The organism is Treponema denticola (genome assembly GCF_024181645.1).
In the GTDB taxonomy this organism is placed as follows: Bacteria; Spirochaetota; Spirochaetia; order Treponematales; family Treponemataceae; genus Treponema_B; species Treponema_B denticola_A.
The window spans coordinates 2,476,360-2,591,702 of sequence record NZ_CP058624.1 but is presented as its reverse complement, the minus strand read 5'-3'; the positions used below and the strand labels follow the sequence as shown (position 1 = coordinate 2,591,702).

Here is a 115,343-nt window from a genome sequence, read left to right as displayed (position 1 = left end):
ATAGATTTCTTGATTGTTTTTAATACCGATCAAACCGCCCATATTAACGATAGCATCTTTTTTGGCACTCATCGTAAAGGTGTCTGCATAGCTGAACATTTCACGGATAATTTCTTTAATAGGCTTATTCTTAAATTCTTCTTCTCTTTGCTTTACAAAGTAGGCATTTTCTGCAAATCGAGCTGCGTCAATATTGAACAAAATGCCGTATTTTTTTGCAACTTTGGCAACATCGCGGATATTCTGAATTGAAACGGCTTGTCCTCCGGCAGAGTTGTTTGTAATAGTCATTACAATCATTCCGACCTTTTCTTTTCCGTGCTCGTTAATAAGCTGTTCAAGCTTTTCGACATCCATGTTTCCCTTAAAAGGTGCATATTCGGAAGGTTTTTTTGCTTCCTTACATACGCAGTCGAGAGGTCTTCCTCCGGCTAAGGTTACGTGAGCTCTGGTTGTGTCAAAGAACATATTTGAAATAGCAACTTGGCCTTTTTTGAGCAGCAAGGGGAATAAAACCTTTTCTGCAGCTCGGCCCTGATGGACGGGCTGGATGAATTCATATCCGAAGATATCCTGTCCTGCTTCAACCAATTTAAAATAGCTTTTTCCTCCGGCATAGGCCTCATCTCCGACCATAACGCCGCCCCACTGCTTATCGCTCATTGCATTAGTTCCGCTGTCGGTCAATAAATCAATGTAGACATCTTCACCGCGTAAGTTAAACATATTGTATTTTGCTTTTTCAAGATATTTGATACGGTCCTCACGCGTTGTCATTTTGATGGGCTCAACCATTTTAATTCTAAACGGTTCCGGTACATACTTTTTCATTAAAAAGCCTCCTATAGTTATTATGACGCTTAGTTTACCACGCCTTTTTTGTACTGTCAAGGTCTTCTTTTTTATCATTCTATTGTAAAGGTAAAAAATATATGATATATTATCTATAACTTTTGATATTAAAGGGGGCGGCAATGATTTTTATTTATTATCTTACGGAAAAAAATTATAATCCGCTATAAAATTTAAAAAAGCAATCAGATGTTTATAGAAAATAAAAAATGACAAGGAGAATTCCGATAATGAAAGCGAAAACCGGCGATGTATACTGTGTGTATAATTCACATTTAAAAAAATATACTGCGTGCCAAATAACCAAGATAGAGGAAGGTGAGAAAAAACCGAAAGCAGTGCTGCTCTGGTTAGATTGGTCGGGTGAACAGCCTCTCAAAGAGGAAGAATTACCTTTACTAAAGCCGCTTTATCAGGACTTTATGTACTGGGAACGAGGCCTGCATCTTTGTAATGTTGATGTCATGGTGCCTGCGAACCATATGTTAATCGGTAACATGCAGCCATTAACCGATGAAAGCACAAATACCTATGCAAGGTCTTGGGGAAACGGATACGAAGTATATCGTCAACTTAAATGGCAGGAGATTCCTAAAGAGCAAAGAGATGCGTTTAAAAAAGCGGAGAGCAGTAAGGAAAAAATTATATTTGCCGGAAAAGAAATGGCCGTTTCCAGATATCGTATACATGATGATGTTCCTTTTGAAAATGTGCTGGAATTAAAAGCCTTTCCATGCTTATCCTATTTGGCATGTAAAAAATGGCATATCGGTTTATATGAATATTTACAATCATGTCCATTTTTAGATGAGCTGGTACTTGAAAATCATCAACAAAAAAAATTGGATTTTTCCAATGCGCATTTACATAGTCTTTCCATTGATATGAACGGTGTAGAAGATCTTTATCTGAATAACGAGTTGGAAGAACTTATTCTGTTAGGTGAAGTAACAAATAACTGTAAAATACATGCTGTTGAAAACGGAGCTTTATTACTTTTAACATCAACTGAAATAGTGCCTAAAATACAGGGGCTAAAAGACTTGGGCAAACTGCATTGCTCAGAGATTACAGAACTTGATGTAGCCGAGATTTTAAAAGCATATCCGATGCTGAAGGAATTGCGGCTATGGGGAAAACCAGGTATTCTTTCTAACCTTTCTATGCTATCCCGATTTACAAAACTGGAGGGCTTTACTACGGTTGATTTATTCGGTTTTTCTGCCGAAGACATTCCGGAGCCGGAACGTTTACCTAACTTACATTGGTTTTGGATGAGCAGCCTGCCGGAAAATGCAGCCAAAAAAGCTAAACAGCTTTATAAAAAGAGAAAAGAAGAGGGGCTTGATCTTTGGATACAAAAGCCGCGAAAACCGGAATGGTTGGCGCAAAACCTTGACAATCCGTTCCGTTCATGGGACGGACAAGAAAATATTTCTGCAGCGAATGCCAAGAAAGCAGCAGATTTATATAAAAAAACAAGAGCCGAAATTCTCAAATTGGGACAAAGTTCGCCGATCGAAGCTGCTCGGACTGCCGAAGCTTTGGTGAGGACATACACTGAAGCCTTTAATAAGATGGACAAACGCAAATATTTTATTGAAACAGTAGAAAGAGAGGATATCTATTGTGCTCTTACAGAACTTTTAGATTTAATACCGCTTTCTCTATCTATCAATAAAGAAAAACTCTTGGAAATTTTTGACCTAACACGGGATTTTTAGGATAAATACCGTTTGAAGAGATTAAGGTCTTGTTGTTAAAAAGCATAAATAAATATGACTGTGAAGATTTTGAAATATTAGGATTATGGTATAATCAAAAAAGAAATAGGATGTCTGGAGAAAAAATGAATAAAATAACATGTATTTGTTTAGGCGTGAGAAATAAAAAAAACAAGTATAGGAAACCGTACTGCACAAAAAATAATTGCTGCAAGGGGACATATCAAAAAATAAGTTTTATTTCGTTTGAGCTTCTCCCTCAAGCACGATTTCGGAGCTGCAGCAAGCAGTGATAAGTTCAAAATCGTGAGTAATAATGATAATCGTTTTACCGCAAGCCGCCGCATCCAAAAAAGCTTTTGCAAGGATATCCGCATGATAGCCGTCCAAACCGCTGGTCGGCTCATCGAAAATGAGTATGCTGCGGCCGGACAGCAGGGCGCAGGCAACGGAAAGCCTCTGTTTTTGTCCGCCGGAAAGCGTTGCAGGATGAACATCTTTGAGATTGTAGAGCCCCATAGTTTGTAAGATATTCCGCGCCCGTTCAAGCTTATCAGGGGTGTTCATCATACTCAATAAAATTTCTTCGGAAACGCTTTCGGTAAAAAATTGCGTTCCAGTGTCGTTGGCGCTGTACCATACCGCTTTGCGTCGCGCCCGAAGTCCGCATTTTTTTCCGTTGAGGAATACCGTGCCGCCCGACTCTTTATTAAGCCCGCTCAAAATAAGGCCGAGCGTTGTTTTTCCAACTCCGTTTTTACCGGTAAGCGCAATAATCTGTCCGCTCCATACGGAAAAAGATATTGTTTGCAAAATAAGGTTCCCCTTTTCTTTGCGGTATATCCCGTCTGCTTGCAGTAAGGGTTCATTTGCCGTACCGGAAGATAAGGCTCTTGATGAAGGAGGGGGAAGAGCCGGTTTTAAAGCAGGCGTAAATGACCTCAATCCAAAAAGCTTTTTTTGCTCAAGCGTCATTTTCTGCATTTCTTCAGCCGTACGCACCCACTGTATTTTTCCTCCATCTATATAGATAAAACGGTCGGCAATTCCATACAGCCAGCTTAACCTATGTTCTGCAATAATCAGAGTACGCCCTTCTTCTTTGAGCTTCTTTAAAACATGAGAAAGCCTTATAGCGCTTTCTTCATCGAGATTGGCAGTCGGCTCATCACATACATATATTGAAGGCGATAGGGCATAGACCGAAGCGATTGCAGCGCGCTGTTTTTCTCCGCTTGAAAATGTGTCAAGCGTATGGTCTCGTAATGCCGCAAGATGAAACGCTTCGATTGCCCCCTCCGTGCGGGCGATGATCTCGTGTTGTGCCAGCCCGTAATTTTCGCATGAAAAAGCAATCTCACCTGCAAGCTCGGAAGAAAAAAACTGACTTTGCGGCTCCTGAAATACGCTGCCTATAAATTTGCCGCGCTCCCATAATGGGGTAGAAGACATATCTTTTCCGCCGATAAAGATATGTCCTGAAAGTGTTCCGCTGTAATAGCCCAGTGCTAATCCGTTTAAAAGGCGCAATATTGTCGTTTTACCGCCGCCCGACGGGCCGGTTAGAACCGTACATTCGCCTTCGTTAATTGTAAGGTTTATGTCCGACACACCTCTTTCACTGTTTTCATAATGAAAACTTACATTTTCCATATGTATCATTAAGCAAGACTCCTTACCATGATAACCGCAGCCGTGGTAGTGCTCCACACGATAACAGCTATATAGTCGAAAGTCTGCATCTTTTTTCCGTAATAGCTGCTCCGTTTTACCGGACACTGAATACCCCGCACAACTGCCGAGACTGCGAGCTGATCGGCAATTTGAATGCAGCGTAAAAGCAGAGGAATCAGCACATATTCTCCCGTTTCTAAGGGATGAGTTAGGATGCGGGCCGGGTCCAAAAGGCCTTTGGTTTTCATTGAAAGGCGGAGCTTTTTTACTTCCGCTTTCATCACCGGTATAAAACGGAAGATGACGAGCAGTCCTAAAATAACGGAGACCGGCATTCCGATACGGGAAAGGAAAGCTGCAATCTCTCCGGGCGGCGTTGTTATCACATCCCATCCTATAAGCATAACAGGTAAGAGGTTCCAACATAAAAAAATATAGAACTCCGGTATGATGATTGTTCTAATGCCATACCGGCGGATACCTATTAAGAGAAACATTAGCAGCGCATAAAAGAGACCGAATGATATCAGCAGCCGCCATTTACACTGGACGGCAAGATATAAAAGTCCGATAAGCGAAAGAATACCGTTTATCCTGTAATCGGCGATAAAAAATGAGCTTACAATAACGCACAAAAGCGTCCACAATTTTACCGGAGCCGTAAAATCTTTTGAAACCTTTTTCATTTAATTTTTTAACAAGGCATTTTTAAAAACTCTGATGAGCTTTTTGCAAATGTTTTTATAATACGCCCGCTTTTTCAAAATGTTTTTTTATCAGCCTTGAAGCAATCAGACTTCCTGCAAAACCGCAGACGGTTGTAAACGCAACGATAAAAATAATCCAATAAGGAACGGTAAAATACCGAACATATGAGTCGATATATTCTTGGCTCATCCCGCTTGAAACGGCAAAGGCATAATAAGCATCCCAGAAGAACCAGATCGGAAGCAAATTTGTTCCGTTAAATAACAGGCTGGAAACCGTCCATGCAGCCATAAGCCGGTGCGGATTTTGATAGGCTCCATGTTTCCATAAAACGGCTTCGCATATTAAGCCGATAACGATGTAATACGGCAATAAATACCAGTTTCCCATTATTAGAAAAATGATGCCGAGAAGTGTCATGTAGATAAAAGACACACCCCGTTTTCCCACCCGTTGTACCATGAGAAAATAAACCGGTGCACAGATAAATACTGAAAAACCGACTGATAGCGTCATACTGACAAAATGGTTTGCCATGCACACCATATTTACAATAAATTGCATAACGACAAGAAGAGCACTTAATAAAACCGTAGTTATTACATCTTTTATCGTCCATTTGGCTGTTGTGTTCATTTTTTTATTCATTTAAATCTCCTATTTTTCTATTTATTCTATGTTTTTTGCTTTTATCACGAACATAGGTATGGTTTTATACCTTGCCGTTTGAAAAGCATCCATATATTTCTCTTTGGAAAGAAGGCTGCTCGCAATTTCTTTAAAATCGATTTTTTTCAGCATTTTTTCATCCCATTCAGGACGATTTATGTAGGCAAGCGGAAATTTTTTCAGAATGTTTATCATCTGTTCATCATGATAATAATCTCTGAATTCGCCGTATTGCTTAACAAGCTCCGCTTCATATGATTTGAATTTTTCAAACTCATCTGTATTCCATATCGGTTTAAGCCAATTAGCGTCAATGTTCAGCATGATTCCTTCAGGCTTTAGTATTCTTTTCCATTCCTTGTATACGGTTTCCGGTGCAGTGAATAGCCATGAAGCATGTCTGGAAACCACAGCATCAAATAAACGTTCAGGAAAACCCGTTGAATGAGCATCTTTAAGCAAAAAGGTGATTTTGTCAGAAAGCCCCAATTCTTTCGCTGTTTTTTTTCCTTCTTCAAGCATCGCTTCGCTGCTGTCTATGGCTGTAACTTCCCAGCCGTCTTGTGCAAGCAGAATAGCTAAAAAACCTGTACCGCACCCTGCATCCAAAACTTTCTTTCCCTTGCAGTCCTTGAGATTTTCCTGAAGCAGTTTTTTCCATTCACTCCCGTTTTCTTTTAATTCCTGCATGTGAAACATCCGCATATTTTCTGCCTGTTCAGACCATTTTTTCATTAAATCTTTTATATCCATTCTTTTCCTCTGATTGTTTATTTACGGATTCCGGCAAAACACAATATTTCGCCGTTAATAAAAAATAGCAATGTTATTTTTAGTATATATAATTTCTTTTTGATTGTCAAGATAGCGGTGTTATTTTTTAATATTTAAGGAAAATGATATCTCTGCAATTATAGACTTACATCAATATATTTTAGTTACTAAAACATATTGACAAAGAAAGTGTTTTGATGTATATTTATTTTAGCAGCTAAAAGAAAAAGAAAGGCTTATTTTAGACAATGCAGTTGGCATTGTCTAAAAACGCTGCGAGTTTGCTTACGCAAACGTCGCGTTATTGTATGTGCTTTTTTAGGCCATCGCCTTACAAAAGTGCGGCAATTCGCCAATCCTCGCCTTTTGATAAAGGCTGGGTTGTCGAATTTTAAGGAAGATATAATGAATGATGTAGAAAGCCTTATACGACGGACGGCAAAAATTCAGTACAAAGTAAACGCTAACGATAAAAAGCCCAGAACTTTCGGTACGCAGCATAAATTGTACCAAAGTGAAATTCATTTTATAGAAGCAATAGGTTTAGACGGCGGATACAGCGCTTCCGAGCTTTCGGAAAAACTCGGCATTACAAACGGTGCCGTAACACAAGTTGCAGATAAGCTGCTCAAGAAAAAATTGATAGAAAAATATAAAAAAGCGGATAACAAAAAAACCGTTTATTTTAAGCTGACAAAAGAAGGAACCGTTGCATATAACAATCACGAAAAATTCCATGCCGGTTTTAACGAGAAACTTGCAGCATATTTGAGTTCTCTTTAAAAAAAGGAGTTTGATGCAATTGCACGTTTGGCGGAATTGGTAGACAACAACATCCCCGATTTAAGTACACAGGAGGGTTTATTTTAAGCGGCATTATTACGCCGCTTAAAAACACGGGCGAGTTTGCTAATCGCAAACATCGCATATTGTATGTACGCTACCGCGTACGAATTAAACAGCTTCCAAAATTGATATTTTGTTCAGCTGTTCAATTTTAAGGAGGGTTTATTATGAAAGCTGTTATCATAGTATTCAGTCCGTCAGGACATACATTGATTGCTGCACATATGATTCAGAAAAAAATTAAAGATAAAGGCGGCACGGCGGATATCATAAATATTACAAAAGATGACAGTCTGCTGTTTGCCTCAAAATCCGAAAGGCAAAAAATCTTGGAAGAACGCTTACAAGATTTCGATGTACTTTTTGTAGGAGCGCCGGTATACGCAGGACACGCTGAAAGCCATATAATGAGCATCCTCGAATCGCTGCCTTTGCCGGATCAACAACGTTCAAAAATTGCAGTTCCGTTTATTACTTATGGAGGAGCACATTCGTTTATCGCATTGGAAGAAATGGGAAGGGCATTAAAGAAGAAAAAATATGTACCGGTTTTGGGAATAAAGCTTGCTTCGCTTCATACACTTAGCAGATTTTTCCATACCAAAATACTGGAGAACAAACCCGGCGATATGGAAGAAGGTTTAATAGAAACGGCAGTAAATAAAGTGTTTGCTCTGTGTTCACATAAAGAACACATAAAAGACAATAGTGCTTCTTTTGCCTATACCAAAGGTCCAATGCGCTTTATGCTGAAGCTACTTTCGCAGGAAAAAATACACGGAAAGTTTAAAACCGTATCGATTATACGGGAAAACTGTAGTGCATGCAAAAAATGTATTTCAGTGTGCCCCATTAATAATTTTATATTTACAGACGGTAGGGTATCGATAAAAAATCAAAAAAATTGTATATTATGCGGAGAGTGTTTTTATAACTGCGGCTGCAACGCAATCGATTTTGCATACCGAACGGTTGCACAAAAAAGATTAAACGATGGAAATATTGTTTTTGAAAAAGATATATCGGCCATATATCCTAAAAAATACGGCTATATAAATAATAAAGGAGATCTGCTATGAGTAACGTATGTATTGTGTACAGTTCAACACATCATGGAAATACCGAAAAGGTTCTGAATAAAATAAAGGAAAAGTTTCCTGAAACGGTTTTGATAAAGGCCGGCGATTTTAATCCCGATGATTTTAATCGCTATGAAGCAATCGGTTTTGCTTCAGGAATTTTTTACTTTAAATTTGCAAAACCGGTCGATAAGTTATTTGAACAAGCGCTTGTGAGCAGTGTACAAAAGCTGTTTTTTATTTACACCGCCGGCGCGGTTAATGCCGGTTTTGAAAAAACTTTGCGCAAAAAAACCGAACAAAACGGAAAAATCTGTATGGGCATATTCGGCTGTAAAGGCTTTGATACCTTCGGCCCTTTAAAACTCATCGGCGGTTTAAACAAGAACAGACCGAACGAAAAGGATTTTAAAAACGCAATCGATTTTTTTGAAAAAAATATTATGAATGCATAAAGGTTTTATAAAGGCCGGATCATAAATTTTATAAAATTCCTTTACATAAAAACCATAATCAATCCAATTTATAATCTGCGGTTCAAGATTTTTATCTTTTAAGGTAACTGCCTTAGATTTTTCATTAAATGAATCAATAACTTTATATAAATATATCCATATGATATTTCATGGAAAACCCCATTAACTTTTATATAAACCCATTGTCCGAGCCTTGCTCTATTTTCATATATTTTTGATATTTCATCATCCGTACATTCTGTGATATTTTTATAATTATTCCCAAAAAGAATTTCTCTATAGTTATAAGAAAAGCCTGGAATTGAAGTAAATATTAACAATGAAAATAAGATTATTTTTTTCTTCCTCCTAAAAATTAGTACGCCGATGTCGTATCCGTTTAACAACTACTTAAACTATTTTGCGTCTCGTCCGCAATGTCAGCGTTGAAGCGGGTGTTAGGCGAAAATATTTCTTTTCGAAATACTATTTCTTATATTCTCTTCCTAAAAAAAGATTTATATTTTAGAAGCGACACTTCCATTTCTTTGAAAACCTTCCCAAGCAATAAAAGTCACATACTATCGCTTCCTTGCTTCATCCTAAAGTCAAATACATAACATAAATCAAGCTCGACTTGCTTTATGTTATGTCCCATTTATCCAATTGCTTCTTCGTTCAAGCTCTAAAGTTTAATTTCATTTTATAATTAAAACAAATTTTCATTAGAAATAAACATAGTCATCAGTTACATAAACAAAATACCAATTCTCATGACTTGTCGGTTCGATTTTCTTGAATAATTCAGGTCTTGGATTATTTGTAATTATATCATTTTCAGAATAAACAATTATATTATTAAACTTTTTATCCGGATATATATTAAATAATGTTCCTACTCTATATTCCAATTCAATTTTCATGTATCCATTATATTTTTCATTTGGAGTTCTTTCTTTTCCAAGACGGCACCATGATATTCCTGCGGTATATGTCATATAACCAAAACTGTACTTTTCAAAATAATCAAAGTTTTTTTCAAAATAGTTTAATAAAGATTCTGGTTTTGAATATTTTAAAGAGAGGACTGTATGGATAGGGAAAAAAAGAAGAAAAATTATAAAAAGAATTGAAACAATACCATAGATACCAAATCTATTATTTCTCTTTTTAGAAACAGCGTTCTTATTTGAGATTTTATTTTTAAGTTCTATAATACCAAAAATTATTCCGGCTCCAGGAAGAATGAATATAAAAAAATAAAATGATATTAGTAAAAAAACATTAAAACCCATTTTGTATTTTTTCCTCCAAGCGCTCCAGTGGGGCGTCCGTATAACTATCGCTTAACCTGCATTTGCGACTTGTCCGCAATGTCAGGTTGAAGCGGGTGTTAGAATTTTTACAATTATGCAATTTGTTTAATAATGTCTCGCAAATACATTGTCAATCGTTCAGCTTCCTGTGAATCTATTATATTCGTATGAGCTATAACATTTCGTGAACGTTCACATTCATTCATTCTGTTGTTGATCCAATGTTGATCTGGAAATGAGAATTTAAAGAGTTCCCAATTGTTTGTAATTAGCAAACCAAGATCACCAAAATCTAAATAATATATCGACTGTGGATTTCTTCCAATATGCCATCTGTTTTTTATTTCTTTGTCCTTTCGCTGCTGAATTTTTCGTTTCATATCCGATGATGCTATTGTATCAAACCAATCAATACCTTTGTTTTCGGTAAATACATCATTAATAAAATCACGCAATGTATTTTCAAGGGCAAACAAATATCTGTAATATTTTGACATTTCAAGAGAACCAGAACGTATTTTTTCAGGTAAAGATGAATATAAATCAATTTCTTTTTTCTCTATATGTGTTAATGTTGGTGATACCAAAGTTCCATTAGCTTGCATATCTTTTATTGCATATGAGGTAAATATACCGCGTAAAACAAAAGAATCAAAGTCCTTCATTTTATTAGCTCTTCCTTTAATGCTTTAAATATCGCCCTATATGTATCGATGTTTTGTGTATCAGGTAAATGTATTTCAAACCTATAGACAAGACCAATTCTATTATTATCATCTATACCATTGGTACTTTGAACCAATGGTATAGATGATTCAGATTGTACTTTGTCATGTTTGATTGGGTGAACTTGTTTTCCACGAGAAAAATCCGCGAAATCAACAAAAGTTTTAAAAGTAGTTGCTATTTTTTCTGCTACAGCCTCACTGACACCAGTCTTTGTTCGGAACCATCCTTTAAGTTCTGCTATAGACATTTCATCGGCATGTTTATTTGCATTAAATAAGTCATCATATGCAATACGCAACTGTTCTGCTAATACATACTTTGATTGTGTTTGATCTAAGAACTTTCTATATGCCTCTTGAGGTTTACCATTTTGATCTAGTAGTCCGATATATTTTAACATCTTTATAACTCCACGATCATTTGAACTTGGGAAGCCTAGATCCTTTAAAAAATCAAGTGTAAAAGTTGTTGGTTGAGCAGCGTGCATCATTTTTTCAAGAATAGCAGTTATGTTTTTACTTGCCTGCATATAAGGGATTTCATTCGTCATACTGTCCTCCTTTAAACTCCATATTTATGTATAGTTCTAACATCCACTTCAGCTATTCCTTATTATATAGCAAAAAATAACTTATTGCAACATAAAATAATAGAAATTTATAAATCATATCCTGTCTATATCGCATTGAATGTCTAGGCCGCCGTGGTTTAGGCCATGAGTTTAAAACCTCTTCACGGTCTTTGTCTTAGAATGAAAACAAAAGTCGCATTTTTTACCGCCCATTCCTAAGGTTTCGCTTCTGTCGAATTGCAATTTTTTTATATTTCCGAAGACGATATGATCGCATAAACAAAATATCTCACAGATTTCCGGGCAGTTAAAATGGGTGCAGGTATCAAACCAAAGACATTTTAAAACATCCGTAGAATACTCATTCGCATTGTCGGCTAATGTTTTACTTATCCAAATTTCTTCACCGGTCATTCCCTTTCTCATAAAAAAACGGAACAGTTTAAAAAAACCGGGAATATGGAACAATGCGTTCAAAATACGGTGTGCTTTTCCTGCAATATAAAAAGAATATTCTTTTACAAATTCCTTTGCCTCTTGTGCAGGAATCCCATTGTCGATAAAAGTTTTATAAAGCGCTATGTTTGATATGATACTGCTCTTTTGACGCTTCTTTTGTTTTTTTGTCCATGCTCCGCGATCGAGTTCCTGAATAAGAAGTTGCATTTTTTCTTTATAGATTGTGTCTATATGCTTTAATATGTGCGGCGTTAATTTCCCTGAATCAATAAAGCCTCTGTGCGAATAAAATCTTTTATATTTCATACATTTCTCCGATCAATCTTCCACCCGATTGCTTCTTCACGGATGCCGACGAATCTCCGGTATAGTCCGTCCTGCTGCATAAGCTCAGCATGAGTACCCCGCTGCACAATGCGCCCTTCGTCAAGCACAATAATTTGATCCGCTTTGCGTACCGTATTCAACCGGTGCGCAATCATCAAGAGTGTTTTGTTTTTTGTCAGCTCCTCGATAGCTGTTTGCAACTCGTGTTCATTTTCAGGATCGACACTGGCAGTCGCTTCGTCTAAAATAACAACGGGCGCGTCCTTAAGAATTGCCCGCGCGATGGAGATACGCTGCTTTTCTCCCCCCGACAGAGTTGCTCCGTTTTCGCCGATTCTAGTTTGATACCCGTCCGGCAGTGCAGAAATAAAATCATGACAGCAAGCTTTTTTTGCTGCGGCAATCACTTCGTCCATCGTTGCATCCGGCTTACCGAAACGGATATTGTTTTCTATCGTATCTTCAAATAGGTATACATGCTGAAACACAATAGAAAAATTTTTTAAAAGACTGTCGCACGTGTAATCCTTAACGTTGATACCGCCGAGTAAAATTTCACCATCGTCGACGTCCCAAAAGCGCGCAATTAAATTACACAGAGTTGTTTTTCCCGAACCGGACGGACCGACAATCGCACAGCTTGTTTTCTGCGGCACCGTAAAATCGGCATTCCGTATCACTTCTTTTGTGTCATCCCTATCGTAAGAAAAAGAAATATTCCGAACCGTAATGTCATAATTATTCGGAATATGCTCCGTACCGTTTTCATCCAACAGCGGCATATCCGATATTTCTTCCAGCCGGTCAAGAGAGGCATCAACTACCCGTGCAACAGCTGCCGTACTTCCGGCAAGTTCTACGGTTGCATAAATCATAAAACTTGCGACAGTCAGCAACAAACACTTTTCAGGTGTTATATTTCCATGCATTAAAAGATATGGAACCGTAACCAGCATCGCAGCTCTAACTACTTTGAAGACTGTTTGAAAAGCAGCTGCGAGTTCGGAGAAGATTTTTTCCAAAATGATATTTGCCGCCGCGCTTTCACTGATTGCTGCATCAACCGTTTTACCGGATTGCTCGCCGAGTCCGAATGCTTTTACCACCGTCATCCCTTGGATATATTCCAAAATACCGTTTACTAGTTGTGCCTGCGCTGCCTGCCTGCGCGGTGAATATTTTTCTCCCGCGGCTTGTGTTTTTGCATAAATAAAGAACGAGATTAAAAGACCTGCAAGCATCAGCAATCCGATTCTCCATTCATAAATCAACAACCATATATTGATAACAAAGGCATGAATAAATCCGCCGGCGACCGCCTCCAGCACCGTTACCGCACTTGTTTCAAGATCGCCGAGCGTGGTGGTAACCGCAGCGGTAATGTCTCCTAATCGATGCTCGCTGAAATACCCCATCGGTGCACGCTTTAATTTTTCGCCGAGGTTCATCCGCCACTCGCTGCACATGGCAAAACTTCCCAATGTTCTATTTATAGAAGCTATATTGATAAAAACGATTTTCCCTACAACACTGAGCAGCATAATTGCGAATGAGCCCCAAATCGTTTTGTACGGCATTCCATTTCCTGAAATGGCGGAAAGGATTCCGGAGAGAACCGTCAGAATTGCCATAATGGGAAGCATTTCAAAAAACGAATTACCGATATGAAAAATAAAAGAGAGTATCAATCTTCTTTTTTCTACACCTGAAAAATGCAACAATCGTTTAAACATATTAATCATACAATTTCTCCTAAAGCAGCGGTCGAAGTTAAACCGTTCTCCTTTTTATCGCTTACGCTGATGTGCGCATTCCAAAGCGTGCGATATAGTTCACACGATTCCAACAGCGCTTGATGAGACCCCTCCGCTTCAATGCGTCCGTGATTCATAACGATAATTTTATCTGCCATCGTGATAGTCGAAAGCCGATGCGCAATGACTATCAATGTTTTTCCTGCGACCAGTTCTCCGATGGAACGCTGAATGACAGCTTCATTTTCGGGGTCGGTAAAAGCGGTCGCTTCATCCAGCACAATGATAGGGCTGTCCTTTAGTATTGCGCGTGCGATTGCAATGCGCTGCTTCTCTCCGCCGGAAAGATTATTCCCTCCGTCTCCTGCGACCGTATCATACCCTTGAGGAAGTGCGCTGATAAAATCGTGGCAGCTTGCTTTCTTTGCAGCCTGTTCTATCTCGGCATCCGTAGCGTTCGGTTTCCCAATCCGTATATTTTCCCGAATGGATAAATGGAATAAATAATTATCCTGTGAAACATAAGCGACCCGTTCCATCACTTGCGAAAGCGGAATGTTCCGTACATCGCAGCCGCCTATCATAACCGAACCATTGCTTGCTTCCCAAAACGAGGCGATTAAACGGGCGACGGTAGATTTTCCCGAGCCTGACGGGCCGACAAATGCAGTCATCCCATTCGGAACCGCTTGAAATGAAATGTCGTGCAAAACTTCCGTATCGCTATATGAAAAAGACACATGCAAAAATGCAATAGTATTTTCTTTAAGCGGTATAACTTCTTTCGGACGATTCATTTCTTCCGCTTCCAAAAGTTTTGCAATTTCTTTTACGGTAGAGTCTACCATTGCAAGGCTGTCCGTGTAACGCAGCGCCTGGATGAGCGGTGCAATAAGACCGAGCGACAGAATGATACACGATATAAAACTTCCGGCGGATATACTCCCGTGTATGAAAAACCAACAGCCGAGCGGCAGCACACCTAACAAACTGGAAGGAGCAATTGCAATTCCTGCAGCGTAGTAGGGATTGGTCTTTTTAAACCATTCGGCTTTTGCATTTTCATTTTCCGCTATTGCCTCGGTATACTTCCGATATGATGCAGTACTTTGATTAAAGGCTTTTATCACTTCAATTCCGCCGATGTATTCAACCGTTGCGGCATCCATATTTTTACTTGCTGTAAGAACTTTTGCATACCGTTTTTCGTAGTCCTTCATCATCCCCATATAACAAATAAGACCAAGCGGAAAAGTTGCAAAAGCAGTAAGCGCTAACCGCCAATCAAGATAAAAGAAATAGACTAACATTAAAAAGGGAATAAGCAGATTAGCCGTCAGCTCCGGTATGATATGAGCAAGCGGTAATTCCAGTTTTTCAACCGTATCGACCAGCATTGTTTTGAATTTACCGGATGGGGTATCCAATATAAAACCCATCGGAACGCGGGAGAGCTTTGCCGTCAGCTGCATACGGATGTTTTTCAGCACGGTAAAGGCCGCACGGTGAGAACGTATCGTAGAAAGTGTTGACAAACATAACTGTCCAAGATACCCGCCAAGAGCGATAAGAGCCGTTACAAAAATTGCCTGTAAGGTATAATTTTGTGCGCATATCCGAATGATAAGGCGGGATACGGCAAGGTATGGAACAATTCCAGCCGCTGCTCCCAAAACCGCAAAAATCACGGAACTTATTAGAAGACCCTTGCACGGTTTTGCAAGCTCAAATAGATACTGCAAAGCATTTTTTTGATTTGTATGTTCAGAGTTTTTCATTATTGTCTCCTACTAAATAAAATAGCAGTGTTATTTTATTTAGTATACATAATTCTTTTTTGACTGTCAAGATAGCAATGCTATTTTTTTAATAATTTACCGAGTATTATTATCAATATGTAGTAGAAAAAAATGAATTTAGGATGATATAATGCAGGCAAATAGTGAAAAATAGGGTATTCCTGTGGATATTATTGAGAATTTATGGTATAAAAAGAAAAGAATACTTAGGTTAAAGTTATACGGAGGGAACTTATTTTATGCACAATGGGATATCTATAGGAAAAGGCATTTTGTGGGTGCTTGTTTGGTTTGGCTTTATGATCTTGTATACTATTCTTGATGTTTCGATATGGAGAAAGATAGCCCCTGAACATAGCAGAGTTTTGAACATAATTACTGTTATTTTGTGTATGACTATATTCCTTGTTTTACTAATGAGAAAAACAAATTTCAGACCTAATTTATTTACGAATATTTCTTTTCAAGGATTAATATTAGCTGTAGGCTGTTCCATATTGTTCTATTTCCTTTTAGATAAAGGATTAGATCCTATATTTGAAAGTTTTTTTCCATCAAGCAGAGAAAATTATCAACAAACAATTCAATCAATAAGAGCTGCACCAATTATCGGTTTACTTGATTTTTGCATACTTGCACCTATTCTTGAAGAAATCTTAATGAGAGGATTTCTGCTTGAGGGTCTATCAATAAATTATGGAAAAATTGTTGCCTTACTTATATCTGCAGCACTCTTTGCTATGCTCCATTTCAATATAGCCCAAATAGTTCCTTCATTTATTTGTGGTGTGATTTTAGGCTTACTTTATTTTCATACAGGCTCAATATTTTCTTGTATACTTGCTCATATGGGATACAATTTAATTGCGTACAGTGTGATAGTTTTACCCATATATAACAAATAATGGAAAAACTGAAAAGTACAGACTACTGCTAAAACTGTAATTATAAATTTTCTGTTATTTGATTAAATATCCTTTTTCAACGGCTTTTTCCAATAATTGCAGGACAAAATTCCATATTTTTTCCGAGCCGTCTTTAATATGCATATTTTTATTTATTACCATATCATATGTTATGTTATTTTTCTTCCAAGAATAACCTTCAGACATATAATTTTGAATTATCGGTTCTAATCTATCAAATACGGAAGCAAATTTTGCTTCATTCGTTTTCCTTTCTTCAAATTCTTCCCATAAGCTTAAAAAATATTTTTTTTGATCCGGTTCCAATAAACCGAAGATTCTATCCGCTGCTTTTTTTTCATTATTATAAGATTCATCTCTTTGTGAAGAATATAAAAAGGTATCACCGGCATCTATTTCAACAATATCATGGATTAACAGCATTGAAATAACTTTTTCGATATTAACTTCAAAATTGGCATATTCTTTTAACAAAATACACATTATTGAAATTGTCCAAGAGTGTTCGGCATCATTTTCAAATCTATTGGAATTAAATAATTTTGATTGCCGGAAAATATGTTTAACTTTATCTATTTCTATAATAAAATTGAGTTGATTAACTAATTTATCATTTTGATTAAAATCAATTAAAAACGCTCCTGTTCTTTTTGAATCCATTTTTTTCTCCTGTCTTTTTTTACAAACCGGAGGCTTCTTTATTTGTTGGATTTACTTTTAAGAATTTCTCCTTTTCAGCATATGTTAATTCTGAAATTTCAATATCTTTTTCTTTTGCATAATTGCGCATCGCTCGCATATCTATAAAATTCGGAAGAGTATTCACATCTATAGGAGAATAATTTTTTTGCATATAATAATTATAATTGTTCATCTGTCCATTCATACTTGTAAACCTCCATAAGTTTTTTCATCTGGTCACCGAATATTCCAAAGTGAAATTGATGCAGCATACAAATTGGCTCTGCTCCAAGTTTTTCTACATAATGCTGCAAAAGTATTTCATCTGCAGCAAATCCGAACACATCGCCATCATAGCCGTATTCAAAAGATTTCTTTCCAGCAATAGCAAACAGATGTCCGCCGATACCGGAATACTTTGGTGCATCAGTCAACTGTTTATTGTTCTGAGGAGCAGAACACATCCACTGAATGTAAAGTGCTCCTGCATTTGGATTATTTTGAAGTGAAACCAATCCCTGAATATCCACAGTTCCTTTTACTACAAGAGCGTAAACTTCAGAGTTCTTTGTTAATTCGGACCAGTCTATATACCAACCATTCTTCTTATTGTATTTTTCCAAAAAAGAACTTCTTTTTATTCGGATAACTTCAGTGTCTATAAGTTCACCAGTTTTATTGTCTTTTATACACGGAGTAAAATCATCTATATGAACTGAAATATAACCAAAATCCATTGTTCTATTATATCATACTTTTCAATAAAAGAACACCCATATATTTTGGACGGTTTTAACTTATCGTTATACCAGCTTTAAAAGCCCCTCCCATCCTGAATTAAAGAAAACTGCGATTTCTTCTACATATCCCATCGCCTGTTCTCTTGGCATGTCATGTACTACGGTTTCAAATACTGCGGTAAAATAGGCACTTGTAATCATATGATGAAGTTCATAACTGATGTTCCCTTTGATTTTTCCCTTTTCCCGCAAGAGCCGGTAATATGTTTCGGTACGCTCCACATCAAGTTCCACCAGATCATGGATATAATTTGCGTATTTTGTGCCTTCCGCGCCGCAAAGTACCAGCTTGAATTCATCAAAACGGTCATACACATAATTTACAAAGTGCCGTAAATACTCTGTCGATAAATCTCGGCTTTCCGCCGTCCGCTCTTGAGGAATCAACTCAAAGTGCGCCTCTTGGGCCGCCTTAAATTGCTTGACCAGCCCGTCTGCCGCTTCGGAGACAAGGGCTTCAAACAAAGCGGCCTTATCCGCGTAATACCGAAAAATCGCACCGGTCGTTAAACCGGCTTTCTTTGCAATCGTGCGGACAGAGGCAGCGCTGTAGCCTTTTTCCAAAAACTCCCGCTTAGCCGTATCCAAAATCAATTGTTTGGTATCTTCACTTTTGCTCATAAACGAACCGCCTTCCAATAAAAATAGCAATGCTATTTTTATTTAGTATACACAATTTCTTTTTGGCTGTCAAGGATAAGTTTTTTTAATTCTCCGTTGTTTCAGTGATGCTTTCTGCTTGTGCAAGAGTCTGTATCTGATTGATTGTACTTGCCGTTTCCTTAATGTCGGACACAAGTTTGTTACCCATTTGTTGCACCGCGGCGGTGTTCGTATCGAATAGCTTTACAGAATCACCTATTTTGACTATGGTGTTATTAAAATGAGTAGAGAGATAAGATAATTCTTGTTTTCTTTTTATCGGTCTTAATCTTAATATTGTAAGAGATAGTACAATAGTAGCAAGGATTGACATTACAACCATCAAAACCCATAAAATTTTCATAGTGTTTTTTAATATCCGTATGCTGCTTGTTAATTCATGGATTGGTGTTTTTGCAATATATAATGCAGCAGCTCCCAGTATAAAACATGCAATCAAAACCAATATACCGAAAAAAATAACAAGTTTATTCAAAATAGAAAAACCCGCCTCACTTCGGTGATTTTTTAAGTTTACCATAATAGGCTCCCTGTCTTATTTAGAGTATTCTGATTACGATTTATAAATAGTATGCTTATAAAATATACAGTTAAGATATGATTGTATAAGATATCATATTTCTAAATTTTTTTCAAGTTGTTAAGATAAAAAAAATAAAATTTTATCAATAATGAATGATTGCCTATATAAAATTAAGAATTTATCCTCATTTATTTACTAATTTTAAGTTTTTTTGTATTATTTAGGTCTTAGATTTTTAATCTAAGAGGGAGACTCTATGAGACTTATCATAAAAAACAGTTATGAAGATTGTTCAAAATGGACTGCCGATTATATCTGCAATAAAATTATCGAATTTAAACCTACAAAAGAAAAGCCCTTTGTTTTAGGACTTCCGACGGGTTCTACTCCCTTAGGGGTTTATAAGGAACTTATAAAAAAGCATAAAGAAGGTATTCTATCCTTTAAGCATGTAGTTACCTTTAATATGGATGAATATGTAGGCTTGGAAGCCTCCCATCCTCAAAGCTATCATTATTTTATGATGGATAATTTTTTTAATCATATCGACATTGAGCCTAAAAACATTCACATCTTAAACGGAATGGCCAAAGATAAGAAAAAGGAATGTGAGGACTATGAAAAGGCTATCCGCTCTTATGGAAAAATCCATTTATTTTTAGGCGGAATAGGGGCAGACGGGCACATAGCTTTTAATGAGCCCTATTCTTCATTAACCTCCCGCACAAGAGAAAAAACCTTAACGCGGGATACCATCATAATGAATTCACGCTTTTTTGAGGGAAATGAAGACCTTGTTCCAAAGACAGCCTTGACTGTAGGCATCGGCACGATTATGGATGCCGAAGAGGTTCTTATAATGGCAACCGGACATGCTAAGGCTGAGGCTGTTCATCAAGCCGTCGAAGGGGGGGTAAGCCATGTTTGGACTGTAAGTGCTTTACAACTTCATCCTAAATCCATTATAATCTGTGATGATGCTGCAACAGATGAACTTAAAGTAAAAACCGTAAAATACTTTTTGGATATAGAAAAGGAAAATAGAAACTAATGTACCAAGAAAACAAGCACCGACTTCAAACTATTTCGTTCTTCGTATTACTTGCAGGAATGTTGATTCTTGTGGGTAAATTATTTTTGCCCTACGCAAGCGTTTTATTATGGTCGGCAGTAATTTATGTTTTGGTAAGGCCCTTATATAATAAAATACTATCTAGGATGAATAAAGAGAAAAAAACTTTCCCGATAAAAAAAAGATTGCTTGCAGGCAGTTTTGCAATAATAACGGTTCTTGTTGTTGCCGGTGTTTTGTTTTTTGTTGTGATAAAAATATTCGGGCAAGGGAAAATCCTTGTTCAAAATATTCAGAGCTTTTTAGAAAACATAAACAATGCAGATTCGGGTTTTTCAAAAAATGATATAGCCGCAGCTGTAAACCGTTTATCTATGGGAACGGTAGATATTTCCAACCTTGATTTGCAAAAAGAATTTTTAAGTCTTTTATCTTCTTCTTCGGATAAAATATTGCGGTATGCAACAAGCCTTGTAAAAAATGCCGGTTCGTTTTTTTTATCTCTTGTTTTTTTTGCCTTTGCTCTTTATTTTTTTTATGTAGACGGAGCTTATCTTTTCAGTTTGTTAAAACATGCCATTCCTATAGAGAATGAAACATCAAATAAACTTTTTTCTAAAATAGGCGAAATTACAACCAATCTTTTTAAGGGACTTTTTCTTGTTTCGTTTTATCAAGGTCTTGCATCTTTTATAGTTTATCTTATATTCGGTGTGCAAAGCGCACTCTTGCTTGCAATTCTAACCTTTTTTAGTACATTTTTACCCCTTGTCGGCTGCGGTTTAATTTGGTTTCCTGTAGGAGTCGGGCTATGCTTTACGGACGGCCTTGCAAAGGGGCTTATCTTTTTGGTTGTTGCAGGTTCGATAATCAGCTTTATGGATAACTTTCTACGCCCCTTCTTTTTAAAGGATAGAATAAAGATACATCCTCTTTTAATCTTTTTTTCAATGCTGGGCGGAGTGAGTATGTTTTCATTTGACGGTATTATTTTAGGGCCGATGATTGTAATCTTGTTCTTTACGATTTTAGATATGGCTTTGGATATAGAAGAAAAAAAAGAAAATGATGAAGACAGTTTTGAGCATTTAATATAAGGAGAAAATTTATGATAACGGAAAAAACTATTTTGCCGCATAAGGCCTTGTTTAATGAAAACGGAGATATAGAAACTCATAAGCGTAAGATGATTGGAGGAAACACCACCAACCTAAACGATTTTAACAATATGAAGTATTCTTGGGCAAGCGATTGGTACCGTCAGGCTATGAATAATTTTTGGATACCCGAAGAAATAAATATGACCACCGACGTACAGGACTACCGAAAATTATCGGCTCCCGAAAAAACGGCCTATGATAAAATTCTTTCTTTTTTAATTTTTTTGGATAGTATTCAAACTGCAAATCTTCCCAACGTCGGCCAATATGTAACAGCCAATGAGGTAAACTTATGCCTTACCATTCAAGCCTTTCAAGAAGCCGTCCACTCGCAAAGCTACAGTTATATGCTCGATACAATTTGTTCTCCCGAAGAACGGATGGAAATCTTATATCAATGGAAAGATGATGAACATCTTTTACGCAGAAATAAATTTATCGGTGATTTATACAACGAATTTCAAACCGATAAGAGTGCTCTTGCTTTCTTAAAGGTCTGCGTTGCAAACTATATTTTGGAAGGTATCTATTTTTATTCAGGTTTTATGTTCTTTTATAATTTGGGAAGAAACAATAAGATGCCCGGTTCTGTTCAGGAAATCCGTTATATCAACCGAGATGAAAATACACATCTCTGGCTTTTCCGCTCGATGATACAGGAACTTCAAAAAGAAGAGCCGCAACTATTTACTCCGCAAAATGTAGAACTTTTTAGAGGAATGATAAGGGAAGGCTGTGAACAAGAAATAGCTTGGGGAAATTATGTTATAGGAAACGACATTCCCGGGCTTAACAGTCAGATGATTACGGACTATATTCAATATTTGGGAAACCTCAGATGCGAAAACCTCGGCTTTGCACCCATTTATGACGGGCACAAGGAAGAACCCCAATCTATGAGCTGGGTCAGTCAGTACAGCAATGCGAACCTGATTAAGACCGACTTCTTTGAAGCCAAGTCCACCGCCTATGCAAAATCGTCGGCGATGGTAGATGATTTATAAATTAAGAATAATATTTTATAAGATTACAAGTCCGGCTGTATAACTTAAAATAAGTTCGAACCTTTTGCTCTTTTGTGACGATATTAGTATGAGGCCTTTTTTATGGAGGGAAAAATGTTTTTTGTTTCACTTATTACTGTTATTATTACAGTATCTACTTTTGCGCTTGTTGCCCGCATCCTTATTGCATATTGGATTTATAAAGATGCACAAGAAAGAAATGACGAACCATTGATTTGGGTTTTAATTATATTTTTTCTATCGGCAGTGCTTGGACTTGTTCTTTATCTTGTAGCGGCCCGAAAAAGTAAGAGGATAAAATGCACATCATGCGGATTTATTCAAGCTGCCGGAATACCGTTTTGCGGCAGCTGCGGTAGACAGATGCCTCATATTTCGGATGCTGTAAATAAAAGAAACAAGGCAAATCTCTGGCCTCTTATTGCCGCCGCGGTTTTAACTCTTTTGAGTTTGATCTTTTCGATTATCTTATCTATTTATATTTTTAAATCGGCCATGGATGGTGAAATCGGAAATTTCTTTCCTGATACAAATATAGCCATTATGCAGACCCAAACTAATTTTAATAATCTATGGAAGGCTAAATTTAAATATAAAACTTCTGAGAATATCACTACCTTTACAATAAAGGAAGGTAAAAAGTTAAAATGCTTATGGAATATAGATTCAGGTAATATTTCGGCAGAAATAAGTTTTGGTGATAAGTTAATAACATCTTTTGATAATAATAAAGACGGAAATATATTAAATACCGAAATTGATATGTCTGCTTACAACGATAAAAAAATTAAACTCAAAATAAAATGCAGCAAAGCATCCGGTTCTTTTGAATTTAATGCACGCTAGATAGATACTAAAAATATAATTTAATAACGGTAAAAGATTCTCCCGCTTACACAATATAAATCTCACAAGACAGCCGAAATCAACAACCCCGACGCAAGCGTCGGGGTATTAAACCCTCCGCACGAATAAAGGCCGCCTTGTGAAATGACAGTAACTTATGCACTCAATGGTTTATCTTTAGTGCTTAAATCTTTTTTAAAAAGTTTAATCACTATAAATGCTGATAAAACCGTAACCAGCGTGTCTATTATCGGGCTTGAAATCCAAACTCCCCGTGTTCCCAAAAATACGGGGAGAATTAATACGGCCGGAATATAAAGTAAAAATTGGCGGGCAATTACCAACATACCTGCATACTTCGCTTTACCTAAAGCTTGAAATAGGGTTAAATTGATAATCATAATTGCCGACAAAGGAAATAAAGAAATAGCAAGCATTGCATTCGTTCTTCCTAAAGATATAAGCTCCTTATTTTTCAAGAATAGCCCCAAAACCTGTTCAGGCATAATTAAAAATACCAGCCAAAATATCAGTGATAAAAATAATCCGAAGCCGTAAAAAAGAAAAGTTCCTTTTTTTACCCTGTCAAGTTTTTGTGCTCCGAAATTGGTTCCTGCAAAGGGCTGATAGCCTTGACTTATGCCCCAAAGAGGAATAAAGGATAACATTAGATATCTAAAAAAAGCACCCATTAAAATTACTTGATCTTCTCCGCCGTATCTTTTTAATGTAGAATACATAACGGCCTGCTGTAAAAGGGCAAAGACCTGCATCAACATTGCAGAAAAACCTATTGAAAGGGTTTCTTTTACAATGCTTTTTTGAAGCTTAAAGTGTTTGAATTTAACATTTTTGCTGAAGAATGCAAAGTAACAAAAATTACAGATTGCAAGAACCACTTGAGATATTACGGTTGCTATAGCGGCGCCTTCAAGTCCCTTTTTTAAAACAATTACAAAGACTGCATCCAAAATAATATTTAGTACGGCACTTATACCCATCAAAAGCATGGCAAGACCCATTCGGCCTTCTCCTCTCATAACCATGTTGGCTGCTTGACCGAAGTTTACAAAGAGTGAACCGATATATACAATCCGCAGATAGCTTACTCCCAATCGGAGCATTTCTCCTTCAGCTCCTATAAGAGCCAAAAGTTGAGGTGCAAAAATTAATCCGATTGTCATAGTTCCCAATGAAAAAAGAAGAGTCAACAAAAGGACGTTTCCCATAATAGAATCAACGGTTTCTTGGTCGCTTCTCCCTACTGCTCTCGAAAGAACCGAAGCGGAACCTATACCTACTAAAACGGCAATGCCGTTATTTATCAGTGTAAATGTATAGGCTACACTTATTGCTCCTAAAGCTACGCTGCTTACATATCTTCCTACGAAAATTGCATCCACAAAGCTGTATAAGCTGATGACAAACATTCCGATAATACCCGGAATGCTAAGCTCAAGCATCAGCTTGAACATATTACCTGAAATCAAATGTTCTCTTTTATCTGTCATAAGAATCTCCATAACTGACGTATTCGTCAGTTATATTATATAAAAAGAGAAACTAAAGTCAAGATAGGATAACTAATTTTTATTATTCAATTGTAAAACTTTTTTTTACACAAGAATAAAGAAGGTCGTGGAGCTCTCTTTTTCCCCTATCAAAGGGTGTTTTATCTTCAAAGAGTTCATACATTATAAGGATTCCGTTAAAAAGACGGGAGTAGAGCCGTCCTGTTTTGTTTGTTTTATACTTTATTTTTTTACCTGCAAAAGTCCCTTCTTTAAATAAATGTTCAAGGTTTTCGCTTATAAACTTATGAGCTTGATCTTCAAGTTTCCAAAAAAGAGCCTCATATTCTTTATCATATAGAATTTCGGCAAGAAACATTAGATAAAGCCGCTTTTCGGGAACATTATCAAATAGTTTTGCTTCTAAGGCTTGGGTTACAATTTCGTAAGGGTCATCAATTTTTTTTGCAGAACTAAAGATTTCTTCATTGCGTCTGTATCGAAAATAGTTTCCTTCCTGCATTATGGCAAACATTATAGCCTTCGTACTTTTAAAGTACTGATAAACCCCTCCTTTTGAAAGGCTTGTAGCGGCAACAATATCTTCCATCGTAGTATTATGAAAACCCTTTTTTAAAAACACCTTTTTTGCGGCTTCTATTATCTCATGCGTCCGCTCTTCTTTTGTTTTCCGTTTAAATTTAGCCATATCTATATTATAAGGAAAAAACAAAAAAAAGGAAGCCTAAAAGGTGCTTACCATAACTTTTCACAAAATGCTTGCTTAATTTGCCGTTTTAGGGTATAATGACAGCCATATATGACGCGCGGATCAAAAGGTTCTGACAGTAAAAAAAGACTCACCTCCCCTGAGGACATTTTAAAACAGGTCTTCGGATATGACGAATTCAGGCCCTTCCAAAAAGAAATTATAGACAGCCTTCTCCAAAAAAAAGATGTTCTTGCGGTAATGCCCACAGGAGGCGGAAAATCTTTATGCTATCAGATTCCGGCCCTTATTTTTGAAGGGGTAACCATAGTAGTTTCTCCCCTTATCTCTCTTATGCATGACCAAATTTGCGGTTTGGAAACTATCGGTGTTGAGGCGGTTGCCTTAAACAGCTCCTTGGATTGGGAAAAATATGCCGATAATATACGCCGTATAAAAAACGGAGAGGTAAAAATCCTTTATGTTGCTCCTGAAACTCTGGTCAGTGACCGATGTAAAGAGCTTCTTTCTTCAATAAAAGTGGATTGTCTTACGATAGATGAAGCTCACTGCATTTCGGAATGGGGTCATGATTTTAGACCGGAATATAGGCAGTTGGCTGAAATACGCAAGCTATTAAAAGAATCGGTCTGTCTTGCCATAACGGCAACAGCAACCGAAAAGGTGCGTTCGGATATAAAAAAAATGCTAAAGCTCAAAACGCCAAAAGAGTTTATTGCCGGTTTTAACCGCAAAAATATTTTTTTGGAGGTTAAAGAAAAGCAAAAGTCTTTTGAACAAGCCTCGGAATTTCTAAAAGAACATAGGGGCGAAAGCGGAATTATTTACTGTTTTTCCCGCAAACAGGCAGATACCTTGGCCGTTCAACTATCGGTTTTAGGCTATAATGCAAAACCCTATCACGCGGGACTATCAGACGAGCTTAGGCAAAAAACTCAAAACGATTTTATCAATGACGATATAGAAATAATTGTAGCAACCGTGGCCTTTGGTATGGGAATAAATAAACCTAATGTAAGGTTCGTTATTCATTTTGATTTGCCTAAAAGTATTGAACAGTATTATCAGGAAATAGGCAGAGCAGGCAGAGACGGAAATCCGGCTCATGCTCTTTTGCTTTTTTCGGCTGCCGACATTTTTAAGCTTAAATTCTTGATGCAGGATAAATCTCCCGATGAGGTTAAAAAGGCCGAAGCAATGCTTTCCGCCATTAGTAATTATGCTCAAGCTAATAGCTGCCGCCGGCGGGCGATTTTAAAATATTTCGGAGAAAATATATCCGAAGGAAAATTAAAAGAAATACAGGGCGATGCACCTTGCTGTGATTTTTGTTCAAGAGAAAAAATAGAAAAAACCGATTTGACAGTTCCTGTGCAGAAATTTTTATCCTGCGTTGTCAGAACCGGCTGCCGATTCGGAGCCAGCTATATAATCGATGTTCTTTTAGGTTCAAAGCAAAAACGAATACTTGAAAACAAGCATAATGATCTTTCCGTCTGGGGAATCGGTACGGAATTCAATAGAGAAGGCTGGTTTAATCTTGTCCGTATTCTATTGGCGGAAGACTATCTTGTAAAAGATGAAGATTACTCGGTATTATCTCTTACCCAAAAAGCAAAAGAAGAACTTCAAGCCCGAACAAGTATTATGCTTCCTTTTAATTATGAAAAAGACAATTCCGCTAAAAAAGAAGTAAAAGAAAAATCAAAACCTCAAACATTTGAAAATAATTTAGATGGACGCGGTAAGGCTATAGTAAATGCACTAAAGCAAAAACGAAGAGAACTTGCAGATGAAGCAAGAGTTCCTGCCTATGTTATTTTTTCGGATAAGACCATCTTCGATTTGGGTGTAAAAAAACCTGCAACAATTGCTGAGCTTGATAATATCTTCGGAATAGGAAAAGCAAAAAAAGATAAATACGGAGATATTATTTTAAAAACAATATCATCTGCTCGTAAAAGTAAATAAGAATTAAAAAGGGATTTCAATATTTTTGAAATCCCTTTTTTAGTTTATTTCTTTAGCGGAACAAGAGGAATCCGTTCAAGCTCAGCACTTTTTCCGTACGCCTTCTTCACTGCAAGAGCGGCAGCATCAAAATTATCAATCCTTTTTATTTCACTAATATCATAAAACGGCATTGAACATTTAATGGTAAAATCTCCAAGGTATACAAATTTCACATCTTCCGGTATCGTTAGCTCTGATTGGATTGGTAAGGTCAATTGTGCACAATATGCGTTACCAAAGTAATAAACTAATTTATACAAGTTAATAATCCGTTTATTTGATTGTAAGGTAATTTTCTTCATAACAAAATCGGTTTTTTGCGGATCTTCATCACATTTAGCCGACAAAAAATATTTATGAACAAGATAATTTACATATATTTGATCGGTAGCAACACTTCCATCATCAAAACCAAAATTGCCGAATTTTATATTGCGATAGTTTGAAAAAAAAGCACTATCAGGAGTTGGTAAAACTTTTAAACTAAAAACCAAAACAACCTCTTCTTTTGAAGGTAAGGCTTTTTTCTCTTCATCAGCGAATACAAATCCTGTGACTATAAATAATAATAATAAACACAAGATTTTAAATAATTTATTTTTTTTCATTTTCCAACTCCTTTATTCTTGCTTCAATAAGCGGTAACCATGCTGTATGTTGTAGCAACTTTTTTATTTTTAAAAGACATTTTAATTCGTACTGAGCACTATCTTTACGAGCCAAAGGTACAATCATTCCTGCCTTTCCTTCCGTAATAAAATCATAAGCACCGATAAACATTAAGCCTTTTTTATGTGTTACAAATGCTATTTTTCCTTCTGCACCTAACTGAGGCGAAAAAGTAGTTATTACATTAAAATTTACATTACGTAAAGACACTAACTGAAAAGCCAGATCGGTTTTAAACGGTGGAAAACAAAAGATACTTCCATCTGCATAGGAGCCTTGGAATACAAAAGGTGTTGTATAAATAGGTTCTTTTGAGGGATCGGATTGAATGTACAATTGTTCTGTTGGTATTTTTAAATATCCAAACGCAAGGCAATCTTTTTCGGGATCACCCATTGTTTTAAGATTGACCTTTTTCCCATTAATACTGGCATGGCCTTCTTCAGATAATTTTTTAAAATCGCTTAACATAGCTCTTAACATAGTACATGAAGTAACCAAACATACAGTCAAAACCAAGACTGTAAGGAGGTAAAATTTTTTAAGTAGTTTTTGCATAAAAATTTCTTCCTTAAAACTAAAGTTTATAATTTAAATAAAATAAATTTCTTTATTAAGAAAAGCTTAAATGAACCGATACTTAGATATAATGTCTGCTTAGCTTATACACTGTATTTTAGGCATAAATATATTCTTTGTCAATCACTAATTGGATAATTAAATTGAAAAATTGTATCTAAAACCGTATTTTTATTGCTTAGACATAAATAATTTCTTCCTATTGACCAAAATTAAAATTTAGTCAATAATATTATCCGGTTATGAATATTCTAATTGATAAATTTAAAGAAGTCTTGATGTCGGTTTTACCAATCGTTATTTTGACTACTATCTTGAATTTTGCATTTATTCATATCGATTACAGTGTCTTTATTAGATTTTTAATCGGGAGTGTATGCATAATATTAGGGCTGGCTTTTTTTCTGTTTGGAATCGAAATGAGTGTTACAAAAATCGGTTTGCAAATGGGAAAAGAAATCACAAAAAGGAATAATATTCTGATTTTGATTTTAGGAGGTTTTGCCCTTGGTTTTTTAATTTCAATTGCAGAACCCGATTTACAGATTTTGGCAAGTCAGGTAAAGACGGTAACAAAAAGCGGGATTCCGGCATTAAGACTCATAGTAGTTGTTTCTGTCGGTGTTGCAGCCTTTGTGGTTTTTGGTATTTTGAGAACCGTATTTAATATTTCGCAAAAAATCATTTTTGCTCTTTCTTACGGCGTAATATTTTTGCTCTCTCTTTTTTCGTCTTCCGAATTTATTTCGATATCATTTGATTCTTCGGGAACAACTACAGGCGCAATAACCGTGCCTTTTATTCTGGCCTTAGCAGCCGGTGTTTCCGAGATGAAAAAAGACTCGGCTGCTTCCGAAAGGGATGCTTTCGGTCTTGTAGGTATGGCATCTGCCGGAGCAATCTTAGCAGTATTGGCTTTAAGCGTATTAGGAAAAACAAAAGAAATATCCGCCGATGATTTTGTATTCAATTTAGATGTACATGCACAAATATTTTATCCCTTTGCTGAACATTTTTTACCGGTACTTTATGAATGTATTATGTCTCTTTTACCCTTGACCGTAATATTTTTAATTACAAACTTTATAAGTATAAAGTTGAGGGCCAAAGATTTAATTCCCATTATTAAAGGTCTTATAATTACATTGATAGGCTTATTTCTATTTATGTGGGGAGCAAAATCGGGCTTTTTAGATGTCGGAATAGCGATGGGAAGCCGATTGGGAGAAATAGGAACACGGCCTTTAATTCTTTTTATCGGTGCCCTGATAGGTATTGTTTCTATTTTGGCCGAACCTGCCGTTTATGTTTTGACGGTACAAATAGAAAACGTAACGAGCGGCCATATTCCCCGCAAGATAGTTTTAATATTTTTATGTATAGGCGTCAGCTTTGCGGTAATGCTTTCGTTACTTAGAATTATAGAACCGGCATTTCAGTTATGGCATATTTTACTTCCCGGATATATAGTTTCACTTTTATTATCAATCATTGTTCCGGATCTTTTTGTAAGTATCGCCTTTGATGCCGGAGGTGTTGCTTCAGGCCCCATGACTGCAACCTTTGTTTTATCCCTTGCACAAGGGCTTGCCGATTATACGCCGACGGCAAATGTTTTAATAGACGGCTTTGGAATTATAGCCGCCGTCGCATTGGCTCCTATTATTTCGTTACAAATTTTAGGATTAATATTTAAGATTAAAAGCGCAGGAGAACAAAAATGAAAGATTTTTCCCTTCTGATTATTTTAGTCCCTTTTGGGCGTGCACGTAAAATAGTAAAGTACGCTAAAGATAAGGGCCTTACCGGAGCTACAATAATGATTGCCTTTGGTACGGTAAAAAGTAAAGTACTTGATTTTTTAGGAATTCAAGAGACAAGAAAAGAGTTGATTTTAACGGCCGGACATGGAGATTTTTTAGACGGTCTTATGGATGAGCTAAATAAAAAGTTCAATCTTACTCGTAAAAATTTCGGCATAGCATTCCGTATGCCTTTAAGTTTTATTAATATTGAAAATACCCTGGATGATGAAAAGCCCGTATTTAAACGGGAGGAGGTAAAAACTATGAAGTCTGCAATATTTACTGTTGTTAATAGAGGAAAAGCAAGCGAAGTCGTTGATGCTTCTTTAGAAGCAGGAGCAAGAGGAGGAACAATAATCCATGCAAGAGGATCGGGGCTTAATCAAACAAAGCTTATCTTTGACATGGAGATTGAACCCGAAAAAGAAATTGTTTTAACTATCGTTGATGACGATCAACTTGAAAATGTTGTTGAAGCAATCAGAAAAAAATCCGATGTAGAAAAAGAAGGGCATGGAATTCTTTTTGTTATTCCGGTAAGCAAGGCTTACGGTATAAAATAGGTGTTTATAAGATGAACGAACCTCCTCCGCAATGGTTTTATATTTTACTTTTAATTGTTCTTCTTTTTTTATCGATGATGTTTTCATCGGGGGAAACAGCCTTTTTATCCGTAAATAAATTGAAAATAAAATATTTACGCGAAAAGAAAAATAAAAAGGCTGCAAGAGTCGAAAAAATTTTAAAAAATAAACAAAAGTTTTTAACAACTTCTCTGATAGGAAACAGTCTGGTAAATATTTTAATATCGGTAATATTAACGGCTTTAATGGTAGAGCTTGTTGGGGCTAAAGGGTTAAGCATTGCAGTAACGGCTGCAACTATTGCAATTTTAATTTTCGGAGAGATACTTCCTAAATCAATTGCTTTGGTTTTTTCCGAACCGATCGCCTTAAAATTTTCAGGCTTTATTTTGTTTTTAATTAAAGTGCTTGCCCCTCTTGAATGGCTCTTTTCGGGTTTTACAAAATTCTTTTTAAAATTTTTAGGCGTAAAAAACCTGCAATCGAATGAGGCCTTAACCGATGAAGACCTAAAAGATTTCTTTGATGTACGCCAAGAACATGGAGATCTTCGCTCGGAAGAAAAAGCCGTCCTCGAAAAAATATTAAGCTACGGCGATATAACCGTAAAAAATATTATGACGCCCAGACCCGATATAATAGGCCTTACAGCTGATGTAAACCCGGAAGAAATTATAGGGCTTTCTCACTCTTCACGATTTTCAAGGTTTCCGGTTTATGAAGAAGACATAGATGAAATTATCGGTATTTTTTATATTAAAGATTTTTTATTTTCGGAAGCGGCTGCAAAGGATTTCTTACAGGAGTCAAAAGAAAAATTCGATATAAAAAAATATTTACGCAAACCTGTTCTTGTTTTTGAAAATACCGAGCTTTCAAAGTTGCAGGAAATATTTAGAAAAGAAAAGCAGAATATGGTTGTGGTTATCGACGAATACGGCGGAACTTTAGGTATTGCAACTCTTGAAGACTTAAATGAAGAGATATTCGGGAACATAGCCGATGAATACGATACCGATGATGCCGCTGCAGAAGAACCCAATCTTGATAATATAAATGATGAATCAACTCAAAATATTAGTCAAACTATTTTAGGCAGCATGAGGCTGAGCGATTTAAATGAAAATCTGGGAACTTCATTTTCTTCCGAGTATTATGACACAATAGGCGGTCTTATTATGGAAAAATGCGGAGAGGTTCCGCAAATAGGTTCTACAATAAAAATAGAAAACTATAATTTTACGGTTATAAAAACCGAAGGAAACAGAATAAGCGAACTGCAAGTAAATATTGCGGGAGATGAAGAATGAAGTTAGAATTAGCCTTAATGATAATAGAATTTATAGCTCTTCTTTTTTGCGCATTCTTTTTTTCTGCAACCGAAACGGCAATTACTGCAATTACAAGAACCGAATATAAGACAATAAAAAAAAGCCGGACAAAAAAAAGCCGAAGACTTGCTTTTCTTATTGAAAGAAAAGATGAAATTGTAAGTGCAACCCTGATAGGCACCAATTTTGTAAACACCCTTTCTTCGGCTTTGATAACAGCCTTTGTGATAGATATGTACGGACAGCAGCATATTCCGGCGGCTACCGCTATTACAACTGTTCTTATAATTATCTTTGCTGAAATCTTACCCAAGGCTGTAGCCGCTTACAATGCCGTAGAAATTACAAAAACATTTTTAGTACCCTTATCGGTTGTAAGGCTTCTTTTAAAACCCTTTATTTTTATTTTTTCGCTCATGTCTAATTTTATTATTAAACTTGTTTCAAAAAAACAGAACAATCAAAACTCCGAACTTTCCGAAGATTATTTGGAAACTCTTATAAATATAAGTTTGGCAGACGGGACTTTTCAAACGGGAGAGCATGAATTAATTAAACGAGCTGTGAGGCTCCATGAATTAAAACTGCAAAGCATAATGACAAAAAAAGAGGATATTGTCAGCCTCGATATAAATTCATCACTCGAAAATATGGTAAGCATTTTTCGTAAAACTATGTTTTCTCGTCTTCCCGTTTATAAGGGAGAAAAAGATAAAATAATAGGCAGTGTGCATTATAAAGATATTTTATTTTATAGAAGCCATAATACGGAAATGGATATAAATAAAATTATAAGACGGGCTCTGTTTATTCCGAAAACAGCAAATATTTTTTCGGCTATAAAAACAATGAGCAAAAATAAAAGAAATATGGCCTTTGTTATAGATGAATACGGTTCCACTGCGGGACTTATCACAATTGATGATATAAGTACTGCTATTTTCGGTTCCATTCAAGATGAGTATGCTAAAACAAAAACAAATCCTTTAAGCGGAATGAAGATTGTTGACGGTACGCATATTTTAATTCCCGGAGCTGTCCCTATAATTCAACTTAATAGTATTTTAAATACCGATTTTCACTCGGATTATAATGATACTATAGGCGGACTTATTCTTGAAACGGCAGAATACCTTCCCAAGGAAGGCGAACTGATTACTATAGGCGAAGTCGACTTCAAAGTAGAAAAGGTTGAAACAAGTAAAATTATTTCTCTTATTGCAGATGTGTCTAAACTTACGGCTGGGGCACAATTCCCAAAAGCTTTTCAATAATATCGTCAGCGGTTAAATTATCTGCGGCAGCTTCATAAGAAAGTTTAAGCCTATGCCTAAGAGCCGCATATGCGACGGCTTTTACATCTTCAGGAATTACATAATCTCTTCCATTAAATAGAGCCTTTATCTTTGCACATTTTTGAATAGCTATTCCGGCCCTTGGAGATGCCCCGTAAAGAATATAGCTTAGGTAATTCCCATGAATATAGTCATCCTGCTTTACATTTTTTACAGGCCGTGTTGCTGCAATTATTGAAACTATATAGCTTGTAATTTCGGGAGAACATTTGACTTGTTCTACAGCATTGCGGAGAGTTTTTAAATTTTCGAGTGTCAAAACGGCTTCGGCCGGATTGATATTTGAGCTTTGACCGGGGTTTTGCCCCACGTTTTGACTCGGCCCTAGGCTTGAAAATTTATTCACTATATTTATTTCTTCTTCAATAGAAGGATACGGAACGAATAGTTTTAACAAAAAGCGGTCAAGTTCAGCTTCGGGCAGGGGATAGGTACCTTCCTGCTCGATAGGGTTTTGTGTCGCTAGTACAAAAAAAGGCGCAGGTAAAGAAAAAGAATTTTCTCCTATTGTAACCTGCCCTTCGGCCATGGCTTCCAAAAGTGCAGACTGCACCTTTGCAGGAGCTCTGTTTATTTCATCGGCCAAAACGATATTTGCAAAAACGGGACCCCTCCTTACGGAAAACTTACCGATACTTTGCTGATAAATCAAGGTTCCTATTAAATCGGCAGGAAGAAGGTCCGGCGTAAATTGAATACGCTTAAAGCTTGCGCTGGCCAGCTCTGCAAAGGTTTTTACTATGAGAGTTTTTGCAAGGCCGGGCACACCTTCAAGGAGCACATGGCCGCCTGCAATATACGCAGTTAAAATTCCTTCTATGAGTTCTTGCTGACCCACAATCCGTTCTGCCATCTTTGCTTTAAAATTTTCTACTATCGTTTTATAGCTTGTATCGATCATAGTATCATTTTACGCCTTATGTTAAAATTTTGCAAGAGGTTGAAAGATTTGAGTGAGCTGCTTATTCCTACAAATTAAATGATTGAGTTTTTCCGTCGGGAGTTTGAATTGTTATATCGATATTTTTTTTCTTTTTGTTTTCAAAGGTTTCATTTACCGTATTTTCCGAACCGGCTGCTTTTTCTAAAAAATCCGCCGGATCATTTTTAGAGGGAATCTTTGTACTTATTACTATAGTCTCGCTATCTTTTTTTTGTTTAGGCTCTTCAAAAACAAATTTAACATTTTCTTTTTGGATAGCTTCCAAAAGTTTTAAGCCTTCTTCGGGTGTAATCGCCTTGTCTCTAATCATGTTTAAAATTTCAAGTTTTTCGTTTTCCATAAAATATCTCCTTGTAGTTCAAACAGAACTGTTGTCGCTGTTCTTCTAAATTTTTTCTTCTCCGGGCTCTCCCGTCAAAAATGAAACTGCAGAATCAACAGATAACTCTCCGTTCTTTATTTTTTGTAAGACTTCAGAAACATTAACGGACGGAAGGCTTCCATCCGATAAGCCCAGAGCCGCATTGATTTCTTCTATCTTATTCCGAACAGTCGGATAAGAAATGCCCAATTCTTTTTCCATATCGCGTATGCTGCCTCGGTTTTTTAAAAACATCTTTACAAAATATTTTTGCTCCTTTGTTAGGCGGCAAAACTCGCATAGCTCAAACTCGCCCTTTAGCGAACTATTGCATTTTGAGCAATGCAACTCCGAAACGGTAAAACTATCCCCGCACACGGGACAGATTCCAATAACCTCTATCATGCTATCCCCCATAAAAACTTTAATTCTATGATAATAAAAATTCTTTCTGCTGTCAAGAGAATTCATCAAAAATATTAAAATATATACATTAAAAATTAAAAAATATAATAATTTTGAGCAAAAATATAAGAATTTTCAAATATTTTATTAAATATTTCAAAATTTAGCTTGACTTTTGTTTTGTAATACCATAAATTGAAATTACAGGCTTGTAAACATTCAATTCTGATAATTTGGAGGAAAAAAATGAAAAAATATTTTAAACAATTTATGAGGCATAATGCCGCAGTTATGTCTATTTATTTGATATTTGCCGTCTTGACAAATATATCGCCGCTTCTTACGATGACTGCATTTGATAAACTACTTCAAAATAATATGAACGGCTTTTTACAACTAATGGGAATTAAGGTTGGTTTGGCTATTATCCTTTTGCTTATGAATTATTCCCGTAATGTTGAAAAAGCAAAAGTTACATCAAAAATGCAGACAGCTTTAAGACAGGACATAACAAAAAAATTAGAAAATTGTTCGTATTCCGTATACAACAAAGAAAATTCGGGAACCTATCTTTCATGGTTGAATAATGATGTACAAACGATAAATACGAGCGGATTTTCGGCTGTTTACGATGTGCTTGATTTAGGAGCAATGGCTCTATTCGCTTTTATTCCGCTTTTTTTTATCCATTGGAGCATTGCGGCTGCAAGTGTAATTTTATCTTTCATCGTAATTTTTGTTCCGAAATTATTTCAAAAGAAAATGACAGATGCAATAGTTCAATTTAGCATTCAAAAACAAATTTTTGTAAGTAAGGTAAAAGATGCTTTAAGCGGTTTTGATGTACTTTTCAGTTTTAACCTCAGAAATCGTATTACGAATGAAGTTGAAAAAGCATCTAATGCACTTGCAGATAAAAACGTATATCAAACTAAAAAAGTTATAACGCCGGCAATTATGCTTGCTTTTTTTTCGATGGTCGCAGGCTTGATTATCTTAATTTATACCGGTATTCTTGCCGGGTATAAACTTGTAAATATAAGTGCCATGATAGCAATCAATAGCCTTGCAAACACGCTTTTTTCCTCCTTAACTAATATTGCCACAAGGGGAATGAATATAAAAACGGTTTTTCCTATTTTAAAAAAATTCGAAAACATAGAAATAAATTCCGAATCAAAAAATCTTTTACAGCCGTCTTTTAAAAATAAAATAAAAATAACAAATCTTAATTTTGCATATACACCGGAAAAACCTATTTTAAAAAATGTTAATATGGAATTTGAAATCGGAAAAAAATACGGCATAATCGGAGAATCGGGAAGCGGAAAAACTACTTTTTTTAAATTGCTTAACGGAATGTTGGAAGATTATGAAGGTAAAATCGAATATGACGGTATTAGCCTTTTAAATCTGGATAAAGAAAAAATACGGGAAAATGTAGCGTACATTGATCAAAATGTTTATATCTTTAACGATACTATAAAAGAAAATATTTGTCTAGGCAAAAATTATCCGGATGAAAAAATAGACAATTCTATAAAAGAATCCGCTCTTTTACCGATGATTCAAAATTTGGAAAATGGAATTAATACTCCCGCAAGTGAAAACGGTAAAAACTTTTCGGGCGGGCAAAGACAGCGTATAGCAATAGCCCGTGCACTCATTCACGGCAGAAAAATTCTTTTAATCGACGAAGGCACTTCTTCTCTCGATAAAGAAAACGCTTTGGAGATTGAAAAGAGATTGATAGAAAATCCCGATTTAACCGTGATAATGATAAGTCATAACTTTGACCCGCAAATAAAAGAAAAATTAGACGGAGTTTATAAGTTGTAAATTTAAACTTTTTTAGAGGTTCCTAAAATTTTAAAAAATCCTTTTTTTGCCTGCTTAGCAGATTCTTCCTTTTGAGGCGGTATAAAGTTGTTGATAAATTTAGTTAAAGCACCATGCTTAGATGTATCAATTAAAAAATATGTTATATCGCCTAGTGTTGAAAAGACAGGTATTAAAAGATTGTCCCCTTGTTCTACAGGAAGATGGCTTATTGATGCTTCCTTAAAGGCTTCTCTGATATTTACTTGAGGTATAAGGTCAGAAATATTTAAATCTTTATTATAATTTTTTTCCGTTTTGATTTTTTGAGAAGCATCTATAATTTCTCCGTTAAGGTTGACTACAACAATAGGTATATCTATCATACTAATCAAGCTTCTCATCAATCCGTTAAGACTCGCAATTTTTAAACTTTTTTGTGCTGTAATTGTGCTTGAAGCTTCAAGGGCTTCTTGTAAAGCAAGCCCTGCCGAGCCCAGCTTTTTTATTTTTTCTTTCGATAAAATGCCGCCCGATTTTATGGTTTCCATTAAAGTAAAAAAATCTTTTTTCTTTTTTATTGCACCTATCATGATATTGATGGTTATAATTAGCTGCAAACCTGAAAATATAAAGCCTAAAAATAAGACAAGTTCGGAATCGCCTTTAAGAGGGACTTTCATACCTACGCTGTATGCCCAAAAAGCTGTTATTATCATAAAAACAAATGAGATTACTAAACTTATAAACAATAGTTTTTTTTCAATAAAAATCATATTTGCTCCGTTACATATTTCTAAATTCTTCAAGTTTTATATTTGAGCCTATCAAAAAAAGTTTATCGCCCTCTCTCAACTCAAAATCATCTTCCGGATAGTGCATAACCTCCTGTTTGACAGGATTACCGACAGAATCTATATCCAAAGCCATTCTAACAAGAGCAATCAAAGTAATATTGAATTTTTCTTTTAGAGCAACGGAACCGACTGTTTTTCCTATAAAAAATTTCGGCACAATGATTTCTCTTATCGAAAAATCTTTTGTAACTGCAATTGAGTCCATTACATCGGGAGAAATAAGCCGCCTCGCAATTCTTGTTGCTGCTGATATTTCAATATTTAAAACTTCGTTTGCTCCTACCCTTCGTAGAACTGTTGCATGAAGAGGTGAAACGGCACGCGCTAAAACATAGGGAATATCTCTTTGCTTTAAAAGAGTAGTTGTTAAAACGCTTGCTTCTATATTATTGCCGATGGCGACTATGGCGACTTCTACATCATCCAAAGGGGCTTTTAAAAGAGCTTCTTCATTTGTAGTTTCTACAAGCATTGCTGCCGGAACGATTTTTTTTATTCTTTCGACGGCTTGAATATCATGATCGAAGGCAACCACTGAAGCACCTCCGTCTACAAGAACTTCACAAATCCTTGAACCGAATTCTCCCAAACCTATGACTGCAAAGTTTTTATTTGTTTCCATATATTTTCCTCCCATTATCCTATTGCTATATTTCCATAAGGATATTCTATATCATCATTTTTTTGTTTTTTACCGGCCGCAGTTAAAAAAGTTAAGGGGCCGACCCTTCCAATAAACATTAAGATTATTATTACTATTTTACCGGCCGGTGAAAGAGCTGACGTTATTCCTGTAGAAAGACCCACGGTTGCAAAGGCCGAAACGGTTTCAAACAATAATGCTAAAAAAGGAAGGGTTTCGGTAATTGTTAATAAAAAAATTCCAACTGAAATTGCCGCAAGTCCGAAACCGAAAATTAAAAAAGCTTTTTTTACTTGTTCTTCAGGCACCGAAACATTTTTAATTACAACAGTTTTTTGATTTTTTAAAAAAGATTTAAAAAAAGCAAAGACCACCGCAATTGTGTTCAGCTTTATTCCTCCGGCCGTACTTCCTGCAGCTCCTCCCATGAACATTATGAATATCATAAAAAGCAAGCTTGCATTTGTCAAATTAAGGAAGGAAACCGTAGAAAAACCTGCGGTACGCAATGTTATAGCCTGAAATAAACTTGCAAGGTATTGAGTTCCTAAAGACATATCTTTCATAGTATTACGATGTTCAAGTAAATAAAAAAGAGCAAAAGAAATAAAAAGAATAAAAACCGTAAGGCTTAAAATCATTTTTGTATTTACCGAAATTAAATAATCGGTCTTTTTTTTCTTTAAAAATTTATTTTTTATATCTGTCTTGACCTTAGCTAAAACATCATAAATAACTGCAAAACTTATTCCGCCTAAAATTATGGTAAGGCCTATTGTTAAACTGATAATAATATCGGAGGTAAAAGATTCCAAGTTGTTTGAAAAAAGAGCAAAGCCTGCATTACAAAATGCAGATATTGCATGAAATAATGCAAAACCCAAGGTTTTAAGATTGAAACCTAAAATACGTGAAAACCCTATAAATAAAAATACTGCACTTAGGGCTTCTATAAAGAATGTAGATAAAACGATAACTCTTAATGTTTTAAAAAGGTTTGACATGTCATCTTCACTGACCATATAAGAAATTGTGAGCTTTTCACTGACCGTCATTTTTTTTCGGAAGGCAAGCATTCCGAAGAATGAAAAAACCATTATGCCCAGTCCTCCGACTTGAATTAAAACAATCAGAATAAATTTTCCTGCTATGGTAAGTTCGGAAGAAACATCTATAACACTTAAACCCGTAACGCATACGGCAGAAGCAGATGTAAAAAGTGCCGTTAAAAAATTTAAGGGAGAGCCCTTTGCAGATGCTGCAGGAAGCATAAGTAAAAAACTGCCGATGATTATTACCATAAAAAATGAAATAATCAAAGTACGGGCAGGGTTTGAAATAATTTTTGCAGTTAATCCTGCCCGCTTGCTTATCAATCTAATTATTTTTCCAAATAAAAAGATATTTTTAAAAATATCAAAAACAATACTTAACTCTTCAGAAATATTTTTAAAACCTATTTGTATTTTAAAGATAATAAAAGTTAAGGCAAAAATAAGTACGGCTAAAAAATCTACAAGATTATTTTGAAAGTATTTACGTATATACTTTTCCTGACGGACGGCAAAAAAAGTTTCTGAAATAACGAATAGAAGAATTAAAATATCTATTGCATGGATAATACTTGCAGGCGTGTTTTTAAAATAAAATTGCTGCAAGAATAAAAGTATAAGGCTTAAAGCGAAAGCCGCAAAGACAAAATTATCACGCTTTCTCATTTTGCTGTGCCTTATATTTGTCTTCCGCTTTTAAGTTTTTCGTTAAGCCGTTCAAGCTCTTTTCCTTCTAAGCCGCTGTCTTTTCCGGCTATCAAATTACGGATAGCTTCGAGTTCTTCTGTCGAAAAGTTTACGCCGTTTTTTTCGTGCCGCTCAAAAGAAGCACAGGCAAGGGGGGTTACGGTTTTACAAATCTCGAACATCACTTCGGCATAGTCTCTGATTTCTTTTTGTGCATGAGCATCCATACGCAGCCGCAAAAAATGAAAAAGATTATGCAAGTCTATTTGCCAATACCATTCGGTATAAGTGGAAAGGGGGAGGTTTATTCTGGCAAGCTCTCTCGCAATATTTTTATCAAGCAATTTCGAATAGCCTTCATAAATTTCTTCTTGTTGTTTTTGTAAAGAATTTATAACTTCATTTTGAAGGTCTTGAGGAACTGCCTCATTCATTCTGCCCTGCTTATTGTCGCTGCTTTGTAAAGCTATATCCTTTCCGGCGGGTACATAAAACTCGGCCTTTAATATGGAATACCGTCCCGAAATTTCGTTTAAGCGGGCAGTCCTATGCCTGATCCACTGCCGGGCTACAAAAATGGGCAGCTTTACATGAAAGGTAAAAACCACTTGCTCAAAAGGAGATGTGTGCTTGTTCCGCAAAAGATAATCTATTAAGCCGGCATCTTCACGGACAGTTTTAGTGCCTTCCCCATAAGAAACACGGGCTGACTGCACTATGCGGGCATCAGTTCCCATGTAGTCTACCAATCTGATAAAGCCCTTATCAAGAACCTTAAATTCCTTATCCAAAATTTTTTCCGCTTCCGGAGCTATACAATGTGCCATAGGAGAATGATAGCATAAATTGTGAAAATGTGCTAGAGATTAAATGCGATTACACCCCCTGAATAATTCTGGATACTACGCCTAAGAAAAAGATCGGTTTAAAGTCTTGATTAAATCCTGCTTGGAATGTAAAAGGTACGTTATCAAATAATGTATAGCCTGCACCTAAACCGCACTCGGCGATAAGGTTTATTTTTTTTACTTCGTTGGAACCGAATCCGGCATCTGCAAAGGCTGAAATAAAAAATCCGTTTGAATTAACGCCCGTTCTGGCTGCGTACCATCTAATTTCAGTTCCCCAAATATGCATCGAAGAATATTTTTGAACATCTTTAAACGAAAAGCGCCGTGTCATAGCTTCTTGAGATTTTTCTATTTGGTAATCGGCGGCGGCATTTATATTTTTAGAATTTATCCTATCGGTATTATAAAAAGTATAGACAAACCCTACGTCAACATAATACAGTTTAAATGTTACCGGCAAATCGAATTTAAGTCTGTAATTAACAAAGCGGCTTTCCGGAATCCAATCGGTAAAAAAAGAAAAAGAAGTTGTTGCTTTAAGATAGCCTAAATCTGCAAGATAAACATCAAACCTGATTCCCTGAGATATTTCGGTAATTGTTTTCGGCAGCAACTCTTTTTGAGTGCCGTTCACTTTTATTTCATTAACAAGTCTTCTTCCCGCACGGGCAGGAAAAGAAATTTTCAGTCTGTTTATAACAAATATAAAATTATTTCTTGCATAAAAAATTTGGTCGGAAACTTTTTTATGCATTGTAAACGGAACAAAATCATAAAAAGCGTTTATATCCCATTTAAAAAAATCTTTTTGAACAAACATTCCTATGGAAGAACTTATAGCGGGTCCGCTGTCTGCTGAAAAGAAGATTCCCGTATTCGGGAAAACACTGAAATTATCTTGCCTGTAAAGCCATCCGAATTTTACCGAAAGAGGAAACCCGAAATAATGCGGACGAATATTAAATTTGGAAATGTTTAAAGAATCTTTTTCATCAGCTTTTTTAAGTTCCTCTTTACTTTGAGAAAATCCTGCCGTCATCATAAAACAAAAAATTAAACATAAAATCTTTTTCATTTTAAAAGTCCTTTGATTAACTTATATTATAATTTATAAGTTTTATACTGCTATATTTTTTAATAGTATAAATCGGATATATAACCGAAATAAGAGCCGTAAAAAATATAAAAAATTGGGTTTTGATTACCGCCTTAGCTGTAATAAAAAAATTTAATAAGTAATAAGAAGTTGAGCCCGGAGGATTCATCTTTATATCAAACATTTGCGTAATAATATTTCCTGCTTGTGATAATAAAACACCTCCGATAATGCCTGCAAAAGATAAAATACACACTTCCAAAATTAAAATCGAAATAAGCAGAGATTTTTTTAAGCCTATAGCTTCCATTGTACCGAATTCGCCGATTCTTTCCATAAAGCTTGCTGAAAGACTTTGGGTCAGTGCTGTAAATATTAAAACATACAAGATGCCGCTTATTACAATGAATTGTGCATTAAATAAATTGCTTACCTGCTGCCACGAGGGATTAAGAGTTTTCCAGTTTTTAACTTCAAAATTTAAATTATTTTCTTCAAAAACAGAATTTAATTTATTTTCGATTTTTTCGATATCCTTATTATTTTTTAAATATAATCTTATATATGATGCGGCATCTTCCATTCCAAAAAAATCAAGAATATCTTTTCGGGAAGCAATTAAAAAGCCGGCAGCATTTTGAGGCGTGCCGATATCTATAGTTCCTGAAACCTCAAAAGAACCGGCCGCAATTTTCTTTTCTCCCATTGCCGTCATTATATTTACATAATTATTATTTTTCAAATCTAAACCGAGGGAATTAAATAAAGCTTTATCGAGAACAAGGCTGTTATCTCCCTCAAAAACAGGACATCCTTCGGTTGATCCCAGAGAGTGAGGTTCATCGTACCCTGCCCCGCAAAATATTGAAGAAGAATTTTGCGTTCGTATTATCCCTTGAAAATTAAGTACCGCATCGGAGCTTACTATTTCTGGTATTTTATCAAAAAGATCTTTAAGTTTATTCATATCGTGTGCTGTAAGTATCATATCTGCCGTATTTTTGTTATTCCAAAAATCTTTAAGCGCAACTTGAAGATGGCCTGATTCTTGTATAAAACCTATGGCCATTCCTTGTTCCGAATATTCTACAAATCCTCTATACAATAAGATCGCGGCAGATGCAATTGTAATTAACAATATGGAAAGAATACTTCTTTTTTTGTGAAATTTAATATTATCCCATGCACTTTTTAATAAAAACATTTTTTCTCCAAAACTTTTTTATTCCCCGGCCGCTTCATTCAATGAACCACTGACCATTTTATAAATTTTATCCGCATAATTTTTTATAATAGGATCATGCGAAACAAAAATTCCTACTCCGTTTTTTTCTTTTAAGTATTTGCGCAAATATTTATAAACTTGATTTGAGCGGTCCGAATCAAGTGAGGAAGTTATTTCATCTGCAAGAATGTATTTAGGATTACAAGAAAGAGCTCTAACGATTGAAACTCTTTGTTTTTCTCCGCCTGAAAGTTCATTAGGTTTTTTATAAATCAAATCTTTTAAATCAAAATATTCAAACAAAGGCGTAAGCGTTTCTCGTATTTCTTTTTTAGATTTTTTTTGAATTTTTAAAGGTATGGAAGCATTATCAAAAATAGTTTGAGATTTTATTAATTCAAAAAATTGGAAAATAAGGCCGCAGTTTTCAAGCCTGAATTCAGCTCTTTCACCGTTACTCATTTTATTTATGTTCTTATCTCCCCATTCTATTTCTCCTGCGTCGGGATAATCTATTCCTGTTATAAGATTTAAAAATGTGGATTTTCCCGCTCCGGAATTGCCGTAAATCCAAATCAGACTTCCCTGTTCGGCAGTAAATGAAATATTTTTTGTAACTTCAATTTTTTTACTATTAACGCTGTAAGTTTTATATAAGTTTTTAACTTTAAGTTCAGGATTTATCATAACTTTAGAATTCCTTTTTTGTAATTTTCATAAAGCAAGGAAACAATCGGGTGATTGGGAAAAATATTTTTTGCTTTATAAAAACATTCCCAACCTTTTTTTGTATCATATATTTTCATGTAAAATATAGAATACCATATATAAGCATTAAATTTATCAACCTCATTTAATTCTTCAATGTATTCTTCCGTTGCTTTAATTTGAGAATTAAAATTAGATGTGGTTTCATCAGCTGAAGAAACATGCCAGCATGACAGTTTTACAAAAGCAGCCTTATTAGTTTTATCTTTTAAAAGAGCCATTCTGTATAAAACCGGAAGCGTTAAAATTGTATTGAAGCGTTTTGTTTCGGGAAGCGGAAGTTTTGTATAAAGGTAGTCTGCATATTTTAAATATACCTCACCTTCCAAATCGGATAATTTTAAAAATCTTTTTAAATCTTTATCTATTTTTTTTATTATCTTAGCTTGATGATTCATACCACCGTAATTATAAATGTTAGAAATAATCTCAGCATGTTTAAGATATAAAATTAAAAGTTCATTTTGTCTTTTTATATCTCTGTTTTTTTTATTCTCTAAAAGAATTTTTTCCAGAGAATCTGTGAGTGCCTTTATTCCATCTATTAAGATTTTCAAATCTTCATCGCCGATAGTATTATTTCTATAATATTCGGTAAAAATAGAATCGCACTCATCCAAACTAAAGATTTTTATCTTATCCGAATCTGATGATTTTACAGGAATTTCTTGGGCAAAACAAAATGATGAGATCCCGATAAAAAGAAAAATTCCTGCTATTAATTTATGCGTTCTATTTTGAAAAGAATATTTTTCCATTTTTATTTAACTCCTCAATAAACAGGGTAAAAGTTTCATCAGGTATTAAGATGGAAGCATCTTTTAAATCCTTTTGGGACAGCTCGAAGTTTTCAAGTGCAAAGTTGACTTGAGATCTGAAAATAAGGGCTAAGTATTTTTCATAATTATTTTTTGCATTCGATACGGCCTTTGATATTTCATTTAAAGAATTTTCATAACCGCCGCCAGCTATAGGAGGAGCAAAGAATAGCCATAAGCCGAATGAGATACTTGCCGGAGCAAATTTTTTATCTTTTTTTAAGGCAGCAAGATAAAGCATTTTTGTATCATTAGCTTCCTTCTGTATATCTTGTCCCGATAAAAAAGCTATATATCTGGATTTTATATCCGCCCAACTTAACAAAAACCATTTATCGGCTTTGGAATTCTTTTTGCCCTGCATAAAAGCGGCGGATTCTTCATTTTGTTTTTTAAGCATAAGGTATATTTTCTTTTTGTTGTTTTTATCTCGATTTAAAAGATTTATTTCTTCCAAAACCAAAAAATTTTGAAGAGTCAGTTTTTCTTCTTCGGAAATTTGCATTTTTTCAATTTTATTCCTATATTCATCGATGGCAGCCGCCATTTTTTCCGAAGGCGTGTTATACAGTTCGGCTTTGAATTTATAAAAATTATCGTAAATTTCTTGAGAGGTTAAGCTAAAATTTAACACAATAAGCAAAAAAAAGATTAATTTTCCTTTCATAATAAGCCTCCAGTTTTCTTAATAGATTATATTTTTTTAAATAAAAAGGGAAGTGCTGTTATCATATTCTTTACCATAAAGATTTACCAAAATCGCTCTTGAATAATAAATGAATTTAATATAGAATAAAAATGCCATCATTATAATTGGCAAAGCATTTTAAATTTTATATAAATTTTTTGGAGGCATTATGGCAAAAGTCGCTATAAAAGGAGCAAGCTACATCTTAGTTCATGCTCCCGATCTTCTTTTTCACAACGGTTCAACTCAAACAGGCACAAGGCTTGCAAACCCTGAGGATGAATATTTAAAGGCAATACCCTCTCACTTACGCAGCTTTGAAGAGGCAGTAAACTATCCGCCTAACCAAGTTTATATCGGAAATATGACTCCCGAAGACTTGGAAAAACTTCCCGAACCTTGGTACAAGGATGCAAAAAAGGCCGAAAGAAAGGGTAAATTCGGCGAAATTATGACTCAGGCCGAGTTCTATATTTTGATGAAACATGCCGACGTTTTTGAGCTCGTTTATTTCTCAAAAGAATTCACGGCCCAAGCTGCAAAACTCATCGAAAATCACCCGATGATGAAAACTCAAGACATTAAGCTCGGTGAAGGCCATGACATGGCAGAAATCCAAAAAATGGTAGATGCCCACACAGCAGAAGGTCTTTACGAACAGGGAAAACTCATCGGTTGTGTAAAGCAGGCTCACGATACGGACGAAAACTTAAGTGCCCACACCATGCTTGAAAACCTCGCCACAAAGGCTTCTGGTATTCTTTCCGCATGGCACATGGGAAAGCTCGAAGGCATCGATATGAAGGATGTCGAATACATCATCGAATGTTCTGAAGAAGCCGCTGGCGATATTAACCAGAGAGGCGGCGGAAACATTGCAAAGGCAGTCGGAGAAAAATCGGGCTGTGTAAATGCAACCGGCTCAGATGTTCGAGGCTTCTGTGCAGCTCCCGTTCATGCAATTATCCACGGAGCGGCCCTTGTAGCAGCCGGTATCTTTAAAAATGTAATGGTCGTTTCGGGAGGTTCTGTACCCAAGCTCGGTATGAACGGAAAAGACCATGTAAAAAAAGACCTTCCCCTCTTTGAAGATATGATCGGAGGCTTTGCCGTTATGCTCAGTGCAGACGACGGAGTCAACCCCGTTATCAACACCGAAGTTGTAGGAAAGCACGTAATTTCTTCCGGTTCCGCCCCTCAGGCTGTTATGAGCGTATTGGTTTACGATCCTCTTAATGCCGCCGGTTTAAAGATGACCGACATCGAAAAATACTCGGCAGAGCTTCAAAACCACGAAATCACCGCTCCCGCAGGTGCAGGTAACGTACCCGAAGCAAACGTAAAGATGATTGCCGCTTTAAGCGTTATGAAAGGCCAGCTTGAAAAAACTCAAATTGCCGAATTCGTAAAAAAACACGGAGTTGTCGGCTTTGCTCCCACTCAGGGACATATCCCTTCGGGCGTTCCCTTTATCGGACATGCACGCCGCGATATGATGGCAGGAAAACTCAAAAATACAATGATAATCGGAAAGGGAAGTTTATTCCTCGGCCGTCTTACAAACCTCTTCGACGGCTTAAGCTTCTTAATTGAAGCCAATGACGGAAAAGGCTCCGCATCTGCCGGTCAGGACACAGCCGGAATAAAGAAGATTGTTGCCGAAGCAATGAGAAATGTAGCTGAAAATATTCTCAAATCCCAAAACTAAGGAGATAAGAATATGGCAGATAAAAAACAAATTGCTGATTTATTTTTAGGACTTGCCGAAGGGCTTGAGGGCGGCTCCTTTGCCGGCCGATTCCCCGTCGGTTTAACCATTCCGGGAAGCGAGCACGGCGAAGCGGAACTTGTTTATGCCGCAGAGCTTGCCGCAAAAAGAAATCCCGATCTGGATGTAATCCTCATCGGAGGACCGGAAGCAAAAGGCTTAAAACATTTCCCCGCAGCAACTCTCGAAGATGCTCATAAAGAAATGGAACGCCTTTTTAAAGAAGGAACAATTAAGGCTTGTGTAACCATGCACTATAACTTCCCCTTGGGCGTAAGCACCGTAGGAAAGGTTGTAACCCCCGGAAAGGGCCGCGAGATGATTCTTGCCACCACCACGGGAACAACCGATGCAAACCGCTACAAGGCCATGCTTTTAAATGCTATCGGCGGTGTTGCTGTTGCCAAGGCTTCAGGAATAGCCGAGCCCACTGTAGGTCTTTTAAACATTGACGGTATCGCCGTTATTGAAAAGGCTCTAAATAAAATGAAGGAAAGGGGCTACAAGGTAAACTACACCGAATCGAACCGCGCAGACGGAGGTGTCCGCATGAGAGGAAACGATCTCTTGCAGGGAACTCCCGATGTAATGGTTTGCGATACCCTTACAGGAAACTTGCTGATTAAGCTCTTTTCTTCCTTTGTAACGGGCGGGAGCTATGAAGGCTCAGGATTCGGTTACGGACCCTGTATTGGTTCGGGCTATGATGATGTTGTCGGAATTATTTCGAGGGCATCGGGAGCTCCTGCCATAGCCAATGCCTTAAAATTCGTTGCCGACTGTGCAAAAAACAATGTTCACGGTATCTATGCAGAAGAACTTAAGGCCGCTAAAAAGGCGGGCTTGGATGAGCTTTTAGAAGATATGCCCGGAGCAAAGCCCGTTGCAGCCGCCGCTGTCGAAGAGGTAAAGGCTCCGCCTAAGAAAACCGTTGATGCCGGTATTCCCGGAATCGATGTTATCGAAATCGAAGATGCTTGCAAGGCTCTTTGGAAGGAAGGCATCTATGCCGAAACGGGAATGGGTTGTACCGGCCCCGTAATCATGGTAAGCGAAGAAGACTTAGCCAAGGCAAGGGATGTACTCCACAAGGCCGACTATATTTAAAAATATCCGGTTTTAGAGATACTCTTTAAACCGATATAAAGCACAAAAAAGGCGGGGGCTTTTAAAGCTTCCCGCCTTTTCTTTTAGATATGCTTTGAAACAAAGTTTACAAGGCTCTTTTTATCCATATAACCTGTGTGTCTATCCACCTCTTTTCCGTCTTTTAAAACGATGAGGGTAGGAATTGACATAAACTTAAATTTTACTGCCAATTCTCGTGCATTATCCACATTAGACTGTGCAATCACAGCCTTGTCGCCGAGTTCCGCCTCGGCAGCCTGCAGCTCAGGACTGAGCTGTACGCACCCCGGTCACCACGGTGCCCAAAAATCAATTAAAACGGGCTTGGCGGTCTTTAAGGTTTCATCAAAATTAGCATTTGTAATATCCAATACTGCCATAATCATCTCCTTATAATTTTAGATTAGAAAAAATCATTTTTCCCGATTAGTTACAATATACAAAATTCTAAAATATAGGGCAAGATGGAAATTCGATTTATTTTAAGATATAAAATATTTATGTAAATATAAATGTCTCCTGTAAAAACTCCGTTTAATTTATCCTTTCGGTAGTTTCTCCGTCAAAAAAATGCAAAGCATCTAAATCAAATGTAAAGTTATGAATTTCATCCACAGCATATTTAAAATATCCTGGTTCGCTCATAATACAGTCGGTACCGTCGTCCAACTTTGTATATAAAAGCTGTTCTTTTCCGAGTACTTCAATTACATCTATTTTTGCATGGAAGGAATTCTTTTCATTTTCTCCTGCAATAAATCGTTCGGAGCGTATACCAAGGTATACTTTTTTGCCCTCATAAGCAGCAAGAACTTTTGCGTCAGCTTCTTTCGGGAATACTTCGATAACACCCGAAGCGGTTATAAAACGCCCATGTTCAATTTTGCCTTCAAAAATATTCATTGTGGGAGAGCCGATAAATTCGGCGGTAAAAATATTGGCAGGCTTATTGTAAAATTCTTCGGGTTTGCCCACTTGCTGAATCTTTCCTTTATTTAATAACACTATTTTTGTAGCCATTGTCATTGCTTCCGTTTGGTCATGCGTTACATAAATTGAGGTAGTGCCAAGTTGTTTATGCAGCCGAACCAATTCAACTCGCATGTGTTCGCGCAGCTTTGCGTCAAGATTTGAAAGCGGTTCATCCATTAAAAAAACGCCCGGACGTCTTACCATAGCGCGTCCTAAAGCTACCCGCTGCCTTTGTCCGCCCGAAATATCCGATGGCTTTGCATAAAGATTGTCGCTTATTTGTAAAATCTTTGCTGCCTCTAAAACCCGCTCATGGATAACTTCTTTTCTTTCTTTTTTCATTTTTAATGAAAAAGCCATATTATCATACACCGTCATGTGCGGATACAAGGCATAAGACTGAAAAACCATTGCAATATCCCTATCTTTCGGAGCAACTTTATTTACAATCTTTTCTCCGAAAATAAGTTCACCCTCCGTTATCGAATTCAGCCCCGCTATCATTCTCAATAATGTAGATTTTCCGCAGCCTGAAGGACCTAAAATCACACAGAATTCTTTATCATCAATTTCCAAATTGATATGTCTAATCGTAAAATTTTCTCTTCCTTCATATTTTTTGCCAATATCCTTTAAACTAACTTTCATACTATCTCCCCTTCATGTAATGTATAATTAATTATCATGTTTCTATCCTTTTACCGAGCCGGAACTTAGCCCTGAAACCAGTTGATTTTGCAAACTGATAAACAAGATTATGATCGGTATTGCCGTTAATAAGCCGCCCGCCGCAAATGCCGGTGCGTTCATAGTTCTTGCGTCGTTTATAAGTGTAAATAAGCCTACGGTAAGCGTATAATCTTTTGAATTAGTAAGTAAAACTTTCGGTAACATGTAATCCATAAAAGGCCCGATAAACGACCAAAGAGCAATAATGGCAAGCATCGGACGCGCAATCGGCATAATGATCAGCCGATAAACCCCCATATTTGAGCATCCGTCTATTTTTGCAGCGTCATCAAGCTCCCGCGAAATTGAATCTATATAACCTTTTAGTATAAATGTGTTTCCTACAATTCCTCCTCCCGAATAAATTAAAACAAGCATTGCCTTTTTTGAAAAAAACGGAATTGCCGTAGAAATAATCGAATGGAGGGTATAAAACGCGGTAAGTCCCGCAAAAACCGGTATAATTTGGATAAGCATAATTCCCATAAGAATAGTTTTTTTGCCCGTAAATTTATACCGTGAATACGCATAACCGGTAAAGGACACGATTAAAAGTGTCAGTAAGGCGGTTGCAATAGCTACAATAAGCGTATTTTTTACCCACATAAAAAAATAGGTCTCGGTAAAAAGATATTCAAAGTGCTTAAGCGAAAAACTGAACACCGATTGAAGTGAAATGTTTTTCCCTTGATTTCCGTTAAACGCCGATACAACAATAATAGCCAGAGGCAAAATAATAAATAAAGCCCAGACGATCATAATCAGATAGGAAAGGGTAAGAAAAATTCTACCTCCGGTATTGAGAGGCTGCTTATCCGACAAATAAAGTTCATTTTGTTTTTTCATCTTTATTCTCCTTGTCTTAATCTTCTTTAAAAGCTTTTGTTCTTCTAAAATTCAAAAATGCAAATACCATAAGAACCAGCGAAATTCCTATCGTAATTGCAGCCCCTATCGCTTGATATTGATTTTCGATAGTTAATTTATAAATATAAGAAATCAATATATCCGAACTTCCTGCCAAATTTCCATATTTTGTCGGATTAAAAGGCCCGCCCAAATTAAAAAGATATATAATCGAAAAGTTATTAAAATTAAAGGTATACTGCATTATTAAAAGTGGCGCGGTTTGATAAAGCACTAAAGGCACGGTAATTTTCATAGTACGCTGAAAGCCGGTTGCACCGTCTATTTCGGCAGCTTCATATAAATCTTTTGGAATGCCCTGCAAAACGCCCGTAGAAAGTAAAAAGATATATGCGGAACCGAGCCAGCTCTGTAAAAGAATAAGTGCTGTGCGGGTAAGATGCGGATTATTTTTAATATCAATCGAAAGCCCAAACAGTTTTTCAAGCAATTCTGAAATAGGACCGCCGCGCGAAGACATTATCGAAAAAAACATAATCGTTATAAACGCAGGCACCGCCCACGGTAAAAGATAAATTGTTCTAAAAACTGATTTTCCTTTTATTCTTTCTTGATTGACAATAAGACTTAAAACAAAGCCTATAACAATCGAAAGCGTGGAGGCTCCCACCGTCCAAATAAGAGTCCATCCCAAAATAAGATAAAATGCTTTACCTGCAACGCCGTGTCCCGTTATCAGCGTTTTATAGTTTTGCAAACCTATCCATGAAAATTTATTTTGATGTACCGGATCCATATTTGTAAACGAAATAAAAACCGTCGTCAAAATCGGAACTATTACGATAAATACAATAACAATTAAAGCCGGAGCTGACACCAAATAAGGAAAGCCCTCCCGTTCAATGCTTCGTTTGCTTTCAAACCAAGTTTTCCGTCTTATGCCTTTTAAGGCATTTACTTCAACCTTCCGAACATCTTTAAAAGAAACAGTATACAGTAAGACCGAAAAAAGAATTAAAATTAGAGCTATAATGCCTTCAATCATAAAAATAATTGATTTATCTATTTTTGTTCCGCCTTCGGCAAGTCCGATAAGCCCTGAAATTCCTGAACCTTGATAATTCGTATAGCCTAAAATATAGGGGAATGCAATGAGATAAATAAAAATTGAAGATAAAAAGAAAATACCGGCTTTTACATATTGTTTATTTAATAACTGTCCGAGACCGGGTAAAAAACAGGTAAAAACGGAAATTAAAGGAAACCGTTCCAATTCGATAGGCGTTTTTCTTCTTACATCGGCAATATCCGATTCTAAAACATTCAGTTTTGTTTTTATATCCATTTTAAGCCGATATGTAATATTTTTAATTTCTTCTTGTAAACTCACTTTGGGGTCGGTAAAAGATGCAGCAAGAACATCTTCTTTATATGCAGCTCTTTTAATTTTACATTCGGTTTTATAGGCTTTTTTTGAAATGGATTTGGATGTATATTTTTCCGATAGTGTTTTCAGTTCGGTTTTTAATTTTTCTTTACGCTCTGCAACGGTCAGCTCAATTGTTTTTTGAATAATTGTTCTTTCATCTTCATCAATGTCCGCTAGTTTTTCTTTTACTGTCTGGAGTTTCTTTTGAAGCAATGCTTTATGGGCAAGGATATCCGGTATATATCGTATTTCAAGTTCTGCAATTTTTGCTTCCAAAAAAGCGTCATAAGAAAGTTCCGCAAAATCTTTATAAAATTCTTTTTTTCGCTCCGCTTTAAAAAGCCGTAGATTTAAATAATCGGTTGCAGCATCTTCTCTATGAGAAGCCGAATATTGTTTTGTTTTCCGTCTTAATGTTTTTAAAAACTCTTTCCGTTTTACCTTAAAATCTTCAAGTTTAATATTGTATTCGTGTGAAGACTTTGCAGCTTTAAGTTCTTTGCGTTTTGCAGAATCGGCTTCCGCCAATTCTAACAGATATAGGTTTTTCCTAGGGTGAATATTACCTATACCGTCCGACAAAGTTTTTGAATAAGTCATTTTCACCTCCGGTTTTAAAGCTGCCGGACAATACTATGCCGACAGCTTTTAGGATATTAGGAAACCTCTAAAATCTGACAGAAATTTTAGAGCTTACCATTACATTTTAAAGTTTGCCATCATTGCATCGAAAGAAGCCTTTAATTCTTTATATGCTTCCTCGGCATTTTTAGGATTAACACTGTTCCATGAAAGAACGGCATTTCTCCATGTATCCCAAACCTTTCCCCATTCCTTAAATAAAGGACGGGCAGGGGAAATTTTATAAGATTCTATTACTGCTCTAATAACAGCCTTTTCCGTATCTGAAAGATTTGAAGCGGCATATGTTTCGGCAGGAACATTTTCCAAAATCTTACCGGTCGCTTTAAAAAAGTCTACGGCATATTTCGGGTTTACGATTTCTTTTATCATCGCTTCGGCAAGTGCATATTTTTCTGCATCTTTTTCGATACGGGAATTAATAGCAAGTCCCCAGCCGCCTTTCCAATGTAAAATCGGTTTACCGTTTAAGGTAATATGGCTTATAGGATAAATTACAAGATTTCCTTTTGTCTGTTCTAAAATACTTCCCGTATCCCACGGTCCGCCCAAACGGATAACGCCCTTATTTCCATTACTAAATTCTTTATCAATATAACCCCAACCGGCATCTGCATCAAAAAGCGGAGTTTTGTTTTCATAATTGAGCTTCCAATAATTGTATATAGTTTCAATTGCAGCTCTTTTTTCTGCCGGTAAGTCTTTAAATTCCATAACCATATCGGAAAAAAGTTCCGTTCCGTTTTTCTTTCCTAAGAATTCGATTGCAGCCGAATTTGCAGGAGCAACTCCGTACCATGCATCAAAAAGAGGCAATAAAACGGTTGCAGGATCTTTTTGATTTGCAAGTTCGAAGGGTTTGGTATAATCGGCACCTTGTGCTTTTGCATTTGCTGTATTTACAAAGGTAATGAGTGTTTCTATATTAAGGGGGAAAGCAAGATATTCGTTACCGATTTTTAAGTTTCCGCCAAGTCCTAAATCAAAATTCGACCAGCCGCCCAATTCGGAAGAAATTTTTTTGGAATCGATGGAAGCTAAAGCTTCATTCTCCGCAAGTCCGTAAAGTCTATCGGCAGGAATTGCAAATAAATCTGCTACATCCTTATTTGAAGCATCTGTGGCATCAAGCCTATCCAAATGATCGAAAGCTCCTACTTCAATAAGTTTAATTTCCGTATTCGGATGAGTTTCTTCAACCCTTTTTACTGCTTCTTTATAATACGGCATCCAGCCTTGTTCTGCTTGTACGGTTAATACTACTTTTTGCTTTTCGGTTTTACCTCCGCAAGAGACGGTGAACGATAAAGCAAAAACCAAACCGATAAAAAATAAACCGGCTACAAATACATTTTTTTTATGTTTCATAAAACTCTCCTTATTAATAAAAAGTATATCATAAAATTTACGCTTAAACAAGAATAAATTTCAAAATTTTTATTGACTTTTTTTTCAATTGCCTGTATTATGAGACTGGACAGTAGTACACTTTTTAGGAGCATACCGATGAATTGGATTTTGTATGTCATCCTTCCTGCTGTCTGTATAATTCTTGGATGGACGATTCGCTGGCTTTATGCCAGATTTCAACTATCTGCTTCTGAACAACGTGCAGAACGGATTTTACAGGAGGCAATAAAAGATGCTGAAGCTCAAAAGAAGGAATTCCTTCTTGAAGCAAAAGAGCAGCTGATTCGGGAACAAAAACAGCAGGAACGGGAAAATAGGGAACGCAGGAGTGATCTCCAGCGTTTTGAACGCAGATTGACACAAAAAGAGGAACTCCTCGATAAACGTGTCGAAACTGTAGAAAAACAAGAAAAAGAGCTTGTCAAGAGAGAAGCCGCACTTGATGAGCGAGCTGAAATTTTAAGCGGTGAAGAAGAAAGATATAGGGAAGAACTGGAAAGAATTTCCGGTTTGACCCAGCAGCAGGCAAAGGATTTGATTATCCGTAACTTGGAAACTGAAGCAAAGCATGATGCGGTTACTATTATAAATAAGATAGAACAAGAAGCTCAGCTGACAGCAGAAAAAAAAGCGCAGGATATTCTGATTACGACGATTCAACGTCTTGCAACGGAAACGGCGAGCGACATCACTGTCTCAACGGTCAGCTTGCCCAGCGATGAGATGAAAGGAAGGATTATTGGCCGAGAGGGCCGCAATATCCGAGCCTTGGAAACTCTTACCGGTGTAGACATAATAATCGACGATACCCCTGAGGCTGTTGTAGTATCTTGTTTCGACCCTGTACGCAAAGAAATTGCGAGGGTTGCCTTGGAGAGATTGATTCTCGACGGCCGAATTCACCCGGCACGTATTGAAGAGATTGTGCAAAAGGTAACCAGAGAAATTTCGCAAAAGGTTTATGAAGAAGGAGAAAGGGTTCTATTCGACCTCGGCATCCATAACATGAACCAAGAAGGCGTAAGGGCCTTGGGAAGGCTTTATTTTAGAACAAGCTATGGACAAAATGTGCTTCAGCATTCTAAAGAAGTAGCCATAATCGCAGGAATGATTGCAAGCGAAATCGGTGCAAATGTCGAAATTGCAAAACGCGGTGCCTTACTGCATGATGTCGGAAAGGGAGCAGAAACCGATTCCGATAAAAACCATGCCGAAATAGGAATGGAGCTTGCAAAGAGGATCAATGAAGATCCGAGGGTTGTTAATGCTGTAGGAGCTCACCACAATGATATAGAGCCTACCTGTGTTGAATCGGTAATCGTACAGATTGCAGATGCAATTTCGGCTGCAAGACCTGGAGCAAGACGCGAAACTATGGATAATTATGTTAAGCGGCTTGAAAACCTTGAACAGCTGGCTGAAGGCTTTAACGGAGTTGAAAAAGCTTACGCAATCCAAGCCGGAAGGGAATTGCGGGTTGTTATCAACAACGAGAAGATTTCCGATGCCGATACCAAGATTTTAGCCCGGGACATTGCAAAAAAAATCGAAAACGATTTGCAGTACCCCGGAAGAATCCGCGTAACCCTTATACGCGAAACACGTATCGTAGAATACGCCCGCTAAAAAAAATCACTCAAAAAAAGCCCTCGATTTCGAGGGCTTTTTTATTTATAACGGGCACTTTGTTTTTTAAACATTTCGGCATAGCGGCCGTTTTTGTTTATAAGCTCGGTGTGTGTGCCGATTTCGGCGATTGAGCCGTCTTCAACTACGATTATTCTATCAACACTGCGGCAAAGGGCTAGCCTGTGTGTAACGACTATCGTCGTTTTTCCTTTCATAAGTTCAATCATAGCTTCAAGGACATCATGCTCGGAATCGGGATCAAGAGCCGAGGTAGGTTCGTCCAAAAGAATTATTTCCCTATCCGCCCAAGCACAACGCATTAGGGCAAGTCTCTGCCATTGGCCTCCCGATAAATCAAGCCCTCCTTTAAACTGCCTTGTAAGCAGGGTCTTAGGCTCCAACATTGAATTTGCTATCGGAAAACACTTACAAAGCTCTTCAAATTTAAAAGCATCTATCTTAAATTCTTTTTTTTCAGTTTTAAAAGAATCCGGCTCATCATTAAACTGCTCGGCAATCTCGGAAATTGCTGCATTTTCTTCAAATGTCATAGGAAAACGGGCAAAGTCTTGGTAAACGGCCGCAAAAGACTTTCTTAGATCATTAACCGCAATCTCTTTTGAATTTTTACCATTAAAAAAATAGACTCCTTCAAAATCAGGATACATTCCGCTTATGATTTTAATCAAAGTAGATTTACCGGAACCGTTTGCTCCGACAAGAGCTATTTTTTCTCCTTTTTTAATTTCAAGGTTTATATCTTTAAGAGCCTTTTCTTCACATTTAGGATAAGAAAATGAAAGAGATTTTAAAACTATAGCATTTTGTGCTGTCTGAGGAGGATTTATTTTCTCATCATAGGGCTCGCTCTTTTCGATTATAGTTTCATCGTAGTTTATAACATCAAAATAAGGCTTTAACCTGTTAAAATCGCTTTTAAGATCGACACCGAATAAAAGCACGGTAAAGGCATTTTGCCGCAGCTGAATAACCGCCGTAATCGCAAAAACGAAGCCTCCGGTTGTTAAAACGCTTCGGCTCACAAGCATATATAAGTATGCAATCACAGTACAATCCACAAGCCCCTCAAAAATATGGGCTAAAAGGGTCATTCCCATGCTTTTATTTCTAAGCCGGGAAGTTTCCCTTAAAAGATTATATCTATTTTTCTTCCATCTTTTTAGAATAAATGAAGCTGCATTCCACAGGCGTATTTCTTTTGCAAAGGCAGAATCCAAAAGAATGTGCTCATGAACGGCGGCCTCCTTGTAGGACTCTCCGTTTTGAATTTCCAAGGCCCATAGCCTTTCTTCAAGATTCCATTTTATAATTAAACTCGGTAAAAAACCCGTTATCAGAGCAAGGGGCACCCACCAAGCCGTCGTAATTCCAATCCATAAAAAAGGCAAAGAACCCAGCACTCCCGAAAAAAGCATAGCAAGAGAATTAAAAAAACTGTTAAATTTGGGAATTAGTTGATCAGCCAGTCTTAACTTATTTAAAAAATCCGGATTTTCAAAGATGTCTATGTACGCATATTTTGAAACCTTTTCTAAAAGCCTTTCTTTCATTTCTAAAAAGATTTTCCCTTCCATATAGGTAGAATATGTCCAGCGGATAGCTTCAAAACTGTCGTTTGTAACTAAAAATGCCCCTATAAAAATTATGTATAGAATAACATTTTGAACTTGGGAAAGGTTTGAAAGAGCGTCGATTGTTTTTGAAAGAGCCCAAAAGCTCACAAAGGGAGCCAAGGCTGACACAAGAGCTAAAAAGAACAAGACCGGAAGCTGTCTAAAAGGCAATATCGAAAAAAAATTATTTTTAAAATTTAAAGTCTTGGAAGTCATTTAAATTTACCTAAATTAGGTACATTATAAATAAAGAAATTTTATTGTCAATGGTTGGAAACTAAAAAAATAATAACAAAATACACAATAAATACACTAGTTGGAACTCTCTCAAATTTATTGTATAATAGTCGGTAAATTTTATTAAAAAATTTAAAATAAACTAATAAAAAGGCAGCGAGAATGTCCGATCACTCAAAAGCAAATAATGGAATAATACAAAGAACAGAGCTACACAGAAAAATTTGGTCTATTGCAGATAATGTAAGGGGAGCGGTAGACGGTTGGGATTTTAAGCAATATATATTGGGAATTCTTTTTTACCGGTTTATATCGGAAAACATGGCCGAATTTTTTAACTCTGCAGAACATGAAGCAGGGGACACTGATTTTGACTATGCAAAGATTTCCGATAAAGAAGCTGAGACAGATTTTAGACCGAATACCGTAGAAGACAAGGGCTTTTTCATCCTGCCGAGTCAGCTATTTAAAAATGTTGCAGCAAAAGCAAAGGATAACGAAAATTTAAATACCGATTTAGCTAATATTTTTAAAGCAATTGAAGGAAGTGCCGTCGGTTTTGCCTCAGAAGACGATATAAAGGGGTTATTTGAAGATGTGGACACGACAAGTAATCGCTTAGGCGGAACGGTGGCCGAAAAGAACAAGCGGTTAACAGATATATTAACGGGAATTGCAGAAATCAATTTCGGAGATTTTAAAAACAACGATATCGACGCATTCGGCGATGCCTATGAGTATTTGATTTCCAATTATGCAAGCAATGCGGGAAAATCGGGAGGAGAATTTTTTACTCCGCAAACGGTATCAAAACTTTTAGCTCGGCTTGTCATGGACGGAAAAACAAGTATTAACAAGGTATATGACCCGACCTGCGGGAGCGGCTCCTTGCTTTTGCAAATGAAAAAACAGTTTGACGAACATATTATAGACGAAGGTTTTTTCGGACAGGAAATAAACATGACCAATTTTAACCTTGCCCGTATGAATATGTTTTTACACAATGTCAACTACAACAATTTTTCTATTAAGCGGGGCGATACCCTTTTAAATCCCCTTCACAAAAATGAAAAACCCTTTGATGCAATCGTCTCAAACCCGCCCTACTCCATCAAATGGGTAGGCGACGATGATCCGACTCTTATAAATGATGAACGGTATGCACCAGCGGGAAAACTGGCACCGAAATCTTACGCCGACTACGCCTTTATAATGCACTCCTTGAGTTATCTTTCCAGTCAAGGACGGGCAGCCATTGTATGCTTCCCGGGGATTTTTTACCGCAAAGGAGCGGAAAGAACAATCCGGAAATACCTAGTGGATAATAACTTTATAGACTGTGTAATTCAGCTTCCTGAAAATTTATTTTTCGGAACCTCGATAGCAACCTGTGTCTTGGTAATGGCAAAGAATAAAACCGAAAATAAAATTTTATTTATTGATGCAAGTAAAGAATTTAAAAAAGAGACAAACAACAATATTTTAGAAGAAAAAAACATAGATACGATAGTTAAAGAATTTAGAAAAAGAAGCGGAAAAGAACATTTTTCGAGATATATAGAAAGAGACGAAATAGAAGAAAATGACTATAATCTTTCCGTTTCAACCTATGTAGAAAAAGAAGATACGAGAGAAATCATAGACATTAAAGTGCTGAATAGGGAAATCGCGAAAACCGTCAGCAGGATAGATGAACTGAGAGCTGCCATAAACGAAATCGTCAAGGAGCTTGAAGATGAATAAAGAAATAAAAAATGATAATGGTGAAATTCTAATTTATAATACGGAAGATGGTTTAACAAAAATAGACGTTCATTTTGTTGACGAAACGGTTTGGTTATCACAACAACAAATGTCCGACTTATTTCAAACATCAAGAACCAATGTGGTTGAACATATTAAAAATATATACGAAGAAGAAGAGCTGGATGAAGATTCAACTTGTCGGAAATTCCGACAGGTTCGCACAGAAGGGAATCGCACTGTTACAAGAGAAATACCATTTTATAATCTGGATATGATAATTTCTATAGGTTATAGGATTAAATCAAAAATTGCTACGAATTTTAGAAGATGGGCTACAGAACGTTTAAAAGAATACATCATAAAAGGTTTTGCGATAGACGATGACAGGCTCAAAAACCTTGGAGGCAGCAATTACTTTAAAGAACTTTTAGACAGAATCAGGGATATCCGTTCAAGCGAAAAGGTTTTTTACCGGCAACTTTTGGATTTATTTGCCACTAGCATCGACTACAACGCGAATACCGAAGAAGCCAAATTATTTTTTGCAACCGTACAAAACAAGATGCATTATGCGATACACAATCACACAGCAGCCGAATTGATTTACGGCCGGGTAGATAGCGAAAAAGAGTTTATGGGACTTACCGTATTTAAAGGAGAACTTCCAACCTTAAGAGAAGCTAAAACGGCAAAAAACTATCTGACAGAAAAAGAACTAAAAGGTTTAAACAATTTAGTATCCGGTTATCTGGATTTTGCAGAAAGACAAGCACAAAAAGAAATTCCTATGACAATGAAGGATTGGATAGAACATGTGGACAAAATACTTGAAGCCGCAGGCGAAAATCTTTTAACCGGCAGCGGAACGGTATCTAGGCCGCAGATGGAAAACAGGGTAGAAGCAGAATACAAAAAATACTCTATGAAAACTTTTAGCCAAGTAGAAAAAGACTATCTAAATGAATTAAAACGCCTCGAAACCCTTGCTAAAAAAGGCGGCACAAAAAAATGAATAAGATAGATGAAATGTTGAAAAATGAAAAAGTAGAATGGAAGAGATTGGATTCACTAATTGAATATGAACAACCAACGGATTATATAGTTAAAACGACAAATTATAATGACAAATATAATACTCCGGTTCTAACCGCCGGGCAAACATTTATACTTGGATTTACCGATGAGAAACAAGGTATATACAATGCGAATAAGGAAAATCCTGTTATCATATTTGATGATTTTACTAGCAGTAATCAGTGGGTAGACTTTAATTTTAAAGTTAAATCATCGGCAATGAAAATCTTAAAACCAAGAGAGGGTGTCAATTTAAGATATTGTTATCATTATATGCAAATAATCAAAATTGATACAACAGAACACAAACGATTATGGATTTCAAAATACTCGCAAATAGAAATCCCTATCCCTTCTTTACAAACCCAAGAAAAAATCGTAAAAATACTTGATACATTTACAGAATTACAAACAGAATTACAAACAGAATTACAAACAAGAATCAAACAATATTCTTATTATCGAGATACGCTGTTAAGTGAAAAGTATTTAAATAAGATTTCTGAAAAGATAGATAAATTAGAAAATCAAAGAAATATTTACTGGTGTAGCATTAAAGAAATATGTATAAGACAAAAAGGAATTAATATTACAGCCGAGAAAATGAAAAAGATTAATAAACTTGGAGCAAGTATAAAAATTTTTGCCGGCGGTAATACAGTTGCTTATGTTAATGAAAAAGATATTGATAAAGAAAAAATAATAAATCAGCCAAGCATAATTGTTAAATCTCGTGGAAATATAGACTTTGAATTTTATGATGGGCCATTTAGTCATAAAAATGAAATGTGGTCATATGCGACTCTGGATAAAAAACTATTAAATATTAAATATTTATATTATTATTTAAAAAGCAATGTTAAGTATTTTAAAGACAATGCTATTTCAGGAAAATTACCTCAGATATCAACTAGCATTACCGATAATTATAAGGTTCCTGTCCCAGATATTTTAATCCAAAACAAAGTAGTACAAATATTAGATAAATTCCAATCATTAGTTGAAGATACAAAAGGCTTACTCCCTCAAGAAATTGAACAAAGAAAAAAACAATATGAATATTATCGGGAAAAGCTCTTGACATTTTTCGTAAAATGTGATAATTGCGACAGCAGACAGCAGACAGCAGACAGCAGACAGCAGACAGCAGACAGCAGACAGCAGACAGCAGACAGCAGACAGCAGACAGCAGACAGCAGACAGCAGACAGCAGACAGCAGACAGCAGACAGCAGACAGCAGACAGCAGACAGCAGACAGCAGACAGCAGACAGCTAATATCAAATGATTATTTTGTTTTATTAAAAGAGGCGGCGGATATTGTGGGCATAAAACTTTTTGGTGTAGAATGGAAAAAGTTAGAAAATGTTTCTGATATTGTACTCGGAGGAACACCTGATAGAACAAAAAATGAGTATTGGCAAAATGGTAATATTCCTTGGATGAGTAGTGGTGAAGTAAATAAAAAAATAATATATAGCACTAATGATTTTATCACAAAAAAAGGTTATGATAATTCAAGTGCAACATTAGTTCCGGCCAGTTCAACAGTAGTTGCTTTAGCCGGTCAAGGAAAAACAAGAGGAATGGTAGCAAGAATAAAAATAGAACTTTCTACAAATCAATCTTTAGCAACATTAATACCTAATGAATATCTAAATAATGATTATCTTTATTATTATTTAGAGGGGCAATATAATAAATTAAGAAATGTTTCATCAGGTGATGGAAGCCGAGGAGGTCTTAACAAAGAGATTTTGAAAAAATTTTCAATCCCCCTCCCCTCTCTCTCTGTTCAGAAATACATCGTATCAATCCTTGATAAATTCGATACATTGGCACATAATATTTCGGAAGGGCTGCCGAAAGAAATTGAACAAAGAAAAAAACAATATGAATATTATCGGGAAAAATTATTAAATTTTCCTAAACCAAATTAGATATATATAGAGAGATAAAACATGGAAGAATATAATTCTTTAACAGAAATAGCTCAAAGAATAAAAGATTCAAATAAAAAGATTACTTTACTATATGCGTTTAATGGTACAGGAAAAACCAGATTATCTATGGACTTCAAAGACTTGGTCAATGAGGTAAAAGATGATGAAGCAATTAAACATGTAATATATTACAATGCATTTACACAGGATTTATTTTTTTGGGATAATGATTTAGAGAATGATAATGAAAGAAAATTAAAGATTAATAAAAACTCCGAATTTATTGACCTTATAGAAAGACAGGGAAAAGAAACCGAAATAGTAAAAAGATTTAAAGAATTTACCTTTTCAAAAATTGAACCGGATATAAATATAAGCACCGGAGAGATTACCTTTAGTTTACCGACAGGAGATAAAAAAGCTATCCCAAATATAAAGATTTCTAAAGGCGAAGAAAGTATTTTTATTTGGACTGTATTTTTTGTCCTAATGGAAACGATTATATCTGAACTAAATATTGATGAAATCAGTGATAGAAGTACAGATGAATTCAATTCTATTCAGTATATTTTTATAGATGATCCTGTATCTTCTTTAGATGATAATAATCTAATACATCTGGCTATTTCTCTGAGTAAGGTAATAGCTAATTCAAAAAATGATGAATTAAGGTTTATAATCACAACACATCATGCATTATTTTACAATGTATTATTTAATGAATTTAAAAGCGAAAGAAATATATCAGATAATAAAAAAGAATATTGTTTATTACAAAAAAATGATAATAATAGATATTTGCTTAATAAGCAAAATGATACACCATTTGGATATCACTTATTTATCAAAAAAATAATTCAAGAAGCAATTGATAATAATAAAATTGAGCGATACCATTTTATGCTATTTAGAAATTTATTAGAGAAAACCGCAACTTTTCTCGGTTATAATAGTTGGGGTGATTTGATTGCGATTGAAAAGATGTCTGAAGAAGATAAAAAAGCATATGTAAGATTTATTAATTTATTTTCACATAACAAAATATCAGATTTAGAAGCAAAAGAACTAAAGCAATATGAAAAAAATTTATTGGACGTTTTATTCAATAATTTTAAAAAAACATATAAATGGAAGGAGTAATTTAAATGCCTGAAGACAGTATAAAATACGGTACATCTACCATAGCCGAAATGACCAATGGAATTATCTTAGCCCATTTTGAAAAAGGCTTATATGCAGAAGAGACATCATATCAAAGCGAGGCAGAACTTGAACAAACTATGATTGATAATTTGGTTTCGCAAGGCTATGAAAGACTTGCAATAAGATCAAATGAAGACTTATATGCAAATTTAAAAATCCAAATTGAAAAATTAAATGGTATTACATTTTCATTGGAAGAATGGAATCGTTTTTTACAGGAATATTTGGATGCTCCAAACGATGGTATGATCGAAAAAACCCGCAAAGTCCAAGAAAATCATGTTTATGATTTTATCTTTGATGATGGGCATGTAAAAAATATAAAAATCATCGACAAAAAAAATATTCATAATAATTTTTTACAGGTAATAAATCAGGTTGTTGGAGAAGGAACTAAACGCAACCGTTACGATGTAACGGTATTAGTAAACGGCTTACCTCTTGTGCATATTGAATTAAAAAAACGCGGCGTAAATCTCCACGAAGCCTTTAATCAAATACACCGATACAGTAAAGAAAGCTTTAACAGCAACAATTCCCTATATAAATATGTACAAATTTTTGTTATTTCCAACGGAACATATACCAGATATTTTGCAAATACCACAGCCCAAAATAAAAATAATTATGAATTTACCTGTGAATGGGCGGATGCAAAAAACAGGATTATTCGGGATTTGGAAGATTTTACAAAAACCTTTTTTGAAAAACGGGTTATCCTTGAAGTTCTTACAAAGTATTGCATATTTGATGTTAATAACACCCTCCTCATTATGAGGCCTTATCAAATTGCAGCAGCCGAACGGATTTTATGGAAAATAAAATCAAGCTATGAAGCAAAAAAAGCAGGAAAGCAAGGAGCAGGCGGTTTTATTTGGCATACAACAGGTTCAGGCAAAACGCTTACCTCTTTTAAAGCTGCACGGCTTGCAACTGAACTGAATTTTATCGGCAAGGTATTTTTTGTAGTAGACAGAAAAGACTTGGATTACCAAACCATGAAGGAGTATCAAAGATTTCAACCTGACAGTGTAAACGGAAGCAAGGATACAAAAAAGCTCAAAGAATCAATTGAAAAAGATGACAACCGAATCGTAGTTACCACAATTCAAAAATTGAATGAATTTGTCAAAAAAAATCCTTCTCATGAAATTTATGATAAGCATTGTGTTCTTATATTTGATGAATGTCATCGCTCTCAATTCGGAGAGGCTCAGAAAAATATAAGAAAATCTTTTAAAAAGCATTATCAATTCGGCTTTACGGGAACTCCTATATTCCCCGAAAATTCTTTTGGAGGCGATACTACATCGGGAATATTCGGAGCACAGCTCCACAGTTATGTTATTACGGATGCAATTCGTGACGGAAAAGTTTTAAAATTTAAGGTTGACTATAATAACATCACGCCAAAATTTAAAACTGCAGAGAAAGAAGAAGACGAAAAAAAATTAGCTGCGTTGGAAAAAAAGATGCTGCTTCATCCTGAGCGGATAGCAGAAATAACAAAACATATTTTAAAAGTATTCGATACAAAGACACATAGAAACGAGTATTATGATTTAAAGCATAGAAGATTAAACGGCTTTAATGCTATGTTTGCTGTACAAAGCATTGAAGCAGCAAAATTATATTATGAAGAATTTCAAAAACAACAAGAAAATTTACCCGAAGAAAAGAAATTAAAAATCGCAACTATTTACAGTTTTGCAGCCAATGAAGAGCAAGCAGCCATCGGCGAAATATCCGAAGAAAATTTTGATGTATCCGCGATGGATTCTACTTCAAAAGAATTTTTAGACAAGGTTATTGCGGATTATAACGGATATTTCAAAACAAACTTTTCGACAAACGGCTATGAGTTTCAAAACTATTACAAAGATTTATCGCTGAAAGTAAAAGATAAAGAAGTCGATCTGCTTATTGTTGTCGGAATGTTTTTAACCGGCTTTGATGCCCCGACATTAAATACATTATTTGTAGACAAAAATCTTAAATTTCACGGACTCATTCAAGCTTTTTCAAGAACAAACCGTATACTAAATAAGGTAAAAACCTTTGGAAATATCGTTTGTTTTAGAGACTTGGAAAAAGCAACTCAAGATGCCATCAAAACTTTTGGCGATGAAAACAGTGTAAATATTATTTTGGAAAAAAGCTATGAAGAATATATACATGGTTTTACTGATGAAGAAACAGGAGCAGTTATAAAAGGCTATATAGAAATATGCAATGAACTTACAACCAAATTTCCCGATCCTGCCGAAATTGTACACGAATCGGAGAAAAAAGAATTTGTAAGGCTCTTTGGAGAACTATTGCAAGCTGAAAATATTCTAAGAAACTTTGACGAATTTGAAAACTTTGAAAGAATCATCTCCGAAAGACAAATGCAGGATATGAAAAGTGTCTATGTTGATATCAGAGAAGCCATTTTCAATTCGCAGCGGCACGATAAAATCGGCGGAGAATATACTGATTTTTCAGACATAGAATTCCAAATTGATTTACTTAAAACGGATGAAATAAATTTGGATTATATTTTGGCTTTGATTTTTGAAAAATCAAAAGGTAATGATGATATTGAAAATTTAAAATCAGAAGTTCGCAGGGTTATAAGATCAAGTCTAGGCACTAGAGCAAAAGAAGAATTGATTATGGACTTTATAAACAAGACTAAATTATCCGAATTAAAAAACACCGATGACATACTTGAAAACTTTTACAGTTTTGCAAAAAAGGAAAAAGAAAATAAGATTAAAAATTTAGTCGAAGAAGAAAAATTAAAAGAAGAATCGAGGCGGTTTATAGAAAAAGCCATAGGAAAGGGTTATGTAGAATATGCAGGAGATGAGCTGGATCGCATTATACCGCCTACATCACGCCGTCACGGAGCAAGAGAAAAGAAAAAAGAATCTGTTTTGGATAAAATAAGACATATTGTCGAAGTCTTCGTCGGTATTTAAATAAATTTCCTTAAATAGACTTCCGTAAAATAAAGAAATTTTATTGTCAAGCATGAAAATACTTCGAAAATCGTCATTAAAGTAAATTATAAATTCTCATAATTTACTTTAAGCCTTTAAAGTAAATTATAACTTGCTATTTTGCTAAATTTATGTTAAAATAAGTCCATTAGGAGAAAAAATGGATATAAAAGACTTTAAATCCGGCAGCTTAAAACAAGGATATAAATATCAATATTTTATGCCTGAAAAGATAAATCATGATTTTTCATGGGAAGATACCTCTATTAACACTCTTTTAGAAAAAGCTTCTTTTCATTTAGGAGCCTTAAATTCTTTTTCATCTCTGGTTCCCGATGCAGATATGTTTATCATAATGCATATTTTTAAAGAAGCCGTTATATCAAACCGTATTGAAGGAACTCGAACAAATATTGAAGAAGCATTAAATGAACAAGAAAATTTAGACCCCGAAAAAAGAGACGATTGGCAGGAAGTTCATAATTATGTAAAAGCCATGAATAATGCAATAGAGGAGCTTGAAAAATTACCGCTTTCAAACCGTTTGATTAAAAATACTCATAAAATACTACTTTCAAGGGGAAGAGGAGAGCATAAAAGCCCGGGAGAATTCCGGATTTCTCAAAATTGGATAGGCGGAACAAGTCTTTCGGATGCAGTTTTTATCCCCCCTGCACATGAAGAACTTCCCGAGCTTTTATCGGACTTGGAGCTTTTTTTAAATAATGCCAATATCAACATTCCTCACTTAATACGTATTGCAATAGCCCACTACCAATTTGAAACAATACACCCCTTTTTAGACGGTAATGGACGAATCGGAAGACTTTTGATAAGTCTTTATTTGGTACACAGCAATATCCTACAAAAACCGCTTTTATATCTTTCCGATTTTTTTGAAAAAAATAAAACCCTTTATTATGACAACCTCACCTTTGTACGGACAAAAAATGATATGTCTCAATGGATAAAGTATTTTTTAGAGGGAGTAAGTCAAACCGCCGAAAATTCGACACAAACCTTAAAGAAAATAATTGAGCTAAAAACCGATTTGGAAAAAAACAAGCTGCTTTCTCTTGGTAAACGTACCAAAACGGCAAACGAATTTTTATATTTCCTTTTTCATAGTCCCGTTATTACAAGTACTGCCCTCCAAAAAGAAATGAAAATTACAGCCAAAACAGCCAATAGCTTAATAAAGGCCTTTATCGGACTGAATATACTCAAAGAACGTACAGGATATTCACGAAATAGAATATTTGTTTTTGATAAATATGTAGATCTTTTTATTTAGTATAATTTTTTTCCATTATTTTCCTATAAATCTCCTCATTTTCTTTTCCAAAGCAGACGATAAAAACCTTCATACAATCCTTATGTTCTTTTAAAAATGCGGAAATCTCATTTAAGGCTATTTTTGCGGCTTCTTCTTTAGGATAACCATAAACTCCGGTACTTATACAAGGAAAAGCTATGGATTTACAGCCATATTCAAAAGCTAAATTTAAACAAGACCTATAAGAATTCGCTAAAAGTTCAGGTTCTCCGTTTTTTCCGTTCTCATAAACAGGGCCGGGAGTGTGTATCACATATTTTGAAGGAAGTTTATAGGCTCCCGTTATCTTAGCTTCCCCTATTTTACAGCCCTTTAAGGTTCTACATTCTTCCAATAATTCCGGGCCTGCAGCGGCATGAATAGCTCCATCAACACCGCTTCCGCCTAAAAGAGTAGTATTTGCAGCGTTTACGATAGCATCTACTTTTAATTTTGTAATATCGGCATTTATTATTTCTATTAAAGTACTTGTATTTTCCATAATTATAGATTATAACATAAAAATCAAAATAAAACACCATATTTTGACTGTATAACCTCTGTATTTTTTTTAGAATATATGTTAATATATAACCGAGTTTTGTGGATAACTTTTTTATTGCTGTATAATCAGTAATAAGATGTTTATAATTTTACGAACTTATAAATATTCTAATTCAATATTCAATATAGAATTAAGTAACTTATCAACAAATTCACAGGGCTTACTACTATAACTACTAATTATTATAAAAGATATAATAAACTAAGGAGAAAAAAATGAAAATAAGTTTTGACAGAGACACTCTTTTAAAAGAAATATCCATCGCTCAGGAAATTATCGCTACAAAAACGGCTTTAACGATTCTTTCAAACGTATTGTTATCGGTTAAAGACGGAAGCCTTACGATAAAGGCCACAGATATAAAGGTCAGCTTTGAAACAAAAATACCAGTAAACATAATCGAAGAAGGCTCAACAACTGTTTTTTGCGATAAATTCGCAGGTATTCTTTCATCTCTGCCATCAGGAGAAGTAGAAATAGAACAAAAAGACCAAAAACTCACGATAAAATCGGTAGTAAAAAAAGCAAAATTCCAACTTAAAACAATACCTGAAAATGACTTCCCTGCCTTTACGGAACCTACAAATGTAAACTTCTTTAATATTCCCACAAAAGAATTTAAAGAAATGATTCATCAAACTATTTTTTCGGTTTCGGATGATGAAACACGCTACTTTATGAACGGTGTTTATATCGAAAATAAAGAAGATACCTTATATTTTGTTGCAACCGACGGAAGGCGTCTTGCTCATATCAAGAAAAATTTCGGAATACCTATTCCCGAATTTAAAGGAGTAATTGTTCCTCCTAAAATTTTAAACATCATCAACAAAAGAGCATCTGATGAAGGAAATATAGAAGTAGGAATCGGTGAAAAAAACATATTCTTTAATTTTAATTCTTATAAATTCTCCTCAGTTCTAATCGACGGTCAATTCCCCAATTATGAAAGAGTAATTCCTGAAAATCAAAACCTTTCCTTTGAAGTTTCAAGAACGGAATTTATAGAAGCTTTAAAACGCGTTTCTCTTTTGGTAGAATTAAAAACAAGAAGAATATTTTTAAACATTCTTCCCGGTTCTCTTATTATTTCTTCTCAAGAAAATGAAATAGGAAGTGCACGCGAAGAAATTCCTTGTAAATATGACGGTCAAGAAGTTATGCTGGCCTTAAACTATGTTTATATAGAAGATCCTTTAAAGACCATCACTTCAGACAGAATAAAGGTAGAATTTACCGAAGCTATGAAAGCTATAACATTAAAACCTGAACCTGAAGAAGACTTTTTCCATATAATAATGCCTATGCAGACGGAGTAAGGTTATAAGTGCCCTTTCTTTCCGCTTCTTTCTATAATTTTAGAAATCTGGAAAATGCTACAGTAAATATTTCTTCCCCTGAAGTTTTTTTAGTAGGAAAAAACGGACAGGGGAAGACTAATTTTTTAGAAGCCCTCTATGTTTCTTCTTATGGAACTTCATTTAGAACACGTTCTTTAGCTCAGATATGTACAAAAGATGAAAAAGAATTTAGTATAAGGGCTCTTTACAAAGAAACCGATCAAATAAGCCATACTATTTCCATAATAATTCAAGATAAAAAAAAAGACATTCAAAAGAATTTTAAAAAAATTAAAAACTCTAAGGAATTGATAAGCACTATTCCCTGTATTTTGTTTCATGGGGACGATATAGAATTTGCCGTCGGAACTCCTTCAAGGAAGAGATTTTTTATAGATCAATCGGTTTCATTGTGCAATTCCGACTTTATAGAAGCCTTAGTAAAATATTCAAAGGCCTTAAAATCAAGAAATGTAATTTTAGAACAAAAAAAAGCTTCTCTTTTAGATTCTATAGATGAAATTTTTGCTTCCCTTGCTCTTTTAATCACTAGTGATAGAAAAAACATTGTAGAAGAGTATGCAAAGCATTTTTCTTTAATCTATGAAGAAATAAGCGGCGTTTCCGGTGTAGAAATGGTTTACCGCCCTTCGGTTAAGGTAGAAAGTGAAGAAGATTTGCTAATCTTGCTTGCAGAAAAACGCCAAAACGATCTGATTGATAGAACAAGTTCTATAGGTCCCCACCGCGACCGCATTCATTTTATAAAAGATAAAAAACCCTTTACCGAAAGAGCCTCAAACGGCCAAAGGCGGCTTATCTCCCTTGTTTTAAGAATGATTCAGGCTAAAATATATTCCGAAAAAACCGGCCGAAAGCCCATCTTTTTGATGGACGATATTCTTTTAGAACTCGACCCCGAAAAGCGCCAAAAGTTTATGGAACTCCTCCCCCCCTACGAACAACTTTTTTGCACCTTTCTCCCCGGCGAACCCTACAAAAACTACCAAAAAGAAAACACCAAAATATTTTTTGTTGAAGATGGGAAGTTTAGTGTGGAGAGGGGGTAAGATTTTTATTTGCTCAAGTTAGGTTGTAAATTATTGGTTTTTATGGTATATTGAGGAAGGGTCGAAGGGATGTTATGCTCACACGCCACTGGCGTGGTTTTTGAAAGTAAAAAAAATAAAAATTTAGAGTCTAACATTTCCATAGATTCTTTTGCCCAAAGCCTTCGTTTTACTCGGCTTCGGGCAAACCGGAGAAAAAAATGACTAAAGTCTTAATTATTGGTGCTGGTCCAGCAGGACTAACAGCTGCATTTGAACTACTCTCAAAATCAAAAAATTATGATGTTATGGTTTTTGAAGAAAGTTCTGTATTTGGCGGAATTTCACGTACTGTAAATTACAAAGGAAATCGCATGGACATGGGCGGGCATCGATTCTTTTCGAAAGTCCCAGAAGTAAATGCTTGGTGGCAGAATCTTTTGCCGTTACAGGGAAGTCCTTCAAAAGATGACCTAATTTTAGGCAGATCTGTGTCTTTAGCAGAAAATGGTGCAAACCCAGAAAAAGATGATGAAGTAATGCTTTGCCGACATAGAGTATCGCGAATTCTTTTCGATTCAAAATTCTATGATTATCCTGTTTCATTAAAATTTGCAACGCTTAAGAATATGGGATTCTTCAATACAATGAAGGTTGGTTTTTCTTATCTTCATTCTGTTTTCCATAAATTGCCGGAAACAAATCTGGAAAACTTCTATATAAATCGGTTTGGACGCAAACTTTACGAAATATTTTTTGAGTATTATACAGAAAACCTTTGGGGAAGGCATCCAAGTGAAATTGATGCTTCATGGGGAGCACAGCGTGTAAGAGGGCTTTCTATTTCTACAGTTCTCAAAGACATTTTTGGAAAGATTTTTAAAGGTAAAAATCGCAAAGTTGAAACTTCACTTATCGAGGAATTTAAATATCCAAAACTTGGGCCAGGACAGCTTTGGGATATTACTGCTGAAAAAGTGCGGGAATTGGGAGGCACAATTATAACCAATGCAAAAGTCGTAAGATTTCACAAAAATCATAATAGACAGATTGAGTCTCTCGTTTACGAAAAAGATGGTAAACAAATCGAAGAAAAAGGCGATATTTTTATTTCTTCAATGCCTGTAAAGGATTTAGTCTGCGGAATGAATGATATTCCGTATGATATTGAAAGAATTGCTAAAGGCTTGCCATATCGAGATTACATGTCTCTTGGTGTTCTTGTAAAAAAACTTAAACTCAAGAATAAAACATCTCTAAAAACTGTTGAAAATATAGTTCCAGACTGCTGGGTATATGTGCAGGACAGAAATGTAAAAATGGGACGTTTCCAAATTTACAATAACTGGTCGCCATATATGGTTCAAGATTTGGAAAACACAGTTTGGCTTGGACTCGAATATTTTGTAAATGAAGGCGATGAAATGTGGAACAGCACTGAAGAGGCTTTTTCTACATTTGCCGTTGATGAAATGATAAAACTTGGATTAATAGACAGCAAAGATGATATTTTGGATACACATCTTGAGCGGGTAAAAAAAGCATATCCTGCTTATTTTGATACTTACGATGAAATGGATACATTACGTGACTGGCTCAGCAGTATCGAAAATCTTTACTGTGTAGGTCGTAACGGACAGCATCGTTACAACAACATTGACCATTCTATGATGACTTCGTTTGAAGCCGTAAAAGATATTATGTCTGGAACAAAAGACAAATCAAATATCTGGAATGTAAATACGGAGAAAGAATACCATGAAGAAAGTAAATGATTTCTTTACAATGCATAAATCAGCAAATCTATTTTTACTTTTACTGTTACTAGCCATAACTTTTATTGCTAGTTTTTCAACAATTTTCAAAGTCCATTACGATGAATTGCAAGGAACTCACAGTTGGCTTTCTGGCAGTACAATAAAATTTGTTAATAATTGGCTAGAAGAGACACCACAGAAACTTCACTTTGTAAATTATGAATCTCCCGATTCCATAGAGTTTAATGAAACTACAGAAAGAGGTCCTTATATTTCATATCCATCTGGATGCACCTTATTTGTTTATTTTGCAGCAAAAATAGTAGGCAGAAACACAATAGGAATCAGTTTTTTAAAACATTTTCAGATGATATGTTTTTTGCTTGAAGTTTTGCTTTTTGGATTATTTGTCTATCGATTTTTAGGAAAAAGTGGCATTGAATCTGTAAAAGAGAAACTCTTTGTTTCTTTTGCAACAGCTACTTTTTGGTCTTGGCTTCCGACAAATGTGTGGTATCTCGCAAATGTCTATTTTGCAGACCAATGTATCATTCTTTTTGTAATGGCTTTCCTTTTAGTTGAATACGAATGTTATTATTGTGAAAAGAAATCATTGTCAATTAGCCTAAATTTTATAAAATCAATTTTGATTTTATGCGGAGTTTTGATAGATTACTATTTTTGGATTTTGGCTTTCGTCGCTTTTATTTTTCAAATTGTGATTACTGTAAAATCAGAAAAATCTATCGGTCACATAATTATAAATAGCCTATGGTATGCAATTCCTGTTATTCTTGCTTTAGGCTTTTATGCTTATCAACTGTTTTCTGTTCCAAATTGGAAAAGTATTCTTTTTGCAAAGTTTGAACAAAGAGCTGGACTTGTAAAAACCGACACTGGACCCGGTGTTTTCAACACTCCAAAGTTTATAATAAAAAATCTAATTCGGAATTTTATTTATGCGTTTGGTTTGAAAGAAAACTTGAAAGTTTTACCTTTGCTTTTATTAGTTTTATATCTATTCGTAAAAAAAGCGGATAAAAGTGAAAAAAAATCCCATTTTGTTTACAAAGAAATTATATTTTCAAAAAATGGTATTATTATCATACTTGGAGTTATTTCTCCAATTCTTCAGATTTTGCTGCTAAAAAATCATTCTGCGATTCACGAATTTTCCCAGATAAAACTGAGCTGGATATTTGCAATGTTTCCGCTTGTTGTCTCGTTGATTAGCGTGAACTTCAATAATTATTTTGAAGAAAAAATCGTTTATTTGGGAAAAATTAAGATTTCATATTTTCTAAATTTATTCATAATAAGTTTTCTTTGCATAGCATTTTTAACGGCGGTCCCATTTTCTTCATGGTCTTTTAGAAAGTCTAGAATGGAAGAATATCATGATTATCATTTAGCAGAAATTTTGAAAGACAATACCTCTTTTGAACATGTTTGTTTTTCTTTTTCTTATGAAATTCCAAATAATCCTCCTCAGGAATTAGCAATTTCGAGAAAACAAGTTTATAAAATCAACTCAAAAGAGGAACTGGAATCTTATTTTCCAAACTTGAAAGAAAATGCTAAGAAAATATTTGTAATTGATAAAACTGCTCTATCAACTTTAACTAATGAACAAATAGAATCTCAACTAGATTTACAAAGTTCTAATGTAGCTATTTATGAAGATGACCAATTCTGTCTTTTAGAAATTTGTTCAGACAAGACTTCTGTTCTAGATAAATAAGGAAATTAAAGATGCAGATAAAAAAATCATTAATACACTTTATTCTTTATTTTATTGTCGGAGGTCTAGCAACTATTGTGGAATGGGGAGCTTTCTATGTTTTTGACAACTGGCTTTCATTCCATTATATACTTGCAACTGCACTTGCGTTTGTTCTTTCAACGTTTGCTAATTGGGCATTCGGCAGACTGATTTTATTTAGAGAATCAAAACAAAATACATGGCTTGAATTGGCTAAAATATATGCTGTAAGCATAATCGGCTTATTGCTCAATATTGGAATCATGTATATTGAAGTAGAAAAACTTTTAATGAATGAAATGCTTTCAAAAATGATTGCAACAGGTATCGTTTTTGTTTGGAATTTCTTGATAAGGAAATTTGTTATATATAAAATCTAGGGATTTTGTGTTCTTGACAGCTAAAATGACCTATGCTATATTAAGCATGTAAAGATATCGTGCCTTTGATCGCGAAATTTATACGGCCGGAGCAGTTTTTATTGCTTCGGCACTTTTTTTTATATGGCAGACTTAGAAATCTACGAAATCGATTCAGCTTACATAGAATATCTTTCAAACTTCGAGGAACATCTTTTTAAGAATAAAAAGATAACTTAGGATTTTTCTCGCAAATATATCGGCATAATTCTTGAAATAAATGGATTTAAATATTTTGCTCCACTTTCATCTTTTAAGCCTAAACATAAACGACTTTGCGAAACTATAGATTTTATAAAAGTTGGAATTTACGCTGTTATAAATCTAAACAATATGTTTCCAGCCCCGTTAAATCTTTGTAAAGCAGTTCAGATAGAAAACATAAAAAACGAACATTACAGAAATCTTGTTCGTGCCGAATACCGTATTATTAAACAAAAACTGAACAGATTATAAATAATGCAAAAGATGTTTATAATCACAAAATGATAAATGACGGTAAATCTAAATTAAGTCAGCGTTGTAATGATTTCAGAAATCTTGAATTAAAATGTAAGGAATATTCTGATAAAAAGAAATAAAGCATAACAAGTAGCTCAAAGCCGACAACGCGGTCACGCCGCGTTGCGTTTTAGCTACATAGTTAGGTTGACCTGCCTGAAGGCAGGCAGGTCAACCTAACTATAACATTTATTTCGACCGAAAAATAAATTTATAGGAGTATTTTTATGGCAAGAACAAAAGAAGGTGTAGGAACTGGTATGGGATTAGCTTTAGAACCTCTTGGTGCTATAGCTGGAACTATTCTAGGAGCAGTTATAGGAGGGTTAACCGGAAATAAGGTTGGATCTGAAATAGATCGAGCCGAAGAAAAATAGATACCATAGGTATCATTAACTTGGCATAAGTGTACGAAATAGCGTATGCTTATATCATAAAAACTCCCTTTTTGGACAATAGTTCTTGCAATTTATAAAGCAGTTTTTACTTTTATTTTTAGTGTGAAAGGATATTATTGGGTTGCTGCAGGGTATAAAACGCAAATAGGGATATTTTCTTTATGTTTTATTATTGCTTATTTACGTCTTATCTTTCCAGATTCTGCAGATAATATTTAATTAAGGAAAATTTATTGAAAAATAAATCAAGTTTATGTGTAATCGTTCTTCTTCAGAAATATGATCGAATATATAGAAAAAATCTAGAATTTATGATATATTAAGAATACTGAGGAGGTATATTATGTTATATAGTACACTCGAAAAGAAATTACGGTCACTTCCGCAAGTAGCACTTGAAGAAGTTTCTTCTTATGTAGACTATATTTTTTTTAAATTTACCTTATCGAAAAAAGATACTGTATCAAAAACTCAAAAAAAAGGTTTTGGTTGCCTGAAAGATATTCCATGCAAAATGTCTCCCGACTTCGATGAGCCTATTGACGAGTTTGCGGAGTATATGTGATGTATTTGCTGGATACGCATGCAATAATCTGGTATGTAACTGGTAGTAATGAACTTTCTTTATTGGTACGGACTCTCATGGAAACAAAACGATGTTTTTTCAGTTTTGTATCATTATGGGAAATTGCGATAAAACAAGCAAAAAGAACTCTTGATTTTAAAATTACTATTTCTCAATTAAAAACTGTTCTGGAGAATGAGGAATTTATTTATCTCCATCCAACGGAATATGATGCAGAAGGAATAAAAAATTTACCTGATATTCACAGAGATCCATTCGATAGACTACTTATTGCGCAAGCGATAGAAAATAATCTGACTATAATAACAAGGGATTTAAAAATTCCTTTATATGAAGTAAAAACTATTTGGTAAAATCAATAAAACATAACTCCCGCTTCAACGCTAACAACAAGGACAAGCCGCAAATGCAGGTTAAGCGGTAGTTAGTCATTATCTTTGGGCAATAAAATAAAAGAAGGATAAACAATGGGTAATATGGTAAGACAAAAAAAAGAAGAACAATCAAAGCGAGTTAAATAACGCAATATATCAACGGATTAATTTGCTCTTAAGTATAATTTCTACAATTTGCATAGTTATTGGAGTATTTTATACAGCGTACTCAATCAATGTTAACACTAAAACGAATGAGTTTTATAGTTTGTTAGAAAGTTTTGAAAAGTTTAATAATTCACTGACTTTAGAAGTTGATAATTCTCATCAAAAAAAAGATTTAAGTAATGATTCAGTAATATTGAAGGGTAATGCAGTGATAGAAGAAATTTATATATATCAAAAAGCGAATCAACATGCATTACGGCAAACTTTCAATAAAGATGCGAATATAGTCAATGTGTTTAATGGTAATGTTGGTGATGTAATTGTTGATTCTGATAACAATAAATATGAAGTTGTGGAAAGGAAAAAGAAGGAAATAAATTCAATAAGAGAAATAATTAATAAAATGAGACTTGTTGCTATTCCTCTATTAAACTCTTTAGAAAAAATGCCCAATAGCGAAAGCTATCAACGAATAGTTGTAAGTAATATGTCAAGACTATATTTAGAAGTAATATTAGATAATGCTAATCGGACTGGTGATAGACCTAATTATGAAATTATTAAAAAATTAATTGATAAAGTTGAATTTGTTGGGTTGCCTTTTCAAGATGATAAGTAAAGAAAACCTAGTACCCGCTTCAACGCTGACATTGTGGGCAAGCCAAGTGTTTAAGTGCGTAGTTAGATCGATGTCTATAATACGAATAATGGATCAAATTTTACGATTAATTCTGTGGTAACAAGTTAATAAAATTCTTTTAATAATATTAAATAAATTAACACCTGACTTAATCTTTCAAAAACTGAATTTATCAACAAAATCAAGAAAAATACTGTATAATTATAAAAAAAGAATAGCTATGGATTATGTTTTTGTAAAAGATACGGAAGGATTTGTAGTTAAAAAGTTAAGATCACAGGTAGAATTTGATGAAAAGATAATTTCTGAGGCGGAATATAAAGAATTGTCAGGTGATAATTATTATGAATTTCATTTTGGGCATGGAGGCAAAAGACCCGGAGCCGGTAGAAAACAAAAACTAGGCTCGCCCTTAAAATTTCAGATTAGGGTAACGGAAGAAGAAAAAGAATTTATCAGCTATGCGCGTGAACATAACTTTGATTATAAAAAAGTTATGGAACAAAAAAAATGAAAGAAAATATTACGGAGGGCAATTATGAGAGAAGAATATGATTTTTCAAATGCTATTAAAAACCCTTATGAAATAATTTTTCAGATTATATGAATCTATGGAATTAAAATCATAACCGATTGAAATCGACTGACTTAAAACAGAATTGATTTTATTGCAGCCTCTTTCAGTTAAACAGTTTGAAAATCTCTAAAATATTAGATTAACATATTGTAAGAAGTTGTATTTTGGGTTATTATAATGATAGGCATAAAGAATATTAGGTCGGAAAACTTTCAGAACAAAACTATCAAAAACTTGTAGAAGCAGTTATAAAACTTATCTCAAACAAATAAATCAAATAACATTCGCCTCAACCTGACATTACATGGTAATTATGAGTATGGAAACCTATGAAAAAAATCTTTATAAATTACTATAAACCTTGACAAATCACACTATAAATAGTACTATTTATAGTGCGGGGTGATTATATGAATATGACAATAACTGCTAATGATTTAAAAGTTAAAGGTGTAAGTTTAATTGATTCTGTAGTAGAAAAAAATGAAAGTGCAATTATTTCAGTTCATGGTAAAGATAAATATGTAGTTTTAAAAATTTCCGAATATAATAAATTGCGTGAATTAGAACTGGAAAATGCTATAAAAGAAACAAAAGCTGATATAGCATCAGGCAAATTTTATACCGACGGAATATCTGAACATATGAAAAGAGTAAGCGGTGTATAAAATCATTTTTACAGAATCATATGAAGAAAAGGCAAAAAAATTCCTAAAAAAACATCCTGATTTACAAAAACAATATCGGAAAACTTTAGAACTTATGGAATTAAACCCTTATCATCCTTCATTAAGATTACATAAATTTTTTGAGTTATTTTCCATTTCTATAAACATGCAATATAGGATAGCAATTGATTTTCAGATTGAAAATGAAACAATAATTCCAATAAACATTGGCGATCATAAATTAATTTACGGATAGAAAAAAAATCTTATAGACTTTGCTTCTGTAGATATAAACAATAGTCTTTATATATAATATTATTGTTTCAAAACCTTGTATTTTTGTGCAAAAAAATGTACAATAATATTAACGGAGGTCTTATGATTACGGCAATGACAATTACAGAGGCAAGAAAGAAAATAACCTCGCTTGAAGATACAATGGATTATGATGATACTATTTCTATAACCAATCATGGGAAGGAAATTTTTGCTCTAATAAAATGGGATACATATGAGAGTATTTGTGAGACTTTAGAAATTTTATCGGATGAAGAACTTTCAAAAAATCTTGCTATTGGTGTTCAACAGATTAAACAAAATAATTTGTTGGATTTCGATTCATTTAAAAAAAGTCTTTCATGTACACAATAAAACTTACTGAAATTGCTGCAAACTATATTGCTTCATTGGACAAAAAGCATGATATTTATGAATTGATGAAAAAATACATCAAAACCGGATTGCTGGATAACAAATAAAATCTACCATGTAATGTTGGTTGATTAACAGATTGTAAGAACTTGTTTTTTGCGATATTATTATATAAAAATATTACTGAGAAGGGGAATAAAATGGCTATTCGTAAAGTTATTTTTTTGACACTCTTAATTATGATGCTTTCAAGCTGTACAACCTCCGGTTATGATAGTTTTCGAACAAGAGAAAGCTCCTTTAACCAAACACAAATCGCTACGAGTAATTCTGCTTTTTCAAAAGAAATGATAACAACAATCCTTGAAACGAAATTTCCTCCAAATAAAATTGTTTCTATAGCGATTTTATTTATAGATAAGCAAAGTCCATATTCTGCAGATTTTTCTATTGAAATAATGAAAAAAAGTAATTTAATAAACGGAGTAGAAAAATTTGTTTCTGTACCATCAATAATGATACCAAATAAATTAACTTTTGATGATATTCAGCAAATTGGAATTCGCTCACTTTGTGAATATACTTTAGTCTTTTATTCAGAATCAAGAACAGAGATGTCATTCACCCAATTTATAAAAGGAGAGATAGAATTTAAATCTGATGTTGAATTTTCATTAATAGATAACCAAACGACTGCAGTAATTGCTTCTGATAGACTTGTAACAAAGATAATGAAAAAAAATAAGTTTTTTAACGATAAAATTATTGAACAAGCAAAAAATGAAGTATTTAATGAACAAGCAAATATTTTAGCAGTTAAATTAAATGCCCTTTTTAGTAGTAAATACCAAAAAAAGTAACCACTTAAAACAGATATATAAAAAATGAGTGATACAAGAATTATTAATATTTCTAAAATAACAGTAAATGACTGTTATGAAATCTCAAAATGCTTTGAAGAACAAAAATGGCAAAAACCAATTGAGCAATATATCCAATATATGGATGATCAAAACAATGGTTTAATTGATGTTCTATTGGCTAAAGATAATAATAAATTTGCAGGATATTGTATAATTCAATGGAAGTCAGAATACACATTCTTTTATAAAAATAATATTCCTGAAATAAAAGATTTGAATGTCTTAAAAAAGTACCAAAGAAAGGGAATTGCTACGGCATTAATGGAAGAAGCGGAAAAACGAATATTTTATAAGAGTAATTTATGCGGTCTTTAAGTTGGTTTAACAAATGATTATGGAAAAGCTCATCAACTGTATATAAAAAGAGGATATGTCCCTGATGGAAGAAGATGATTGTGTGCATCGCAATGAGAAGCAAAAAAACAATTTCGGGAAGCTCTATGTGCATAAAACTAAAAACAATCACTTAAAAGGTGGAACAAGGAAGGGAATGGACCTTTGTCTTTCCGACAGTGAAAGCTATACCCTCGCCTTCTTAATAAGAAGTGCCTATGTAAACAGTATGAAAAACAGAATTTGCGGTCCGTCTTTGTTGACTGATGGAGTCTTTGAAGAGCTTGGATTTGATTATAAAACAGACTATGGTAATCTTGAGTCCAAAAATGTGCTTTTCAAAGAAAAAAAACCGGAAGCCGAATTTTACCTAAGCAAAAGAATAAATGTAAATTCAAAGATGCAGAGCTGTTTTTTAAGAATGATGCGAATCAAAGATAATTATTTTACAGGTTTAAAAGAAATTAATAAACTTAAAAGCCGGCCTTTCTCCGTTGTTTAATCATACAAAATGATGTATAGTGTTTGTAAGGAGATACAATATGCCGTTATTGCAAGTAAGAGAATGTCCTGAAGATATTTATAGAAAAATTACTTATGCTGCAAAGAGTGAAAATAGAACTATTGCACAGCAAATCATTGTTTTACTTGAAAAGGCCTTGGGACAAGAAGAATCAAATATTTTGCGTCGGAAAAATATTCTAAAAAAAATTCAAAGCCGGGATGTTTCGCATGAAATAAAAGCTATCAACCCTGTAGAACTTATCAGAGAGGATAGAGACAGGTGATTATAGTTCTTGATGTAAGCGCTGCAATAGAAATACTTTTTCAAAGGGAAAAAAGCGGCTTATTCTCCGAGATTTGTAAAAAAATGAATATAAAAGTTTGTAATTAAAAATAGGATTTATTATTTGATAGAGGAAAAAAAATGAATTTAATCGAATTTTTCGGAACTACGGTAAAACCTAAAATTACAAAAGGCAAAAATATGCTGAATCCCATACCTACAGGTAAGATCACAGAAGGTGTTTTTTGTATAAGGGATAAGGATGTAAATGTCTTTTTAATCAAAACAAAAAACTACTATATAGCAATAGATTCGGGCTATAAAAACAGTGAAAATCTGATTAAGGGCTTAAAAGAGCTGAATATAGACAGAAACGATGTAAAATACCTTTTTTTAACCCATTTGGATTTGGATCATGCTGGCGGTATTGACGGGAGATGTGATAATATCTTCCCGAATGCAAAAATTTTTTTGGGAAATGAAGAAGAAAAATACCTTAAATCGATTTATTTCCGCAAAAAAGTGCTCTTTTTTAACCTAAAAACCCCTATCAAAATCTTTAAAGATTATACCTGCCTTGAAGATGGAGAAACCGTTAATTTGGATGAAAACAGCATAGAAGCCGTTCTTACCCCCGGCCATACCCTTGGACATCTGACTTATATCTTGAATGATAAAATCATTTTTTCCGGAGATTGCCTTATAATGAACAGTGAGGGCGGCTACAGTATGTATGACCTATGGAACATTGATACGGTACAAAATATACGCTCTCTATTTAAACTAAAAGAAATAGCTCTTCAAAAAAAATGTGAAATGCTCATAAGCTCCCATACAGGTTTTACTGCCGATATCGAAAGGGCCTTTAAACATATAGATGAAGCTCCTGACTGGAAGGCCAAAGGATTCAAGTTTATTGAAAATGCCGTAGAAAATCTTTATGAGTAAAAACCATGAAACTTTTTAAAACATCAAAAGAGATAGTAGATAATTTTTCTCAGAAATTTAATGAAATGGCGGAAATTTCCTCGAACCTTAATAACGAGCAAGCCCTATCCGTTTTTGAAGGATGGGAAAAAGTCATAGGCGATAAAAAGTTGGCTGCATATTGCGAGCTTTATGATATAAAAAATGAAACGGCAATCATAAAAACCGAACATACAGGCTGGAGTCAGCAGCTTTTGATGCGGAAGAAAAAAATCATATATAATTTTAAAAAATTTTATCCGTCTTTGGATGTAAAAAATATTTCGATTTTTGTTGAGCCCGAATTTGAACTAAAGAGAAATTCTGATGTATCTGAACATCTTAATCAGAACTTAAGTATAGATATTGAAGAAGATAATCCAAAAACAACTGATGAACCCGATAAACCCCTTCCGCCCGAATTAGCGAAAGCTTTAAAATCCTTAAAAAAATCCATATTAAAAAAGAATAAGTGAAAGGCAACATATTCACAGTTATTCAAATTTAATAAACAAGTTATCCACAAGCAAAAATTAGAATATTTTATAAAATCTTTTTATATCGATATCTTTTTTTTAAAAAAGAAAGAAAAAAGGTGATAAAACTCTAAAAAGTCCATCAAAAAGGTTGTTTAAGGCTTATTTTTGATTATTTTATAACTAAAAATGTTTCACGTGAAACATTACTTTTATGTTTAATTTTAAGCTAAGTTTATCACAAGTTATCCACAAACGGAATTAATTCGATTTGGCATTCTTTTTGCTCAAGACTTAAAAGAAATCTTTTGCGATCCAAACCTGCGGAAAAACCGCCTAAATTTCCGCCTGTGCAGATTACTCTATGACATGGAATTATAATTGGGATAGGATTTTTTCCGTTAGCGTTTCCTACGGCTCGGCAAGATTTGGGATTATTTATATTTGCTGCTATCTGTTTATAGGACAGAGTTTTTCCATATGGAATTTTACAAAGCTCTTTCCACACGGACTTTTGGAAGTCTGTACCTTCAGGAGAAAGCTGTACCGTAAATTGTTTTAAACTTCCTTCAAAGTATTTTTGTAATTCTTCTTTGGTCTGTTTGCATATTTCTTCTGCCTTTGTAAAATTATCTTGAGTTTGTTCAGGTAGATTTGTAATGGAATCTTTTTTTATAAATCTTAATTCTTTTAGACCTGAGTTATCCGCAATAATTAGTATTTTTCCGATCGGGCTGTCAAAATTTTCGTATATCATAAATACCTCAGCATTAGTTTTCATTTAAAAGTTTTTCCAAACAGGGCTCAATTAAAAAAGCTTGTTTTATCTCTTTAAATTCTTCTTTGGCTTTTTCAATAAGTGCTGTTTTTGTTTTTGACTTATCATCAAGTTTTACAGCCTTGATTAAGATGTTTTTAGGCGTATGTTCCGTTTCGATAAATTCCTCAACGCTTACCCTATACCCTTCCGATTCCAGTAGTTTTCCTCTAATTGTATCAGTAAGCAGGGAAGCAAATTTTTCTGTAATAATACCGTAATCAAGCATCGGAGATAACGGCTTTATAACCTTATTTCTGTTTTTACGAATTTGAGTATTAAGCTCGTGTTGGCAGCAGGGAACTGCGAATATTATTTTTGTATTGCTTTTGACAGCCTTGGCTATAGCCAAATCCGTTGCCGTATCGCAGGCATGGAGGCTTATCACCATATCCGGCGGTGTATCAAACTTAAATCGGCCTATATCTCCAACTTCAAAGGTAAGATTGGCAAAACGGCATTCCCGGCTTAATTTATTACAAAAATCTATTACATCTTCTTTTAGATCCAAGCCTCATATCTTAACGGATAAATTTTCAATTTCAGTTAAATAATAATAAAGGGCAAAGCTTAAATAGGCCTTTCCGCAGCCGAAATCAACAATCTGCAGCTCTTTCTTTTCTTTTAAAATATCTTTTAGTTCAGGAAGAACGGATTTTATAAATTCCAGATACTTATTTATCTGCCGGAATTTATGATATTTGCTTTGAATAATTTTTCCGTCATCGGTAAAAAAGTTAAGTTTTTTTAAAAAGAGCGGCATATCGGAAGCGCTTAGAATATATTCTTTTTGCTTATTGTGTTCAAAACTTTCGTTTATCGATGCATTCCTTTTACTTAAAAGTTTTTCTTTTTTTATCGGTCTTGCCTTAAAATGAATGATCCCTTTATTGTTCTGTAAGAAAATAAGCTGACTATTTGAAGAGTTAAATTCTGCAATCTTAAATTCAAAAAAAAGACCTTCGAGTTCTTTTTGTAAATTTTGAGGTAAAAGATTTTTATGAAAAACCTTTGCATCTTCAAAGATTTCTAATTGATATTGTTCTTGATTTTTCAATATTATTTTTCTCAATTTTATTTTTTGAATCTGAGAATCTCTTTTTACCGGTTTTGAAAAAAAACCTGAAATAATATTATGCTCAATACAAAGCTCTGCCGCTTTTTTTGTTGATACTGTATTCATAAAATGCTCCGGCAATATACTATCATAAAGCCTTCTGTGATACAAGACTGCAAAATGTTTCACGTGAAACATTTTATTTATTTTAATTATATAGATAAGTATGTAACTGATATAAATGCACTGTGAAAGGAAGGATTATCTAAAAAAGAGTGATCCCGTTGTCATAAACCTATTGACAAAACCCCTGTTTTTAGGGTAATATGAACCCTACATTTTGGAGCGATGGCCGAGCGGTTGAAGGCGGCGGTCTTGAAAACCGTTGTGCTGAGAGGTACCGGGGGTTCGAATCCCTCTCGCTCCGCTATTGTTTGTGATTGTACGAACTCTGGAGTGGTGCGAGAGCGGTCGAATCGGGCTCCCTGCTAAGGAGTTGTACCCTTACGGGTACCGGGGGTTCGAATCCCCCCTACTCCGAATAGTGTTTGAGGCTATAGCTCAGCTGGATAGAGCGTCAGATTGCGGATCTGAAGGTCGGCAGTTCGAACCCGCCTAGCCTCGTTAATAGCCGGCTGAAGATTTCAACCGGCTTTTTTATTTTTGGAGAGATGCGAGAGCGGTCGAATCGGGCGGTCTCGAAAACCGTTGTACCGCAAGGTACCGGGGGTTCGAATCCCCCTCTCTCCGTTTTGTAACGGAGAAAAGATTCAACTTTAAACGCATTCCTTATTTTTGGAGAGATGTCCGAGTGGTCGAAGGTACACGATTGGAAGTCGTGTGTGCCAGAGATGGTACCGAGGGTTCGAATCCCTCTCTCTCCGTCCCGGGGCCTATGCAAAAAAGGTTTTTCAAACCCCGTCAGATCCGGAAGGAAGCAGCGGTAGATTAATTCTTTTTGTGCCGTAGTGTTCCCGGGTTTTTTTATTTTAAGCCTTATTGACCTTTTAGCAAATAACTATTATCATATACCCATGGCCTTTGCAGTAAGTCAGCAATTAAACAGGTATTATGACCTATATAAAAATATAGATGTAACTTTCTCAAAAGAAGTCGTTTCTACCCTTAATTTTGAGCCGAAGCAGGTTTTTGTACGTTGTTCCGGCGGACAGTGGCCATGCATTATCAATTCGGCTTCTATGACAAAGGCTAAAATAATTTGCGGCAAAAAAAGCGGTTTCCTAGACAGATTGAGGAGCGGTATAACATCCGTAAATATAAGATTTGCTTTTTTTGATGCTGAAGGAAAAGATTCTCTTTCTTTTTTTGTTGCAGCTAAATTGGTCGGTATTTCTTCTTATGAAGCCGGGGACCAAGATCTTGTATTAATAACCTTCGAATATACCCAAAGAGCTCCGGATGATTTAATAGAAAAATTAGGTATCTTACTTGAAGCCAATATCAATTCACAAAAACGTCAAAATGAGAGAATTGTTATCACTCCTGAAATAAGCAGAAAAATAGGTCTTGTAGAAAAAGGAACGGTTGTGTATATTGATGCTGTTCCCAGACGCTGTCTTATTAGAGACCTCTCTTTTTCGGGGGCCAAAATCCTTCTTGTCGGTATTGCTAACTTTTTAATGAATAAAGAAATAATTCTCCGCTTTGCTTTTGATGACCCGCAGTCTGTTTTCGGAATAAAGGGAAGAGCTATAAGGACAGAACCTGTTGAAGGCAGGAAAGACTTGGTTGCTCTTGCAGTTCAGTATTATCCGAAGAGTATTCCAATGATGTATAAGATGTACTTAAATAAGTATTTTTCGGTTATGCGTAAACCGGCTTCGGATGGTTTTGGAGATGACTTTTTGGAAGATGTGGCTCCTCCTACATCTTTTGAGCCTGTTTCGTCTCCTATCAGTAGCAATACGCCTCCTCTAACACCGCCCCCTGCTGATTCTGCTCCGGAACAAATTCCTTAATAATGACCTGCTGAAATTTCAAATTACCATATTTAGGAGAAAAAATGCAAAATCCTATCGATTCGCTTTTATATGTACAAATATCGGCCGAACAAGCCGGTAAAATTTTTAAAGATCTTGAGACTTCTATTCCTCTTCCTATTCAATTATCCGAACCTAACCAAAAAGAAGATTTTAAAGTCGAAAATATAGAGCCGGAAATGATTTTGGCCGGAATGCTCACCGTTTTTGCATATGACCGGGAAAATCCCAATATTCAGTATTACAGAAAAATATTCAATTTACTCCGTCCGGATATCCGTAAAGAAATGACTCAGGCTGCAATCATCAAAATCAAAAATAATGATTTTGGTATGGCTGAAGAGATTTTACTTTCTCTTGAAGGTTTAAATCCGGATGACGGTATAACCAAATTAAATCTTGCTCTTTTGATGGAGGAGCGTTCTCAATTCTGTGAGATGAGAGAGCTTTTTGATGATGCTTTGAGTTTTAATAAAAAAGCCGAAGAGCTTTATTCCGAACTTATCCTTTTTGAGCCTCCTTTGCCGGCCGCTTTTTTTAATGCTGCATATTTTTTTATAAAGCAGAAAAACTATATAAAAGCCAAATCTCTTTTAAAAACATATTTGGAAATAGAAAATGACTCTGCAGAAACAGCCGAATTCCGAAAAACTAAGGCTTCCGAGATGCTTAAAACTATTTCGGAGCAAGCCCTTGACGATGAGCTTTTCCAAAAAGCCCATAAATATATTGATTTAGGCGAAGAAGAAAAAGCTGCCGAAAGTATAAAGCTTTTTTTGAGAAAGAATCCTAAGGTTTGGAATGCTTGGTTTTTGTTGGGTTGGGCTTTAAGACGGATGGGCCGATGGGAAGATGCTCGATCTTCTTTTTTAAAAGCTATTGAACTTTTAGAAAATTCCGAAATTTCAGACAAGGAGCCTCTTTGCGATGTTTACAATGAGCTTGCAATTTGTTTGATGGAGTTAAAACTTTTTGATGAAGCTGAAAAATATCTTATAAATGCCCTGAGTTTAGATTCCGAGAACATAAAAATTATTTCCAATCTCGGCACCCTCGCCCTAAAACAGGGAAAACAAGAAGAAGCCGAAGCCTTTTTTAGAACCGTTTTAGAAATAAATCCTGACGATAAAATCGCTTTAAGTGTTTTAGGCAAATAAAGCAACTAAAAGTAGAATACAAAAAAAGAGCCGTCTAATTTGACGGCTCTTTTTATTTCTGTTTAATTTATTTCCCCTCTCTTAAAACATATGAAAGGCATAACTCTGCGGTGTTATAAATAGATTCAAAAAAGGTTCTTTCAATACCGTGCGAAGTATAAACCGTCATACCGAAAGCGGCATGTTTTAAGTTATTGCCGTGTATAAAGGCACACATTCCATCTGTGCTATAGCGGTGGTAAAGTTCAACTGAATACGGAATGTCTATCTCCTTTGCCATTTTAATCAGCTCGGTTGTTAAAGCTCTGTCGTAGTTGAACAGTCGGTCTCCTGCCACAATGGAAACACTTCTTTCAGTACCGCTGTTATCGGGACCAATCACGCCTATATCAATTGCGGCGTATTCTCTAACTTCAGGCGGAACATAGGAGCCTCCGGCGTTTACTTCTTCGTAATAAGGGAACGCAAAAAGAGTTCTGTATTTTGGTTTTTTACCGGTAGTTTTTAAGTATTCTAAAACTGAAAGGGAGGCTGCAACAGCTGCCTTATTATCTAAAAAACGCGATCTTATTCTGCCGTTAGGCATGACTTCAAAATAGGGCTCTGGAGCAATCCAATCTCCGACTGAAATTCCTAATTCTTCAACAGCTTCTTTTGAATCTACTTCTTCGTCCAACAAAAACCGCATATTAACATCAGTACGAGGCATATCTTTGGCATCATCAAAAACATGAACCGAATGGTGTTGTAAAGCGATGTAGCCTGTGTATTTTTTCATATCGCGGGTAAACAAATAGCATTTACTGTGCTCCAAACTGTGATGGTTTAAGCCTCCTAATTCTTTTAGTGAAAGCGAGCCGTCTTCGTTTATACAGCGAACCAAATAGCCTAATGTGTCCATATGTGATCCTACCAAAACCGTGCGGCTGTTATCTTCTCCTTCTGCTTCAATGTAAAAGCAATGCCGCTCGTCTTCAAAACTTTTGAATCCCAAACTGTCGGCGTATTCCTTTAAAACGGGATTCCCCAACTCGTAAAATCCGACAGGGCTGGGTGTGTTGATGACTTTTTCCAGCGTTTCCAAAAGGTATTCTGCCTTAATTCGTTTTTTGTGTGCATCTAAAAACATAAACTTCTCCTTATTTAATATAAATGACAAGCAATAATATGTCCGGCCTCAATTTCCTTTAAGGTCGGCGAAACGGTCAAGCATTTTTCCGTAGCGTGCGGACATCGCACTGCAAATCGACATCCCGGCTTAGGATCAATCGGAGAGCTTATCTCTCCTTTTAATAAAATCCTCTCCGGTCTATTATGAATCCTAGGTACAGGTATAGCAGATAAAAGAGCCTTTGTATAGGGATGCATGGGATTCAAAAAAAGCTGCTCGGAAGGAGCCTTTTCCACGGCCTGCCCCAGATACATAACCATAATTTCATCGGAAAAATAATTAACGACCGATAAATCGTGAGTTATAAAAATATATGTCAGCCCCAATTTTTCTTGTAACTCTTGCAGCAAATTTAAAATTTGAGCCTGTATCGATACATCAAGGGCAGAGACCGGCTCATCGCAAACGATGAATTTCGGGTTTAAGGCAATTGCCCTTGCAACGCCAATTCTTTGTCTTCTCCCGCCGTCCAGCTCGTGCGGATAGGCATTAAATAAACGAGGCGACAAACCGACCGTATCCATTAGCTCTTTTATTCGCTCTTCAAATTCTTTTTTACTTTTATAAGTTTTATGAATCTTCATCGGGTTGCCGATTAAAGAAGCTACAGTTCGGCGGGGATTTAGCGATGCAAAAGGATCTTGAAAAATAATTTGCATTTTCTGCCGTAATTTTCTCATTTCGCCTGCGTTTAATTTTGCAATATCGGAATCTTCAAAAAATACCGAACCTGAAGTCGGCTCCAATAAACGCAAAATAGTCCTACCCAATGTCGATTTACCACAACCAGATTCACCTACAACCCCTAAGGTTTTTCCTTCATCTAAAGAAAAGTTTATATCATCAACAGCGTGCAGCATTCCCTTGGGCGTTTTAAAATATTTTTTTAAGTTTGAAACTTTTAATATTTCCTTGCTCATTTTTCAGCCCTCCTTTGTACATCTGCCATCAGTTTAAAATCAAAAAGATTTTTGTATTTATCCTCATATGCCAGACAGGCAACATGGTGGCTGTCATTTAATTGAGAAAGAGATGGTAAGTTTTTTTCACATTCAGATTTTGCGTAAGGGCAACGCGGAAAAAATGAGCAGCCTGCCGGTAAGTTTGTCGGGTCAGGCATTAAACCCTTAATTGGGCGTAGGGGTTCATGCCGATTTTCGACATCGGGTAAAGAATTAAATAAACCCTCCGTATAAGGATGCTTAAAATTATCAAAAATATCTTCCAAGTTACCTTTTTCTACAATTCTTCCTGCATACATAATTGCAACTTCGTCACATATATCGGCAACAACTCCAAGGTCGTGGGTAATCATCAAAAGTGAAGTTTTATAATCTTTGCGTAACCGCTTCATCAAATCGAGAACTTGAGCTTGAATTGTTACATCTAAAGCTGTGGTTGGCTCGTCGGCAATAAGAAGGTGAGGATTACAGGCTAGAGCAATTGCAATAATAACTCGTTGCTTCATTCCTCCTGAAAATTGATGAGGATAATCGCCTGCCCGTTTTGCGGAGATACCAACCATTTCCAGCATCTTGCCTGCTTCGATTAAAGCCTCCTTTTTATTAAGATTTTGATGCTTAATAAAACATTCCGCTATTTGTTTTCCTACCTTCATAACAGGATTTAAGGATGTCATCGGATCTTGGAATATCATCGAGATTTGATTTCCACGAAGTTTCCGCATTTCTTTTTCCGGTAATTTGAGCAGATCAACTTCTTCTTGAATTATCTTTCCGCTGTCGACGGAACCGACGGGTTCAGGCAACAAGCCCATTATAGCCAAGGCAGTAGTCGTTTTTCCTGCACCTGTTTCACCTACCAATCCCAGAGTTTGCCCCGTTTTAAGTTGAAATGTCAAATCATTTACAGCCTTGACAACAGCTGTATCAGTTTTGTAAGAAACCGATAAATTTTGTATATCTAAAGCTAATTTTTCTGTCATTACGATACCCTATTGTTTGAGTTTTGGGTCTAATGCGTCTCTAAGACCATCGCCTAATAAATTTATCGCCAAAGCCGTGATAGCTATTGCCAAACCCGGAAACACAATTAAATATCCTGAATTCTTAAAGTATTGTCTTCCATTGGAGAGCATTGCACCCCATTCGGGGGTCGGTGCTTGAACGCCCAATCCTATAAAACTCATTGACGAGATTGTAAGGATTGCACCTGCTAATGCAATTGAATATTGAACTATGATGGGAGCCAAACTGTTAGGTATAACTTCTTCAAAAATAATCCGCCAACTGCTTGCACCGTTTGCCTTAGCAGCTTCAATAAATTCATAACTCCTTACAGATAAAACTGAAGCTCTAGCGATTCGGGCAAAGCGGGGCATTCCTGCAATTGCAATTGCCAATATAAGGTTTACGCTACTTGTTCCCAAGGCGGCTACGACCGTAATTGCTAAGAGCATATTGGGAATAGCTAAAAAAACATCCATAATTCTCATTATAATTGAATCTACAATGCCTCCGAAATATCCTGCAATAGCACCAAATAAAGAACCTATAAAAGTGCCGACAGTAATAGAAATTGCAGCAACAATTAATGAAATTCTTGAACCATGTATTAACCGAGCTAAAACATCACGCCCAAATTCGTCCGTACCTAAATAATGCTCTGATGACGGAGGTTGTAGCGTAGCATCGTAGTTGGGTTTTATTGCCATTGTTTCATAGTCATATAATTGATCGGCAAAGATTGCCAATAAAACTATACACATTACTATTACCATTCCGACAAGGGCGGTTTTGTTTTTTCTAAATCGACGCCAAGTTTCAGTAAATAAACTGTTTTGCTTAGGTGGTTGTGCTTGCTTTTGTTTTTCCATAATTTAGACCTCTTTATTTAAGCTTTAATTCTTGGGTCGATAATACCATAAACAAAATCGACCAATAAATTTACAAAACTGAATGCAATACAAAAGCAGGTAATTGACCCCATAACCGCCGGTATATCCTTACCTTTAATTGCACTAATCATAAAACTGCCTACACCCGGAAGAGAGAATACAGCTTCTATGACAACCGAACCGGCCATCATTGATCCAAACTGTAAACCTGCAATTGTAACTACAGGAATGAGAACATTTCTTATTTCGTGCTTATTTACTATTTCTCTTGGAGTTAGGCCTTTAGCTTTTGCTGTTCGTACAAAATCCGTGCGGACAACTTCCAGCATAGCAGACCTTGTCATTCGCATAATATTTGCGGCACAAGAAATTCCTACTGCAAAACACGGCATAATAAAGCCTTTAAAGCCTGATAGGCCTTGTGATGGCAACCAGCCCAGTCTCAGTGAGAAAAACATAATCATCATTAATCCGAACCAAAATGACGGCATTGCGATACCAAGCATACCTAATACTGTTGCCAGTCCATCAATGAAGGAATATTGTTTTAAGGCTGAAATTGTTCCCAAGGGAATGCCGACTAAAATTGCTATCAGCATTCCGCCAAGGGCTAATTCTATGGTAATGGGGAACCGTTGAATAACCTCTCTAAAAACATCGCGATTATTAAAATAAGAGCGGCCTAAATCCCCTTTTATCATATTACCAACATATCGAAAATATCTAACAAAAAAAGGATCGTTAAGCCCTCTTTCAACTCTCCATCTGTCAATACTTTCTTGCGGTGCCATTTCTCCAAGAGCTAATCTAGCAGGATCGCCAGGAGATAAGTCCAAAACAAAAAAAATTAATAAGGTTACGCCTAAAATAACCGGTATTAAAAGAAAAAATCGTTTTAGCACATACTTTAACATTTACATACTCCCATAAAAACTATAAAACCTAACCGACCGGTTTGTTAGAAATGTTTTAAGGACCGGTCGGTTAAGTACAAATCCAAATAAGCTTACAAAAGCATCACACTTTTGTAAGTCGTTGTAAAAATTCAACAACTTTTCATAAGCAACTACTTAACAGTATGTAATTTATCGAAGTTATGCATGTGAATACTGGATACATCAAAGCCTTCAATATTTTTACGCATAGCTATAAAGCCCATATCCGAGCTAAAACCTATAATAGCACATTCTTCTGCAACAATTTTTGCAATGTCTGTGTAAGCCTGCAATTTTTCATTATTGTCATTTGTTGTAGAACCTTTTTCTAAAAGTTCTTCTATCCTCGGATCCCAAAAACATGCGTAATTATATCCTCCAGTCGCAACTGTTGCCTTACTGAATAAGGGACGATATGTATTGTCCGGCTCTGCATTTGCAGACCAGCCTGCAAACGAACTTTGATGTAATCCTTTGCCGATTCTTTCACTGTACATAGATCTTTCAACTTGATCTAATACCAAGTCTATACCTACTTCACGGCAAGCGGCCTGTACAACTTGCAAAGCTCTAGCCTGAGATTCACTTCGGAGTGTACAAGTGAATTTAAATCCATCCGGTTTTCCGCCTTCCTTTAATTTAGCTTTTGCTTTTTCAAGATCATATTCATATTTTTTTACGTCAGGAGTGTAACCTATGGCTGCAACACCTATACAAGAGTAATTAGGCACCGCATAACCGTTACTTTGAATTTTAATAATTGCATCTCGGTCAATACAGTGAGCAACAGCTTGTCTTAGAGCCTTATTATTAAAAGGCTCCTTTGTTACATTAAAAGCAATACCATTTAACGTTGTAGTAATATATTCTTCCATCTTCAAATTTGCATTTGCTTTAATGTCATTTACAGAGATAGTTGGTACATCTATAAGAACATCAATTTCGCCAGCTTCAAGAGCAACCATTCGGGATGTTTCTTCTGGAATGACTTTGAAGATTAGGCCTGGAGATTTTGCTTTTTCTTTCCAATAGTTTTCATTTCTTGCCAGCTCAAATTTGCTGCCAAGAGTCCATGATTTAAAAGTAAAGGGGCCTGTACCGATTACGGTTTCTGAATTTTCCATTTGTTTTCCTGCAGCATCTAAGGGTTCGACAACTTTTTTGCACATAATTGAGCTGCCCATGTGAGACAGTGAAGAAATCAAGGCAGAAGACGGAGTTTTAAGATGAAGAACAACCTTTAATTTGCCTATAACTTCGATATCACCGACCATTGCAATTAGGTGACCAACCTTGCCCGATTTCTTTTGTCTGTCTAAAGAGAATTTAACATCTTCAGCAGTTAAAGGTTCTCCATTGCTAAAGGTTATTCCTTCTCGTAAAGAAATTTCAAGAGTTTTGGGATCTTTGTAAACAAAGTCTTTTGCCAGCCAATTTTCAAACTGCATTGTTTTATTATTCAGTTTGACTAATGTTTCAAAAACATTTCTGGTAACACTTGCAGAAGCAACATCATTGTGTAGATGCGGATCCAAAGAAGTTATATCAGATACTTGGGCAATTACAATAAACCCGTCTGTAGAAGATTGCTTTGCTTGCTCTGAATTATTACCTCCACAGCTGATAAGACCAAAAACCATTGTAAAAATTAACAAAGCCGTTAATATCCTTTTCATTTTATACCTCCAAGTACAATAATAAAATAAGTTCATAAAAGAACTAAAATTTAACTGAAAAAAGAGTAAGATGAAATAATCGTCAATATACTTTTCTCAGATAAATTATTCTAACATAGATTTATAAATTTGACAATAAAAATATTTTTTTTAAAATAATTAATATATTTTGGATAATACCTCTTATAGTTTCTACTTTTATGATGTGGTTGCCCTAATCTCTTGACTTAAAAAGATTATTTATAGTATTCTTATCCGGCCGGAAAATCGGCATTGGAGGAAAGTATGAAAAAAATATATTCGAGTTTCTTTTTCTTGTTTGTTGGCCTTAGCTTACTATTTGCAGGCGGAACCAAGGAAAAATCTGTAAATGACAGCTTTAAAGTTAAGGTTGTATTACCCGCAGGAGCTCCTGCGGCAGCTCTTTCAAAACTTGTGTATGAAAAAACACAGTTTGATAATTCTGAAACGGAATATGAAGTTGTTTCAGGTCCGGAGCTTTTACAAGCGAGGGTTTTATCCGGGGAGGCCGATATTGTAGCCGTGCCTACCAATCTTGCATCAGTTTTATATTCCAAACAGAAAAATATAAAATTGTTGGCTCCCATTGTTTGGGGAAATCTTTACTTTATAAGTTCGGAACCTGTTTCTTCGATAGCGGACTTAAAGGGCAAAACTATTTATTCTTTCGGAAGAAATAATACTCCCGATTTGACGGCCCGCGAAGTGCTTAAGAAGAACGGTATTGATCCTGATAAGGATGTGAGTTTTGAGTATTTAAGTGCTGCCGGGGATATTCCCTCTGCTTTTATAAGCGGGAAAGCGAAGTATGCCCTTGCTGCAGAACCTTCTCTCAGCATGATTATGACAAAAAAGCCCGATACTAAGATTGTTGTTGATATTCAGGAAGAATGGAAAAAAGCTTTTTCAGGAGCCTCTTATCCTCAAGCTTCTTTAATTGTAAACGCCGAATTTTTACAAAAACATCCCGAATATGTAAGTGCTTTTTTAGATAAGGCTAAAGAGTCTTCCGAATGGGTAAAGGAAAATCCTCAAAAGGCTGCCGAGTATGCTTCCAAAATTGCTGCATTGCCTCCTCCTCCCATTTTATCCAAGGCTATTCCTAAGCTGAATATAGCCTTTGTTGAGGCCGGAAAAGCAAGACCGGCTGTAGAAGCTTATTTGAAAGTTTTAGCTGAAGCCGATCCTAAATTTATAGGCGGAAGTTTGCCTGATGATGCTTTCTACTATAAAGCAAAATAAGTTTAAAATAGGCGGGGCTTTTTTTTGCCTTATCCTTTGGGAAACATTTGCCCAAGGCTTAAAAGCTCCGCTTATTATCCCCCCTATAAAAGAAATATTATCAGCTCTTTTTGTTATTATAAAAACTCCGGAAACTTATATTTTTATTTTAAGCAGCCTTATCAGGATTTTTATAACATTGGCTATAGATTCCTTTATTGCATTTCTTTTAGGTATAGCTTCCGGTTTAAATAAAAATGTTGAAGATTTTTTATCGGCTCCCGAAAATATTTTAAAATCCAGCCCTACAATATCCGTTTTGCTTTTAGCCTTAATTTGGTTTAAATCGAATATGACGCCCATCTTTGTTACAAGCTTGATTGTTCTTCCTCTTCTGTATAGAAACATTGTAGACGGAGTAAAAAATATAGATAAAGGTCTGATAGAAATGTCTTATGATTTTAATGTTCCTTTTGGTAAAAGATTAAAAAGTTTATACCTTCCCTGCATAAGACCTTTTTTGAGAAACGGTTATATTTTAAGTACTGGCTTTGCCGTGAAGGTTGTTATAATGGCAGAGGTCTTAAGCCAGCCGAAATACGGCATAGGCTCTGCTTTTCAGACAGCTAAGGTTCAGATTGAAACCGCATCTATCTTTGCATGGACGGGAATAGCCGTCTTACTTGCTGCCCTCTTACAAAAGGGAGTAAAAAGGGTTTTATAGTATAATTTTCCGATTTTGGTTTTCTGTATTCTTGACTTTTTTATATAAATTTAATATAAATATAGTAATCTATTTACAGCTTGGGGATGTTCCGGTTTCGACCGGAAAGACGGAGGCTTAAGCTGCAGGCGGAGTGCCGATCTCCTGATTCGGCAAACACTATAACTGCCGAAAATAACGACAGTTTCGATTACGCCTTAGCTGCATAATCGCGGAATCTGCTTTGCACTGCTCCGAGCGGGGCATGATTCCGACGCCAATCGGGGCTTGCTTTTTAGCGGTGTGTAAACGTTAAAAGGGACTTTTTTTACACTAAGGATTCGACGCTTTCGGTGCTGCTACCGGATCCCTACAACTACCTCGCACCGATAAGCCTGTAGACGCTTCTGATTCCCTTTTCGGGACGGGGGTTCAATTCCCCCCATCTCCATCAGCTTTTTAAGATTCTATACCACGCCTTGCCTGTACACCGTCATTAAAATAGTGCTTTATCATCTTCATTTCGGTTACAAGGTCGGCCGCTTCAATTATTTTTTTATTTGCGTAGCGGCCGGTTAAGACGAGTTCTACGGATTCGGGCTTGTTTTTGATAATATGCAGGATGCGTTCAATATCAAAAAGGCCGTATAAAAGAGCAACATTTACTTCTTCCATAATTACAACATCGTACTCGCCCGACATAATTATCTTTTCAATCTTATCCAAGCCTTCATTTGCTCTTTGAATATCCTTTTCCGTAGGATCATTATGAACAAAGTGAGCTTCTCCGTATTGCTCTATTGTAAGATTGGGCAGGTACTCAGGGGCTTTTAACTCGCTGTAATTCATTCCCTTTAAAAATTGGCCTATATAAACCTTGTATCCGGCACACACGGCTCTAAGAGCAAGCCCGAAAGCTGCTGTTGTTTTTCCCTTACCGTCCCCGGTATAAACTTGAACATATCCTTTTTTCATATTAACCTCCAGAAAAATTAAGCAAATTTGCTATGTCTTGATTATACCGTTTTTTTGGTAAAGATACAATTACATGTTGTATGGTATGTCAATTTTATAATTAAGATGTATAAATAAATTTTCTTTGCGATACAATATCTTTTACTGAAATGACTTTTGAAAATATAAAGCCCTTGACCATATCAAGGACTAAATATAAAAGAATAAAAAATTATAATTTTTCAAATGCGCTCTTAGTGCCCCCTGCGGTTAAATAAAAACAGCTCTTACAAAATTGAGGTAATTGTGGTATAATACAACCAATGAAGGAGCAGCTATGAGTACTTCAAACAGAAAATACAAAGACTCAGTGTTTGTCGACTTGTTCAGCGAAGACGAAAAAGCGAAAGAAAATTTCTTATCTCTTTACAACGCCTTACACGGTACACACCTTCCGCTTTCGTCTCCCGTAGAAAATATACGGCTCGATAATGTTATGTATATGAACATAATCAATGATGTTTCCTGCCTTGTAGACGGTAAAATAATCGTGCTGGCTGAACATCAATCCACTATAAACGAAAACATGCCCCTACGCTTTTTAGAATACATAGCTCGGCTCTACGAAAAACTGCAAGCACCGACCGACAGGTATTTAAGAAAGCTGTCAAAAATACCTACACCCGAGTTTTATGTTTTCTATAATGGCAAGGAAGACTACCCGGAAACTACAACATTAAAGTTATCCGATGCATTCATCACAAAGTCAGCACAAGTGCCGCTGGAATTGACAGTACAGGTTTTAAACATCAATACAGATAAGGCAAACAAAATCCTAACAGCCTGCAAACTGCTTGAAGAATACAGCCTCTTTGTAGAAGAGGTAAGAAAACAAACCAAACTTGATTCTGAAAACGGTTTTACCAATGCGGTAAAGATATGTATAGAAAAAGGGATCTTAAAAGAATATTTACAGAGAAAATCACGGGAGGTAATAAACATGCTAGTAGCCGAATATGATTATGATACAGACATCGCAGTACAGAGAGAAGAAAGCCTAAGGATTGGCATACAGCAGGGTATTGAGCAAGGCTTTTCTGACGGCTCATACCAAACAAAGCTTGAAACGGCAAAATTGATGAAAGGTATGAATTATCCGATCAATGATATTTGTACAATATCAGGGCTTTCCATTGAAGAAATAAAAGCTCTATAAGAATCAACCTATTTGCAAAAGAAAGGTAATAAACATGCTAGTAGCCGAATATGATTATGATACAGACATCGCAGTACAGAGAGAAGAAAGCCTAAGGATTGGCATACAGCAGGGTATTGAGCAAGGCTTTTCTGACGGCTCATACCAAACAAAGCTTGAAACGGCAAAGAACTTACTTGAAATGGGGTTTGCCATAGAAGCTATCGTAAGAGCTACAGGTCTCAGCAAAGAAGAAGTCGAAAACATTTGAAACGCCTGCTATCCTGGGGCAAATTTTGAATAGCCTTTTTGAAAATAGCCGGTGCAGATTCAAAAAAAACCGCAAAGCCCGCAAGGAACGCCAAGGATAAATGAAAGAATATATTATCAAAACCCTAATCAAAATTCCTTTGAGTCCTTCGCATCTTTGCGGTTAAATAAAAAATCTTAAAAATTTTCCAAAAAAAACTTGAAACCTTGACAAAACCGTGCTCTACTGATACTAATGAAAGGCAAACACAGCAGCAACAGAAAATACAAACATTCTCACCAAAAAAATGCAAAAAGTTTAGCAAAGTGCTTGACACGTAGCAATGCCTTACACAATTTTTAGCAACCAAGCGATAAAGCGGCATAAACTTCCGCTCCGCACCCAAATAAATTTACAGTTAAATACCAATTTTCTCACAGTACACCATAAGCACAAGAGCGAATCCCCGTCCTTGTGCGTTTTTTATATTACACCGTTTAAAAAACTGAAACTCCTGCCAAGCCTTGAGCTTCGCTCAACTTCGCTAAGGAATAATCCTAAGGTAAATCGGTTTATGCCCCTCGCGGCAAAAATTAATCAGCCTGCCCTTTAAGGCGGCACCGCCCCCCAACTGGACAAAACTCCGGCTTAGGGGGCGGTTTTTTGTGTGCATTAAGTGCTAAAAATTGATTTTAGGTTACACGCCGTAACAAAGCCAAATAAGAATATAACCTATTACAACCGCAGTAAGGGTGTAAGGAACGCTCATCTTCATAAATTCGCTGTTTTTTACCTGATGGCCTTCGTTTCTTAAAATACCGAGGGAGGTAATATTTGCAGAAGCTCCGATGGGAGTAATGTTTCCGCCGAGGGTTGCGCCTGAAAGAAGTCCGAAAAACAAAATGGGCGAAGCTATATTAAGTCCCTGCGAAAGAATTTGTATAATGGGCAGCATTGCAGCGACATAAGGAATATTATCTACAAATGCCGAAACTAAAACCGAACCCCAAACTATTATTGTATAAATTAAAAATACATTTGAGCCGAGGGTCAAAAACCAGTCGGCAATGGCCTGTATAACTCCGGCCCTTGTAACGGCTGCAATAACAGTAAAAAGCCCCATAAGTAAAAAGAGGGTTTCAAAACTGAGTTCTTTTTTTACGACTTTTAAAATATCAAGTTTTTTCGTTTTTATGATGTTATAGATAATACCTACTATCATAAGGCCTGTACAAATTAAACCGTTTATTGTTTGAGGCTTTTTGTCTTCCGGTAAAAAAGAGGCTCCAATCATAAGAACGACCATTATAAGAAGTAGGATTGATGGAAAGTAATCCGTTACCTTGGTAAGTTCAACCTTATCCGGTTTTTGGACGGCCTTGCGGAAAATAAAATAGATAATTCCGGTGGCGGCAACTGCTGCGATTTCAACGGCAAAGAAAAGAGAGGGCTTTCCCAAATACCAAAAAAAGTCGAAGAAGGTCATGTTCAAATGGCTTCCTAAAAGAATTGAAGTTGTGTCTCCTACCAAGGTGGCTGCTCCCTGAAGGTTTGCCGAAATCGAAATAGCAATTATGGGTTTAACAGGCGACATGTTGAGCTTTTTCGATAAGACAACCGCAATGGGTGCCAGCATTAAGACTGTGGCAACATTATCCATAAAGGCTGAAATAAAACCTGCAAAGAGGGATAGACATACTATAATCCATTTTACATTCGGAACATCATTTATAATTTTATCTGCAATGCGTTGCGGCATCTTAGATTCGGTAAAAAGGGCAACCAAGCCCATTGTTCCTGCAATCATTAAAATAACATTCCAGTCAATGGCAAAAAAAACTTCATTATAAGGGAGTATCCCTAAAAGTACAAAGATTAGGGCCGATGAACAGGCAACTATAGGCCTGTGGTTTGTCAAGGTAATCATCAAAACATAGGTCAATCCGAATAAGACGGCCGCTAAAATGAGAGGATCTGTAACCATGGTAATCTCCTAAAGGGTAAATTTTTACACTAAATGAGAAAATTTGTCAACATATAGAAAATTTATCGGTTATAAAAAAGTATAAAGGGTTGACATAATTCAAAAAAAGAGTAATAATTACCTTACCATAATAAATGCTGATAAAGCTTGTTCAAAAGGAGATTTTAATTATGAACTACTATTTGGATGTACTTAAAAAGTATATTGTTTTTGATGGCCGTGCCCGCCGAAAAGAATATTGGATGTTTATACTATTCAATTTAATTATTGCGGGAGTGGTAAGTATTCTTGATTATATTTTAGGAACTGCAATTTTAGGATCTTTATACGGCTTAGCTGTACTTTTACCTTCTCTTGCTGTACAAGTAAGACGATTGCATGATATAAACAAACCCTGGTATTGGATATTTATAACTCTTATTCCTTTAGTGGGTCCTATATGGATGATTGTTTTGATGGCAACCGAAGGAACAAGAGGAGATAACGATTTCGGTCCGGATCCGAAAGCCGGAGAATAAAACTTCTTTCTAAAAGGGATTTATAAGTTGTATATAAATCCCTTTTTTTTATGGGTGCACTAGCATAATGTTTTTATTAGCCGTAAGACATCTTTCATTGTTGCGGTCAAATCAGTTTCAGCTGTTTTTTTTGCTTGGCTGAAAGGTACGGCAAGACGGTTTATGCTGAATACGGCGGAAACTCCCATTTTATAAATATCGTCTATACCCTCTTCTGCATCGCCTACGACAGCTATCACAGGTACATTTTTCTTTTTGGCTCTTTGGGCAACGCCTGCAATAACCTTTCCTCTTAAACTTTGACTATCCAATTTGCCTTCTCCCGTAAAAACAAAATCGGTATTATCCAGTTTTTTCTCAAAGCCAACCGTATCAAGAACAATTTCAATACCCATTTTTAACTCGGAACCTAAAAAGACAAGAGTTCCGTAGCCCATGCCTCCGGCAGCCCCTGCCCCGGGGATTTCTGCCGTTTCAGAACCGGAATTGAGGGTTTCGGTTTTTCCTGCAACCAAGGCTAGATGTTTTAGGCCTTGGTCGAGTTCTTCAACCATGCCGGGATCTGCACCTTTTTGCGGAGCAAAGATGTAGGCTGCTCCGGTTTTTCCGAAAAGAGGATTATCTATATCGCACATAGTCGTAAACCTTGCTTTTTTTACAAGCGGGTTTAGGCCTGTCATATCTATGCGTTCAATATTTTTTAAGGTTCCGCCTGCCGGAATAAAACTTTTTCCGTCCTTATCAAAAAACTTGACTCCCAAGGCTGCTGCAGCTCCGCAGCCGCCGTCATTTGTCGCACTTCCGCCCAAACCGATTATAATATTTGTACATCCGTTTTTAAGGGCATCGGTTATGAGTTCACCTACTCCATAGGTCGTGGTAAGGGATGGATTAAGCCTTCCTATCGCAAGAGGGAGACCCGCACAGGCGGCCATTTCAATTACGGCAGTCTTTTCGGCATTCGGATCTTCATTTTTTAAAATACCGTAAAAGCTTTCCATTTCTTCAAAAAAAGGATTTTTGACTTTAACCGTTTTTTTTATGCCGCCTACAGCCTCTAAAAAGGCATCGACACTGCCCTCCCCGCCATCCGCTACAGGGATTGAAAGGGTTTGAGCTTCAGGGAAAATTTCTTTTATCGCATTTTTCATCAAAGTACATATTCTAGCCGAGCTCATTGTTCCCTTAAAGGAATCGGGGATAAGCAGTATCTTTTTCATAGCATTAACCTCTTTTAAATCGTTCTATAAAAATAAGGATATGATAAATATGCCTATAATTGCAGCAATACCGATTACAAGAGTCATAAGGGTTTGAGTCTTGTATCCGTCCTCAGCCTTTAGACCGCCGAAGGTTGTGACTACCCAGAAATAACTGTCATTTGCATGAGAAACGGTCATTGCTCCTGCTCCGATTGCCATAACGGTTAAAGCCGATAGGGGAACGGTAGCAAGGCCTAGGGGAGCCATAAGAGGAGCAAGGATTCCTGCCGTAGTTGTAATAGCAACCGTCGAAGAACCTTGTGCAGATTTTAAAATAGCAGCCAAAAGGAATGGGAAGAAAATGCCGACGGTTTTTAAAACGGCAGCATGTTCTGTAATATAACCTACTAAGCTTGATGAAGCTATAACCTTGCCTAAAACACCGCCTGCGGCAGTTACAAAGAGAATGGGGCCTACAACCTTTAAGGTTTCATTTGTGAGAATATAAAAGTCCTCTGTCTTTTTTTGGCTTGCAAAAAGTATGACACCGAAAATGAGACCTACCGCTAAGGCCATAATAGGGGCTCCCAGGAATTTTAAAATATCGGCACCTGCACCGCTCATATTTGCCATAGAAGCAACTGAAGAAAGGGCCATGAGGAGGATCGGAACAATAATAGGAGCTATGGCAGTAAAACCGTTTGGAAGAGTTCCATAACTTGCAACCAGTTCTTCATAGGATTGTGAAACCTCATCTGTAGAGCTGTCTTCTGAAGCCTTTACCTTAGTTCCTATATATCTTGCAAAAAAATAACCTGCAATGAGGGGAAAAATAGAAGCTAGGGCTCCCATACCGATTACTAAAAGAAGGTTGTTTCCTATGCCGAGAGAGCTTGCAGCTGCAATAGGCCCGGGTGTAGGCGGAATAAATACGTGAGAAATATACAAACCGGCCGATAGGGCAACAGTCATCGCAACGCTAGATATTCTTGTTCTTTGAACAAGAGCCTTTCGTATCGGGTTTAGAATAACAAAACCGCTGTCACAAAATACGGGAATTGAAACTATCCAGCCCATAATCAGCATAGCAAGTTCAGGATGCTTTTTACCTACAACCTTGATAACCATATCGGAGAGCTTTAGGGCTGCTCCTGTTTTTTCAAGGATTGTTCCGATTAGGGCACCAAGAATAATAACAATACCGATACTTGTAAAAGTTCCGCTAAAACCGGCTCCTATTGTGCCGGGAATCTTTACCAACGGGATTCCTGCGGCCAGAGCCAAAAGGAGCGAAACTCCCATAATCGATAAAAAGGGATGAATTTTCAGCTTTGAAATAGCGAAAATCATAAGAGCAATAGCAATAACAAATGTAATAATAAGTGCTATACCTTGCATATAAACCTCCGGACATTTAATAAATGTAAGGAGAATTATATCATATAAATGTTTAGAATGCAAATATAAATATGGTAAAGGCATTCAGTTTTATGTTCCAAGTTGATAAAGTCTTGACATCATTTTGAAAAAACGTCATCATAGTTTTATCATGTTCGATAGATTTAATGAGAGGTTTTGTTTTATGGGTATAAAAAAACTAAAGAAGATTATAATTTTTATGAGCTTTATTTTTCTTGCTGCGGCTTGTTCGGATAATAAGCCGGAAAAAGAACAAGATATAAAAACAGCTGACAGCAAAAACGATGTTAAAGAAGAAGAACCTATAAATTTGCCGAATACTGAATCTATAAGCTTGACCACAGCAAAATCAAAGGGTGAAAAAATAAAGCTTAGGGTTGAAAGATTTGTTTCTAACCGTGAGCCTATCTGGATAGATTTAAATTCAAATAAAAAAATGGATGAAAATGAAGATATAACGCCTTTTGTTGTACCGGGTATGTCCGCTTATCGTGATTATACTATTGATAGTGAGGTTATAACTATATACGGTAAAATAAATAGGTTTTTTTGTGAGGAAAACCGTATAACAAGTATTGATTTAGCTAATAATCCCTCATTAACACATCTTTCTTGTTCCGATAATAACCTTCAAGACTTATCTCTTATAAATAACAGGAATCTGGTATATTTATCTTGCGGTAAAAATAATTTGACTTCTATAGATTTTAGCCAAAATTTCGATTTAAAAGAAATTTTTTGTGATGAAAATCTAATCAGAGAACTCGATGTTTCTCATATTAAGGTGTTAACAACTTTAGAAGCTCAAAAAAATAAATTAAAATTTCTTGATATGTCGAAAAATACTTCTCTTATAACTTTATATTGCTATGAAAATGAGCTGACATATTTAAATACGGATAATTGTGAAAATTTAAAATTTCTTGCTTGTTCCGGAAATGCTCTTACATCCATAGATACAAGTTCAAGTCCTCTTTTACGTAAATTATGGTGTGCAAATAATAAACTTGAAAATATCGATTTATCAAAAAATGTGAACATTACATTTCTTGTGCTGAATAATAACTTATTATCGGAATTGGACATAAGCAATAATCCCGGCTTAAAAGAGTTTTGGTGTTATAAAAATAATCTATCCAAATTATCTTTAGATGGTCATGAGAATCTTGAAATATTATCTTGTTATGATAATAAACTGAATTCGCTTGATATTTCTCATCTTCCCAAATTACAAGAATGCTATTGCTACAATACAAATATAAGCGAGCTGGATGTATCTAAAAATAATAAGTTGATAAGATTGTCTTGCGGCAAAAATAATCTTTCTCAAATAAACTGTTCTAATCTTAAAGATCTTGAGTTTCTTTATGTATCGGAAAACAGCCTTACAGCTTTGGATATAGGGCAAAATGTAAATCTTACGGAACTTGATTGTGGAGGAAATATGTTGACAGAATTGAATCTAAACAGTAATAGAAAACTAAAAGAATTATATTGCGGAAATAATAAACTAAAGGTTCTTAATACATCTAATAATGTAAAATTAATTTATCTATACTGTAAACAAAATGAAATTACAGATATCGATCTTGCAAAAAATACGGAATTACAGTTTTTGTCTGTAAGCGAAAACCGTTTAAAATTTTTGAATTTACGAAATAATGTAAAATTGGAAAAGGTATGGTGTTACGATAATTTACTCATGGGGCTTAGTGTTTTAAATAATAAGAATATAAAACTTATATCTTGTTATAATAACCAAATAAAAGAAAAAGAAATGGAAAGGCTCATAAAGTCTTTGCCGACCCGTCCAAGCGAAGAAAATGGAAGATTCTACGTAGTCGATAGACGGGAAAATAGTACAGATAATAATATCTGTACTATTCAGCAGGTTAATAATGCAAAGAAAAAAAATTGGGATGTTCTAAAATCTGATGGCGGCGAATTTACAGGCCATTAAAAATTTTATAGGCTATTATTTAACCATTATGTGGTAAATCGTCGATTCTTCTTTCATTCCCTTAAAAGTAATGCGTTGACGCTGAACTTTGTTTGTAATTGCAGCAATGGATTTTTGTATTTCGCTATTGTTAAAGAGCTCTTCTGAAATTACTACCTCATTCGGTTGGGCTGCATTTTGGATGCGGGCGGCCATATTTACGCTTGTACCGAAGTAGTCTAGGCGGTTGTTTAAGGTAACGACCAGGGCGGGACCTGCATGAATACCGATTTTCACTTCAATTCTTTCGATTTCGAGATTGTTTTTATAGTGCTCATGTAATTCTTTTTGAGCCTCAATGCTTGCATCTACTGCATTTTTAGAGTTCATAAAAACGCCCATAATTGCATCACCTATTGTTTTTACAGGAACGCCATCAAATTTTTTTATTACATCAAATAGAATCCTAAAGTGTTCTTTAACAAGGGCGAATGCCTTTGCATCACCTAACTCCGAATACATAAGGGTTGATCCTTTAATATCCGTAAACAGAATTGCCGTCTTCATTATTTGCAATGATTGTTCGGCTATTAAAACATCTGACCCCATAAGTTCTCTGTAGAGGTTGTTTTGAATTAAATCGATTCCTTTTATGGAATTAGGCTTTTTCCATGTAAGATAGTTTCCGGCATTTACATCATTTTCTATTTTTGCAAGATAGTTTTTCTTCAATGAAGAATCTAAAGGTAGTATATTCGGGTGAATGGAGAAGAAAATTTCAATATTGTCGTCTAATGTATTGTTAAAGTTCTTTTGACAAGCCGGACAATAGTTTTCTGAAACGGCTTCATGTATTGAAAGGGTTTCGTGGGCAACGCCTCCGCAGGTAGGGCAATGATACATCCAGTCTATTATAAAAGAACCGTCATATACGCCTTGGATAAAAATATTTAAGGCTGTTTCCCTGCTTAGATTTAACTCTTCTGCAAGACCGTATACATCTATGTGAAATAATTTTTCTTCTTGCAGAGCCGATAAGGAGGCTGCAATTTTATCCGCTGCTTCTTGATTTTGATTGTATTGTAAATTTAAATTCATAAAATAACTCCAAAAATTGAACACATAGTTATTATAAAAGTTACAAATTCGACATTTAAAACCTTTCCGCTATAGCTTTTTCTATACGCTTAACGGCTTTTTCTATTCCTAAAATTTGGATTGAACCTACAAGGGGTGGGCTTATTCTGCTGCCGGTAACTGTCATTCTGACAGGCATCATAAAGTCTCCCATCTTAATACCCATAGCATCAGCTTCCACTCTAAAGACTTCTCCGCCTGCATGGTCGTCAAGGCCCGCAATTTTGGGCATTACTTCGATTGCCTTTTGGAGAACTTTTTTTGTAGTTTCGGCATCAAGTTTTTTCGGTATTATTTCTTCTGCCGGAGGAACTGCCGGTTCTTCAAAAAGAAAGCGAACCATTTCGGTTATTTCGCTTAAAAGGTGAAGTCTCTCTTTTACCAAAGGCATCACCTTCATTAAAACTTCTTTTTGTTCTTGGGTCGGCTTTAAATAGGTTTGATTTTCAAAACGGCATCCGGCTTTTTTCAGCTCTTCTTCATTTATCTTTCCGAAAAGGCCTGAATTTGCAATGTAGGGCCATGTAAGAGCAAAGAGCTCTTCATCGGTTTTTTCCCGCATATATTGGCCGTTAAACCACTCCAGCTTTTTATAGTCGAATACGGCCGGGGCCTTGTTTAAGTGCTTAATGTCAAAGAGTTTTTCCAAATCTGAAAGACTGTACATATCACGGCCGTCTTCATAAGAACAGCCAAGCATAGCAACATAATTGATAATGGCTTCTTTTAGGTAGCCCTTGTTTCTGAATTCATTGCAGCTGGTGGCTCCATGCCGTTTTGAAAGCTTTTGCCCGTCATTTCCCATAACCATGGGCAAGTGGCAAAATTGGGGCGGTTCCCAGCCGAAGGCCTTGTACATTATAATATGCATGGGGGTGGATGGAAGCCATTCTTGGGCACGCATAACGTGGGTTATGCCCATGAGGTGGTCATCTACTATGTTTGCCAAGTGATATGTCGGAAACCCGTCGCTTTTTAAAAGGATTTGGTCGGGGTTTATATCTTCATTTTTCCATTCAATATCGCCTAAAAGGGCATCTGTAAATTTGGTGCTGCCTTCAAGCGGAACCTTTAAGCGGATAACATAGGGAATACCTTCGTCCATTTTAGCCTTAATTTCTTCATCGGTTAAATTGCGGCAAGCCCTGTCATAGCCCGGAGGCATCTTGTTCATTGTTTGAATTTTTCGGATTCTGTCGAGCCTTTCCGAATCGCAAAAGCAATAGTAAGCAAAGCCCTTATCGACAAGCTCTTGGGCATATTTTCGGTAAATATCGAACCTTTGAGACTGAATATAGGGTGCACAGGGGCCTCCCTTTGGGCCGCCTTCATCCCATTCAAGGCCGAGCCATTCAAGGGTATCATAAAGGTTCTGTTCATATTCTTCGCTGTATCTTGTTCTGTCGGTATCTTCAATACGCAAAACGAATTTTCCGCCTTTTGAGCGGGCAAAAAGGTAATTAAACAAGGCTGTACGGACTCCGCCTATGTGCTGAAAGCCGGTGGGAGAGGGAGCATATCTGACTTTAACTTGCATAGTTACAAAACCTCCTAACTGTTATAGATAATGTCAAGTTTATTAAGGGGCTTATTATACATTTTTTTAGCCTTAGGTGCAAGGCTAAATTAAAGCTTATTTTTTTTAAGCCGATACAGGTACTAATGAAGACTTCTCGTATTAAATTTGCCGTTAGGCTAATGTTTTTTTTATTTTGTGTTTCAGCCGTTTTTTCCGAATCCGGAGATATAAAGCAAAATATTCCGGTTACTTCGATACCTCCTAAGTGGGAGCCTTTGTTTCCGTCAGCTTTGTGGTTAAAAAACGCTCCAATCCAACAAGAAGTTTTAATATACACTGTAAAAACAAAAGAAGAAATGGAAGCTTCTCTTAAATTTGATGAATCAAAGCTGCAATCCGTTTTATTAAACAATGATATTTTTGCTCTTTATGGAAAACCGGGGGCCTATACTATGGGCATTTTAGGAAGATATTCTCCTGAAGAAATCGAACCGATTATGAATGAGTTTGCGGCAACTTATGATGAAGCAAATAAGGAAAGAGGAATTATATCGGCTTTTTATTTAATTTACGGAACATGTTGGCCGGAAGGAGATATAGGTCTTCTCCGTATGTCTACTGTAAAAAAATATATAGAATTTGCTGCCGAAAGGGGTTGGTATGTATTTATTGACCATCAAATCGGAAAATATACGGTAGAACAGGCTATGAACGCAATTTTGCCTTTTTTGAAGTACCCAAACGTGCATTTGGCTTTGGATCCCGAATGGCATACAACCGAACCGATGAAGGTAATCGGCTCCGTTACGGGTGATGAGATAAACAAAGCTCAGGCAATGATGGATAAATATATAAAAGAAAATAATATTACAGGCAGAAGAATGCTTGTAATTCATCAGTTTAATGCTATAATGATTAAAAAAAGAGCTAATGTAAGAAGCGATTATGAAAGAGTGCAGCTTATTCATTGTGCGGACGGCTTCGGTTCTCCTCAATTAAAGAAAGATTCTTATGCTTATAATGCTCTCGCACAAAATATTCCGCTTAAGTCTTTTAAGCTTTTTTCAAAACCGACTGTTGCAGGTGCTGGTTATGACCAGCCCATGATGACCCCGGAAGAGGTTTTTAGCTTAAACCCGCGCCCTTATCTTATAATGTATCAATAAAAACCAGTAAAGATGTATAAAACCCAATCAACAACCCCGGCGCACAAATAAAAAAGGCTGTAAGCTCATAAAGAGATACAGCCTTTGTTGTTTTAAATATGATATAGAAACCATGATGCCGGTTCGGCATGGCTTATCCATGCCTTTTTCAATAAATTATTCTAATTAAAATCCTAAAGAGTCTAAAATTTTATCTGTTGTTTGATCCAAAACACTGTCGATATATGAAGGATCTTGAAATTTTTTGATAACTTCTTCTATTTTTTCCCGACGGATATCAGGAGCAGCCTTTACTGCATCCATTGCAAAATAAATTTCCGATAATTTTTGAGCTTCAGGAGATACTTGCACTGAATCGGAAACTTCTACCTTTTCCATTCTTCTTGGTTTTTGAGTGTTTTGTAAATTTTTGATCGGATCAATTCCGCCCAATTTTTCTATCATCATGTTTTCCTGCCTTCCTAACCGATTATCGGTTAATCTTTATCAAAAGTTAAGGTTTTATTTTTATAAAAGTCTATTTTCCTGTAACAAAAACAGAAAATTCCCCTTTTATCGAGGGCCTTTTTTCAAAATTTTGCAAAACTTCACTTGCCGGCCCCTTGATAATCTCTTCATGGAGTTTTGTAAGCTCCCTCCCTATAATAAGCTCACGGTTACTATCTATTTCGGCAATATCGGCTAAGAGCTTTACGATTCTATAAGGGGATTCATATAAAACAAAGCCTGCCCCAAAGTCAAATAGCTCTTGAAGCCTCCGTTTGCGTTTTCCGGCCTTAGGCGACAAAAAACCCTCAAAAACTACCGTTTTGTCGTAGGTTCCTGCTATACTCATTATAGCACCAAAGGCTGAAGCACCCGGAATAGGAATTATTGTATGCCCTGCTTCCCTTGCCGTCCTTACTAAAATAGAACCCGGATCACTGATTGCCGGTGTTCCCGCATCGCTTGCATAGGCTATTTTTTTCCCTTCATCTAAAAGTTTTACAATTTTTTCGGAGGCTGCGGCTTCATTTACAGCCCTGCACGAAATTAAAGGCTTTGAGATCTCATAATGAGTTAAAAGGCCCAAGGTGTGCCTTGTATCCTCACAGGCGATAAAATCGGCTTCTTGAAAAGTCTCTAAAGCTCTAAAACTGATATCTTTTAGATTGCCTATAGGAGTGGCAACCACAAATAAAATTCCCACTTATTCATTATATCATAGTTTTAGTATTGAATCAATAGAAAAAAAAGTGTATGATGTATTTATGACGGATTTACAGCCTTTATCATGGATGATATTAGTTTTTATAGGCCTTTTTTTAATTGTATTCGCTTATGTTCTTTTTAGTGCATCTGCAAAACATGCAAGCGGTAAAAAAATCAGGCAAACGGGGAAAAAAGGAGCACCCGGAGTTTGCCCTGTTTGCGGTACTGTTTTGGCTAGAGATGAACAGGTAAAATCGGCTGTGTATCCGGGATCGGATGATAGATTATGCTATATATACGGCTGTCCGCATTGTTATCCCGGTTGTGAAAAGGGTGTGCAGCGTCAATGTCCTGTTTGCCATAAGTCTGTTCCAAATGAAGCTCATCTAATTGCAAGATACTTCGATCGAAAAAAAGGAAAAAAGCGGGTTCATATTCTAGGCTGTTCAAACTGCCGTTTTATGAGGTGAGAATGAAAAAAAATTCTTTTACACTAAAATATCTTTTTAAAAATAAATTATCTATTTTTTTTGTAATTTTTTTGGCCGCGGCAGCTTCTTTCTTTAATGTCGGTACGGCTTTTTTACTAAAACTCATTGCCGACTCGGTTTTCAATTACGAATTAAATAAAATGATTCTTCTTGGAGGCTGTACTGTAGTTTATATTTTTGTTGCCGTTTTATCCGATTTTTTGGCTCATTATTCCCGTATTAAATTTTGCAAGAATATTTCATACTTATTAAAAAACGATATTGTTTTTAATCTTTTGAATAAAAGCGTTCTTCATAAAGAAAAAAAATCTTATTCCGATTATCAATCCTTATTATTAAATGATATTTTAAGTTTGGAGCAAAACTATTTTGAGGCTATTTTATCGTGCCTATATCAAGCTCTTAACTTGGTTTTTTCATTTTTGGCAATTTTATACATTCAGCCGCTTTTTTTACCTGTTATTTTGGTTATATGTATTCCGCCGATTTTATTTCCTAGATTGACACAAAATAAACTTGAATTCTTGCAAAAAAATAAATCCGAAACCCGTTCATTTTTTATAAAAAAATTAAGCGATGTATTGAACGGTTTTAGAACAATTAAAATGTATGGAGCTGAAGCGGCCGGTGTAAAATATTCCGATGATTCAAATTATGATTATACCCAAGCCGAAATAAAACTTGCAAAGCGTGAAAATCTTATTATGTCATCAGCTTTTGGACTAGGGCTTTTAATTATTCTTTTGACATGGGTTTCAGGGGCGTTTTTTATCAGAGCCGGGCTTTTGACTTTTTCCGGTTTGATAGCTCTTACCAAAATTGCCGAATCGATTGCCGGGCCTTTTCAAATTATAGGTGAAAGATATGCCGGTATAATGTCTTCTAAAGCTATCAAAAAAACTATAAAATCAGTTCTACAAGAAAAAGAAGATATTTATAAAATAAAAGATTTTAAAGAAATACGGATTAAAGATTGTGTAATTGTTAAAGAAGAAAAGGAATGTTTGCAGATAGAAAATTTATCCTTAAAAACAGGGGATAGAATTCTTGTAACAGGAGTAAGCGGTTCCGGAAAAAGTACCTTACTTAATGTTTTGGCAGGATTTGAAAAAAATATGGGTAAGCTTTATATAGATGAAGTTTTACAAGAAGCCGATATTAGTCTTTCAAATCTTATTTTTATGCTGGAGCAAAAAACTCATATTTTTGATGCCGGCTTAATCGATAATATTACATTGTTTGATACGGCAAATAATGCGGCCGCCGAAGATGCAATAAAAAAACTTAATATAGCCTATTTAAGTACAAAGATGGAAAATCAAAAGCAATTTTCAGGCGGGGAAGAGCGGCGTATAGATTTTGCAAGATTGCTTATAAGAAATTTAAGCGAAAAAATAGTTTTACTTGATGAACCGTTTTCAGGACTGGATCTGCAAAATACCGAAAATATGATAAGAATAATAAATGAACTAAATCCTAAAATTTTAATTTTAACAGCTCATGAGGCGGACCAATTAGGCGGTCTAAATTACAACCGCCTTTTAAGAATAGAAAATACCGAATTAAAAGAAATTTAAAACTGAGGGACAACCTCTCCCGCTATTTCACCTCTGTGATTTTTGATGTTTTTATCGGCAATGCTATCAAAATATTCGTAATCGGCTTTATCAATTACACCGAGTTTTTTTAACAAGTGAACCAAAACGATATCTCTGGTTTTTGAAATTCCGTCATAGGTTTTGACGGCAATACCGTATTTTTTATCGGGTAAAAGGCCGCCGAAATATCCGTTTGCTCCCGATTTTACAACAAGTTTTCCGGGATATTTTTTGACCAAAAGATGGTCTATTCTATCAGTACCGGAAGTGTATTCGGAACAGGCTGTTATGGAATCTATTATGTCTTTTGCATGAGTAGATACATTTTGAGGCAAATTTTCATAGTCGGCCATTCTTGCCATTCCGAATGCAAAATTGTAAAGGGGCAGAGAGTGAACCGGAACTCCGCAGCCGTCAACCGAGATATTATCATCGGGAATCTTGCAATCGCAAATCAGCTCTATCATTTCCCGTATTTTTTGCTGAACGGGGTGCTGAGGCTTGTAATAATCGTCAGTAGAAGCTTTCATTAATACGGCTGCCGCCAGCATACCGGAATGCTTTCCGCTGCAATTATTGTGAATATCGCGAGGTTTTTCATTATTTACCTTCATTCTCAATTCTACTTCCGGTTTAAAAGGATAGTGGGGGCCGCACTTTAAGGCACTTTCATCAAGTCCTATCTTTTTTAATATTCCCGTTACGGTTTTTATATGAAAATCTTCGCCTGAATGGGAAGCACAGATTTGAGCTATTTCTTCATGGCTTAGATTGAACTTTTCCTTGGCACCCAATGAAAGAGGCACCAGAGCCTGAATAAGTTTTGCACTTGAACGCGGAAAGGATACTTCCTTTGGGTCTCCTGCCGAGTATACAATCTTGCCGTCCTTATCGACTACGGCGATTGAACCGAATGTATAAAGGTCTTCAATTTTGCCCCTATAAGATTTTAAAAGTATTTCCATTTTGGTCTCCTATTGGTGTATAAGGTTTATGAATTCTATTATAGTTTATGCATATAGTCAATAGCAATTATATGTCTTTGTCAAGACTATTACCGGAAAGCCGAAAATAGCATTATTTCTATTTACAAAATAAGAATTTTATCCGATAATTAATATATGCAAAAAAGAAAGTTTTTATGGATTCTTGTTGTCGGATTTCTTTCTGTTTTTCTTGAGGCTGAGGACTTAAGCCTTTCAAAAGAAGATTTGCTTGTTATACAAAACCCCAAGGGCGGCTATCATTTATATATAAGAGCCAAACCCGATATAAAAAGCGTTCTTTTAACG

The 115,343-nt window shown here is 35.7% G+C and carries 110 protein-coding genes, 5 tRNA genes, 2 other RNA genes and 3 pseudogenes (2 of these 120 only partly in view); 64 read left to right on the top strand and 56 right to left on the bottom strand.

All coding sequences use genetic code 11. The features are described from left to right. Window positions 1-831 carry the 5' portion of a tryptophanase gene (locus tag HO345_RS12205; protein ID WP_010694138.1) on the bottom strand. The gene continues 549 nt to the left of window position 1, outside the view, so the window shows 831 of its 1,380 coding nt (coding positions 1-831); the start codon lies at window positions 829-831; its stop codon lies off the left edge, out of view. A gap of 251 nt (window positions 832-1,082) precedes the next feature. Between HO345_RS12205 and HO345_RS12200 the strand changes: the two genes are divergently transcribed. After that, complete coding sequence (locus HO345_RS12200) at window positions 1,083-2,576, top strand: gliding motility protein (protein ID WP_253683135.1); 1,494 nt, start codon at window positions 1,083-1,085, stop codon at window positions 2,574-2,576. A 237-nt stretch (window positions 2,577-2,813) separates the two neighbouring features. Here HO345_RS12200 and HO345_RS12195 read toward each other — a convergent pair whose 3' ends face one another. Genes HO345_RS12195 through HO345_RS12180 form a run of 4 tightly spaced genes read right to left on the bottom strand, consistent with a single transcriptional unit; the run spans window position 2,814 to window position 6,380 of the window. Then, a complete protein-coding gene (locus HO345_RS12195; protein ID WP_253683134.1) occupies window positions 2,814-4,238 on the bottom strand; it encodes an ABC transporter ATP-binding protein in 1,425 nt (474 codons plus the stop codon). Next, window positions 4,238-4,936, bottom strand: a complete 699-nt coding sequence (locus tag HO345_RS12190) for an energy-coupling factor transporter transmembrane component T family protein (protein ID WP_253683133.1) — start codon at window positions 4,934-4,936, stop codon at window positions 4,238-4,240. Before HO345_RS12190 ends, HO345_RS12195 begins: the two co-directional genes overlap by 1 nt. Before the next feature lie 55 nt (window positions 4,937-4,991). Further along, window positions 4,992-5,606, bottom strand: coding sequence for an MptD family putative ECF transporter S component (locus HO345_RS12185; RefSeq protein WP_253683132.1), 615 nt, complete (start codon window positions 5,604-5,606; stop codon window positions 4,992-4,994). A 21-nt stretch (window positions 5,607-5,627) separates the two neighbouring features. Continuing rightward, window positions 5,628-6,380 (bottom strand): class I SAM-dependent methyltransferase, encoded by a 753-nt coding sequence (locus HO345_RS12180; RefSeq protein ID WP_253683131.1) that lies wholly within the window; start codon window positions 6,378-6,380, stop codon window positions 5,628-5,630. Between the two features lie 426 nt (window positions 6,381-6,806). Here HO345_RS12180 and HO345_RS12175 point away from each other — a divergent pair. The 3 genes and pseudogenes from HO345_RS12175 (at window position 6,807) to HO345_RS12165 (ending at window position 8,781) form a co-directional block, all read left to right on the top strand. Continuing rightward, window positions 6,807-7,271, top strand: a pseudogene (locus HO345_RS12175) (MarR family transcriptional regulator). A 143-nt stretch (window positions 7,272-7,414) separates the two neighbouring features. Beyond that, complete coding sequence (locus HO345_RS12170; protein WP_253683129.1) at window positions 7,415-8,326, top strand: 4Fe-4S dicluster domain-containing protein; 912 nt, start codon at window positions 7,415-7,417, stop codon at window positions 8,324-8,326. Then, window positions 8,323-8,781: a flavodoxin family protein gene (locus HO345_RS12165; protein WP_253683128.1), complete on the top strand. Its 459-nt coding sequence runs from the start codon at window positions 8,323-8,325 to the stop codon at window positions 8,779-8,781. Before HO345_RS12170 ends, HO345_RS12165 begins: the two co-directional genes overlap by 4 nt. Window positions 8,782-9,506: 725 nt before the next feature. Here the strand turns inward: HO345_RS12165 and HO345_RS12160 are convergent. The 6 genes from HO345_RS12160 to HO345_RS12135 all read right to left on the bottom strand — a co-directional run bounded on the left by HO345_RS12160 (window position 9,507) and on the right by HO345_RS12135 (window position 15,715). Further along, window positions 9,507-10,076 (bottom strand): hypothetical protein, encoded by a 570-nt coding sequence (locus tag HO345_RS12160; protein ID WP_253683127.1) that lies wholly within the window; start codon window positions 10,074-10,076, stop codon window positions 9,507-9,509. A gap of 113 nt (window positions 10,077-10,189) precedes the next feature. Then, window positions 10,190-10,762, bottom strand: coding sequence for a Swt1 family HEPN domain-containing protein (locus HO345_RS12155; protein WP_253683126.1), 573 nt, complete (start codon window positions 10,760-10,762; stop codon window positions 10,190-10,192). Beyond that, window positions 10,759-11,376, bottom strand: a complete 618-nt coding sequence (locus tag HO345_RS12150) for a DUF5343 domain-containing protein (protein ID WP_253683125.1) — start codon at window positions 11,374-11,376, stop codon at window positions 10,759-10,761. The genes HO345_RS12155 and HO345_RS12150 overlap by 4 nt, the downstream gene beginning before the upstream one ends. A 171-nt stretch (window positions 11,377-11,547) precedes the next feature. Beyond that, on the bottom strand, window positions 11,548-12,162 hold the full coding sequence (locus tag HO345_RS12145) for an L-2-amino-thiazoline-4-carboxylic acid hydrolase (protein ID WP_253683124.1): 615 nt from the start codon (window positions 12,160-12,162) through the stop codon (window positions 11,548-11,550). Continuing rightward, window positions 12,159-13,925, bottom strand: coding sequence for an ABC transporter ATP-binding protein (locus tag HO345_RS12140; protein ID WP_253683123.1), 1,767 nt, complete (start codon window positions 13,923-13,925; stop codon window positions 12,159-12,161). The genes HO345_RS12145 and HO345_RS12140 overlap by 4 nt, the downstream gene beginning before the upstream one ends. Then, window positions 13,922-15,715: an ABC transporter ATP-binding protein gene (locus HO345_RS12135; RefSeq protein ID WP_253683122.1), complete on the bottom strand. Its 1,794-nt coding sequence runs from the start codon at window positions 15,713-15,715 to the stop codon at window positions 13,922-13,924. The genes HO345_RS12140 and HO345_RS12135 overlap by 4 nt, the downstream gene beginning before the upstream one ends. Before the next feature lie 260 nt (window positions 15,716-15,975). Between HO345_RS12135 and HO345_RS12130 the strand changes: the two genes are divergently transcribed. Then, window positions 15,976-16,641 carry a CPBP family intramembrane glutamic endopeptidase gene (locus HO345_RS12130; protein WP_002687402.1) on the top strand — a complete coding sequence of 222 codons (666 nt, stop codon included), beginning with the start codon at window positions 15,976-15,978 and terminating at the stop codon, window positions 16,639-16,641. Between the two features lie 54 nt (window positions 16,642-16,695). Here the strand turns inward: HO345_RS12130 and HO345_RS12125 are convergent, their stop codons facing one another. The 5 genes from HO345_RS12125 to HO345_RS12105 form a co-directional block, all read right to left on the bottom strand. Then, window positions 16,696-17,322: an HD domain-containing protein gene (locus HO345_RS12125; protein ID WP_253683121.1), complete on the bottom strand. Its 627-nt coding sequence runs from the start codon at window positions 17,320-17,322 to the stop codon at window positions 16,696-16,698. Window positions 17,323-17,341: 19 nt separating this feature from the next. Continuing rightward, window positions 17,342-17,548 (bottom strand): HMG-CoA synthase, encoded by a 207-nt coding sequence (locus HO345_RS12120; RefSeq protein ID WP_253683120.1) that lies wholly within the window; start codon window positions 17,546-17,548, stop codon window positions 17,342-17,344. Beyond that, complete coding sequence (locus tag HO345_RS12115; protein WP_253683119.1) at window positions 17,523-18,080, bottom strand: hypothetical protein; 558 nt, start codon at window positions 18,078-18,080, stop codon at window positions 17,523-17,525. The genes HO345_RS12120 and HO345_RS12115 overlap by 26 nt, the downstream gene beginning before the upstream one ends. A 66-nt stretch (window positions 18,081-18,146) precedes the next feature. Continuing rightward, on the bottom strand, window positions 18,147-18,764 hold the full coding sequence (locus HO345_RS12110) for a TetR/AcrR family transcriptional regulator (RefSeq protein ID WP_253683118.1): 618 nt from the start codon (window positions 18,762-18,764) through the stop codon (window positions 18,147-18,149). 85 nt (window positions 18,765-18,849) lie between these two features. Continuing rightward, entirely contained in the window at window positions 18,850-19,326 is a 477-nt protein-coding gene (locus tag HO345_RS12105) for a chemotaxis protein (RefSeq protein ID WP_253683117.1), read from the bottom strand. 259 nt (window positions 19,327-19,585) lie between these two features. Between HO345_RS12105 and nagB the strand changes: the two genes are divergently transcribed. The 4 genes from nagB to HO345_RS12085 all read left to right on the top strand — a co-directional run bounded on the left by nagB (window position 19,586) and on the right by HO345_RS12085 (window position 23,432). After that, window positions 19,586-20,380, top strand: coding sequence for a glucosamine-6-phosphate deaminase (gene nagB, locus HO345_RS12100; RefSeq protein WP_253683116.1), 795 nt, complete (start codon window positions 19,586-19,588; stop codon window positions 20,378-20,380). Beyond that, a complete protein-coding gene (locus HO345_RS12095; protein ID WP_253683115.1) occupies window positions 20,380-21,498 on the top strand; it encodes an AI-2E family transporter in 1,119 nt (372 codons plus the stop codon). Before nagB ends, HO345_RS12095 begins: the two co-directional genes overlap by 1 nt. An 11-nt stretch (window positions 21,499-21,509) precedes the next feature. Then, complete coding sequence (locus HO345_RS12090; protein ID WP_253683114.1) at window positions 21,510-22,565, top strand: ribonucleotide-diphosphate reductase subunit beta; 1,056 nt, start codon at window positions 21,510-21,512, stop codon at window positions 22,563-22,565. Between the two features lie 114 nt (window positions 22,566-22,679). Further along, window positions 22,680-23,432, top strand: coding sequence for a hypothetical protein (locus HO345_RS12085; RefSeq protein WP_253683113.1), 753 nt, complete (start codon window positions 22,680-22,682; stop codon window positions 23,430-23,432). A 155-nt stretch (window positions 23,433-23,587) separates the two neighbouring features. Here HO345_RS12085 and HO345_RS12080 read toward each other — a convergent pair whose 3' ends face one another. Together HO345_RS12080 and HO345_RS12075 are read right to left on the bottom strand one after the other, a co-directional pair. Further along, window positions 23,588-24,943: an MATE family efflux transporter gene (locus HO345_RS12080; RefSeq protein ID WP_253683112.1), complete on the bottom strand. Its 1,356-nt coding sequence runs from the start codon at window positions 24,941-24,943 to the stop codon at window positions 23,588-23,590. A gap of 82 nt (window positions 24,944-25,025) precedes the next feature. Continuing rightward, on the bottom strand, window positions 25,026-25,676 hold the full coding sequence (locus tag HO345_RS12075) for a TetR/AcrR family transcriptional regulator (protein WP_366796401.1): 651 nt from the start codon (window positions 25,674-25,676) through the stop codon (window positions 25,026-25,028). Between the two features lie 87 nt (window positions 25,677-25,763). On the opposite strand from HO345_RS12075, the gene recQ reads away from it, so the two are divergent. Further along, window positions 25,764-27,644 (top strand): DNA helicase RecQ, encoded by a 1,881-nt coding sequence (gene recQ, locus HO345_RS12070; RefSeq protein ID WP_253683110.1) that lies wholly within the window; start codon window positions 25,764-25,766, stop codon window positions 27,642-27,644. 44 nt (window positions 27,645-27,688) lie between these two features. On the opposite strand, the gene HO345_RS12065 is transcribed toward recQ, so the two are convergent. Together HO345_RS12065 and HO345_RS12060 are read right to left on the bottom strand one after the other, a co-directional pair. Continuing rightward, window positions 27,689-28,294, bottom strand: a complete 606-nt coding sequence (locus HO345_RS12065; protein ID WP_253683109.1) for a hypothetical protein — start codon at window positions 28,292-28,294, stop codon at window positions 27,689-27,691. Beyond that, a complete protein-coding gene (locus HO345_RS12060; protein WP_253683108.1) occupies window positions 28,281-28,913 on the bottom strand; it encodes a hypothetical protein in 633 nt (210 codons plus the stop codon). Before HO345_RS12060 ends, HO345_RS12065 begins: the two co-directional genes overlap by 14 nt. Before the next feature lie 263 nt (window positions 28,914-29,176). Between HO345_RS12060 and HO345_RS12055 the strand changes: the two genes are divergently transcribed. From HO345_RS12055 to HO345_RS12040, 4 genes are read left to right on the top strand one after another with little or no spacing between them, the layout of a single operon-like run. After that, on the top strand, window positions 29,177-30,658 hold the full coding sequence (locus tag HO345_RS12055; protein ID WP_253683107.1) for a DUF1538 domain-containing protein: 1,482 nt from the start codon (window positions 29,177-29,179) through the stop codon (window positions 30,656-30,658). Beyond that, the gene (locus HO345_RS12050; protein WP_253683106.1) at window positions 30,655-31,302 is read left to right on the top strand and encodes a P-II family nitrogen regulator; all 648 of its coding nucleotides are present in this window, start codon (window positions 30,655-30,657) and stop codon (window positions 31,300-31,302) included. The genes HO345_RS12055 and HO345_RS12050 overlap by 4 nt, the downstream gene beginning before the upstream one ends. 11 nt (window positions 31,303-31,313) lie before the next feature. After that, entirely contained in the window at window positions 31,314-32,633 is a 1,320-nt protein-coding gene (locus tag HO345_RS12045) for a hemolysin family protein (protein WP_253683105.1), read from the top strand. Continuing rightward, a complete protein-coding gene (locus HO345_RS12040; protein ID WP_253683104.1) occupies window positions 32,630-33,928 on the top strand; it encodes a hemolysin family protein in 1,299 nt (432 codons plus the stop codon). The genes HO345_RS12045 and HO345_RS12040 overlap by 4 nt, the downstream gene beginning before the upstream one ends. Here the strand turns inward: HO345_RS12040 and HO345_RS12035 are convergent. From HO345_RS12035 to HO345_RS12025, 3 genes are all read right to left on the bottom strand, one after another. Next, on the bottom strand, window positions 33,891-34,910 hold the full coding sequence (locus HO345_RS12035) for an AAA family ATPase (protein ID WP_253683103.1): 1,020 nt from the start codon (window positions 34,908-34,910) through the stop codon (window positions 33,891-33,893). The two genes, HO345_RS12040 and HO345_RS12035, sit on opposite strands and share 38 nt — an antisense overlap. Window positions 34,911-34,977: 67 nt before the next feature. Then, window positions 34,978-35,292, bottom strand: a complete 315-nt coding sequence (locus HO345_RS12030; protein WP_253683102.1) for an SHOCT-like domain-containing protein — start codon at window positions 35,290-35,292, stop codon at window positions 34,978-34,980. Window positions 35,293-35,337: 45 nt separating this feature from the next. Then, complete coding sequence (locus HO345_RS12025; RefSeq protein ID WP_253681125.1) at window positions 35,338-35,718, bottom strand: DUF2089 domain-containing protein; 381 nt, start codon at window positions 35,716-35,718, stop codon at window positions 35,338-35,340. Between the two features lie 246 nt (window positions 35,719-35,964). On the opposite strand from HO345_RS12025, the gene HO345_RS12020 reads away from it, so the two are divergent. Then, on the top strand, window positions 35,965-37,557 hold the full coding sequence (locus tag HO345_RS12020; RefSeq protein ID WP_253683101.1) for an ABC transporter ATP-binding protein: 1,593 nt from the start codon (window positions 35,965-35,967) through the stop codon (window positions 37,555-37,557). 2 nt (window positions 37,558-37,559) lie between these two features. Here the strand turns inward: HO345_RS12020 and HO345_RS12015 are convergent, their stop codons facing one another. From HO345_RS12015 to HO345_RS11975, 9 genes are read right to left on the bottom strand one after another with little or no spacing between them, the layout of a single operon-like run. Then, complete coding sequence (locus HO345_RS12015; RefSeq protein ID WP_253683100.1) at window positions 37,560-38,312, bottom strand: hypothetical protein; 753 nt, start codon at window positions 38,310-38,312, stop codon at window positions 37,560-37,562. 10 nt (window positions 38,313-38,322) lie between these two features. Further along, on the bottom strand, window positions 38,323-39,015 hold the full coding sequence (locus tag HO345_RS12010; RefSeq protein WP_002666331.1) for a potassium channel family protein: 693 nt from the start codon (window positions 39,013-39,015) through the stop codon (window positions 38,323-38,325). A 14-nt stretch (window positions 39,016-39,029) separates the two neighbouring features. Beyond that, window positions 39,030-40,754, bottom strand: a complete 1,725-nt coding sequence (locus HO345_RS12005; RefSeq protein WP_253683099.1) for a TrkH family potassium uptake protein — start codon at window positions 40,752-40,754, stop codon at window positions 39,030-39,032. A gap of 11 nt (window positions 40,755-40,765) precedes the next feature. Further along, window positions 40,766-41,602 (bottom strand): FAD-dependent thymidylate synthase, encoded by an 837-nt coding sequence (gene thyX / locus HO345_RS12000; RefSeq protein ID WP_253683098.1) that lies wholly within the window; start codon window positions 41,600-41,602, stop codon window positions 40,766-40,768. A gap of 49 nt (window positions 41,603-41,651) precedes the next feature. After that, entirely contained in the window at window positions 41,652-42,701 is a 1,050-nt protein-coding gene (locus tag HO345_RS11995; RefSeq protein WP_253683097.1) for a hypothetical protein, read from the bottom strand. A 16-nt stretch (window positions 42,702-42,717) separates the two neighbouring features. After that, on the bottom strand, window positions 42,718-43,926 hold the full coding sequence (locus HO345_RS11990; RefSeq protein WP_253683096.1) for an ABC transporter permease: 1,209 nt from the start codon (window positions 43,924-43,926) through the stop codon (window positions 42,718-42,720). Window positions 43,927-43,944: 18 nt separating this feature from the next. Continuing rightward, complete coding sequence (locus HO345_RS11985; protein WP_253683095.1) at window positions 43,945-44,634, bottom strand: ABC transporter ATP-binding protein; 690 nt, start codon at window positions 44,632-44,634, stop codon at window positions 43,945-43,947. Further along, the gene (locus HO345_RS11980; protein ID WP_253683094.1) at window positions 44,631-45,473 is read right to left on the bottom strand and encodes a hypothetical protein; all 843 of its coding nucleotides are present in this window, start codon (window positions 45,471-45,473) and stop codon (window positions 44,631-44,633) included. The genes HO345_RS11985 and HO345_RS11980 overlap by 4 nt, the downstream gene beginning before the upstream one ends. Continuing rightward, window positions 45,448-46,200: a hypothetical protein gene (locus HO345_RS11975; RefSeq protein WP_253683093.1), complete on the bottom strand. Its 753-nt coding sequence runs from the start codon at window positions 46,198-46,200 to the stop codon at window positions 45,448-45,450. Before HO345_RS11975 ends, HO345_RS11980 begins: the two co-directional genes overlap by 26 nt. Before the next feature lie 190 nt (window positions 46,201-46,390). On the opposite strand from HO345_RS11975, the gene grdC reads away from it, so the two are divergent. Continuing rightward, on the top strand, window positions 46,391-47,929 hold the full coding sequence (gene grdC, locus HO345_RS11970) for a glycine/sarcosine/betaine reductase complex component C subunit beta (protein WP_253683092.1): 1,539 nt from the start codon (window positions 46,391-46,393) through the stop codon (window positions 47,927-47,929). 12 nt (window positions 47,930-47,941) lie between these two features. Continuing rightward, window positions 47,942-49,096 carry a glycine/sarcosine/betaine reductase complex component C subunit alpha gene (gene grdD, locus HO345_RS11965; protein ID WP_253683091.1) on the top strand — a complete coding sequence of 385 codons (1,155 nt, stop codon included), beginning with the start codon at window positions 47,942-47,944 and terminating at the stop codon, window positions 49,094-49,096. A gap of 83 nt (window positions 49,097-49,179) precedes the next feature. Here the strand turns inward: grdD and trxA are convergent, their stop codons facing one another. The 5 genes from trxA to HO345_RS11940 all read right to left on the bottom strand — a co-directional run bounded on the left by trxA (window position 49,180) and on the right by HO345_RS11940 (window position 55,124). Then, complete coding sequence (trxA, locus tag HO345_RS11960; protein ID WP_144242322.1) at window positions 49,180-49,503, bottom strand: thioredoxin; 324 nt, start codon at window positions 49,501-49,503, stop codon at window positions 49,180-49,182. Window positions 49,504-49,651: 148 nt separating this feature from the next. Further along, window positions 49,652-50,737: an ABC transporter ATP-binding protein gene (locus HO345_RS11955; protein WP_253683090.1), complete on the bottom strand. Its 1,086-nt coding sequence runs from the start codon at window positions 50,735-50,737 to the stop codon at window positions 49,652-49,654. 42 nt (window positions 50,738-50,779) lie between these two features. Continuing rightward, entirely contained in the window at window positions 50,780-51,664 is an 885-nt protein-coding gene (locus HO345_RS11950; protein WP_002692172.1) for a sugar ABC transporter permease, read from the bottom strand. 16 nt (window positions 51,665-51,680) lie between these two features. Then, the gene (locus HO345_RS11945) at window positions 51,681-53,714 is read right to left on the bottom strand and encodes an ABC transporter permease subunit (RefSeq protein ID WP_253683089.1); all 2,034 of its coding nucleotides are present in this window, start codon (window positions 53,712-53,714) and stop codon (window positions 51,681-51,683) included. Between the two features lie 99 nt (window positions 53,715-53,813). Beyond that, window positions 53,814-55,124 carry a sugar ABC transporter substrate-binding protein gene (locus HO345_RS11940; protein ID WP_253683088.1) on the bottom strand — a complete coding sequence of 437 codons (1,311 nt, stop codon included), beginning with the start codon at window positions 55,122-55,124 and terminating at the stop codon, window positions 53,814-53,816. Between the two features lie 138 nt (window positions 55,125-55,262). Here HO345_RS11940 and rny point away from each other — a divergent pair, with 138 nt between their 5' ends. Beyond that, window positions 55,263-56,792, top strand: a complete 1,530-nt coding sequence (gene rny, locus HO345_RS11935) for a ribonuclease Y (protein WP_253683087.1) — start codon at window positions 55,263-55,265, stop codon at window positions 56,790-56,792. A gap of 41 nt (window positions 56,793-56,833) precedes the next feature. Here rny and HO345_RS11930 read toward each other — a convergent pair whose 3' ends face one another. After that, window positions 56,834-58,645: an ABC transporter ATP-binding protein gene (locus tag HO345_RS11930; RefSeq protein WP_253683086.1), complete on the bottom strand. Its 1,812-nt coding sequence runs from the start codon at window positions 58,643-58,645 to the stop codon at window positions 56,834-56,836. 183 nt (window positions 58,646-58,828) lie between these two features. Here HO345_RS11930 and HO345_RS11925 point away from each other — a divergent pair, with 183 nt between their 5' ends. From HO345_RS11925 to HO345_RS11895, 7 genes are all read left to right on the top strand, one after another. Beyond that, complete coding sequence (locus HO345_RS11925) at window positions 58,829-60,409, top strand: type I restriction-modification system subunit M (RefSeq protein WP_253683085.1); 1,581 nt, start codon at window positions 58,829-58,831, stop codon at window positions 60,407-60,409. After that, window positions 60,402-61,424, top strand: coding sequence for a virulence RhuM family protein (locus tag HO345_RS11920; RefSeq protein WP_253683084.1), 1,023 nt, complete (start codon window positions 60,402-60,404; stop codon window positions 61,422-61,424). Before HO345_RS11925 ends, HO345_RS11920 begins: the two co-directional genes overlap by 8 nt. Further along, window positions 61,421-62,773: a restriction endonuclease subunit S gene (locus tag HO345_RS11915; protein ID WP_253683083.1), complete on the top strand. Its 1,353-nt coding sequence runs from the start codon at window positions 61,421-61,423 to the stop codon at window positions 62,771-62,773. Before HO345_RS11920 ends, HO345_RS11915 begins: the two co-directional genes overlap by 4 nt. Window positions 62,774-62,807: 34 nt before the next feature. Continuing rightward, a complete protein-coding gene (locus HO345_RS11910; protein WP_253683082.1) occupies window positions 62,808-63,425 on the top strand; it encodes a restriction endonuclease subunit S in 618 nt (205 codons plus the stop codon). A 21-nt stretch (window positions 63,426-63,446) separates the two neighbouring features. Next, the gene (locus HO345_RS11905) at window positions 63,447-64,568 is read left to right on the top strand and encodes an AAA family ATPase (RefSeq protein WP_253683081.1); all 1,122 of its coding nucleotides are present in this window, start codon (window positions 63,447-63,449) and stop codon (window positions 64,566-64,568) included. A 5-nt stretch (window positions 64,569-64,573) separates the two neighbouring features. Next, window positions 64,574-67,597, top strand: coding sequence for a type I restriction endonuclease subunit R (locus HO345_RS11900; RefSeq protein WP_253683080.1), 3,024 nt, complete (start codon window positions 64,574-64,576; stop codon window positions 67,595-67,597). A gap of 181 nt (window positions 67,598-67,778) precedes the next feature. Then, on the top strand, window positions 67,779-68,912 hold the full coding sequence (locus tag HO345_RS11895; RefSeq protein ID WP_253683079.1) for a Fic family protein: 1,134 nt from the start codon (window positions 67,779-67,781) through the stop codon (window positions 68,910-68,912). Here the strand turns inward: HO345_RS11895 and HO345_RS11890 are convergent. Further along, window positions 68,905-69,435: an O-acetyl-ADP-ribose deacetylase gene (locus HO345_RS11890; protein ID WP_253683078.1), complete on the bottom strand. Its 531-nt coding sequence runs from the start codon at window positions 69,433-69,435 to the stop codon at window positions 68,905-68,907. The two genes, HO345_RS11895 and HO345_RS11890, sit on opposite strands and share 8 nt — an antisense overlap. A 278-nt stretch (window positions 69,436-69,713) precedes the next feature. Here HO345_RS11890 and dnaN point away from each other — a divergent pair, with 278 nt between their 5' ends. The 20 genes from dnaN (at window position 69,714) to HO345_RS11795 (ending at window position 83,873) form a co-directional block, all read left to right on the top strand. Beyond that, window positions 69,714-70,817 carry a DNA polymerase III subunit beta gene (dnaN, locus tag HO345_RS11885; protein WP_002673039.1) on the top strand — a complete coding sequence of 368 codons (1,104 nt, stop codon included), beginning with the start codon at window positions 69,714-69,716 and terminating at the stop codon, window positions 70,815-70,817. Window positions 70,818-70,825: 8 nt separating this feature from the next. Further along, window positions 70,826-71,908: a DNA replication/repair protein RecF gene (gene recF, locus HO345_RS11880; RefSeq protein WP_253683077.1), complete on the top strand. Its 1,083-nt coding sequence runs from the start codon at window positions 70,826-70,828 to the stop codon at window positions 71,906-71,908. Window positions 71,909-72,108: 200 nt separating this feature from the next. Beyond that, window positions 72,109-73,662: an NAD(P)/FAD-dependent oxidoreductase gene (locus HO345_RS11875; protein WP_253683076.1), complete on the top strand. Its 1,554-nt coding sequence runs from the start codon at window positions 72,109-72,111 to the stop codon at window positions 73,660-73,662. After that, a complete protein-coding gene (locus tag HO345_RS11870; RefSeq protein ID WP_253683075.1) occupies window positions 73,646-75,385 on the top strand; it encodes a hypothetical protein in 1,740 nt (579 codons plus the stop codon). The genes HO345_RS11875 and HO345_RS11870 overlap by 17 nt, the downstream gene beginning before the upstream one ends. A gap of 11 nt (window positions 75,386-75,396) precedes the next feature. After that, window positions 75,397-75,786, top strand: a complete 390-nt coding sequence (locus HO345_RS11865; RefSeq protein WP_253683074.1) for a GtrA family protein — start codon at window positions 75,397-75,399, stop codon at window positions 75,784-75,786. A 237-nt stretch (window positions 75,787-76,023) separates the two neighbouring features. Continuing rightward, a complete protein-coding gene (locus HO345_RS13175; protein WP_495574029.1) occupies window positions 76,024-76,281 on the top strand; it encodes a type III toxin-antitoxin system ToxN/AbiQ family toxin in 258 nt (85 codons plus the stop codon). Window positions 76,282-76,553: 272 nt separating this feature from the next. Continuing rightward, on the top strand, window positions 76,554-76,703 hold the full coding sequence (locus tag HO345_RS11860) for a hypothetical protein (protein WP_253683073.1): 150 nt from the start codon (window positions 76,554-76,556) through the stop codon (window positions 76,701-76,703). A gap of 364 nt (window positions 76,704-77,067) precedes the next feature. After that, a complete protein-coding gene (locus HO345_RS11855; protein ID WP_253683072.1) occupies window positions 77,068-77,289 on the top strand; it encodes a DUF2281 domain-containing protein in 222 nt (73 codons plus the stop codon). Next, window positions 77,289-77,663, top strand: coding sequence for a type II toxin-antitoxin system VapC family toxin (locus HO345_RS11850; protein ID WP_253683071.1), 375 nt, complete (start codon window positions 77,289-77,291; stop codon window positions 77,661-77,663). Before HO345_RS11855 ends, HO345_RS11850 begins: the two co-directional genes overlap by 1 nt. Window positions 77,664-77,952: 289 nt before the next feature. Next, window positions 77,953-78,471 (top strand): hypothetical protein, encoded by a 519-nt coding sequence (locus HO345_RS11845; RefSeq protein ID WP_253683070.1) that lies wholly within the window; start codon window positions 77,953-77,955, stop codon window positions 78,469-78,471. 241 nt (window positions 78,472-78,712) lie between these two features. Continuing rightward, window positions 78,713-79,006 carry a hypothetical protein gene (locus HO345_RS11840; RefSeq protein WP_253683069.1) on the top strand — a complete coding sequence of 98 codons (294 nt, stop codon included), beginning with the start codon at window positions 78,713-78,715 and terminating at the stop codon, window positions 79,004-79,006. Between the two features lie 473 nt (window positions 79,007-79,479). Then, window positions 79,480-79,737, top strand: coding sequence for a type II toxin-antitoxin system prevent-host-death family antitoxin (locus HO345_RS11835; RefSeq protein ID WP_002666483.1), 258 nt, complete (start codon window positions 79,480-79,482; stop codon window positions 79,735-79,737). Further along, window positions 79,730-79,993 (top strand): type II toxin-antitoxin system RelE/ParE family toxin, encoded by a 264-nt coding sequence (locus HO345_RS11830; protein ID WP_253683068.1) that lies wholly within the window; start codon window positions 79,730-79,732, stop codon window positions 79,991-79,993. Before HO345_RS11835 ends, HO345_RS11830 begins: the two co-directional genes overlap by 8 nt. Before the next feature lie 122 nt (window positions 79,994-80,115). Next, window positions 80,116-80,388 carry a type II toxin-antitoxin system Phd/YefM family antitoxin gene (locus HO345_RS11825; protein ID WP_010694015.1) on the top strand — a complete coding sequence of 91 codons (273 nt, stop codon included), beginning with the start codon at window positions 80,116-80,118 and terminating at the stop codon, window positions 80,386-80,388. 200 nt (window positions 80,389-80,588) lie between these two features. Beyond that, on the top strand, window positions 80,589-81,248 hold the full coding sequence (locus tag HO345_RS11820; protein WP_253683067.1) for a hypothetical protein: 660 nt from the start codon (window positions 80,589-80,591) through the stop codon (window positions 81,246-81,248). A 24-nt stretch (window positions 81,249-81,272) separates the two neighbouring features. Next, on the top strand, window positions 81,273-81,626 hold the full coding sequence (locus HO345_RS11815; RefSeq protein ID WP_253683066.1) for a GNAT family N-acetyltransferase: 354 nt from the start codon (window positions 81,273-81,275) through the stop codon (window positions 81,624-81,626). Between the two features lie 55 nt (window positions 81,627-81,681). Continuing rightward, window positions 81,682-82,146, top strand: coding sequence for a hypothetical protein (locus tag HO345_RS11810; RefSeq protein WP_253683065.1), 465 nt, complete (start codon window positions 81,682-81,684; stop codon window positions 82,144-82,146). A 40-nt stretch (window positions 82,147-82,186) separates the two neighbouring features. Continuing rightward, window positions 82,187-82,432, top strand: a complete 246-nt coding sequence (locus tag HO345_RS11805) for a hypothetical protein (RefSeq protein WP_253683064.1) — start codon at window positions 82,187-82,189, stop codon at window positions 82,430-82,432. A 140-nt stretch (window positions 82,433-82,572) separates the two neighbouring features. Then, window positions 82,573-83,379 (top strand): MBL fold metallo-hydrolase, encoded by an 807-nt coding sequence (locus HO345_RS11800; RefSeq protein WP_253683063.1) that lies wholly within the window; start codon window positions 82,573-82,575, stop codon window positions 83,377-83,379. Window positions 83,380-83,384: 5 nt separating this feature from the next. Continuing rightward, complete coding sequence (locus tag HO345_RS11795; RefSeq protein WP_253683062.1) at window positions 83,385-83,873, top strand: DciA family protein; 489 nt, start codon at window positions 83,385-83,387, stop codon at window positions 83,871-83,873. A 238-nt stretch (window positions 83,874-84,111) separates the two neighbouring features. On the opposite strand, the gene HO345_RS11790 is transcribed toward HO345_RS11795, so the two are convergent. Next, window positions 84,112-84,630 (bottom strand): methylated-DNA--[protein]-cysteine S-methyltransferase, encoded by a 519-nt coding sequence (locus HO345_RS11790; RefSeq protein WP_253683061.1) that lies wholly within the window; start codon window positions 84,628-84,630, stop codon window positions 84,112-84,114. Window positions 84,631-84,643: 13 nt separating this feature from the next. Next, window positions 84,644-85,453 (bottom strand): annotated as a pseudogene (locus HO345_RS11785) (class I SAM-dependent methyltransferase). Window positions 85,454-86,089: 636 nt separating this feature from the next. On the opposite strand from HO345_RS11785, the gene HO345_RS11780 reads away from it, so the two are divergent. The 8 genes from HO345_RS11780 (at window position 86,090) to HO345_RS11745 (ending at window position 88,904) form a co-directional block, all read left to right on the top strand. Beyond that, a tRNA-Ser gene (locus HO345_RS11780) sits at window positions 86,090-86,174 on the top strand. 26 nt (window positions 86,175-86,200) lie between these two features. Continuing rightward, window positions 86,201-86,287, top strand: a tRNA-Ser gene (locus tag HO345_RS11775). Window positions 86,288-86,297: 10 nt separating this feature from the next. Further along, a tRNA-Arg gene (locus HO345_RS11770) sits at window positions 86,298-86,371 on the top strand. Window positions 86,372-86,412: 41 nt separating this feature from the next. Further along, window positions 86,413-86,497 (top strand) — tRNA-Ser (locus HO345_RS11765). Between the two features lie 47 nt (window positions 86,498-86,544). Beyond that, window positions 86,545-86,631 (top strand) — tRNA-Ser (locus HO345_RS11760). Then, window positions 86,632-86,730: signal recognition particle sRNA small type (ffs, locus tag HO345_RS11755), an RNA gene on the top strand. 51 nt (window positions 86,731-86,781) lie between these two features. Then, the gene (locus tag HO345_RS11750) at window positions 86,782-87,726 is read left to right on the top strand and encodes a cyclic di-GMP binding protein (RefSeq protein WP_301338721.1); all 945 of its coding nucleotides are present in this window, start codon (window positions 86,782-86,784) and stop codon (window positions 87,724-87,726) included. Window positions 87,727-87,770: 44 nt separating this feature from the next. Continuing rightward, complete coding sequence (locus HO345_RS11745; RefSeq protein WP_253683059.1) at window positions 87,771-88,904, top strand: tetratricopeptide repeat protein; 1,134 nt, start codon at window positions 87,771-87,773, stop codon at window positions 88,902-88,904. 67 nt (window positions 88,905-88,971) lie between these two features. On the opposite strand, the gene HO345_RS11740 is transcribed toward HO345_RS11745, so the two are convergent. The 6 genes from HO345_RS11740 to HO345_RS11715 all read right to left on the bottom strand — a co-directional run bounded on the left by HO345_RS11740 (window position 88,972) and on the right by HO345_RS11715 (window position 95,543). Continuing rightward, window positions 88,972-90,033, bottom strand: a complete 1,062-nt coding sequence (locus HO345_RS11740; protein WP_253683058.1) for a zinc-binding metallopeptidase family protein — start codon at window positions 90,031-90,033, stop codon at window positions 88,972-88,974. Window positions 90,034-90,047: 14 nt separating this feature from the next. Then, window positions 90,048-90,995 carry an ABC transporter ATP-binding protein gene (locus HO345_RS11735; protein WP_010693995.1) on the bottom strand — a complete coding sequence of 316 codons (948 nt, stop codon included), beginning with the start codon at window positions 90,993-90,995 and terminating at the stop codon, window positions 90,048-90,050. Further along, window positions 90,992-92,020 (bottom strand): ABC transporter ATP-binding protein, encoded by a 1,029-nt coding sequence (locus HO345_RS11730; RefSeq protein ID WP_253683057.1) that lies wholly within the window; start codon window positions 92,018-92,020, stop codon window positions 90,992-90,994. Before HO345_RS11730 ends, HO345_RS11735 begins: the two co-directional genes overlap by 4 nt. 9 nt (window positions 92,021-92,029) lie before the next feature. Next, a complete protein-coding gene (locus HO345_RS11725) occupies window positions 92,030-92,911 on the bottom strand; it encodes an ABC transporter permease (RefSeq protein WP_253683056.1) in 882 nt (293 codons plus the stop codon). A gap of 17 nt (window positions 92,912-92,928) precedes the next feature. After that, window positions 92,929-93,846: an ABC transporter permease gene (locus tag HO345_RS11720; RefSeq protein WP_253683055.1), complete on the bottom strand. Its 918-nt coding sequence runs from the start codon at window positions 93,844-93,846 to the stop codon at window positions 92,929-92,931. 152 nt (window positions 93,847-93,998) lie between these two features. Continuing rightward, on the bottom strand, window positions 93,999-95,543 hold the full coding sequence (locus HO345_RS11715) for an ABC transporter substrate-binding protein (protein ID WP_253683054.1): 1,545 nt from the start codon (window positions 95,541-95,543) through the stop codon (window positions 93,999-94,001). 285 nt (window positions 95,544-95,828) lie between these two features. Here HO345_RS11715 and HO345_RS11710 point away from each other — a divergent pair, with 285 nt between their 5' ends. The 3 genes from HO345_RS11710 (at window position 95,829) to ssrA (ending at window position 97,942) form a co-directional block, all read left to right on the top strand. Further along, complete coding sequence (locus tag HO345_RS11710) at window positions 95,829-96,806, top strand: ABC transporter substrate-binding protein (RefSeq protein ID WP_253683053.1); 978 nt, start codon at window positions 95,829-95,831, stop codon at window positions 96,804-96,806. Beyond that, the gene (locus tag HO345_RS11705; RefSeq protein WP_253683052.1) at window positions 96,778-97,509 is read left to right on the top strand and encodes an ABC transporter permease; all 732 of its coding nucleotides are present in this window, start codon (window positions 96,778-96,780) and stop codon (window positions 97,507-97,509) included. The genes HO345_RS11710 and HO345_RS11705 overlap by 29 nt, the downstream gene beginning before the upstream one ends. 82 nt (window positions 97,510-97,591) lie before the next feature. Next, window positions 97,592-97,942, top strand: a transfer-messenger RNA (tmRNA) gene (gene ssrA / locus HO345_RS11700). A 5-nt stretch (window positions 97,943-97,947) separates the two neighbouring features. Here ssrA and cobO read toward each other — a convergent pair. Next, window positions 97,948-98,463, bottom strand: a complete 516-nt coding sequence (cobO, locus tag HO345_RS11695) for a cob(I)yrinic acid a,c-diamide adenosyltransferase (protein ID WP_002666509.1) — start codon at window positions 98,461-98,463, stop codon at window positions 97,948-97,950. Between the two features lie 316 nt (window positions 98,464-98,779). Here cobO and HO345_RS11690 point away from each other — a divergent pair, with 316 nt between their 5' ends. Further along, complete coding sequence (locus tag HO345_RS11690; RefSeq protein ID WP_253683051.1) at window positions 98,780-99,658, top strand: Rpn family recombination-promoting nuclease/putative transposase; 879 nt, start codon at window positions 98,780-98,782, stop codon at window positions 99,656-99,658. A gap of 19 nt (window positions 99,659-99,677) precedes the next feature. Further along, window positions 99,678-99,908: pseudogene (locus tag HO345_RS11685) on the top strand (Rpn/YhgA-type helix-turn-helix domain-containing protein); the annotation flags it as partial. 676 nt (window positions 99,909-100,584) lie between these two features. Here the strand turns inward: HO345_RS11685 and HO345_RS11680 are convergent. Continuing rightward, on the bottom strand, window positions 100,585-101,871 hold the full coding sequence (locus HO345_RS11680; RefSeq protein WP_253683049.1) for an ArsB/NhaD family transporter: 1,287 nt from the start codon (window positions 101,869-101,871) through the stop codon (window positions 100,585-100,587). A 170-nt stretch (window positions 101,872-102,041) separates the two neighbouring features. Here HO345_RS11680 and HO345_RS11675 point away from each other — a divergent pair, with 170 nt between their 5' ends. After that, complete coding sequence (locus tag HO345_RS11675) at window positions 102,042-102,389, top strand: DUF805 domain-containing protein (RefSeq protein WP_253683048.1); 348 nt, start codon at window positions 102,042-102,044, stop codon at window positions 102,387-102,389. A gap of 59 nt (window positions 102,390-102,448) precedes the next feature. Here the strand turns inward: HO345_RS11675 and HO345_RS11670 are convergent, their stop codons facing one another. Then, complete coding sequence (locus HO345_RS11670; protein WP_253683047.1) at window positions 102,449-103,609, bottom strand: glycerate kinase family protein; 1,161 nt, start codon at window positions 103,607-103,609, stop codon at window positions 102,449-102,451. 24 nt (window positions 103,610-103,633) lie between these two features. Further along, window positions 103,634-104,989, bottom strand: coding sequence for a GntP family permease (locus HO345_RS11665; protein WP_253683046.1), 1,356 nt, complete (start codon window positions 104,987-104,989; stop codon window positions 103,634-103,636). 184 nt (window positions 104,990-105,173) lie between these two features. Here HO345_RS11665 and HO345_RS11660 point away from each other — a divergent pair, with 184 nt between their 5' ends. Continuing rightward, on the top strand, window positions 105,174-106,970 hold the full coding sequence (locus HO345_RS11660) for a leucine-rich repeat domain-containing protein (RefSeq protein WP_253683045.1): 1,797 nt from the start codon (window positions 105,174-105,176) through the stop codon (window positions 106,968-106,970). A gap of 15 nt (window positions 106,971-106,985) precedes the next feature. Here HO345_RS11660 and HO345_RS11655 read toward each other — a convergent pair whose 3' ends face one another. Further along, window positions 106,986-108,047, bottom strand: coding sequence for an adenylate/guanylate cyclase domain-containing protein (locus HO345_RS11655; protein WP_253683044.1), 1,062 nt, complete (start codon window positions 108,045-108,047; stop codon window positions 106,986-106,988). A 55-nt stretch (window positions 108,048-108,102) separates the two neighbouring features. Beyond that, window positions 108,103-109,623 carry a glutamate--tRNA ligase gene (gene gltX / locus HO345_RS11650; protein ID WP_253683043.1) on the bottom strand — a complete coding sequence of 507 codons (1,521 nt, stop codon included), beginning with the start codon at window positions 109,621-109,623 and terminating at the stop codon, window positions 108,103-108,105. A 125-nt stretch (window positions 109,624-109,748) separates the two neighbouring features. On the opposite strand from gltX, the gene HO345_RS11645 reads away from it, so the two are divergent. Next, window positions 109,749-110,771, top strand: a complete 1,023-nt coding sequence (locus tag HO345_RS11645; protein ID WP_366796397.1) for a hypothetical protein — start codon at window positions 109,749-109,751, stop codon at window positions 110,769-110,771. A gap of 165 nt (window positions 110,772-110,936) precedes the next feature. Here HO345_RS11645 and HO345_RS11640 read toward each other — a convergent pair whose 3' ends face one another. Beyond that, the gene (locus HO345_RS11640) at window positions 110,937-111,215 is read right to left on the bottom strand and encodes a flagellar biosynthesis anti-sigma factor FlgM (protein ID WP_366796684.1); all 279 of its coding nucleotides are present in this window, start codon (window positions 111,213-111,215) and stop codon (window positions 110,937-110,939) included. Between the two features lie 73 nt (window positions 111,216-111,288). Continuing rightward, a complete protein-coding gene (rsmI, locus tag HO345_RS11635; protein ID WP_002692116.1) occupies window positions 111,289-111,945 on the bottom strand; it encodes a 16S rRNA (cytidine(1402)-2'-O)-methyltransferase in 657 nt (218 codons plus the stop codon). A 76-nt stretch (window positions 111,946-112,021) separates the two neighbouring features. Here rsmI and HO345_RS11630 point away from each other — a divergent pair, with 76 nt between their 5' ends. Further along, entirely contained in the window at window positions 112,022-112,432 is a 411-nt protein-coding gene (locus tag HO345_RS11630) for a hypothetical protein (protein WP_253683040.1), read from the top strand. 2 nt (window positions 112,433-112,434) lie between these two features. Beyond that, on the top strand, window positions 112,435-114,030 hold the full coding sequence (locus HO345_RS11625) for an ATP-binding cassette domain-containing protein (RefSeq protein WP_253683039.1): 1,596 nt from the start codon (window positions 112,435-112,437) through the stop codon (window positions 114,028-114,030). Here the strand turns inward: HO345_RS11625 and HO345_RS11620 are convergent. Beyond that, window positions 114,027-115,016, bottom strand: coding sequence for an asparaginase (locus tag HO345_RS11620; RefSeq protein WP_044978385.1), 990 nt, complete (start codon window positions 115,014-115,016; stop codon window positions 114,027-114,029). The genes HO345_RS11625 and HO345_RS11620 overlap by 4 nt on opposite strands. Before the next feature lie 156 nt (window positions 115,017-115,172). Here HO345_RS11620 and HO345_RS11615 point away from each other — a divergent pair, with 156 nt between their 5' ends. Continuing rightward, on the top strand, window positions 115,173-115,343 hold the 5' end (the start) of the coding sequence (locus HO345_RS11615; protein ID WP_253683038.1) for a vWA domain-containing protein. It continues 972 nt past the right edge of the window; 171 of the gene's 1,143 nt are visible here — the first part of the coding sequence; its start codon is at window positions 115,173-115,175; its stop codon lies beyond the right edge, outside the window.

Coding starts and splice junctions, on each gene's coding strand:
- HO345_RS12200 (WP_253683135.1), top strand. CDS start 1,083: ATGAAAGCGAAAACCGGCGATGTATACTGTGTGTATAATTCACATTTA.
- HO345_RS12195 (WP_253683134.1), bottom strand. CDS start 4,238: ATGATACATATGGAAAATGTAAGTTTTCATTATGAAAACAGTGAAAGA.
- HO345_RS12190 (WP_253683133.1), bottom strand. CDS start 4,936: ATGAAAAAGGTTTCAAAAGATTTTACGGCTCCGGTAAAATTGTGGACG.
- HO345_RS12185 (WP_253683132.1), bottom strand. CDS start 5,606: ATGAATAAAAAAATGAACACAACAGCCAAATGGACGATAAAAGATGTA.
- HO345_RS12180 (WP_253683131.1), bottom strand. CDS start 6,380: ATGGATATAAAAGATTTAATGAAAAAATGGTCTGAACAGGCAGAAAAT.
- HO345_RS12170 (WP_253683129.1), top strand. CDS start 7,415: ATGAAAGCTGTTATCATAGTATTCAGTCCGTCAGGACATACATTGATT.
- HO345_RS12165 (WP_253683128.1), top strand. CDS start 8,323: ATGAGTAACGTATGTATTGTGTACAGTTCAACACATCATGGAAATACC.
- HO345_RS12160 (WP_253683127.1), bottom strand. CDS start 10,076: ATGGGTTTTAATGTTTTTTTACTAATATCATTTTATTTTTTTATATTC.
- HO345_RS12155 (WP_253683126.1), bottom strand. CDS start 10,762: ATGAAGGACTTTGATTCTTTTGTTTTACGCGGTATATTTACCTCATAT.
- HO345_RS12150 (WP_253683125.1), bottom strand. CDS start 11,376: ATGACGAATGAAATCCCTTATATGCAGGCAAGTAAAAACATAACTGCT.
- HO345_RS12145 (WP_253683124.1), bottom strand. CDS start 12,162: ATGAAATATAAAAGATTTTATTCGCACAGAGGCTTTATTGATTCAGGG.
- HO345_RS12140 (WP_253683123.1), bottom strand. CDS start 13,925: ATGATTAATATGTTTAAACGATTGTTGCATTTTTCAGGTGTAGAAAAA.
- HO345_RS12135 (WP_253683122.1), bottom strand. CDS start 15,715: ATGAAAAACTCTGAACATACAAATCAAAAAAATGCTTTGCAGTATCTA.
- HO345_RS12130 (WP_002687402.1), top strand. CDS start 15,976: ATGCACAATGGGATATCTATAGGAAAAGGCATTTTGTGGGTGCTTGTT.
- HO345_RS12125 (WP_253683121.1), bottom strand. CDS start 17,322: ATGGATTCAAAAAGAACAGGAGCGTTTTTAATTGATTTTAATCAAAAT.
- HO345_RS12120 (WP_253683120.1), bottom strand. CDS start 17,548: ATGAATGGACAGATGAACAATTATAATTATTATATGCAAAAAAATTAT.
- HO345_RS12115 (WP_253683119.1), bottom strand. CDS start 18,080: ATGGATTTTGGTTATATTTCAGTTCATATAGATGATTTTACTCCGTGT.
- HO345_RS12110 (WP_253683118.1), bottom strand. CDS start 18,764: ATGAGCAAAAGTGAAGATACCAAACAATTGATTTTGGATACGGCTAAG.
- HO345_RS12105 (WP_253683117.1), bottom strand. CDS start 19,326: ATGGTAAACTTAAAAAATCACCGAAGTGAGGCGGGTTTTTCTATTTTG.
- nagB (WP_253683116.1), top strand. CDS start 19,586: ATGAGACTTATCATAAAAAACAGTTATGAAGATTGTTCAAAATGGACT.
- HO345_RS12095 (WP_253683115.1), top strand. CDS start 20,380: ATGTACCAAGAAAACAAGCACCGACTTCAAACTATTTCGTTCTTCGTA.
- HO345_RS12090 (WP_253683114.1), top strand. CDS start 21,510: ATGATAACGGAAAAAACTATTTTGCCGCATAAGGCCTTGTTTAATGAA.
- HO345_RS12085 (WP_253683113.1), top strand. CDS start 22,680: ATGTTTTTTGTTTCACTTATTACTGTTATTATTACAGTATCTACTTTT.
- HO345_RS12080 (WP_253683112.1), bottom strand. CDS start 24,943: ATGACAGATAAAAGAGAACATTTGATTTCAGGTAATATGTTCAAGCTG.
- recQ (WP_253683110.1), top strand. CDS start 25,764: ATGACGCGCGGATCAAAAGGTTCTGACAGTAAAAAAAGACTCACCTCC.
- HO345_RS12065 (WP_253683109.1), bottom strand. CDS start 28,294: ATGAAAAAAAATAAATTATTTAAAATCTTGTGTTTATTATTATTATTT.
- HO345_RS12060 (WP_253683108.1), bottom strand. CDS start 28,913: ATGCAAAAACTACTTAAAAAATTTTACCTCCTTACAGTCTTGGTTTTG.
- HO345_RS12055 (WP_253683107.1), top strand. CDS start 29,177: ATGAATATTCTAATTGATAAATTTAAAGAAGTCTTGATGTCGGTTTTA.
- HO345_RS12050 (WP_253683106.1), top strand. CDS start 30,655: ATGAAAGATTTTTCCCTTCTGATTATTTTAGTCCCTTTTGGGCGTGCA.
- HO345_RS12045 (WP_253683105.1), top strand. CDS start 31,314: ATGAACGAACCTCCTCCGCAATGGTTTTATATTTTACTTTTAATTGTT.
- HO345_RS12040 (WP_253683104.1), top strand. CDS start 32,630: ATGAAGTTAGAATTAGCCTTAATGATAATAGAATTTATAGCTCTTCTT.
- HO345_RS12035 (WP_253683103.1), bottom strand. CDS start 34,910: ATGATCGATACAAGCTATAAAACGATAGTAGAAAATTTTAAAGCAAAG.
- HO345_RS12030 (WP_253683102.1), bottom strand. CDS start 35,292: ATGGAAAACGAAAAACTTGAAATTTTAAACATGATTAGAGACAAGGCG.
- HO345_RS12025 (WP_253681125.1), bottom strand. CDS start 35,718: ATGATAGAGGTTATTGGAATCTGTCCCGTGTGCGGGGATAGTTTTACC.
- HO345_RS12020 (WP_253683101.1), top strand. CDS start 35,965: ATGAAAAAATATTTTAAACAATTTATGAGGCATAATGCCGCAGTTATG.
- HO345_RS12015 (WP_253683100.1), bottom strand. CDS start 38,312: ATGATTTTTATTGAAAAAAAACTATTGTTTATAAGTTTAGTAATCTCA.
- HO345_RS12010 (WP_002666331.1), bottom strand. CDS start 39,015: ATGGAAACAAATAAAAACTTTGCAGTCATAGGTTTGGGAGAATTCGGT.
- HO345_RS12005 (WP_253683099.1), bottom strand. CDS start 40,754: ATGAGAAAGCGTGATAATTTTGTCTTTGCGGCTTTCGCTTTAAGCCTT.
- thyX (WP_253683098.1), bottom strand. CDS start 41,602: ATGGCACATTGTATAGCTCCGGAAGCGGAAAAAATTTTGGATAAGGAA.
- HO345_RS11995 (WP_253683097.1), bottom strand. CDS start 42,701: ATGAAAAAGATTTTATGTTTAATTTTTTGTTTTATGATGACGGCAGGA.
- HO345_RS11990 (WP_253683096.1), bottom strand. CDS start 43,926: ATGTTTTTATTAAAAAGTGCATGGGATAATATTAAATTTCACAAAAAA.
- HO345_RS11985 (WP_253683095.1), bottom strand. CDS start 44,634: ATGATAAATCCTGAACTTAAAGTTAAAAACTTATATAAAACTTACAGC.
- HO345_RS11980 (WP_253683094.1), bottom strand. CDS start 45,473: ATGGAAAAATATTCTTTTCAAAATAGAACGCATAAATTAATAGCAGGA.
- HO345_RS11975 (WP_253683093.1), bottom strand. CDS start 46,200: ATGAAAGGAAAATTAATCTTTTTTTTGCTTATTGTGTTAAATTTTAGC.
- grdC (WP_253683092.1), top strand. CDS start 46,391: ATGGCAAAAGTCGCTATAAAAGGAGCAAGCTACATCTTAGTTCATGCT.
- grdD (WP_253683091.1), top strand. CDS start 47,942: ATGGCAGATAAAAAACAAATTGCTGATTTATTTTTAGGACTTGCCGAA.
- HO345_RS11955 (WP_253683090.1), bottom strand. CDS start 50,737: ATGAAAGTTAGTTTAAAGGATATTGGCAAAAAATATGAAGGAAGAGAA.
- HO345_RS11950 (WP_002692172.1), bottom strand. CDS start 51,664: ATGAAAAAACAAAATGAACTTTATTTGTCGGATAAGCAGCCTCTCAAT.
- HO345_RS11945 (WP_253683089.1), bottom strand. CDS start 53,714: ATGACTTATTCAAAAACTTTGTCGGACGGTATAGGTAATATTCACCCT.
- HO345_RS11940 (WP_253683088.1), bottom strand. CDS start 55,124: ATGAAACATAAAAAAAATGTATTTGTAGCCGGTTTATTTTTTATCGGT.
- rny (WP_253683087.1), top strand. CDS start 55,263: ATGAATTGGATTTTGTATGTCATCCTTCCTGCTGTCTGTATAATTCTT.
- HO345_RS11930 (WP_253683086.1), bottom strand. CDS start 58,645: ATGACTTCCAAGACTTTAAATTTTAAAAATAATTTTTTTTCGATATTG.
- HO345_RS11925 (WP_253683085.1), top strand. CDS start 58,829: ATGTCCGATCACTCAAAAGCAAATAATGGAATAATACAAAGAACAGAG.
- HO345_RS11920 (WP_253683084.1), top strand. CDS start 60,402: ATGAATAAAGAAATAAAAAATGATAATGGTGAAATTCTAATTTATAAT.
- HO345_RS11915 (WP_253683083.1), top strand. CDS start 61,421: ATGAATAAGATAGATGAAATGTTGAAAAATGAAAAAGTAGAATGGAAG.
- HO345_RS11905 (WP_253683081.1), top strand. CDS start 63,447: ATGGAAGAATATAATTCTTTAACAGAAATAGCTCAAAGAATAAAAGAT.
- HO345_RS11900 (WP_253683080.1), top strand. CDS start 64,574: ATGCCTGAAGACAGTATAAAATACGGTACATCTACCATAGCCGAAATG.
- HO345_RS11895 (WP_253683079.1), top strand. CDS start 67,779: ATGGATATAAAAGACTTTAAATCCGGCAGCTTAAAACAAGGATATAAA.
- HO345_RS11890 (WP_253683078.1), bottom strand. CDS start 69,435: ATGGAAAATACAAGTACTTTAATAGAAATAATAAATGCCGATATTACA.
- dnaN (WP_002673039.1), top strand. CDS start 69,714: ATGAAAATAAGTTTTGACAGAGACACTCTTTTAAAAGAAATATCCATC.
- HO345_RS11875 (WP_253683076.1), top strand. CDS start 72,109: ATGACTAAAGTCTTAATTATTGGTGCTGGTCCAGCAGGACTAACAGCT.
- HO345_RS11870 (WP_253683075.1), top strand. CDS start 73,646: ATGAAGAAAGTAAATGATTTCTTTACAATGCATAAATCAGCAAATCTA.
- HO345_RS11865 (WP_253683074.1), top strand. CDS start 75,397: ATGCAGATAAAAAAATCATTAATACACTTTATTCTTTATTTTATTGTC.
- HO345_RS11860 (WP_253683073.1), top strand. CDS start 76,554: ATGGCAAGAACAAAAGAAGGTGTAGGAACTGGTATGGGATTAGCTTTA.
- HO345_RS11855 (WP_253683072.1), top strand. CDS start 77,068: ATGTTATATAGTACACTCGAAAAGAAATTACGGTCACTTCCGCAAGTA.
- HO345_RS11850 (WP_253683071.1), top strand. CDS start 77,289: ATGTATTTGCTGGATACGCATGCAATAATCTGGTATGTAACTGGTAGT.
- HO345_RS11840 (WP_253683069.1), top strand. CDS start 78,713: ATGGATTATGTTTTTGTAAAAGATACGGAAGGATTTGTAGTTAAAAAG.
- HO345_RS11835 (WP_002666483.1), top strand. CDS start 79,480: ATGAATATGACAATAACTGCTAATGATTTAAAAGTTAAAGGTGTAAGT.
- HO345_RS11825 (WP_010694015.1), top strand. CDS start 80,116: ATGATTACGGCAATGACAATTACAGAGGCAAGAAAGAAAATAACCTCG.
- HO345_RS11820 (WP_253683067.1), top strand. CDS start 80,589: ATGGCTATTCGTAAAGTTATTTTTTTGACACTCTTAATTATGATGCTT.
- HO345_RS11815 (WP_253683066.1), top strand. CDS start 81,273: ATGAGTGATACAAGAATTATTAATATTTCTAAAATAACAGTAAATGAC.
- HO345_RS11810 (WP_253683065.1), top strand. CDS start 81,682: ATGTCCCTGATGGAAGAAGATGATTGTGTGCATCGCAATGAGAAGCAA.
- HO345_RS11805 (WP_253683064.1), top strand. CDS start 82,187: ATGCCGTTATTGCAAGTAAGAGAATGTCCTGAAGATATTTATAGAAAA.
- HO345_RS11800 (WP_253683063.1), top strand. CDS start 82,573: ATGAATTTAATCGAATTTTTCGGAACTACGGTAAAACCTAAAATTACA.
- HO345_RS11795 (WP_253683062.1), top strand. CDS start 83,385: ATGAAACTTTTTAAAACATCAAAAGAGATAGTAGATAATTTTTCTCAG.
- HO345_RS11790 (WP_253683061.1), bottom strand. CDS start 84,630: ATGATATACGAAAATTTTGACAGCCCGATCGGAAAAATACTAATTATT.
- HO345_RS11750 (WP_301338721.1), top strand. CDS start 86,782: ATGGCCTTTGCAGTAAGTCAGCAATTAAACAGGTATTATGACCTATAT.
- HO345_RS11745 (WP_253683059.1), top strand. CDS start 87,771: ATGCAAAATCCTATCGATTCGCTTTTATATGTACAAATATCGGCCGAA.
- HO345_RS11740 (WP_253683058.1), bottom strand. CDS start 90,033: ATGTTTTTAGATGCACACAAAAAACGAATTAAGGCAGAATACCTTTTG.
- HO345_RS11735 (WP_010693995.1), bottom strand. CDS start 90,995: ATGAGCAAGGAAATATTAAAAGTTTCAAACTTAAAAAAATATTTTAAA.
- HO345_RS11730 (WP_253683057.1), bottom strand. CDS start 92,020: ATGACAGAAAAATTAGCTTTAGATATACAAAATTTATCGGTTTCTTAC.
- HO345_RS11725 (WP_253683056.1), bottom strand. CDS start 92,911: ATGGAAAAACAAAAGCAAGCACAACCACCTAAGCAAAACAGTTTATTT.
- HO345_RS11720 (WP_253683055.1), bottom strand. CDS start 93,846: ATGTTAAAGTATGTGCTAAAACGATTTTTTCTTTTAATACCGGTTATT.
- HO345_RS11715 (WP_253683054.1), bottom strand. CDS start 95,543: ATGAAAAGGATATTAACGGCTTTGTTAATTTTTACAATGGTTTTTGGT.
- HO345_RS11710 (WP_253683053.1), top strand. CDS start 95,829: ATGAAAAAAATATATTCGAGTTTCTTTTTCTTGTTTGTTGGCCTTAGC.
- HO345_RS11705 (WP_253683052.1), top strand. CDS start 96,778: ATGATGCTTTCTACTATAAAGCAAAATAAGTTTAAAATAGGCGGGGCT.
- cobO (WP_002666509.1), bottom strand. CDS start 98,463: ATGAAAAAAGGATATGTTCAAGTTTATACCGGGGACGGTAAGGGAAAA.
- HO345_RS11690 (WP_253683051.1), top strand. CDS start 98,780: ATGAGTACTTCAAACAGAAAATACAAAGACTCAGTGTTTGTCGACTTG.
- HO345_RS11680 (WP_253683049.1), bottom strand. CDS start 101,871: ATGGTTACAGATCCTCTCATTTTAGCGGCCGTCTTATTCGGATTGACC.
- HO345_RS11675 (WP_253683048.1), top strand. CDS start 102,042: ATGAACTACTATTTGGATGTACTTAAAAAGTATATTGTTTTTGATGGC.
- HO345_RS11670 (WP_253683047.1), bottom strand. CDS start 103,609: ATGAAAAAGATACTGCTTATCCCCGATTCCTTTAAGGGAACAATGAGC.
- HO345_RS11665 (WP_253683046.1), bottom strand. CDS start 104,989: ATGCAAGGTATAGCACTTATTATTACATTTGTTATTGCTATTGCTCTT.
- HO345_RS11660 (WP_253683045.1), top strand. CDS start 105,174: ATGGGTATAAAAAAACTAAAGAAGATTATAATTTTTATGAGCTTTATT.
- HO345_RS11655 (WP_253683044.1), bottom strand. CDS start 108,047: ATGAATTTAAATTTACAATACAATCAAAATCAAGAAGCAGCGGATAAA.
- gltX (WP_253683043.1), bottom strand. CDS start 109,623: ATGCAAGTTAAAGTCAGATATGCTCCCTCTCCCACCGGCTTTCAGCAC.
- HO345_RS11645 (WP_366796397.1), top strand. CDS start 109,749: ATGAAGACTTCTCGTATTAAATTTGCCGTTAGGCTAATGTTTTTTTTA.
- HO345_RS11640 (WP_366796684.1), bottom strand. CDS start 111,215: ATGATAGAAAAATTGGGCGGAATTGATCCGATCAAAAATTTACAAAAC.
- HO345_RS11630 (WP_253683040.1), top strand. CDS start 112,022: ATGACGGATTTACAGCCTTTATCATGGATGATATTAGTTTTTATAGGC.
- HO345_RS11625 (WP_253683039.1), top strand. CDS start 112,435: ATGAAAAAAAATTCTTTTACACTAAAATATCTTTTTAAAAATAAATTA.
- HO345_RS11620 (WP_044978385.1), bottom strand. CDS start 115,016: ATGGAAATACTTTTAAAATCTTATAGGGGCAAAATTGAAGACCTTTAT.